We start from the raw sequence: 108,971 nt of genomic DNA, 5'->3' as shown, positions 1-108,971 counted from the left end.
CCGACAGGCCGAGACCGTCCGCGACGCGCTGTCGAGCCGGCGCCGCGACGTGGAACTCCGGCAGGTGGAGACGCGCGGCGACCAGATCCCCGACGAACTGATCCACCGCCTCGGAAAGACCGGCGCGTTCGTGCGCGCCCTCGACGAAGAGGTACTCGCCGGCGACGCCGACCTCGCGGTCCACTCGCTGAAGGACCTCCCGACCGAGGAGATGGACGACCTCGTCGTCGCGGGCGTCCCCGAGCGCGCCCCCTCGGGAGACGTGGTCGTTCACCCGGACGGGCTCGGCATCGACGACCTCCCGTCCGGCGCCGTCGTCGGGACCGGCTCGCTCCGCCGCGGCGCGCAGATCCGAGCCGCGAGGCCCGACCTCACCGTCGAGCCGATCCGCGGAAACGTCGACACGCGGCTGGAGAAGCTGCTCGCCCCCGGGCTCCAGGCGGAACACGAGCGGCGGCTGATCGCCTCCGGCGAGGCCGGCGCGCTGACCGCGGAGGGTGACGGGGACGATGCCGACGACGCCGAGACCGACGCGGACGAAGACGAGGGCGAGGAAGTCGACGAGGAGTTCGACGAGAGCGTCGAGGAGTGGTTCGACTCGCTGTCGGACCTCGAACGCGCCGCGATGGAGCGGAGAGTCGAGACCGAGTACGACGCGGTCGTCCTCGCGGAAGCGGGGCTCCGGCGTTCGAACCTGTTCCACGAGGTCGAGACCACGCGACTCCCGCGCGAGGAGTTCGTCCCCGCGGCGGGGCAGGGAGCCATCGCCGTCACCGCGAGCGACCCCGACGTGATCGAGACGGTCCGCGAGGCGGTCGACCACCCGCGGACCCGCGTTGCCGTCACGGCCGAGCGAACGGTGCTGAGCGAACTCAACGGCGGCTGTATCGCGCCGATCGGCGTCTCCGCGCTCGTCAAGGGCGAACACGTCCACGTCCGGGCGCGGGTGCTGTCGACGGACGGGACCGAGGAGGTGGCCGACACCCGCGACCTGCCGATCCGGTCGCACGCGACGGCGGCCGCGGAGTTCGCCGCGGATCTCGCTGACCGCGGCGCCGCCGACCTGATCGCCGAGGCCCGCGAGGAGTCGGAATCGGAGGCGGGGGCCGATGACTGAGGGCGGGACGGGTGCCGGCCCGGGAGCCGGCGCGGACGAGCCGCCGACCCGCCGACGCGACGACGGCGTCGGCACCGTCTTTCTCGTCGGCTCCGGGCCGGGCGACCCGGACCTCCTCACGATCAAGGCGAAGCGCCTGATCGAGTCGGCCGACGTTGTCCTCCACGACAAGCTTCCTGGCCCGGAGATCCTCGGCGAGATCCCCGAGGCGAAACGCGAGGACGTGGGGAAACGCGCCGGCGGCGAGTGGACGCCACAGGAGTACACCAACCGGCGCATGGTCGAGCTGGCGGAGGACGGCAACCGCGTCGTCCGGCTGAAGGGCGGTGACCCGTTCGTCTTCGGCCGCGGCGGCGAGGAGGCGGAACACCTCGCCGAGGCGGGGGTCCCGTTCGAGGTCGTGCCCGGCGTCACCTCGGCGATCGCCGGGCCTGCGGTCGCCGGCATCCCGGTGACCCACCGCGACCACGCCTCGTCGGTCTCGTTCGTCACCGGCCACGAGGACCCGACGAAAGACGAGTCCGCCGTGAATTGGGACGCGCTCGCGGCGACCGGCGGAACGATCGTCGTGCTGATGGGCGTCGGAAAGCTCCCGGCGTACACCGCCGAACTCCGCGACGCGGGGCTCGACGGCGACACCCCGGTCGCCCTGGTCGAACGCGCCACCTGGCCCGACATGCGCGTCGCGACCGGCACGCTCGACACCATCGTCGACGCGCGCGACGAGGCGGAGATCGAACCGCCCGCGATCACGGTGATCGGCGACGTGGCCGCGACCCGCGATCGCGTCGTGACCTTCCTCGAGAACGCCGGCTCGGCGCCCGTCCAGTCCGCGAACGAGGGAGGAGAGGCCGACGGGGACGGAGACGACCGTCGAGGTGACGGCGCGTGAGCGACGGCGGCCCCCCGAGAGTGGCCGTCTTCCGCCCCGACGACGAGCGGATCGAGGCGGCGGTCGATCTGCTTCGCTCGCTCGGCGCGGAGCCGGTGCCCGACCCGATGCTCGAAGTCGAGCCGACCGGCGCCGTCCCCGACGACGCGCCCCTCGTCGTCCTCACGAGCAAGACGGGGGTCGAGCTGGCGGCCGAGGCGGGCTGGAAGCCCGGCGACGCGGACCTCGCCGCCATCGGCCCGGCGACCGCCGCCGCGGCCAGTGAGGTCGGCTGGACCGTCGACGTCGTCCCCGACGAGTACACCTCCGAGGGCCTCGTCGCGGCGCTCGCGGACCGCGTCGCGGGCACGCGCGTCGTCGTCGCCCGCTCCGACCACGGCAGCGACGTCCTGCTCGACGGGCTCCGCGACGCCGGCGCCGACGTGACCGAGACGGTGCTGTACCGGCTCTCGCGGCCGACCGACGCGGGCGACTCGGCGGAGTTGGCCGCGGCCGGCGACCTCGCCGCGGTCGCGTTCACCTCCTCGCTGACCGTCGAGAACTTCCTCGCGGCGGCCGCCGACCGCGGGGTTCGCGACGAGGCGCGAGCGGGACTGGCGGACGCGGTCGTCGGAGTCATCGGACCGCCGACGGCCGAGACGGCCGCCGACAGGGGGATCGAAGTCGACGTCGTCCCGGACGAAGCGTCCTTCGAGGCGCTCGCGACCGCGGTCGTCGAGGCGCTCGACGTCGAGACCGCGGAGACGCTCGACGCAGACGAGGAGTGACGCGTCGACGACGGGACGCGGCGCACTTCGCCCGCGCCGTCGTCGGGATCAGACCCATCAGCGGAGAGGTAAGTAAGACGGCGCGGACGCCGCCGGCGGTTCTCTCGACGAGAAACGGAGTGGTTCCTCGCTCCGTTCGGCCCGTGAACGCGTTCGTCCGCCTCTCGGCGACGGGTGCCCGTCGCTCTGACGCCGCGACCAGTTACTAACTCTGATATTTTGGGCCGCGGATTTATAATCGAGAATATGATAGCTGGTGGCATGGAACCGAGCGAGCGCTGGCTGCTGCGGGTCGAGGGGGACGTCCTTCTCGTCGAGTTCCCGCACGGAACCGGGCTGAGTCCCGCCGCCAGCGAGGCGCTGCTCGATCGGTGGCGGAACGTGGCCACCCCCGACCAGGTCGACGCCGTCGTGATTATCGTGCGGACGAGTCGGCCGTGTTCGGACGCCGGCCGGCGGGCGCTCCGGGAGTCGGCGCAGATCGCCGTGGCCCGCGGCGTCGAGCGCTTCGCCGTCGTCGGCGAGCGTTCGAAGCGGCGATTTCTCAAACGGACGATAGACGTCGAGGATATCGAGGTAGAGGCGTTCAACGACCCGTCCACCGCCGCGACGTGGGCGTCGTCCGGCGAGCCCGGTTCGGCGCCGTCGGTCGAATCCACGCTGTGACCGCGGCGGGCTCGGACGGACGTTCTCGATAGTACCGCGCGACGCGGACCGACGGGTCCGTCGGAGCGTCGGCGTCGCTAACTGCCGTCCCCGTCGGTCTCGGCGGTCTCGTTGCCGGCGTCATCGTCGTCCGACCCACTCTCATCGGTGTCGTCGCCGTCGTCGCTCGACTCGTCGCCATCGGTCTCCGCCGCTTCGTCGTCCTCGTCATCGTCGTCGATCTCGTTGACCTCGACGTCGCGCCCGGCGACCCCGCTCCCGGAGATCACGGGCTTGAGGATGTAGCCGTTGTTCGGGCCGCGCTTGACGACGTTGATGTCGAAGACGAAGCTGACAGATCCGTCGGGGGTGACCTCGAACCCGTTCGTGATCTGGAGCTTCTCGCTGGGGAGTTTCACGTCGACCTCGCCGCCGTCGACGATACCCTGAACGGCGGAGACCTCGAGTTCGATCTTCTCGTAGCTGCCCGCCGGGATCTCGCCGTCGAACACGGCGATCGCGTCGTCTTCGATCACCTGTGTCAGGTCGACGGTGGCGTCTTCGAGGTCGACGACGGTGTAGCCGCGGCTGCCCTCCGCGTCGTCTTCCTCTTCGGTCTCCGAGTCGTCGTCTTCGCTTTCGACCTCCTCTTCTGCGTCGTCCTCCGTGTCGGTCTCGTTGCCCGTGGGGTCGTCCTCCGTGTCGGTCTCGTTGCCCGCGGCGTCCGACTCGTCGTCGTCAGGGCTCTCAGTGTCCTCGTCGGCCTCGCTGTCCTCGTCCTCCCCTTCGCCCCCGGACTGGAACACGCGGGCCTCGTCGAGGGTGACGTCGAGCCGGTCGAAGTCGGCGATGTCCGCCGGGGCGTCGCTGATGAGCAGTCGGAAGCTCCCGGTGGTCACGTCGGCGTCGTCGGTCCCGTCGGACCCGCCCGAGCCGTCCGAGCCGTCCGGCGAGCCGGAGCTCCCGCCGCCGGCACAGCCGGCGAGCATCGTCGCGCTCGCGCCGGCGCCGAGTGCCACGAACTCTCGTCGTCCGAATCGGTCGGCGGGGTCGTCGTGAGTGCGGTCGTCGTTCGTCGTCCGCGATCGGTCCGTCATGGTGTCTGCTCCGAGGGGCGCGACACGCATATAAAATCGAGGTCTTCAGTCCGAATTTGTCCGACTCAACGCCGTTTTGCGCCTTCGCTCCGGGTTATCGTCGAAAACCGGTCTCGTTCGATCGATCAGGGCGCGCCGATCTCGATCCCGGCCTCCTCGACGACGCGGGCCGCGTGGCGCGTCGCGCGCTCGCGGACCGCGGCGGCGTCGACGCCGACGTGTTCGCCGTCGGCGTAGCGGACCGTGCCGTCGACCATCGTGAAGACCACGTCGTCGCCGTGGGCGGCGTACACCAGGTGCGAGAGCGGGTCGTGGAGCGGCGTCGCCCGCGTCCGGTCGGTCGTGATCCCGATCACGTCGGCGCGCTGGCCCGCTTCGAGGGTACCGAGGCGGTCGAAGCCGGCGGCGCGGGCGCCGTTCGTCGTCGCCATCTCCAGTATCGTCCCCGACGGGAGCCGCGTCGGGTCGCGGGCGTCGACCTTGCCGAGGAGGCTCGCCTGCCGCATCTCGGTGAAGGGGTCGAGCGTGTTGTTACACGGCGGCCCGTCGTTGCCGAGCGCGACCGTGATCCCGCGGTCGAGGTAGTCCTGCACCGGCGCGATCCCCGAGGCGAGTTTCATGTTCGAGGAGGGACAGTGGGTGACGACCGTGTCCGTCTCGGCGAGCACCTCGCGCTCGCGCTCGTCCGTGTGGACGCAGTGCGCGAGCGTCACGTCCGGCCCCGTGAGCCCGACCTCGTCGAGCCAGAGCACGTTCCGGCGCCCGGTGTCGGCCTCGACGGTCTCGATCTCGTCTTCGTTCTCGCTGGCGTGCGTGTGGATCGTCACGCCGTCGTATCGGTCGGCGAGGTCGCGGCAGCCGCGGAGACACGCCTCCGTACAGGTGACCGCGAACCGCGGCGTCACCGCGTACCGGACGCGCCCGTCGGCGGCGCCGTGGTACTCCTCGATGAGCGCCTCGCTCTCCGCCAGCGCGGCGTCGGTGTCCTCCAGCAGCCCCTCGGGCGACTCCTTGTCCATCAGGACTTTGCCGAGTCGCGCGCGGATCCCGGTCTCGACCGCGGCCTCGAACGCCTCCGCGGCGTGGTTGACCGAGAGGTGGTCGACGACGGTCGTCGTCCCCGATTCGAGACACTCTAGGTAGCCGAGTTCGGCGGCCGCCCGAGTGGCCGCGGCGTCCATCGCGGCCTCCATCGGGAGCACGGCGTCGAACAGCCAGTCCAGCAGCGCGGCGTCGTCGGCGATCCCCCGGCCCAGCGACTGGACCGAGTGAACGTGGCCGCCGACGAGGCCGGGCGCGACGACGTCGAATGCGCGCCGCTCGTGGTCGGGGTAGCGCTCTCGGAGGGCGGCCTCGTTGCCGACCGCGGCGATCGTTTCTCCCTCGACGACGACGGCGCCGTCGGGGATGACGGTTTCTGGATCGGCGACGACTGTTCCGGCGATCAGCATGTCCGTCCGTTTCTGACGGTCGGCCGGTAAGAGGCTGTCCCTCGGTGCCTCGGGCGATCTCGTCCGTCCGGTATCAGCGAACGACCAGCGTAGCATCTGTGCGGTCGGCGCGCGCCTCCGAGTGGCCGCCGAAGGCGGCCGCGAGGAGCGCGTGCGAGGGAGTCAGTCGGCGAGCGGAGCGACGGCGACTGACGAGGCTGGGGAGGCGTGAGGCGCTGTGCGGTTGTGGTCGGGTGGGACTCAAAGGGGCAGCCGCGAGGACGGCGCAGGCGACGCAAGCACCGCAGGGAGCGAACGAAGTGAGCGACCGAGAAGCGCAGCGAGCGTGCGCCGTCCTCGCGGCTGGGGCTTTAGAGCCATTCACCGCCGATGCGTGATCGACTATTTTTAAAATGTCCGTCAAGACGGTTCTGTTGAAACCCTATTCTTTAGGAAGATTCTCGCCTGAAACGGCCGGTCGCTGAAAACTCTTTACGGAGTATTTCAACAGAGCCCCTACTATCTATATGTCTGATTTCCGGAGAGCTTTCTTGATGAAAAGCTTATACAACCAGTGACCCATCGACATGTATGGATTCGCGGTTAGAATCGTTCCTTCTCGGGAAGTCGTTGAACCTATCGCTTCGGTATCTCGGGTACTCCGTCATTCTCATGGCCTTGTTCTTCGGTCAACTCTATCTTGTTGGAAATTCCGAGATGGGAAACTCATCTGGTTTGCTTATGAGTCCACTTGGGGTTACAGTATCAGCGATTATTCTGGTAGGGAGACACACATATCGCAACGACGGAATACTGCTGAGTATCGCCGTCGCCGTGATCATCATGAGCGGCTATTCCCTGTACGGTGTCACCGCTCTTACTCACCCCCAACCTAACTATGGAGTTTTAACGGGCGTGGGGACAGCAATTTTGTATGGCGTCCCAATAGGGACTGTATCATCTACTGTTGCGTTTGTGTTACGGCGATTTCCCCCGACCCAATCGCCTGTAGCTGAGAAAAAATAGAACGACTCTTCCACCGAGTAAACTCTGGGAACTGTTCCAAAGATATCCTGTACTGGCTCTGTGGAAATCCTCAGTAACTGATAGTTTTCCACCCCAATCGCTCAGCACAGGACAAGTGCGTATCAAGATGAACCTATGACCGAACAGGAGGGACAAGACATTTTCTTCGGTACCTGCCACAATATCTTATGATCAGTCTTCCGCTGATAGGATTTGGAATTATATCTATATTTATAGGCGGGATGTTCGCAGTACATCCCCCTATTATGGATAAATACTATCGCATCGCGCAATCATGGGGGACAAAACAGACTGCGGCTGATATCGGAATGACTCAACTATCGATTACTGTCGGCCGGATCGCGGGTGTTGTTATCGTGTTCTATGGTATTAGATTTGTACTTCTCGGATTATGATTTATAATTTGGATCATCTAAAATTTACTGCTTGATATAACACATACGCACCCTTTCAGCGACCAGTTGTTTCAGGTAAGAACCTATCCGAACAAGAGGATTTCAACAGAGCCGTCAGGACTGTTCGCGTCGAATTACTCTAGTCGGCGGTCGCGGAACGCGCGGACCACGTCTTGGCGCGCGATGATCCCGACGACCCGCTCGTCGTCGTCCACCACGGGGACGCGGTTGATGTCGGGGTCGTCGCCGACGAGCAGGTCCAGCACGGTGTCGACGTCCGTGTCGGGCGTCACCGTCGCCACGTCGGTGCTCATCACCTCGGAGACGGGGCGGTCGGCGTTGCGGATCAGGTCGATGCCGAGGTCGAGGTCGGCCCACGGTCGCTTCACCTGGTAGCTGAGGGTGTCCACGAACGGGGGGAGCCCGATCGGAATCCACAGCGTCTCGTCTTCCGGCTCGAACAGGTCGACGAGGTCCGACTCGGTGATGACACCGACCAGTCGCTCCGCCTCGTCGACGACGGGGAAGCCACTGAACTCGTACCGAGCGAACTTCTTGAACACGTCGGTGACGTCGTCGTCCGGCGAGACCGTCTTCACGTCCGGTTCCATCAGGTCGCGGGCGGTGAGCGTCATACCGGACCGTCACGGCCGGCCGTGGTAGGCGTTTCGCCCGGCCGCGGAACGAGAGCGATGAGCCCGCACCGCGGTCCGCCCGAGGTCGGAGCGCCCGGCGAGTCGACGCAACGGACTTACGCGCCGGGAACGCAGCCTATCGCGTGTACCGTAACGGCCACGTCGGGGCGTCGCTCGCGGTGTACGCACCGTTCGGGTTCGTCCTCACGGCCCTCACCTCGCTGGAGCTCGGGGCCGCCGGCGCCGTCGGCATCGCCTCGACCGCGATGGTGCCGGACCTCGATACGCGCGTCCCCTTGGTCAAACACCGGGGGATCACGCACACCGTCTGGTTCGCGCTGCTCGTCGGCGCCGTCTTCGGCGTCGTCGGGGCGGGACTCGGCCTCGGGAGCGGCGTCGCCGCGGCGCTCCTCTTCGGCGGCGCCGGGTTCCTGTTCGGCGCCGTGACGATCGTCTCGCACCTCCTCGCCGACGCGCTCACGCCGATGGGGATCCGGCCGTATGCGCCCGTGCGAGACACCGAGTACACGCTGGATCTGTTCACCGCGGCGAATCCGGTCGCCAACTACGCGCTGCTCGGTCTGGGCGGCGTCGCCGTCACGGTCGCGCTCGTCGCGGGGACGGCGGTCGCGCTGTAGGAACCGTCGGCTGGGGTTCGATATCGCCGAGCGGTCCCACGACGTGCCCCGAGAACGACCACAGTTGAAAAGCGCCATCGCTCGCAGAGTAAACAGACTGTGAGAGTGGCCGGGGTGGGCTCCGAACCCACGATCTCCGCATGTCCCAGGTCCGAGGCTCGGCGGAGCCACGGGAAGGACGCGGACGCTTCCAAGGCGTCACCGCACCGAATCTCCGAACCCTATGAGTGCGGCGCTATGTCCAGCTAAGCCACCCGGCCTCACTGTTTCGTACCGCGATGAGACTCTTTAACCTTCCCATCCGTCGGAAGCGTGTGAACCGATCGCAGAGCGCCGCGGGCGGTCGCTCTCGAGGGTCGAGGATCCGCGATCGGCCCGTGCTCGCGGTCGACCCAGCGGATTTATGCCGGGCGCGGCGTATCCGAGGCGTATGAGCCTTCCCGAACTGCTCGCGGCGACGGTCGGAGACGAGGACGTCGTCGCCGAGGTGCCGCTGGGCGGCGGCGATCAGCTCGCGGTCACGCCCAGCCGGACCCTCGTCTACCGCGGCGACGGACTCCTGTCCGACGAGTCCGTCGACGAGTACGGCCACGACGTCGAGCGCATCGAGGTCTCGACGGGCCGCCGCAAGGCCAAGATCACCCTCGGGTACGGCCTCGACGGCGACGAGACGCTCTCGGTCCCTAGCAAGCGCGTCGACGACGTACTCCATCCGCTCCTCGCCGGCGTCCTCTCCGCGAGCGGCGTCACCGGCACCGGCGAGACCGTGCTGCGAACCTTCCGCTTCTCTGAGCTCACCCTGGTCGTCACCAGCGAGCGGCTGGTCAAACACGTCGGGTCGGCCGTCTGGGACCCCGACTTCGAGGAGTTCCACTACGCTGACCTCACCGGCCTCGACTTCGAGGACGGAACCGTCGCCACCGCGGTCGTCCTCGTCCACGACGGCCGCTCGGAGCGCTTCAAGGCGCCGAACGAGTCCGCCCGGGCGCTCCGAGAGACGCTCGCCGACGCGGTGTGTTCGTTCCACGAGGTCGACAGCTTAGAGGAGTTCCGGGTCGTCGCCGCGGAGTCGGACGAGTCGGCGGTCGACGCCGAGACGGGCGGCGGGGCGACCGACTTCGGCGAGGGGCCGGACCCGCTCTCGGCGTCGCCGGTCGCCGACGCGGAAGCCGATGCGGAGGCAGACGCCGCCGGAACCGACTCTGACGAGTCCGCCCCTACGACGGGTCTGGGCGGCAGCGCCGCGACCGACACGGCCGGCGCCGGTTCCACCGAACCGGAGACCGTCGTCGGGTCGGACGGAAGCGACGCCGCCGATCCGCTCGGCGAGGAGTCCTTCGACGGGGACCCGCTCGACGCCGACGCGGCCGTCGACGAGGCGACCGTCGACGACCCGACCGCGCTCGACGCCGACGCGACGGGGACCGAGTCCGCTGCCGACCGGCTGGACGGAGAGCCCGAGGCGGAGCCTGCGGCGCCGAACGACGCCGAATCGGTCGCGGCGGAGTCGGCGGTCGCCGACGCCGCGACCGCGGATCCGACGGCAGGGGAACCCGTCGAGACCGATGTCGGCCCCGTCGGGGAGGAGGACGCGGACGCCGCCGTCCCGTCGGACGACGCGTTCGACGGCTCGCCGTTCGAGAGCGCGGGGGTCGAGGACGCCGACCTCGCGAGCGAGGTCGCCGCGCTGCGGCGCACCGTCGAGACGCAGTCCGAGCGCTTGGACCGACAGTCGGCGCTCATCGAACAGCTGATCGAAGAGCTCCGCAGAGGCCGGTGACGGCGAGGCGGTCCGCGGCTCGGGTAGAGTCGCTCCGCCGAGCTAATTCTCTCAGGTGAGACTCGCGTCGGATCCGTTATCCGGCCGGCGACGAACCACCTACCGTGATCGGGGGACTCGGAACTCGCGCCGGTGCGGTGTTGAGCGACGTCGCCAGCACGGAGGGGCGACTGGCGGCCACCGCGGGCATCGCGCTCGTCACGCTCGCCGTGGGGTGGCTACTGCTTCCGAAGGCCGTTCGTACCGGGGAGCAGGCCGTCTCTGGATGGATCGACCAGGTCATCGACGACCGGACGGACGAGTCGGGGGAGGGAGCCATCGAGACGCTCCGCGGGGGCGTCCCGGCCTCTTTCCTCCTGCGGGTGGCGGTCGGGCTCTCGCAGCTCGCGCTGTTCGCGCTCGCCGGCGTCGCCGTCCTGACGGTGTGGGGGCAGTTCCAGTACGTGGTCGCGGTGCTGCCCGTCGCCGAGAACGCCGTGCGGGTCGGCGGGCAGGTCATCGTCTCGGTCATGCTGCTCGGGGGCGCCTACGTGGTCAGCGACGCCCTGGAGACGTACGTCGCCGACCTGTCGGCCGACAGCGACCGGATCACCGCCCACCAGGAACAGCTGCTCACGCGGCTCGCACAGGTCGGGCTGCTCGTGCTCGCGCTGATCACGGTCCTCGGCATCTGGGGCGTGAACCTCGGCGGCCTGCTGGTCGGGGCGGGCTTCCTCGGGATCGTCTTGGGGATGGCGGCCCGACAGACGCTGGGATCGCTCATCGCCGGCTTCGTGCTGATGTTCGCCCGTCCGTTCGAGATCGGCGACTGGGTCGAGATCGGCAACGAGGAGGGGTTCGTCACGGATATCACGATCATGAACACCCACATGCGCAACTTCGACGGGGAGTTCGTCGTGGTGCCCAACGACATCGTCGCCAACCAGGCGATCACGAACCGGAGCCGCGAGGGTCGCCTCCGGATCCACATGGAGGTCGGGATCGGGTACGACGACGACCCCGAGGAGGCGGCCGAGATCGCCGAGGAAGTCCTCACCGAGATCGCGACGATCGCGAACAACCCCCAGCCGTACGCGATCCCGTCCGGCTTCGGCGACTCGGCGATCCTGCTCGACCTCCGCTTCTGGATCGACCCCCCGACTCCGCAGGCGCGGTGGCGCTCGAAGGCGACCGCGGTCGAGGAGATACAGGACCGCTTCGCCAACGCCGGCATCTCGATCCCGTACCCGCAGCGGACGGTCTCGCACCCGCCCGAGACGTCGGGCGGCGAGGAGAGCGTCGAGCGGGTCGACGGCGAGGGGCGCCCGGTGGACTCCTCGGTCTGAGACCGCCCCGTCGGGGTCGTCTCGGACCGCACTGCTCTCTGCGGCTCCCTTCGGATGCGTTCGGAGGAACGGTCGACGAGCCCAGCGACTCCGGTCCCGTCGCTACGCGGTCGAAGATACGTCGCCTGCCTCTCCGCGGAGCTACCGGTCCGACGGCCCGGTGTAGCCGCTCGGCAGCTGCGAGCCGCGTCCGGTGAACAACCGTTCGAACTGGTCGATGCGCTCTAACACGTAGCTGAGCGCCGCCGTGAGCGAGTCCGCACCGATCGACAGCAGGTGCCGCGCGCCCTTCGTGCGGTCGGCGTGATAGAAGCTGATCTCCCCTTCCGGCTCGGTGTTCCGCTCCGGCATCACCACCAGGTCCTGTCTGGTGGGACCGTGCCTGAAGACGAGCACGTCCGTGAGCGAGTCCGTCCCGTAGGTGACCACGTCGTGGAGGACGCTCCACTTCGGGGGAGTCCGGTCGGCGATCGCGTCCGCGTCGACGACGTTCCGCATCGTCGTCGCGGTCGAGACGCTCTCCAAGGCCGACTCTCGTCGGTTTCGAAGCCACGCGAGAAGCCGCTCGACGAGGTCGCGGAAGCCGTCCGGGCCGGAGAACCGGCCGGCGGACCGCTCCTGCGGTAGCGAGCCCCGAGTCACGTTCGGCTCCTCTCCCATACGATCACCCCCGGGTTCTTCGCGTTAATAGATACCGGTCAGTTACGCCCGTTCGGTCGGCGCTCGCCGCGCGCGGCCCCCGCTCATCGATCGCGACCGAACCCGGCCGCGAACGTCCCCTCGTCGACCGAGAGGACGGTCGGACGGCCGTGCGGACAGGCGAAGGGACGGTCGCACTCGCCGAGGCGGTCGAGCAGGTGTCGGAGTTTCTCGTCCCCGAGGTCGTCGAACTCGCCCCGCTTCAGGGAGGGATGACACGCGAGGTCCGCGAGCAGGTCGTCGCGCACGTCCGCCGAGGCGCCGCGGCCGCCGTCTGGTCCGGAGATCGCGCCGAGCGCGTCGCGGAAGGCGTCCGCGTCCGCGGTCCGCCCGAAGGGGGCGGGCACGGTCCGCAGCCGGCGGGTCCCGCCGCCGAACGGCTCGGTCTCGAACCCGAGCGCGGCCAGCTCCTCCGCGTGCGCCTTCGCGGCCGCCGCCTCGTCCGTCGACAGCGAGACCGTCGCGGGCGGGTCGAGCGTCGCGGTCGGTAGCGGGTCGCCGTCGAACGCCCGCGCGAGGCGCTCGTAGTTCACGCGCTCGTGGGCGGCGTGGCCGTCGATCACGAGCAGTTCGTCGCCGGCCTCGACGAGGACGTACAGGTCGCGGAACACCCCGATCGGGTCCGCGTCCGCGAACGCCCCGGCCCGCGAGCCGTCCTCGTCGCCGACCGCGTCGAGCGCCGATTCGAGGTCGGTGTCGACGTCGGCGGAGCGTCGGAGGTCCGCGCCGGTGAGCGCGTCCGCGACCACCGACTCGACCGCGTCGGCGACGGCGTCCGAGTCGCGGAGTCCGACCTCCCGCTTGGCCGGGTGAACGTTGGGGTCGACCCGGGCCGGCGGCAGCGACGCGTCGACCGCGGCGACCGGCTCACGGCCGTCGGGGAGGAGCCGGCCGTAGCCGTCGCGGACCGCGGCCGCGAGCCGGTCGTTGCGGACCGGCCGCCCGTTCACCGACACGCGGACGTGGTCGCGAGTGGCTCGGGTGACGGACGGGTACGCCAGCACGCCGGAGACGGTCAGCGAGACCGGCGACGACCCGCCCGCGTCCAGGTCGACGCTCGCGGAGAGGGTCGTCGCCCGGCTCGCGGTGTCGCGGTCGTACACCCCGAGCAGCGCGTCTGTCCGGTCGGTTCCCGGCGTCGAGAGCGTCGTCGACCCGTCGTGTTCGAGCGCGAACGCTACCGACGGGTTCGCCAGGGCGTAGTCGGCGACGAGCCCGGAGATCCGCGAGAACTCCGCGTTCGCGCCCGCGAGCGACTCGCGTCGGGCCGGCCGGGTCGCGAACAAGTCCTCGACGACGACCGTGGTCCCCCGGCCTCGCCCCGCCGGTTCGACCGCCGCGCCCGACTCGGCGTCGTCCGCCGAGCGGCTTACGCCACCGCCCTCGCTCGCGGTCCCGTCGACGACGACCCGCGTCCCGACGCCGTCGCCGGGGCTGGTCACGAGTTCGAGCCGGGCGGCCTCGGCGATAGCCGCGAGCGCCTCGCCGCGGAACCCGAGCGATTCGACTCCGACCGGATCGCCGTCCGGTGCCAGCTTGCTCGTGGCGTGACGCTCGACCGCCCGGGTCGCGTCCGCCCGAGCCATCCCGCGGCCGTCGTCCGCGACGCGAATTCGATCGGTCCCGTCGCCGTCGACCGCGATTTCGACCCGGGAGGCCCCCGCGTCGAGCGCGTTTTCGACCAGTTCGCCGACGACCCTGGCCGGCCGCGTCACCATCTCGCCGGCCGCGATCCGGTCGACAGTCTCGGCGTCGAGCCGGCGCACGCGGCCGGCGTTCCCTCTCCGGTCTTCGGCTCCGGGCGCGCCCCGACCCTCGTCTCCGTCACCCGTCATCGTCGATTCGCGACTGGAGGTCGTAGAGTGCGTTCAGCGCCTCGATCGGCGTCATGCGAGCGAGATCGAGGTCGCGAAGGGCCGCGGCGAGGTCGGTCCCGCCCCCGGCCGGGACCTCCGCGTCGCCGTCGGGCGAGCGGTTCCCGGCGTCGCCGCTCTCGGCCGGAGCGCCGGGAACGTCGCCCGAGTCCGAGCCGCTCGCGCCGCGCTCGTCGGAGGCCTCCTCCGCGAGGAACTCGCGGAGCGACGCGTCGCCGTCACGGTCCTTATCGCCCGACAGTTCCTCGCCGCTCGCCGCTCCGTCGTCGACGCGCGCGCCGGCGTCGGTCCCGTTCGTCCGGCGATCGCGGTCCGCCTCGTCGGCGGCGACGAGGTCGCGGGCGCGGTCGACGACGGAACGGGGGACGCCGGCCAACTCGGCGACCTCGACGCCGTACGACGACGAGGACGCGCCGGGCACGACTCGGTGGAGGAACGTCACGTCACCGTCCTCGCGGGTGGCGGTGAAATGGAGGTTGAAGACGCGCTCGCGCTCGTCTGCGAGGTCGGTGAGCCCGTGGTAGTGGGTCGCGAACAGCGCGGTGGCGCCGAGCTCGTCGTGGAGGAACTCCGCGGCCGCGCGGGCGATGGCGCGCCCGTCCGTCGTCGCCGTTCCCCGCCCCACCTCGTCGAGGAGGACGAGCGAGTCGGGGCCGGCGTCGTGGAGGATCTCTGTCAGCTCGCTCATCTCGCGCATGAACGTCGACTGCCCGCCCGCGATGTCGTCCGAGGCCCCCACCCGGGTGAACACGCGGTCGAAGACGGGGAGCGTCGCCGCCTGCGCGGGGACGAACGACCCAGTCTGCGCGAGTACGACCGCGAGCGCGACCGACCGCATGTACGTCGACTTCCCGCTCATGTTCGGCCCCGTGATCACGGCGACCGACCCGCGGGGGAGGTCGGCGTCGTTCGGGACGAAGGAGGTCTCGGTCCGCTCGACGACCGGGTGTCGTCCGCCCTCGATCGCGATCCCCGCGTCGCTCTCGACGCTCCCCTCGGCCTCGGCGCGCAGTTCGGGGCGGACGTAGTCGCGCTCGACCGCGACGGCCGCGAGCGAGGTCAGCGCGTCGAGTTCGGCGAGCGCGTCGGCGAGTCCCTGAATTCGCTCGGTCTCGCTCGCGACGCGGTCGCGGACGTCGACGAACAGTTCGTACTCCACGGCGTCCGCGCGCTCCGCGGCGCCGACGATCGACTCCTCCCGCTCTTTCAGCTCCGGCGTGACGTAGCGCTCGCTGTTCTTCAGCGTCTGGCGCCGGCGATAGTCGTCCGGCACCCGGTCGAGGTTGGCGTCGGTCACCTCGATGTAGTAGCCGTGGACCTGATTGTGTCCCACCGACAGCGAGTCGATGCCGGTCCGTTCGCGCTCCGCGGTCTCGAGGTCCGCGACCCACTCGCGGCCCTCGCGCTCCGTGGCGCGCAGGTCGTCGAGGTCGTCGTCGAACCCCTCGCGGATCACGCCGCCCTCCGTGATCTCCTGTGGCGGGTCGGTCGCGATCGCCGTGTCGATCAGCTCGCGGACCTCGGCCAGCGCGTCGAGCCGCTCGCGGAGGTCGCGGAGGTGGTCGGTCCGCGGGAACTCGGCGTCTGAGCCCGCTTCCTCGGCGACGGCGTCCGTTCCCCCGGCGTCGCCCGACGCGTCGGCGAGGGTCGCCTTCAGCTCCGGGACCACCGCGAGCGTCCGGCAGAGCGAGCGCAGGTCGCGGGCGTCCGCTCGCCCGCGAGAGACGCGACTCACCAGCCGCTCGAGGTCGTAGGCGGTCGCGAGCGCGTCGGCGACTCCCTCGCGCGCGAGGCTCCGGTCGGCGAGTTCGCCGACCGCGTCGTGGCGGCTCCGGATCGCGTCGGCGTCGACGAGCGGGCGCCGGAGCCAGCGTTCGAGACACCGCCGACCGAGCGCGCAGTTCGTCTCGTCGAGCGCGTCGAACAGCGTGTCGCTCGCGCCGAGCCCGCGGTTCTCGAACAGTTCGAGGCTCCGCTGGGCCGCGGCGTCGAGCCGGAGCCGGTCGTGAGGGTCGTACCGGCGGATTCGCGTCACGTACGAGAGCGGCCCGTCGTCGCCCTGCGTGTACTCGGCGTACGCGAGCACCGCGCCGGCGGCCCGCAGCTCCGCGTCGGACGCGAAGCGTCGGTCGGGCGCGGAGAGGTACGGCTCCAGCCGCTCGGCCGCCTGCCGGCGGTCGAACGCGCCGTCGTCGTACTCGTGGGGCGTCCAGCCGCGGGCCGCGTCGCTCGGCGCGAAGTCCGGAGCGTCCGGCCCCGAAATGAGCTCCGCCGGCGCGATCCGGTCGAGTTCGCCCGCGACCGCGTCCGCGTCGCCCGACGTGACGAGGCACTCGCCCGTCGAGACGTCGACGGCGGCGAGTCCGACGCGGGCCGCAGAACCGCTCTCTCCGGCGGCGTCGTCGGCCGCCACCGCCGCCACGTAGTTCGTCGTCCCCGATTCGAGGAGGTCGTCCTCGACGACGGTACCGGGCGTGATCACCTCGGTGACGGCGCGGTCGACGAGCCCGGATGCCTGTTCGGCGTCCTCGACCTGGTCGCCGAGGGCGACGCGGTAGCCGGCGTCGAGCAGCGACTCCAGGTACGGCGCGGCGTTGTCGATGGGAACCCCCGCCATCGGGTAGTCGCCGGTGGAGTCGGACCGCTCCGTCAGCGTCACCTCACAGACGCGTGCCACCGTCTCGGCCGCCTCGCAGAACGCCTCGTAGAAGTCGCCGACCTGGAACAACACGAGTGCGTCCTCGTGGGCGGCACACAGGTCGGCGTACTGCGAGAGCATCGGCGTGAGCGTATCGCGGGCGGCGGCGATCCCGGGCGGCAGCCCCGTCACCGTCTCTCTGTCCGCCGGTTGCATACCCCGTATCCGGGCGGCCGCGGGCATAAACGGTGCGGAGCCGACGGCGTTCCGCCCCGGCGGCGGCGAGAGTCTTACGGTCCTTCGACCCCCATTACGCCCGTGACGAACCGAACGATCGTCGTCGGGCTCGCCGGGACGTTCGTCGGCATGACGGCGCTGCTCGTGATCGGCGGGATCGTCCTCCACCCGATCGCGTTAGCGCTCGCGGTGCCGTTCGGCGCCGTGTCGTACTTCCTCTGGTACCACGCCAGCGGGCGCCTCCACGACCAGGCCCGGCGGTCGGCGGCGCAGGCGGGGCCGACGGAGCGCGAGCGCGCCAGACAGCGCGCCCGCGCCGAGGCCAACCGAGAGCGCGCGTACCGCGCCGCCGGCACCACCGACGGCGGGCGCGGCGCGAGCGGTCGGCGACGCGGCGCCCGCGGTCCGGGGGGTGCGGGCGGCCGCGACCCCCGCGACCGGGCGCCCGCGGCCGACGCGATGACCGAGCGGGAGGCGTACGAGACGCTCGGACTCGACCGCACGGCCGACAGCGAGACGGTCCGCCGCCGCTACCGAGAGCGCGCGAAGCGGATTCACCCGGACGGCGAAGACGGCGACGAGGAGGGGTTCAAGCGGCTCAACGAGGCGTACGAGGTTCTGACGGACTGAGACGGAACTCGAACGCGGTCGGGGGCCGCGCTCAGTCCGCGTCGAGCGCGGCGGCGATCGCTCGTTCGGCCGCCGCGAGCTCCGACTGCGTGTTGACGTTCGTGAAGGTGCGCTCGGTCGTCAGCGACCGGACCGCCTCGTCGTCGAGGACGGCCGCGTCCAGCTGGTCGACCATCGCGAGGATCTTCCGGTCGCCGCGGTCGAGCGCGCGCTCGCAGGCCTCCGCTGCCGGCTCCGTCGCGTACACCGCCTGCGTCGTCTGGTACCAACGGCCGTCGAGTCGTGGGACCGCGGCCTCGGCCGTCGCGGCCGCCTCGCGAAGCGCGGCCGCGAAGGAGGGGTCGACGAACGGCATGTCGCAGGCGACGACGGAGGCGTACGGCTCCGTCGCGGCCCGACAGGCGTTCCCGATCCCCGCGAGCGGTCCCAAGTCCGGCTCGTCGTCCGTCGCCCAGCGGACGGGCAGCGGGACGCCGGAGAGCGCCTCGGCGATCGCCTCGCGCTGGTCTGGTCGACAGCTGACGGCCAGTTCGTCGACGACCGGGTTCCCGCCGGCAGCGCGGTCGGCGCCGGGCGGAACGGGATCGTCGGTCCCCGCGAGCCGGTTCGCCACGCGGCGTATCATGGGCACGCCGGCGACCGGCGCGACCGCCTTGTCGGCGTCGCCGAAGCGCGTCGAGCGCCCGCCGGCGAGGATGGCTCCGGTGGTCACGGCAGACGTTCGGACCGGGAGGGACTTCGCGGTTGCGGTGTCGCCGACCGGGGCGGGCCGGCCCGCGAGTCGGCGGTTCAGCTCGGACGCGTGAACCGCCCGCTCGCCGGGCTATCCCGCCGAAAGCGACCCGTTAAGTGGCCGGCGACCTAACCCATTACTATGCCAGAGGCAACGGATCTGGAGGAGCTGAAGCGAGGGACTGAGCTGGTCAAGCGCGGCTTCGCACAGATGCAGAAAGGCGGCGTCATCATGGACGTCGTCAACCGCGAACAGGCACGCATCGCCGAGGACGCGGGAGCGGTCGCGGTGATGGTGTTGGAACACGTGCCGGCGGACATCCGGAAGCGCGGCGGCGTCGCGCGGATGCCCGACCCGGAACGGGTCCCCGAGATCATCGACGAGGTGTCGATCCCGGTGATGGGCAAGTCCCGGATCGGCCACCGCAAGGAGGCGGAGATCCTGGAGGCGCTCGGCGTCGACATGATCGACGAGTCCGAGGTGCTCACACCCGCCGACGACGAGTACCACACGGACAAGCGCGACTTCACCTCGCCGTTCGTCTGCGGCGCCCGAAACCTCCCCGAGGCGCTCCGCCGCATCCACGAGGGCGCGGCGATGATCCGGACGAAAGGCGAGGCCGGCACGGGGGACGTGAACCAGGCCGTCAAACACCAGCGCACGATCAAAAACCAGATCCGTACCCTCACCGGTCTCAACTACGAGGAGCGCGAGAAGTGGGCCCGCGAACACGGCGCCCCCCGCGACCTCGCCCACGAGACCGCCGAAGCGGGGCGGCTCCCGGTCGTCAACTTCGCGGCCGGCGGCATCGCGACGCCCGCCGACGCCGCGCTGATGATGTACCACGGCTGTGACGGCATCTTCGTCGGCTCGGGCATCTTCGGCGCAGAGGACCCCGCGGCGATGGGCAACGCGGTCGTCGAGGCCGTCAACAACTGGGACGACCCCGAGGAGCTCGCCCGCATCGCCAGCGGCACGGGCAAGGGGATGAAAGGGCAGTCCAACGAGGACATGAAGGAAGAAGAGCAGCTTCAGGGCCGCGGCGTTTAGACGGACGTTCCGACTACATAGCGGTTTTTCTCAGTTGAACTGTGGTGGCGCGTGCCTGCGAGCGGACGCCACCGGCGGCCGCGAGGAGCACGCGCGAGGGAGTCGCGAACGCCCGGAGGGCGTGAGCGACGAGGCTGGGGAGGCGTGAGGTGGGGTTGCGGGGCGGCACTCAAAGGGGCAGTCGCGAGACCGCAGTAGGCGACGCAAGCAGCGCAGCGAGCGCAGCGAGCGAGGAGCGCAACGAGCGAGGAGCGCAACGAGCGAGGAGCGCAACGAGCGTACTGCGGTCTCGCGACTGGGGCTTTGGAGGCGTTCCCGCCGATCTGCGGTCGACTGATCGTAAGCACTCGATCGCGATTATTAGGACTCGTTCGTATGCGTCGACACTCGATTAAGAGCCACCCCTGCCGCGTACCCGGCGAGCCCGGCGACGACAGCGAACTGTAGCCCGAGTCTGACACCGATTTCGATCCCGCCGAGCAGCTCCCCACGCGCTGATTGGTACCCATATCCCATCATTCGCGGATACGAGTACCGGCCCGCGCCCGTCCAGTTACCCGTGAGATAGCCGGCGAGCGGCGGGAACGCGAACCACCAGCAACCGACGAGCCACAGCGAGCCGACGGTCGGGACGAGGCCCGCACCCGCGAACCCCGCCGCGACGGCGATCCCGAGCGCCAGCGCGATCCACCACAGGGAGAGTCCGACGTTCAGTCCGACGGCGAACCCGACGGAGGCGAGCAGGAGGAGGCCCACCACCGCCAGCACGAGTAACCCCCTCGCTGGGGAGGCGCCGACGACGTGCGGCGAGGAGCGCACATTTTCGAGGACCATGCCCGGCAGGTGCGTCGTCACGCTCAAAAGCCGTTTTGGGGATTCAGGAGCCGCTCGGCTACACTCACCTGACCGAAGATCGACGGTGAATACCGCCAAAGCCCCGCCCAGCGACCACACCTCACGCCTCCCCAGCCTCGGCGGACGGCCCGGCCCGGGCGGAGCCGCGCCGGACCGCCGCCGCCACCGGAAATCGAGGATTTCCGAGCCCCCGTTCGCTCCGCTCACGGGGACCTCGCGGTCGGCTCGCGCCCGCCGGGCGCTCGCCGGCGCGCCGTTCGGTGTTTAGATAGTACGAGGTGCTTCGGATTGTCGGCCACCTCGGGGAATCAGCTCCGCAGCGCCTCGACCGGGCGCTCGTTGGCCGCCTTCCACGCCGGGTAGGCGCCGCTGACGATCCCCACGCCGACGCCGAAGACGAGCGCCAAGAGGAGGTAGTAGCCGTTCGTCGGGTCGAGCGCGAGCGCGGCGTCGACCTCCTCGGCGCCGACCACGAGCCCGGCGACCAGCAGGACGGTGAGCAGGGTGCCCGCGGCGGCGCCGACGGCGCCGATGAGCCCGGCCTCCGCGAGCAGGACGCGCAACACGTCGCGGCGGGTGACGCCGACGGCGCGCATCACGCCGATTTCCTGTCTGCGCTCGACGGTGCTCATCAGCATGACGTTGAGGATCGAGACGCCGGCGACGACGAGGGAGATGGCGCCGAGGCCGAGCAGGAACGTCGAGAGCAGTCCGAAGAACTCGTTGATCTCGTCGACCAAGGCGGCCAGCTCGAACAGGTCGACCCGGTCTTCTCGCGCGTTCACCTCCTCGCGGATCGCGTCGGCGGCGATACGCGCCTCCTCGCCCGAGTCGGAGATGACGAGGACCTGCGCGTACCCGTCGGCCGAGAACGCCGACTCCGGGAGGAAGACGGCGTCGTCGGGCGCCACCGGGCTGAACGTCTGGCTCTCGACTAACACGGCGACCACCCGCACCTGCGCCCCCGCGATCCGGACGGTGTCGCCCGCGCCGGCGTCGAGGTCCTCGGCGATGCCCGCGCCGAGGATGGCCCCCTGTCTGTGGCGCTCGGGGAGCCGCCCCTCGGCGGCCTCGTACGCCAGCGCCGGCTCCTCGATCCCGTACACCGTCGCGAACGTCTGGTCGCCCTGCCGCGCGACCGTGGCGCTGTCGGAGTACAGCGGGACGACCGCGGGCTCGCCGACCGCGCGCCGGATCGCCGCCACGTCCGCGTTCGACAGCGACTCCACGCCGGCGTCGGCGTTCGGCGAGACGACGACCTGCGTGCCGATGTCGCCGATGGCGTCGTCGGCGCCGAGCGCCAGCACGTTCCCGAAGATGCCGAGCGCCGCGACCGCGAGCACGCCGATACAGACGCCGAGAACGGCTAACACCGTCCGCACGCGGTTCCGCCGCAGGTTCCGCGACGCCATCGACACCGCGGGGCGCCAGCCCCGCAGCCAGCCGGCGAGACCGTCGCGCCGCGGCGTCGACCGCTCCCGACTCATCCGTCACCCCCCGTCATCTCTCACCGTCCACGTCCGTGGGCGCCGGCCGCTGGCCGCCGCGGCGGGTCCGGCCACCGCGCCGAGTCTCGTCGCCGGGGACGCGGTCCGGACCGAGGCCGTCGCCCCCCTCGTCCGTCGGGATCCCGCCGGTCAACACGCCGTCGGTGAGGTCGACGACGCGGTCGGCGTACTCCTCGACCAGCGGGTCGTGCGTGACCGCGATGACGGCGACGCCCTCCGACTTCACGCGCTCGAACTCCGCGAGGATCGACTCGCCCGTCTCCGTGTCGAGGTTCCCGGTCGGCTCGTCCGCGAGCAGCACGCCCGGCTCGTTGATCAGCGCGCGAGCGATGGCGACGCGCTGCTTCTGGCCGCCGGAGAGCTCGCTCGGCTCGTGGTCGAGCCGGTCGCCGAGCCCGAACCGCGCGAGCAGGTCGGCGGCCCGGTCGGTCGCGTCGCCGGGATCGAACGCGGTCGGCATCGCGACGTTCTCGACGGCCGTCAGCGTCGGCAGCAGGTGGAAGTCCTGAAAGACGAACCCGATCGACTCCTTGCGCGCTCGCGTCCGCTCGGCCACCGAGAGGTTCGTCACGTCGGTCCCGTCGAGCAGGCGCCGGCCCGCGGTGGGGTCGTCGAGCAGCCCGAGAACGTTGAGCAGCGTCGACTTCCCGGAGCCGCTGGGTCCCACCACGGCGACGAACTCCCCGGGCCGGACCGCGAAGTCGACGTGGTCGAGCGCGACGACCGGCTCGGCGCCGCCGCTCGGGTAGCGCTTGACGACGTCCCGGAGCTCGACGGCGTACTCGCCGCCGGCTTCGGCGTCGACCGCGCGGTCGGCTGCGGCTTTCGCGTCCGAGACGGCGTCCCCGGTCACGGCGCCGACCCGTCGCGTCGCCGTCCGGTCGACCCGCCGATACGCCCGGTCCTGACCGCGACGCCGACCGCCCCGGCGAGGCCCACGAGCGCGAGCCCGCTGGCCGCCGCGCCCGCGGCGCCCACGCCGCCGACGCCGATCCGGCCGAGCGTGCCGCCGGCGTCGCTCTCGTCGTCCGACTCCGGCGCCGCCACCGCCAGCGTCTCGGTGTACCGCACGCCGCGCTCGGTGTAGGTGACCCGGATCGGAATCTCATCGGCCACCGAGGCGTTCACCGTCGTTTCGAGTTCGAAGCCGACGAAGTCGCTGGCGCCGAGCGTCCCGACGAAGTACTCGCTCCCCGTCGGCGTCGGCTCGACGCCGGGCGCGTCGCCGACGGAGACGACCGCGCCCGTCATCTCGCCCTCGCCGGCGTTCCCGAGGTTGGCGTCGACGACGACCGCCCCGTCGCCGGTCTCGCGGACCGTCGCGTCCGTCACGGTCGGCGTCGACTCGCGGACCGGGTACGTCACCGTCGACTCCGCGGTGCGGTCGGCCCCGCGGTCGTTCCGCACGTCCGTGTCGGCCCGGAACGCGGCCGTGACCGTCACCGCCGAGCGCCGGTCGAGCGGGCCCAGATCGACGATGACGCGCCGCTCCTCCCCGGGCGCCACGTCCTCGACGACGAACGGCCCGACTGAGACGGTCCGTTCCGCGTCGTCTCCGTCCGCTGCGCCGTCGACCGCGGTTCCGACGGCGCGGAGGCTCACGCGGTCGGCCGTCGTCGTCCCGGTGTTGACGACGGTCACCTCGACGGGCGAGTCGGTTGCGAGGGGCGCCGCCCCGTCTTGGTCGCCGTCGCCCGTGTCGAGTCCGCCGCCACCGCCGAAGATGCCCTGAATACCGCCGATGCCGAGGTCACCGGCGGGGTTCTCGTTCCCGTCGTCGGTCCGGAGGTCCTCGGGGTCGAGCGCACGGGTCCGGAGGTCGAGCGCGACCTCGGTCGGGCGCACCTCGATGACGGTGTCGCGGCTGACGGTCACGAACTCGCCGCTGGTCGACTGGTTCGCGACGGCCTGGACGGTGAGCCGCTTTTCGCCCGGCTCCTCGAAGGTCGTCCAGAGCGTCGCGTCCAGCGAGTCGCCGGCCGAGAGCGCGCCGACGCCCGAGACGCTGTCGAGCACGTCGCCGTCGGCGTTACGGACGCGGACCTCGGTGACGTTCGCCGCCGCGGCGCTGCCGCCGGAGTTCGTGACGGTGACGTTCACCGCCGTCCGCTCGCCGACGGTGGGTTCGCCCGAGGCCACGTCGACCGTCTCGACGGTGATCCGCGCGTCCGGCACCGCCGCCGCGCCGCCGGCCGCGAACGCCCCGCCAACGGTCGCCAACACAGCCAGCACGGCCAGCGAGAGGGCCGTAATTCGTGTGTGCGTCAATGTCATATTCACTAGGCGACCTGCGTGGTTATATCCGTCGGCGGGGGAAGCGAATCGGCCAGCGGCGGGAGCCAGACGGGGGAATCAGCGTCGCGGGCGGGAGAGAGAGTCGGCGCGAGGAGTCGGCGACGGAGACGCGACCGTCGGATCCGGGGCGTCGGTTGCGGTGGGGTCAGGGATGTACCGGTTACGGATGCTTTTTCAACGGCGCGGCGTAAGGAAGGGTAATGAGCGAACGTGACACCGCGCGAGCGGGTGATCGGCGATGATGGGCGGCAACGATCAGCAGGCGTACGACCGCGGTACGTCGCTGTTCTCGCCGGACGGGCGAATCTATCAGGTCGAGTACGCACGCGAGGCGGTCTCGCGCGGCGCGCCGAGCGTCGGCGTTCGGACGACCGACGGCGTCGTCTTCGTCGCGATGTCCCGTCCCTCCTCGTCGCTGATGGAGGCCGAGAGCATCGAGAAGCTCCACAAGCTCGACGACCACGTCGGGACCGCGAGCGCGGGCCACGTCGCCGACGCCCGCCAGCTCATCGACCTCGCGCGCCGCCAGTCGCAGGGGAACCGCCTCCGCTACGGCGAGCCGGTCGGCGTCGAGACGCTGACGAAGTTCATCACCGACCACATCCAGGAGAACACCCAGCGCGGCGGAACGCGACCGTACGGCGCCGCGCTCCTCATCGGCGGCATCGACGACGGCGAGCCGCGCCTGTTCGCCGCCGACCCCTCGGGGACCCCCAACGAGTGGAAGGCGACCGTCATCGGCGGCGGCCGTCAGGAGATCCAGGGCCATCTCGAAGAGGAGTGGACCGACGACCTCTCGTTGGCGGACGGCATCGAACTCGCCGTCGCCGCGCTCGCCGAACACGACGACGAGTTCGAGCCCTCGGACCTCGCGGTCGCGACCGTCACCGAGGACGACGGCTTCCGAACGGTCCCTGTCGACGAGGTCACGACGGCGTTCGAGGCCGCCGGCGTCGGCGACGACGACGAGGACGACGCGGACGCCGAGTCCGACGACGAGGAGTAAAAAGCGATCGGCGGCCGTCCGTGGGCTCCGTCAGGTCCGCGGCCGAAACGGTCGCCTGTGATTGTGCGGTACACACAATGCTTTTGACGGGCGAAACCCTCTAACGACGCGTTAAATGCCCGATTCGATGTCCGAACAGCTCCAACGGGACATGGAGTGTGAGGGGTTACTGGAGTGTTTCCACGGTCTCAAGCAGTTGGACAAGGACTGTTACCAGACGCTGGTGTCGGTCGAGGAGCCGCTCACGATCGACGAGATCGCCGAGCGCGTCGACCGCGAACGCTCGACCGCCTACCGCGCGGTTCAGCGACTGTTGAGCGCCGGGTTCATCCAGAAAGAACAGATCAACTACGACCAGGGGGGCTACTACCACGTGTACAGGCCGACCGACCCGTCGCAGATCGCCGACGACATGCAGCGGATGCTCAACGACTGGTACGCGAAGATGGGCCAGCTCATCGGCGAGTTCGAGGAGAAGTACGACCGCACCGAGCGCGCCGCCGTCGAGAACTGAGTCGGGAACCGGGCACGCACCGCTCTCCGTGTCCCTCCGAGGAGAGAGTCGTCCGCGATCGGCTCGCGCGTTGTTCGAGTTTCTCAAACGTTCGAGGGCCCCGAACGGGCTATCGGGCTCGGCCGGACAGGTCACGGCGGGGACTTTTGTCGCCCGGGGACCGAACGCGAACCGATGCCACGAGAAGTCGTCACACACCGCGACGGCCACGTGTACGAGTTCGCTCCCGAGATGGACCCGGTCTACGAGGCCGCGGACGGCGAATCGCTGACGATCGAGACGATCGACAGCCTGAACGGTGAGATTCAGGAGGAAGGCGACCTGCTCGACGCGATCCCGGAGGAGGTCAACGCCGCGACCGGTCCGATTGCGGTGGGCGGCGCGAGCCCGGGCGACGTCCTCGCGGTCGAAATCGAAGCCGTTCGCGTCACCGAGGAGCACGGCCGCGTCGTCACCACTCCCGGGTTCGGACTCCTCCGAGACGACCCCGAGATCGACCACCCCGCGACGCGGATCACCGAGGTCGACGCCGAGGGTGAGACCGTCGACTTCGACGGACTCGACGTGCCCGTCGAGCCCGTGATCGGGACGATCGGCGTCGCGACCGCCGCGGGGACTATCTCGACGCTCTCGCCGGCCGAGCACGGCGGCAACCTCGACACGACCGACGTGACCGCCGGCACGACCCTCTACTTCCCGGTGTTTCAGGAGGGCGCGATGCTGGCGATGGGCGACTCGAAGGCCGCGATGGCCGACGGGGAGATGTGCGGGACCGGTGCCGAGATCGGCACCGAGATAGACGTGACGCTCTCCGTGATCGAGGACCCGGAGGTCGCGCTCGAACGCCCCCTGCTCGACACCGGCGACGCGGTGAAGACGCTCGCGAGCGCCGAGACGCTCGACGACGCCGTCGAACAGGCGAACAGCGACATGGTGACGCTGTTAGCGCACCACCACGGCGTCACGCGCACCGAGGCGTACCTCCTGTCGAGTCTCGTCGGCGGGCTGGAGATCAGTCAGGTGGTCGATCCGCAGGTGACGGCGCGGAACGCGGTGCCGAGCGATTACGTCTCTGTGCCGTTCTGACACGCCGTGTCGGTGAGAACCGTCCGAGCTCGGTCGGTCGGGCGCCCATGGCGCTGCGACCGGCTACCCCGCCGCTATCGCCGCTAGCGGTCGGACCGCTCGGCGAACCGGCGAGCGGCGTCGCTCAGACCGTCGTCGGTCCGGGCTTCGGTCTCGTCGGACCCGTCGTCGCCCGAGTCGACCGCGCCCTCGTCGAGGACCGCGTCGCCGTCGGCGATCGCGTCGTCCCCTTCGGCCCTCGGTCGGCCGTCGTCGCGCGAGCCGAACGGGGCTGCGGCCTCGCTCGTCGGTTCGGTCACCGCTGACGGGTCGGCGTCCGGCGGATAGCTCAGCTCTGCGGGCGGGACGAAGACGGTCTCGACGGCCCGGACGATCTCGTCGATCTGGGCGTCGTCGAGCCGGTCGGCGTACGCCTCGCGGACCAGGTCCGGGACCGCGTAGGCGTAGTGCCCGCGACCGGCGTGGCGGATGAGCCCCGAGCGCCGGATCGGTCGGTGGCGGCTGTACGCGTGCCCGGAGTCGCCGTCGCCGCCCGCGTCGATGTGGGCGGCGACGGGGTCGCTCGCGCCCTCGCGACGGTAGTGGCGGAGCATCCCGCGCGAGAGTTCCGGGAGCGCCTCGATCCGGGAGCGCAGCTCCTCGATGACGGCCTCACGGGTTCCGAGTTCGATCGCGTCGTCGAACCGGAGGGCGCTCTCCGCCACGTCGTCGCGGGTCACCGGATCGACGTCGTCGACCGGCGGGGCGTCGTCCGGCGCGTCGCCCACTTCGGGGTCCGCTCCCGCTTCCGGAGGCACGTCTCCCTCGTTCGCGCCGGGGTCGAGGTCGGCTCGAGCGCCTCCGGTGTCCTCGGCGGTCTCGCTCGCCGTCGCGGCTTCATCGGTCGGGGCGGTCCCCGTCTCGGCGTCGCCCGCCGTCGCGGCCTCGTCGTCCGCCGACGCGGTTCCGTCGTCCCCCTCGGTCGCGGCGACCGCCTCGTCGTACGACTTGAGCACCGACTGGTCCGCGCCCTCGTCGCCGCCGTCGGCGGGAGGAGTCCGCTCAGCGCCCATGGCGGGTCGGCCACCGCCGCTCCGGTACGGAGCCTCGGCCTTCCCGAGGAGCGCCTGCGCGAACTGGTCGGCCATGTTGCTCAGGTCCCGGGCCTCCTCCAGTTCGTGTTCGAGCTCCTGGATGCGCTGGTCCTTCTTGTCGAGCTCCTGTCTGAGGTCGGCGAGTTCGGACTCGCGGCGCTCCTGCTCGTCGGAGATGGACTGGAGTTCGCCGACGAGGTCGCTCGAGACGGACTTGAGCTCCGGGCGTTCGAAGTCCTCGAGGCCGGGGGTCGCGCCCGCGTCGAACGTCTCCTTGCGGTGGAACTGGATCCGGCGGATCGTCTCGTCCCAGTCGGACATCAGGAACGCCTCGCCGTCGCCTAAGTCCTCGACCGCGCTGGCGTACTTCGACCCGAGGATCCGTCCCACCACCTTCGTGTCGTTGTCCCAGGTGAGGCGGTGCCAGCAGAGCCAGTCGCACTGGGTGATGAAGTCCTTTTTGACGTCGGCCGGGCGCTGGCTGATGCCGACGATGCCGAGGCCGTGTTTCCGGCCGCGCTTGCCGACCTTGATCAGCATCTTCCCCGTCTCGTCCATCCCGCCGCCCTCGGGGATGTACTCGTGGCACTCCTCGACGACGAGCAGGAACGGCTTCTTCAGCCGTTTCTCCTTCGCGAACAGCTGTTTGACGACCTCTAAGAGGAGTTCGTTGGCCGTCTCCTCTTCGAGGTAGCCGGAGACGTCTAAGATGATCGGGACGTTCTGCTCTAAGGCCAGGTTCGCCAGCTTCTCGGCGTGTTCCGGCGAGACGACGATGTCGCACTCGTCGTCGGCGCCGGCGTGGAGGATCTCGTACTCCTCTTTCAGCCCGTAGTACTCCCCGTCCGTGTCGACGATCATCACGGGGAACCCGTTGTCGAGGAGGTTCTCGATGACGACGCTCGCGGTGTTGCTCTTTCCGGAGCCGCTCTTGCCGGTGATAAACGACCGGCCGGTGAGCACGTCGACCACCGGGAGCTCGACCGGCGTGCCCGGTTCCGCCGTCGCGTCGCCGCCGATCCCCTCGCTGACGTCCGCGACGTGGATGGCCTCCTCCTCGCTCATACCCGTGACAGGTACCGCCCGCCTCATAAACCATCGGCTCGAACCGCACGGCGGCCGACCGCGGCCGGACGCGGACGGAGGCGGCGCGTCCTCGTCCACAAGAGGTTTACCGCCGCTGAGACTGCGGGCGGGTATGGACACGGACAACACCCTCCTCAACGCGGTCGTCGGCGCGGTCGCGACCGCGGTGCTCTCGTTCACCGGAATCTCTCCGCTCCTCGGCGGCGCGCTCGCCGGCTACCTACAGGGCAGCGACACCGGGGACGGGCTTCGAGTCGGCGCGATCTCCGGCGCGATCGCGTCGATCCCGGTCGTCGGCCTCCTGCTGCTCGTGCTGTTTTTCCTGCCGTTCCTCGGCCTCTTCGGGTTCCCGCTGGAAGCCGGCATTGCGGCCGGCAGCGTCGTCGTGTTCGGGGCGGTCATCGTGATCGGCGGCGTCGCGTACACCGTCGGGTTGAGCGCGCTCGGCGGGCTGATCGGAGCGTACGCGAACGGAGAGCTGTGAGCCGCGGCGGCGCCTCGCCCAAAGAGGTATCCGGGTGCCGAGAGATCGCTGACGCATGGACACCGAAAACACCTACGTCAACGCGATCCTCGGCGCGATCGCGACGCTCCTGCTCTCGTTTACCGGCATCTCTCCCATCCTCGGCGGCGCCCTAGCGGGGTACCTCGAAGGCGGCGAAACGCGAGACGGGCTCACGGTCGGCGCGATCTCGGGCGCCATCGCGTCGCTGCCGGCGTTCGGCATCCTCCTTCTGGTCCTGTTCCTCGTCCCGGTCGCCCCGGAGCCCGGCGTCGTGATCGGCGGCGGGCTGATCGCCCTCCTGATCATCGCGCTCGTGTTCGCCTACACGATGGCGCTCAGCGCGATCGGGGGCGTCATCGGGGCGTACGCGAAGCGGGAGCTGTAGGGCGCGAACGGGCCGCCGGGGCCCCCCGCGGAGGCCGGGCATTCAGTGTTCGCCGCCGGTGCCGCGCCGGTCGGAGTCCAGATCGATGTCGAGGTCGTCGAGCAGCTCCTCGGCCTCCTCGCGTTTCTCTTGGTGGTCTTCGAGGAACTCGCGCATGAGTTCGGCCGCCTGCTCCTTACAGCCGCCACAGAGGCGCTCTCCGTTGACGCACTCGGAGTAGACGGTCTTCGTGAGTTCATCGTCGTCGCCCGCGAGCAGGTAGGCGTACAGCTCGTACACCGGGCACTCGTCGGCCTCGCCGCCGAGTTCCCGCTGCTCCTCGGCGGTGTCGCGGCCGCCGGTCGTCGCCGACTTCACCTTGTCGTAGCCGTCCTCCGGGTCGTCCAGCAGCGAGATGTGGCTCGCCGGGATAGAGGAGGACATCTTCCCGCCGGTGAGCCCGGTCATGAAGCGGTGGTAGATCGAGGAGGGCTGCCGGAAGCCGAACCCGTCGTGGTCGATCTCGACCTCCCGCGCGACCGACTCGGCGTCGTCGCGCGTGAGGTCGAAGGCGTCGACGTGACCGTCGAAGACGCGCTTCTCGCCGTCGACGGCCTCGATGAGCGCCTCGAACGCCTCGTCGGTCGCGTTCCTGTCGAAGAAGCGCACGCGGGGGCGGAGCGGTTCCTTCCCGCCGGCGCGGAGCTTCTCCAGCGCGGTCGCCTTCGCCGCGTCGAGGTCGACGCTCTCGCGGTCGCTCTCCGGCGGTTCGTAGTCGTCGAGCCAGTCGGCGGCGTCCTCACAGCGCACGTCGGTCTCGTCGTCGCTGTCGGTCCCGCCCTCCGCGGCGTCCGCCGCGAGCGCGTCGTAGGCGGCCCGCACCAGCCGGCGCTCGTCGTCGTCGAGCTCGAAGGAGGCGAACGCCTCGGTCACCTTGAAGTAGCGCACTCGGGTAGCCAGGTCTCGAGTCAGTCGGACGTGCGGGTCCTGGTCGGGGCCGACCGGAATGACCGTGGGCTTGGGCTCGTCGACGAGCTGGGGATAGAGGATGTCCGCGGTCTGGGTGACGACGCTTTGCATGTGCGAGATGTTCGTTTCGCCGTCGAAGCCGTAGATCGCCTCGAACTCGGAGAAATTCGCCTTCGAACCGAGCTCGAACCCGAGGTCCTGAACCGCGCGGTTGTCGGACTGGCGGTACAGCTCGCCGTCCTCGGCGTCGAAGCCGAGCGCGAGCAGCGAGAGGAGGTAGTTGCGGGCGTGCTCGTCGATTTCGTCCCACGACATCCCGCGCGCCGAGTGGGCCTCGAGATCGGCGATCAGTCCGAAGGCGTCGCCGCCCATCTGTTGGTGCCAGATGATCTCGTCGAACACGAGCTTGTGGCCGATGTGCGGGTCGCCGGTCGGCATGAACCCGGACAGCGCCGCGAACGGCTCGTCGTTCGCCATCGCCTCGGCGACCGCGTCGTACTCGCGGTGGCCGAAGATGACGCCGCGGCGCATCAGGTAGTGCGGGTCCGGCACGTCGTCGTCGACCTCGTCGAACGCCTCGATGCCGAACTCCGCGAAGAGGTCCGCGTAGTCGCCCACCGACGCCGACCCCCACGGGTCGAGCGCGACGTCCTCGGTCGGCTCGTCCGCGCGCTCGGTCCCGCCGTCGGTCCGGGGGGTGCCCTCGTCCATACCCTCTCTCCCGTCGGTCGACGCAAAAACCGTTCGCTTGCGAGAGAGCGGTTGGCACGGGACGGCGGTCAGACGCGACCCCGCGAGGGCGGCGTCACTCCGCCTGCGGCACCAGCCGCGTCGCGGTCGCCTTCCACCGGATCGACACCCGGTCACCGGGAGCGAGACCGAGCCGATCGATGCTCTCGGCGGTGATCAGCGCCTCGACCTCGAGGTCGGTGTCGCCCTCATGGCCCGTGCGGCCCGCATCGCCCTCGTCGCCTCCGCCGGCCGCTTCGACGCCGATCCGGACCGTCGACACCGTCTCGCCGGGATCGACGCGGGAGACGCGGCCCGCGAGACGGTTCCGGGCGCTCGTCGCGTCCGGGTCGACCGCGTTGGCCGCGTCGTTGACCGTGACGGCGTCGGCGCCGACGCGGACCTGAACCGCGTCCCCGACCGTGACGGCGGCGTCGTCGCTGGGCTCGCCGCCTCCGTCGCCGTCGCTGTCGCCCGTCCCGGCACCGCCGTGGAGCCCGGACAGCTCGCCGACCGGGGTGTCGACGACCGCGAGCTCGCCGTCGACGGCGGTCACGGTGCCGTCGAGGACCGTCTCCGGCACCGCCGCGGTCGCCGCGAGGACGGCCTGGAGCCGGTCGTAGCGGTCGAGGAGCGCGCGGCCGGACGCGGCGAGCCGGCTCCCGCCGCCGCCCTCGCCGCCGCGGCGGCGCTCGACGAGCGTCCCGTACGCGTCCTCCAAGGCCTCGATCCGCGAGAGGGCGCGGGCCCGCGAGCGACCGAGCTCGGACGCCGCGCCCGCGACCGATCCCGTCGCATCGACCGCACGCAGCAACGCGGCGTCCCGGCCGTCGAACTCGACGCCGTTCTCGATGAGCGCGGCGCGGCCGCGGCCCGCGGCCGCGTCCGGACCGGCTTCGGTCGGCTCTCCCATGTCCGGAGGATGCGGCCGGCCCGTCATGGCGTTTTCGCCCGGTCGCGTCCCGTCGCTTGTCGCGGCACGGAAGTTATATGTGGCACCGACCCACCGTTGTATCTATGGCGATACAACGGAGGCGGTTCGTGGCCGCGCTGGGCGCCGGAGCGATCGCGAGCACGGCGGGCTGTTCGTCAGCGGGCGACGGCGGCGGAGACGGAAGCGGCGGCGACGGAACCGACGCCAACGGGACCGACGGGGGCGGGAGCGCAAGTGAGTCGATCGGGGTCGCCGGGGAGACGCTGACGCTCACGACGACGACGAGCACCTACGACACCGGACTGCTCGACGAGATCCACTCCGGCTTCGAGGAGATGTACGGCGTCGAGGTCGACGCCGTCGCCCAGGGCACCGGCGCGGCGCTGGAGACCGCCCGGAACGGCGACTCGGACATCGTGATGGTTCACGCCCGCGGGCTCGAAGACGAGTTCATGCGGAACGGGTACGGGATCAACCGCCGCGACCTGATGTTCAACGACTTCGTGATCGTCGGGCCCGAGGCAGACCCGGCCGGCATCCAAGGGATGAGCTCGGCGACGGAGGCGCTCACGTCCGTCGCCGACGCGGAGGCGACGTTCGTCTCGCGCGGCGACAACTCCGGCACGCACACGAAGGAGCTAAACCTCTGGGAGGCGGCCGGCACGGAGCCGGGCGGCGACTGGTACCAGGAGACCGGCACCGGGATGGGCGAGGCGCTGAACGTCGCCAACCAGCAGGGCGCGTACACGCTCTCGGACCGCGGGACCTTCATCTCGCAGCGCGCCGAGATCGACCTCGCGATCCTCGTCCAGGGCCCGATCGAGGACGGTCCGGAGATCCTCGCGAACCCGTACGGCGTCATGGCGGTGAACCCCGGCGTCCACGAGAACGCCAACTACGACCTCGCGATGGCGTACATCGGCTGGATCACCAGTCCGGGCGTTCAGGAGGCCATCTCGGAGTACCAGGTGAACGGCGAGCAGCTGTTCTTCCCCGAGGCGGTCTCCGAGAACCCGGACTTCCAGCAGTACGTTCCGGAAGGCTGGAGTAGCGACGACGACGACGCGTAAGCGTGCCGATCGAACCGGTCGTCCAGTCGGCCCCGGCGCTCTTCGATCTCCCGTTCAGGGACGGGTACGTCCGGAGCATCATCTTCGTCTCGCTGTACGTGAGCGTCACCGCCGTGGCGCTGAGCACGCTGTTCAGCGTGCCGGTCGCCGTCGCGATCGGGTTCGCCGACTTCCCCGGAAAGGGGTTCGTGAAGTCGGTCGTCAACACGGGGATGGGGTTTCCGAGCGTCGTGGTGGGACTGGTCGTCCTGTTCGCCGTCTCGAACCAGGGACCGCTGGGGTCGTTAGAGCTCATCTTCACCCGCGAGGCGATGATCATGTCGCAGTTCGTGCTCGCGACGCCGCCGATCACGGCGATCACCCTCGCGGCCGTCGACGGCGTCGACGACGGCGTCCGCGACGCGGCGCGCGCGCTCGGCGGGACGCGGCTCGACGCGGCGCTCGTGGTCGTCAAGGAGGCGCGTTACGGGATCGCCACGGCGGTGTTGGCCGGGTTCGGCCGCGCGATCAGCGAGGTCGGGTCCGTCCTCATCGTCGGCGGGAACATCACGGGCGCGGACGGCATCTCGAAGACGCGGACGCTGACGACCGCCATCCAACTGGAGGCCAGACAGGGCCAGTACGAGACCGCGCTGGTGCTCGGCGCGGTGCTCGTCGCGCTCGTGTTGACCGTCAACGCGGTCGTCGTCCGCTTCGGCGACCGGGGGGCCCAGGGCTGATGCTCCGGGCGACCGACGCCTCGGTGTCGTACGGCGACGGGGTCGTGTTCCGGGACCTGTCGATCGAGGTCGACGCCGGCGAGGTGCTCGCCGTCATCGGTCCCTCCGGGGTCGGCAAGACGACGCTGCTCCGCCTGCTCGCGCTGTCGCTCGAACCGGACGACGGGTCGGTCTCGCTGGACGGCACCGAGGCGTGGGCCGGCGACGCGACCGAGCGGCTCGCCCTGCGCCGTCGGGTCGGACTGGTGTTTCAGGAGGCGAACCTCTTCGACGCCACCGTCGCGCGCAACGTCGAGTACGGGCTGCGAGTCCGTCGGTCGTGGACCGATCGGATCGGCTCGCTGTTCGGGCGCGGCGTCCCGGAAGCGGTCCATGAGGCGCTCGACGTCGTCGGACTGGCGGACGAGACGCGCCGGCACGCCGACTCGCTGTCCGGCGGCGAGGCCCAGCGCGTGTCGTTCGCCCGGGCGCTGGCGTACGAGCCGGACGCCCTGCTGCTCGACGAGCCGACCTCGGACCTCGACCCGCGCAACACCGCGGTGATCGAGGAGGCGACGGCCGAGGCGCGAGACCGGGGTATCGGCGTCGCGGTCGCGACCCACGACATGCACCAGGCCGAGCGGATCGCAGACCGCGTCGCCGTGCTGCTCGACGACGGGATCACGGAGGTCGGGCCGACCGAGGCCATCTTCGAGGACCCGACCGACGAGCGCACCCGGAAGTTCATCTCGGGCGAACTCGTGTACTGACGCCGAAGGAGAGCCGACGCCGCGAGGGAGCCGACGCCGGTCGAGCGGCGTCAGTCGTCGACGGCGAGATCGAAGGAGAGCCGGACCGCGTCGCCCGCGTCGGGGTCGCCGGGGTCGACCGCGTTCTCGTCGGCCGCGAACCCGGCGTGGAGGTGGTCGTAGGTGCGCTCGATCGCTTCTACGATCACCTTCGTGTCGCCGGTGACGGGCATGAAGTTCGTGTCGCCGTTCCACCGCGGGACGACGTGCGTGTGGAGGTGGTCGATCGAGCCGCCGGCGGCCGCGCCGCCGAGGTTCTGGCCGGTGTTGACGCCGTCGGGGTCCATGTCGAGGCGCAGCGCCGCCACCGTGGCGCTCGTCAGCTTCGCGTGGTCGAACAGCGTCGCGTCGTCGAGGTCGCTGACGTCCTCGCGGTGCTTGCGCGGGATCACCATCGCGTGGCCGGGGTTGTACGGCGCGTTGTTGAGCAGGACGTAGTTGCGGTCGCTGCGGGCGACCACGCGCGCCTCGCGGGCGTCCTCGCGCTCGGGCAGCACGCAGAACGGGCAGCCGTCGATCGGGTCCGCGTCGCGTTCGACCCACTCGATCCGCCACGGCGCGAAGATCCGGTCCATCAGTCGAAGCCGTGGATCCCCGCGGTCGTCACCTCGACGCCGTCCTCGGTGACCAAGAGGGTGTGTTCCGCCTGGCTCACCAGGGCGTCCTCGTCCTCCTTCAGGACGGGGTACCCCTTGATCGCGTTCGCCTGCTTCAGCCGGCGGAGCGCCATCTCGGCGCGGTCGGTCTCCAGCCAGCGGGCGGCGAACGGCAGGTCGTCGAACGCCTCGATCTCATCGAGCGCCTGCCGGGCGCGGCGGTCGCGCACGCTCGCGGAGCCCTGCTGTTCGAAGATCTCCTCTTCCGTCCCCTCGCCGACCTTCCCGCGGCCGTCGGTCGCGAACGGCTCGATCGCGACCGCCTGTCCGGGCTCCAGCTCGACCGAGCGCTCGACCCCGCGGTTCGGCACCGTGGGGCCCGTGTGCGCGTCGTACCGCTCGACGCCGTGACCGGAGAGGTTGAGGACGGGGGTGTAGCCGTACCCGCGGATCACGTCCTCTATCGCCTCGCCGACGACGCCGACCTCGACGCCCGGGCCCGCCTCGTCGAGCGCGGCCTCGAGCGCCATCTCGGCGGCCTCGGCCAGCTCCGGCGTGCCGGAGTGGTCGACGGTCACCGCCGCGTCGGCGATGTAGCCGTCGACGTGGACGCCCACGTCTAAACACACCATCTCCTCGCCGAAGGTCGTCTCGTCGCCGCGGCCGGGCGTCGCGTGGGACGCCTCGGGGTCCACGCTGATGTTGACCGGGAACGCGAGGCCGGCCCCCTGCTCGCGGACGAAGTCCTCCGTCCACTCGGCGACTTCGAGGTGGGTCCGGCCCGGTTCGACCATCTCGCGGGCCTCGTTCATCGCCTCGACCAGCACCGCGCCGGCCTCGCGGTAGCTCTCGACCGCGTCCTCGTCCAGAGGTCCGTGACTCATGGGTCCGGGTTCGGCGACCGCGCGCAAAGAGGTTGCGGAGAGCGGTCGCGGCCGACGGATCCGCCGGGCCCGAACCGACCCGCTCGGCGCGCGTTCAGGCCGGCGTGATCTCGACGTACCACTCGTCGTCGGCCGGGTTCGCGGTCCCGTAGGCGAACCCTCGCGTCTCCGACACGTCGTACAGCGGCTCCGGCTCGAAGCGGTTCACCAGACAGAGCGACTCCTCGCCGTCGAGCGCGGCCACGATGTCGCCGAACGGCTCGCCGTCGGTCTCGCGGGCGTCCAGTCGCTCGTCTGCCTCGTCGAAGGGATGCGAGAACGCATGGGCGGATCGCCGGAGCGAGGCGTGGTAATCCTCTCGTCGAACATGTTCGCTCCAATGGGTATCCGTCGCGGAAACGGAAGAGTAGCCGCAATGGCGACCACACCCGACGACCACGACCACGGCTCCGACCCGGTGACGGACCGCGTACACGAGACCTCGTGGTCCGCGAACCTCGAGGGCCCGGACCACGCCGACGACCGCGACCGCCTCGTCTCGCAGGCGATCGACGCGGTCGAGCACACGGCGGCCGGCAACCGCGTCAACCTCGTCACCCACGGCGCGCACGGCCACCCGGAGGAGTACCTCTTCGACGCGCTCGAAGCGGCGTTCGACGACGGCGTCGACTGGGAGTACGTCGAACAGTGCGGCTGCGGCGGCCACGTCGTCCGCGTCCACGTATGAGCCAACCGCCGAGCCTCGACTGTGCGAGTCAGTCGGCGTCCGCGGTCGCTCGCGGGAGCCACATCCGAACGACCGTGCCGGTCGGCTCGCGGGTCTCGATCTCGATGTCGCCGCCGGACTCCGTGACGATCCAGTGGACGAGCCAGAGGCCGAGCCCGCTCGCGTGTTCGAGCGCCGTCTCCCGGGCCTCGGAGAACACCGTCCGCTCGACCGGCGGGATCCCCGGTCCGTCGTCCGCGACCTCGACTCGGAACCAGTCGCCGTCCGCGACGACGCTCGCGTCGACGTGCGGGTCGTCGCCGTCGTTGTGGACGACGGCGTTCTCCAGCACGTTCCGGATCGCCGACTCCAACAGCTCGTCCGCGGAGACGACAGCGGACTCCGGGACGCTCGCGGTCACCGTCGCTCGGGGGAACGACGACTCCAGCGACTCACAGAGCCGGTCGACGAGTCGGGCCAAGTCGATCTCGGCCCGACCCGCGTCGCTGTGAAGCGCGACGTCGATCTCGCGGGCCTGGTCGCTGAGATGAGTCAGCGTTCGGACCTTCCGATCGATGATGTCGAGGTACGAGCCACCCTCCTCGTCGACGTGGCCGCGCAGGAGGTCCGCGTACCCACCGATGACGTTGGTGTCGTTCTTCAGGTCGTGTCGCAGCACGCGGTTCAGCACCTGAAGCCGCTGTTCGTACCGACGGGCCTCGGTGACGTCGGTGGCGGTGATGACGACCTCGTTGGTGTCCTCGAACAGCCGTTCGATCACCGTCTCGAAGCGACGCCAACTGCCGTCGGCGCGCGCGATCCGGTGGGTGATCGACTGGGCCTCCCCGTCTTCGAAGGCGCGCTCGAACGCCTGCTGGGCGTCCCGTCGGTCCTCGGGGTGAACCAGGTCGATGACGGGCCGCCCCTCGACCTCGTTCGTCTCGTGGCCGAGCAGCCGCTCTATCGACGGGCTCACGTACCGGAGCAGACCGTCGTCGCCACAGACCGCGATCACGTTCGGCGACTTCTCGATGAGCGCGCGGTACCGGCGCTGGAGCGTCTCCTGCTCGGTCACGTCGCGGAACAGGAGGACGGTGCCGCCGCGCGCCGTCCCCGGACCGGTGATCCCGTGGACGTCGACGGTCAGGAACCGGGGCGCGGCCTCGTCGTCGATCGTGACGCGGAGTTCGTCGTCCGCCGGCCCGTCGGCCGCCGCGTCGGCGACCGCCGGGAGGTCGTCGAACGCCTCCTCGGCACGCGCGCCGAGTTCGGCGTCGGGGAACAGGGAGCAGGCGGGGTCGTTGCGGTCGACCAGCCGACCGTCGGCGTCGCAGACGACGACGGCGTCGGAGAGGTTCGCGAACACCGCGTCGCGGGCGATGGGCGAGACGTCGAGCAGCCGGTACCGGAACACGACCCACGCCAGAAGCGCCGAGGTCCCGCTGAACGCGATCGGCGTGAAGTCGACGAGGCCGTTCTCGGGGCCGACGACCCCGGCGATACCGGCCGTCCCGAGCGCGAGCGGCGCGACGCCGGCGACGAAGAGGAGCGCGGCCTGACGGCGGAACACGCCGTCGCGGGTGGCGGCGGCGTAGCCGAGGACGACGAAGGTGAACAGGTTGACTGCGTACGTGTACCCGACGAACCCGAGCAGCGCGGGAGTCGGCGCGTAGTCGAGGACGCGGAATCCCCCGGCGTCGACGAGGGCGGGGTCGACGTAGAACAGCGGGTCGACGCCGGCGGCCCAGACGGCGACGGTGACGACGACGGGAACGAGACAGAAGAGCGCGAGGCGACGCCGACGGAGCCACGGTCCCCTGTCGACGTACGACAGCACGAAGACCGGCCACGCGACCGCCAGCCCGGCGGAGCCGAGCCAGACGAAGCGGTTGTAAAACAGCGTGGCCGAAAGGGAGGTCGCCGACAGCTGTGCCGCGTACGCCAGCGACCAGACGCCGGCCGTGCCCGCGACGCCGACGAAACTCCACAGGAGGGCGTGTCCGCCCCGTGATCGGTTGATGACCGCGTAGGCGGCGAAAGCAAAGGACGCGACGGCCGCGACGAGCAGCGGAGCCGTGTACGGCGTCGGTTGCCACGCCATCGATACGGGTAGGATGCGAGTAGCCCGTAAAAATGGACCGAATCCCCTAACAGGTTCGAGGAGAGCCGATCCGTATGCTCGAACCGGGCGACTCGGCGCCGGACATCACGCTCACCGACCACCGCGGCGAGACGGTCACCGTCGACCCGGCCGCAGCCGGTCACACGGTGGTGTACTTCTACCCGCGAGCAGACACGCCCGGCTGTACCGCCGAGGCCTGTGGCTTCCGCGACGAGTGGGACGCGTTCGAGGACGCGGACGTCGCGGTCGTCGGGATCAGCGACGACCCCGTCGAGGACCTCGAACCGTTCGCCGCCGAGTACGACCTCCCCTTCGCGCTGCTCTCGGACCCGGACGGCGCGGTCGCGGGCGCGTACGACTCCTACGGCGAAAAGCAGATGTTCGGGAACACCTTCGACGGCGTGTTCCGGAACACGTACGTGCTGGACGACGAGGGCACCGTCGTCTTAGCCTACGAGGGGGTCTCCCCGGAGGACCACGCCGTCGAGATACTCGACGACATCGCCGCGCTCGACGGCTGATCCGGCACGGTCCGACGGTGCGGGTATCACCCGTAGCTGCCACCCGATAGTATTATTACACGACTCGAGACAACTGAAACGATGCCCTCCAAACGAGCGTTCGCGAAGCGCCTAGCCGCGCTCGCAGCGACCGGGCTGGGAGTCGGTGAACCGATCGGTACCCTCACCGCCGAGCCGCCGCCCGACGCCGGTCTCGCGGTCGACCCGGCCGCGACCGAAGCCGGTTGGGCCGACGCCGAGACGACGAGCGACCGCGCCGACGCGGGGTCGAGCCGGACGCGTTCCGCGGTCGCCGCGGGGACCTACGACCCGGCCGCGACCGCGTCCGGCGCAGTGGATACGGCGGTGACGGGACGGATCGACCCGGCGGTACTGACCGAGACGGGACTACCGAGCGGGTTCGGCGATCGATTCCGCCGGCTCCTCGACCGGTACGAGAGCGTGTCGCTCGGCCGGCTCAGACAGGCCACCGGCGGCGCCGCGTTGACCGCGGACGGACCCGAGGGGTGCGGAGTCGCGGTCGGCGACGTCGACGCGAGCGCGCTCGCCGCGGAGCTCGAAGCGGACCCGGACGTGGTCCGAGAGGCGGACGACGGCTCGGGCTTCGCCCGGTTCCGCGCTCGGTCGATCGGATCGGCGGTCGCCGTCGCTTCGGACGAACTCGTCGCCGCGTACGCCCCGACGCCCGCCGCCGCCGCGGAACACCGCGACGCCGGCGTCGGTCGCGACCGACGGCGGACGGGAAAGACGGCGAGCTACGGCCCGCTGCCCTCCCTGCTCGGGGGCGACGCGACGGTGTGCGTCGACCTCGGGCCGGACGCCCGCGACCACCTGCGGCGGGCCCTCGCCGACGCGCCCGACGAACTCCGGACCGCGGTGGACGCGTCCGGCGCGGTCGGGGCGTCGCTCCGAGTCACGGAGTCGACGGGCGCGGGCGACGGCGAGACCGCGGATGGCGCGGGAGACGCCGGCGACGACCCCGACGAGCCGAGCGTCGCCCTGCGGTACGGCGCGGTCGCGGACCCGCGGCGCCTCGACAGGGAGACGGCCGAGGCGATCGCGCGGGCGGCCCGGGAGGGAGAGACCTCGCTTTCGGACGCGAGCGTCACCCGCCACGGCCGCACCGTGATCGTCGACGCCGCGGCCGACGACGACCTCTTCGCGTCCCACGCCTCCCTGTTCGGAGCGAGCGTGGGCGATCGGGTCGAAGTGGTCGGCGCGTGAACGGTGACGACGTGTCAGCGACGACGGCCCTAGCGCGTCAGCGACACCGACACGCGAGCGCCGGTCGGGAGTCGCGGCGGTCGCTCTTTATGCCGGGAACCGGACGTCGGCCGCCGCCGCCGCGATCTCGCGGCGCTTCAACAGCCCGAACCCGAGGACGATGACCGCGAAACCGGCGACGGTGAACCGCGTCACCGGCTCGGCGAGCAGCAGCGCCCCCGCGACCGTCGCGACGACCGGGACGACGTAGGAGACGAGGTTGATCTCGAAGGGGCCGAGCCGGTCAAGCAGCGTGAAGTAGATCGTGTACGCCACCGCCGACGAGAAGAGGCCGAGGAACGCCAGCGGGACGAGCGCTCTCGGCGCCGTCGCCGGAAGCCGCTGGCTCTCGCCCAACCCGAGGCTGAGCGCGTGGATGGCGAGGGCGCCGAACCCCATCGCCCACCCGGTGAGCGCGACGCTGGAGAACGTCGTCTCCACGGTCCGGAGGCCGACGCTGCCGACCGCGACCGCGATGACGCCGACCGAGATGAGGCCCACGCCGACCGCGACCCCACCGCCGAGGTTCGCGGGGTCCGGCTGCGCGACGAGCCCCACGCCGAGGAAGGCCAAGACCACGCCGATCGCGCCGCGCGCGTCGAGGTCCGTTCCGCCGATCCAGAGGGCCGCGACCGCGGCGGTCGCGATGGGAACGAGGCTGTACGTGATCGAGGCGATGCCGCTGGTGGTGTACTGCTGGCCGACGAACAGCAGGGCGTTGTTCGCGGCCACGGAGAGCCCGCCGCTGAACCCGATCGCGGCCAGGTCGCCGCGGCTCCGCGGGAACGGACCGGACTCGGTGAGCAACACGTACGATATCAGCGCCAGCGCGGCCACGTCGAACCGGTACGCGGCGTACAACACCGGCGGGTAGTAGTCGAGACCGACCTCGATGGCGACGAACGATCCGCCCCACAACAGCGCGAGGAGGAAGAACAGCGCGACGTCTCGATACCGTGACACGGGTGAGCGAACGCGCGCCGCGGGTAAAGCGGTGTCCGTCGCGGCCCGAACCGCCGCTGCCCGCTCACCGACCGGGGACGCGCCCGTCGTCCCGTTCAGTAACCGCGGACGATGAGGTAGTCCGCGAGGTCTTCGAGCAGGCTTCGCGAGCCGCTCTCGGGCAGCAGTTCGAGGTGTTCTTTCGACCGCGCGGTGAGGTCCTCGGCGGTCTCGCGGGCGTACTCGATGGAGCCGGCGTCTTCGAGCGCCGCCACCGCGTCGTCGATGGCCGCCTCCGTCACCTCGGCCGGGGTGTCGGCGTCGACGAGGTCGTCGACGTCGATCCCCTGTTGGCGGGCGTGGAGGGTGATGAGCGTCTCCTTGCCCTCCACGAGGTCGGAGCCGCGCTGTTTCCCGAGCTCGTCGGAGGGGACCGTCAGGTCGAGCACGTCGTCTTGGATCTGGAACGCGCGACCGGAGTCGATCCCGTACTGGTACAGCGCGTCGACGGTCTCCTCGTCCGCGCCGAGCAGGAGGGCCGGCGTCGCCGCCGACGCCCCGTATAACACCGCTGTCTTCAGCTCCACCATCTCTAAGTACTCGTCGGGGAGGATGTCGTCGCGGCTCTCGAAGGCGACGTCGAGCGCCTGTCCCTCGCAGATCTCGGTACAGGTCGACGCGAGCATCCGCATTGCTTCGAGCCCGTTCTGCGGGTCCGCGCCCGTCTCGGTCATGAACTCGAACGCCTTCGAGTAGAGGGTGTCACCGGCGAGGATCGCCGTCGAGACGTCGTACGCCTCGTGGACCGCGGGGACGCCGCGCCGGAGTTCGTCCTCGTCCATGATGTCGTCGTGGATCAGCGTGAACGACTGGATCACCTCGATGGCGACCGCGGCCCGCATCACGTCGACGTCGTCGCCGTCGAGCGACGGGAACGCGCGGAAGTCGGCGCCCATCGGCTCGGTGCCGGTGACCGCCTCCGCCGCCAGCGTCGTCACGGTCGGCCGGAGCCGCTTGCCGCCGGCTTCGAGGATGTACCGGGTCGCCTCGTACAGCCGTTCGGGCTCCTGTACCGGCAGCTCTTCGTCGATAGCGGCGTTGACCAGCTCGCGCCGCTCGCGGATGGCGTCGAGCACCCGCGCCTCCTTCGTCTCGCTCGTCATTCGACGAGCTGGATGGTGGACCCGTTCTGCGTGACGTGAACGTCACGTCCGAGCTTGTACCCCTGCGACGTCGCGAGGTTCACGTACGGCGAGCGACCCTCCAGCGTCTGGTGGCCCGGGATGAGGTGCTGCGGCTGGAGCGCCTGAAGCATCTCGTAGTGGCCCTCCTCGCGGAGGTGGCCGGAGACGTGGATGTCGTCGTAGAGCCGCGCGCCCTGCATCCGGAGCAGCTGTTCGGACTGGTATCGCTGGCCCTCGTTGGTGGGCTCCGGAATGACGCTCGCACTGAAGACGACCTTGTCGCCGTCGTCGATTTCGTACGGGGTCTCGCCGCGACCCATGCGGGTCAACATCGCGCGCGGCTCGCCCTGGTGGCCCGTCACGATGGGGAGGAAGTTCCCCTTCCCCTCCTTCATGATGCGCTTGAACGCGCGGTCGACGGACTTGCGGTGGCCGTACATGCCGACGTCGCCCTGGAAGTCGACGAAGTCGAGCCGCTCCGCGGTGCCCGAGTACTTCTCCATCGAGCGCCCGAGCAGGACCGGCTGTCGGCCGATCTCGCGGGCGTACTCGACGAGGGTCTTCACGCGGGCGATGTGTGAGGAGAACGTCGTGGCGACGATGCCGCCGGAGTAGTCCTCCATCGATTTCAGCGTGTCCTCGACGTGTTTCTTCGCGTACGACTCGGAGGGGGTCCGGCCCTTGCGGCCGGCGTTCGTACAGTCCTCGATGTAACAGAGGACGCCCTCGTCCTGGCGGCCGATCTCCCGGAACCGGTCCATGTCGATCGGGTCGCCGATGACGGGGTCGTGGTCCAGTCGCTTGTCGAGCCCGTAGACGATAGCGCCCTCGGGCGTGTGGACGACCGGGTTGATCGCGTCGATGATCGAGTGGGTGACGTTGACGAACTCGAGTTCGACCTGCTCGGAGTCGCCGATCGCCATCGTGGCGCCCGGCTTCATCTTCACGAGGTCGTTATCGACCTGGAACTTGCCCTCGTCTTCGATCTGCTGGCGCACCAGCTCGATCGTGTAGGGGGCGGAGACGATCGGGGCGTCGTAGCGGTGGGCGAGCTTCGGGATGCCCGCGATGTGATCGAGGTGCCCGTGGGTGGGGACGATCGCTTTCACGTCGCCCTCGAGCTCGCTCATGACCCGGTCGTCCGGGATGGCGCCCATGTCGATCAGGTCGAGGCTGTGCATGCTCTCGGTCTCCACGTTGTCGTGGATGAGGACCTTACTGAGGTTCAGGCCCATGTCGAAGATGACGATGTCCTCGCCCGCTCGAACCGCCGTCATCTGTCGACCGACCTCTTCGTAACCGCCGAGTGTCGCAATTTCTATTTCCATGGTGTTGTCGTGTCGAACGCCGTGATCGGCGTCGATCACTGAAACCCCGCAAGGAGCCGTCAGCGCTTCGTCGTACCGCGCGTCGTTGAGGCCCCGCTACGGCCGAGCCGCCGTCGACTCACCGTGTCCCGCGGGAGTGTGGTATCTTGGCGTACTCTCGCCCGCGTTAAAAACACCCGGGTTCGGCCCGCGGCGTCGGCTCGGGTCCGAGCGCGTCCCACAAAGCGTTTCAGGCTCTCGGTCGAACCGCCGCCGATGTCCGAGGTCCCCCGCCGGCGAGCCCTCCTCGCGGCCGCGTCAGGCATCGCCGCGCTGGCCGGTTGCGCCGGCAGCGAGTCCGCGTCGAACAGCGCTCTGACCAGACAGCGTCCGGTCGAGGAGTACGAACTCGAAACGGCACGCGACGAGCGCGGCAGCGCGCTGTTCGCCGAGGGCGAGACGCTCCCGTCGCCGTCCGCCGACGGACCGGCGCGACAGCACCGAAGGGCGCACCGAGTGTTGGTCGCGGACGACGAGGCGGCGGCGCTCACCTTCGCCGAGACTGAGCCGGGCGAGGCGCTCCGGTCGTTCTGTGACGCGACCGACTTCGACGCCGCGTCGGTGTACCTGATCGCGATGCCCGTGAGGGCCTGTCGGGAGATCCTGCTCGAATCGGTAACCGTCGACCGGGACGAACTCGCCGAGGGCGACCTCCACCCCAACGCCGACTTCTGTGAGGCGTACCGTCCGGCGGACGTGGAGTGTGGTCCCGACGAAATCCACACCGCCGGGTTCGCGATCCGGATGCCGGTCGCGGCCAGCCACTCGACCGGGAGCGGGCGCGGCATGAGCGGTTCCTGCCGGAGGGGAGATCCTCCGGCCGTGTTCAACTCGTCTGCGGCGTCTGACGCGGGAGGTGACGGGTCGTGAGCCGCGAGTCGGGCGGCGGGTCGAGTTCGCGCCGCCGGTTCCTCGCCGGCGCCGCGGCAGTCGGGGCGGCGGCGGTCGCCGGCTGTTCCGGACTTCCGTTCGGCGGCGACGGGGAGCGCAGCGGTTCCGCCGTGTCGCTCCCGTCCGACGCCGTGGGCTCGGTCGACTGGCCGGCGTCGCCGTTTCCGGCGGCCGTACCCGGATCGCTCGCGGACGCCCACGAGTCGCGGACCCGGAGCCTGCTCGACGACGTGCCGGCCGAGCCGGAGGTACCGAACGCCGAGATGGCGGCTGAGATCGGTGCCGACCGCGAGCGAGCGCGGAAGCGCACGGACAGCGAGGTGGCCGCCGACTGGCCGGTAGACGCCCTCTCCGCGTGGCGGCGACGCCGGAGGGACGCCGCCGCGGTGCGCGGCGCGTACCGCGCGGCCACCGGCGTCGACGACGGTGCGGATCTGGCCGCTCGGCGGAGCGCGGTCCGAGACGCTCGGGCTGCGCTCGCCAGCGAGGTGGAGTACCGAGCCGAGTCGCCGGTCGCGGCGGCGCTGGCGTACGAGCCGGTCGAGTTGCTGCTCGCGGAGTGCGAGCGGCACGTCCGGCCGGAGGTGACGTACCCCGCCGATCCGGTCGCCGAACCGTTCCGAGCCGGCGAGGCGACGGCTCGGGTCGAGCGTGCCGAGGCGGCCGCGGACGACGCCGAGGGACTCCGGAGCGCGTACCTCGACGGGCGCGACGGACCGCCAGCGCGGTGGGCGTCGCTGATCGCGGTCGCCGACGGGCTGCGGGCCTCCGTGAGTCGGACCCGCTCGACCGTCCGAGAGCGCGCCGGCGGCGACGAACCGCTCCGCGGCGAGGACCTGAGCGGGACGGTCGCACAGGAGCTAGTGGCCACGGGCGACCTCCGGACCGAGTCGGCCGTCGAGGACATCGAGCGGGCGGTCGACGCCGGAAACTGCGCCACGGCCGTGGTCGGGTCCGGCGTCGCGTTGACCGAGATCGATGCGTTTCGGGCGGCCGTCGACGAGATCCGCGACGGGGAGCACCGGGGGGGCGCCACGGAGGCGTCCGTGCGGGCGGCCGCGGAGCGGGCGCGGACGTCGGTCGAGGAAGCCGTCGCCGGCGATGACCCGCTGGCGACGCGGCTCGTCCGGCCCGGGCTGGACGGCTTCGAGTACGTCGCCGACCGCGTCGAGGAGGGGTACAGCTCGGCGCGGCGGACGCAGGCGACCCTTGAGTACGTCGCCCTGTACGCCGGGGCGGTGCCGGCGGCGAGCGAGTTCGTTCGCGAGCGGCTCGCGTGAGGGCCGGTCCGGCGACGGTCGGGGTGAGGGCCGGTCCGGCGACGGTTGAGAGGGCGTTCGTGTCAAACTGACCGGCCTCGGAGGCTCCGTCCCGGTATTTTTATTACCGCGACGGGCGGCGGTACGCACAATGAGTGGACGACCCCTCGACGTGCTCGAAGCGTCGCTCGAGGAGCCGGTAACGGTACACCTGAAGGACGGCACGACGTACTACGGCGTGCTCGGCGGATACGACCAGCACATGAACGTCGTCATCGAACCTGAGGAGGCCGTCGACGACCGCGTCGACGGCGACCTCGACGGCGACTTCGCGGTCGCAATCGAAGACACAACGATTATACGCGGCGATAACGTCGTCACCATCAAAGCATGACCGGAGCAGGTACGCCCTCTCAGGGGAAAAAGAACAAGACGGTCCACGTGAAGTGTCGACGCTGCGGCGAAAAGTCCTACCACGTCAAGAAGGAGCGGTGCTCCTCCTGTGGCTTCGGCAAGTCCGCCAAACGTCGCGACTACGCCTGGCAGTCGAAGAACGGCGACAACTGATCGGCTATCTCTTGGCGTTCTTTTCGCTTTTACTCGCGTAGCTGTGCGTTTATAATTAGAGAATCGAGAGCCCGCGAACACCTCCAAGACCCAGCCGCTTGCTCATAAACGCCTGCTGACGGAAGAGCGGCGAAGGCCGCCAAAGCCCCAGTCGCGTCGCGGGGCGGCGCTCACCGGCACGCGCCACCGGACAGGGCCCGTGGTTACGGTCCGCCACGACGCCGCCGGGACCCCAACCGTTTCCCCGAACCGTCGCCGACCGGCGGTATGGATCTCTCAGTCGTCGACCTCTCGCCGGTTCCCCGCGGCGGGACCGCGGCGGACGCGTTCGCGAACACGGTCGACGCCGCTCGCCACGCCGAGCGGCTCGGCTACGAACGGTTCTGGGTCGCCGAACACCACGGGATGGGCGACCGGCTCGCGGGCACCACGCCCGAGGTGCTCCTCGGACGGCTCGCGGGGGCGACGGACTCGATCCGGATCGGTTCGGGCGCCGTGCTGCTCAACCACTACAGCCCGTACAAGGTGGCCGAGTCGTTCGGCGTCCTCGACGGACTCGCCCCGGGCCGGGTCGACGTCGGGATGGGACGGGCGAACGGCTCGCCCGCGTCGGACCGCGCGCTCGGCACCGATAGACGGGTCGAGGACCCGAACGAGGACCACCGCGAGCGCATCACCGCGGTCGTGAACCACCTGCGCGACGCGTACCCCGCGGGCCACGAGTACGCCGACCTGTCGGTGCCGGGCTCCGACGAGGGGCCGCCGGTCCCGTGGGTGCTCGGCTCCAGCCCGGCCAGTGGCGCGATCGCCGGCGAACTCGGCCTCCGGTACTGCTTCGCCGGGTTCATTCGGCCCGGGTTCGCCGAGCGGGCGTTCGCCGAGTACCGCGACGCGTTCGACCCGGACGCGATCCCCGGCGGCCTCGACGAACCGCGGGGGATGGTCGCGGTCAACGCGGTCGCGGCGGAGACCGACGAAGCCGCCGCCCGGCGGCGCGCTCCCGCGGAGGCGACGTTCCGACGGATGCGGCGCGGCGAGTTGGGCGACGACCTGCCGACCGTCGAGGAGGCGGTGGCGGAACTCGGCGGCGCGCCGGACCCGACGCCCGCGGCGCTCGACGACGACGAGTGGCCGCGAGCGATCTCCGGGAGTCCGGAGACGATGTCCGGCCTGTTGAACCAGTTGGCGGACCGGGTCGGCGTCGAGGAGGTGATGATCCAGCACACGGTGCCGTCCCGCGAGGACGCGCTCGACTCGCACGCGCTCCTCGCGGAGGCCGTCGGGATCGAGCCCCGGGCGTGACCGGGACAGCCCGGTCCGGTCAGTCGTCGACGGGCGGATTGAGGAAGACGCCGTCGACGATCAGCAGACAACAGGCCACCGAAGCGCCGGCCAGCGGCGGGATCCCGTCTCCCGAGTTCACCGCCAGCGCGCCGTAGACTCCGGCGAAGAGGAGCGGGAAAGCTAAGAGCAACAGGTCCGCGCGGGCGAGTCGCGGAATCGGCGCGGCGTCGGGTTCGACCGCCATGGCGTCACTCCACGTACCCCAAGTCCCGAAGCCGCCGTCCGATCCGGCGGGCCTCGGCCTCGCTGATCTCGTCGTCCGACTCCATCTCCTGAACGACGACGTGTTTCACGAACTCCTTGACCGACCCGAACGGCTCGTCTTCGATGTACGCCTCGACGTCCGCGACGAACTCCTTGCGCAGCGATATCGTCGTGTAGTCGCTCATTACCCCCTGTTGATGGCTCCGGGATGAAAAATCTAATTACATGTAATTACGGCCGGGACGGTCGCGAGCGGCGTCGGCGACCGGACCGGTCCGTCCGGACCGCCGCGGAGTCCGTTTTTCCTGCGCTACTCGATGCGCTCGCGGGCGGCCGCCACCAGCATCGGGAGCATCACGGTCGCGTCCCCGTAGACGGAGGCGTTGCGCGCGTCCTTCTCCAACTTCCCCCACGAGCGCGCCTCCTCTAACGTTGCGCCGGAGAGGCCGCCCGTCGCCTCCGGGTCCATCGTGATCTGGACGGCGTAGTCGTACGCGCGCGGCGTGACGAGCATCGTCTGGAGCGTGAAGTTCTTCGGGACGCCGCCGCCGACGAGCAGGCAGCCCGCGTCGTCGGCCTCGAACGCGAGGTCGGTCAGCTCCGTCATGTCGGCTAAGGCGTCGAGTGTGAACTCCGCGGTCTGTGCGTACATCCACGCCTGAAGGCCCAGCACGGAGTCTTGGACGGCGGGACAGTAGATCGGCACGTCGCACTCGTAGGCCGCGGCCGCGACGCCCGGCCCCTCCGGGACGTCGTCGCGGTCGTTGACCTCGGCGTTCGCGCGGCCGAGTTCGCGCGTGAGGTCAGCGATGGAGACCGCGCGGTCGGCCGGGTCGTCGTCGGGGTCGGCCTCCAGCGCCGGGAACACCTCCTCGCGGAGGTGCCCTTCGAACTCGGCGAAGTGCTCCTGCGGGAGGTAGACGTTGTAGATGCGGTCGACGCCCTCGTCGCGCAGTCCCTCGTCGTGTTCGCGGAGGCTCTTCTCCGGGTCGTGGGTGCGGCCGTGATGGTGTTTCCCGCCGATGGCCTCGATGGCGTCGTGCGTGAGGTTCGCGCCGGTGGTCACCAGGGCGTCGACGTAGCCGTCGCGGATCAGGTCGGCGACGATCCGGCGCATCCCGGCCGGTACCATCGCGCCGGCGAGCGAGAGGAACACGGTACAGTCGTCGTCGCCGAGCATCTCGGCCAGCACGTCGCCGGCCTCGTTTACCGCGGCGGCGCCGATCCCGGCGTCGCCGTAGGCGTCGACGAGTTCGCCGACGCTCATGCCGCCGGGCGCGCGGGTGTGACCCACCGGGTCCTCGTGGAACTCCTCGCGGTGCGGATCGTGGCCGTCTTCGGCGTCGGACTCGCGGTCCTCGGGGGCGTCGTCGCTATCGCTCATGCCCGGAGGTGCGACGCGCGACCGTTTGAAACGCCCGATCTATCGCCCGACGGCGCCCCCGCTCACCGGCGGGAACAGCGCCAGTTCGTCGCCCGCCTCCAGCGTCGCGTCTAACCCCTCGTCGTGGCGGACGCTCCGCCCGTTCCGGAGGACGTTGATGTGGTCCGCGACGGTCCCGTCCTCGATGACGCGGTCCCGGAGGGCCGGGTGCGCGTCTAACAGCGCGTCGAGGGCGTCACCGACGGTGTCTCCCGGCGCCGCGTCGACCGTCACCACGCGGTCGCCCGCGATCTCCGCGAGGTCCGCGAACAGCTTCCACTCCATGGCCGATCCCGGCGGGGACGGCTCAAGAGCGTTGCGTCCCGTCGGAGTCGGCCGCGGACTCGACCGGGCCGTCTGCGTGGTCGCCGGACGCGGAGTCGCCGTCTCCGAGGCCACCACCGGAGTCGGCGAGACCGTCGAGGTCGGCGACCTCGTCCAAGTCGCCGAGGTCGCCGGCGTCGGTCTCTTCGTCCCCGTCTTCGGTGACCCCGGCGGAGGCGGCCTCGAACCGCCGGATCGCGTCCGGGCGGCCGACGAGGTACACGAGGTCGCCGGCGGCGAAGGCGTACGCGCGCCGCGGGATCGGCTGGACGGGCCCGTCGACCGGGCGGACCGCGGCGACGACGGTGTCGACCTCGCCGACGGTGCTCCCTTCGAGGTCGCTGCCCGCCTCGACGGTGAGCGAGGCCATCGTCTCGTCCGCGTTCCGCAGCAGCGAGGCGAACTCGCGGTCGGCCTGCGGCTCCGCCGGGAGGGTCACGAGCCGGTAGCCGCCCTCTTCGGTCAGCCGTTCGGCGTCGGACTCGTCGAGCGCGACGGTGACGGCGTCGTCCGCGACGCCGCGGAGTTCGCCGGTGGCGACCCGCTTCGGCTCCGGGTCGTCGCGCCACAGTTGGACCGTGTCCCCGGCGGTCGCGTTGTTCGGCGGGTCGGCCGTCACCGCGACCGCCGCGGATCCGGGCGCGAGCGTCGGGCCGAGGCCGGCGGCGCGGGAGCCGACCGCGAAGTACTCGATCGCGCCGTCGGCGTCGAGGTCCACGTCGACGTAGCCGATGCCGTACTCCTCTTTGATCCGCGAGACGAGGCGCTCGCGGAGCTCCGCCGGCGACAGCTTCCGCGAGAAGAGCATGGTCGTGTCGGCGAGTTCGGTCTTGTTATCCGGTGAAACCGGGTCGTACGTGTCCATGTCCTCGATCTCGTCGGCCGACGGGAGCGTCACCGCGGTGAAGCGGCCGACCGCGCGCAAGACGCCGCTGAGTTCGCCTTCGAGCTGTTTGGCACCCGAGAGGGCGAACACGTCGACCGCGAGCCGGTCGCCCGCGTATCGCCCGACCGGAGCCATCACCACCGCCACGCCGAGAGAGACGAGGTTGAACAGCACGCTCTCGGGCGCCAGGAGTGCCGGGTTGTCGCCCACCGCGACCGACCCCAGCGAGGTCGTGTTGAGGTACAAGGCGACGACGGAGATGCCGAGTAGTCCGGTCACGCCCTCTGGGATCTCCGACCGGAAGTACCAGCGGTAGGTCAGCGCCGCGCTCCCCGCGACGACCGCGGCGACGACGGCGAACGTGACGAGGGTGACCGCCGCCTGTCGCGGCCGGGCGAAGCCGACCTCGACGGCGGCCGCGGCCGCGACGGCGACGCCCGCGCCCGCCTCGCCACCGATGAGGGTGGTGAGTGGGGGGATCACGCCGCGACCTCCGCGAACCGGTCCAGCGCGTCGCGACTCCCGACGACGAACAGGTCGTCGCCGGCCGACAGGGACTGCTCCCCTCCCGGTGCGATCGTCCACGACTCGTGCCGCGCGGCGAGGACGGCCACGTCGTACGCCTCCCGGACCTCGGCCTCGCCGATAGTGTGCCCGTCGAGTGGGCCGCCGGCGGCCACCGAGACCTTCCGGAAGCGCTTCCCGGTCCGCCGCAGCAGGGCCGTGAGTTCGTACTCGCGACGGGTGCCGCGCGACAGGACCAGCACGCGGCCGCGGTCGACGCCGAGCAGCGCCGTCGCGTCCGAGCGGTCGACCGCGAGGGTGATCCGGCCTTCGCCGCCGGTCGTCGTGGGCGCGGTCGCGTCCGGAGGGGAGGCGACGGCGGGCGACCCCCCGTCAGTCCGCGCGTCGTCCGGGTTGGGGTCGTCCCCGCCGGCCGCACCGGACTCCGGCACCGCGGCGACTCCGGGCCCGGGCTTTCCGCTCGACCGAGCGGCGAGGACCGCTCCCTCGACGTCGAGGTCCGGGGTGATCACGCGGACCACGTCGCCCCGGGCGATCCCGGTTGGGACCAGCGCCGACACCGACACCGCACGCTTCCCGGCCGGCACCCGCTTCGAGAGCGCACCCGTGGGCGGCGCGGCGGACACCGTCGCGCGCGCCTGCTCGTCGATTCGGACCGCCACGTCGGCCAGGTCGAGCTCCGTCCGAAGTCGCTCCGCGAACCGGTCTTCCAGCTCCGCGAGCGGGATATCGGCCGGGAACGTCCACTCGCCGTCGAGGATCGCGCGGCGCGTGTCGGCCGGGAGCGGCGGGTACCCCTCCATGTCGTTCACCTCGCCGGCCACCTCGACCGAGACACGGCCGCGGCCGCCGACGAGTTCGATCACGTCCGTCGAGAGCGTCCGGTCGCGGAGCTGTTTGAGCGAGATGCGCTTGGGGACGCTGGCGCCGAGCCGGTCCCCCTGCGCGTGAGCGTACATCGAGAGCATCAACACCACGACGATCGCCGTGAGGATCGCCGGAGCGCGCTCCGACGAGCGGATCGTCTCGTCGTTGAGCGCGAGTAACCCCCCGTTGACACCCGCGATCGCGAGCGACAGGACGACCACCCCGAGCCCGGGGATCGTCACGTCGGTGACGTACTTGAACACGAACCCGAGGGTCCCGGCCACCAGCGCGGGAACGATGCCGGTGATGACCCCGAGGTAGACGCCGAAGACGATCTCGACGGGCAGCGACATACGCCCCTCAACCGGCGGCGCGGTTAAACGTGTACCGGGAACGGAAGCGGGGTCCCGGCCCGCATCGAGAGGCCCCGTGACGAGGACCGAGCCCGCCTCGCGGGGTTTAAGTTCGGTCTCGGCGACGCGGGGATATGGAGCTGACCCGGGACTGGGTGACCGTGCGGGCGTCGGTCGCGCTGACGTTCGCGGTCGCGGTGCTGTCGATCCTCGCCGGGCTCGCGCAGATCGGCGGTCTCGGTGTCGGCGGCCCCCTCGCTCCGTACGTGCCGGAGGTCGTTCGCCAGACCGTCGGGTTCACCGGGACGATAACGGGCTTCGCGATGTTCGGAAGCGGGTTCGCGCTCCGGAACGGCTACCGGGTCGGGTGGTACTCCACCGCGGTCCTGCTACCGCTGACGGCGCTTCAGGGACTGATGCAGGCGTCGGTGCTGTCTTTCCCCCTGGTGGCGCTGTCGGTCCTCTCCGTGCCGACGCTCGTGATCAACCGGGGGCGGTTCGACAGGAGCTACTCGCCGTCGCCGACGCAGCTCGCGGCGGCCGCCGCGCTGGTGACGGCCATCTCCTACGGGACGGTCGGCGCGTTCGCGCTCCGCGACCAGTTCAACGGCGTCGAGACCATCGTCGACGCGTTCTACTTCACCGTGGTCACCGCCTCCACGGTCGGCTACGGCGACATCAGCCCGGCGACCGACATCGCCCAGCTGTTCGCGCTCTCCTCGCTCGTGATGAACGTCGCCGCCTTCGCGGTGGCGCTCGGTGTCCTGCTGACTCCGGCCATCGAGGCGCAGCTCTCCAAAGCACTCGGGAAGATGACAGACAGACAGATAGACCTCCTCGACGACCACGTCCTCGTCTTAGGCTACGGGGACCTGACGGAACCGATACTCGAAGAACTCGCCGCCCGCGACGGCGTCGAGTACGCGGTGGTGACGACCGACGAGACCGCCGCCAGACGGCTCGCGGACCACGACGTTCCGGTTCATACCGCAGACCCCAGCGACGTGGAACCGCTGGAACGGGTCAACCTCGCCGGCGCCCGCGCGGTGGTCGCCGCGACCGACGACGACGCGCGGGACGCGCTGGCCATCCTCACCGCTCGACAGCTCAACCCGGAGGTTCGGATCGTCGCGGCCGTGACACAGCGGGAGAACGTCGACAAGCTCCGTCGCGCCGGCGCCGACCAGGTGATATCGCCCTCGACGCTCGGCGGGCACATCCTCGTCGACTGCGCGTTCGGCGCGGACAGCAAGGACGCGACCGAGGGGATCCTCGAAGACGTCGACCTCGACGACGACTGAGCCCCGCGAGGGATCGCTCCCGTGGCAGGCGCGACGGTCCCGACCGAGCCGTTCTCAGCGGCTCTGTCGGCCCTTCGTCTGGCGGTAGTCCCGGCTCAACACGTTCTCGCGCATGTGGTCGCGGAAGGCGTCGGCCTCGTCGTCGCTCATCTCGGCCGGCTCCCGCATCGGCACCAGCTCGAACCCGCGGCCGCGGATCGTCGTCGCGTGTTCGGCGTCGACTTCGAAGGAGTCGGGCCGCCGCGTCGTGTACTCGACCGCCAGCTCGCGGAGGGGTCGCTCCCCGACCGGCACGATGATCTGGGGGTTTATCATCCGGATCTCGGCGTTGAGGAACGGCTCGCAGGTCTCGGCCTCCCAGTCCGTCGGCCCGCGGTCGGGATGCCGACACCGCGTCAGGTTCGTGAAGAAGACGTTCTGTACGTCCGGCTCCGCGGCGTCCGGCTCCGAGCGGACGAAGCCGAGGTCGCCGAAGATCGACTGGACGCGCTCGCCGCCGCCCGGACCGGTGAAGGGGACGCCGTTGCGCTCTGCGGCCGCGGTCGGCGCCGTCCCGACCACGAGGAACTCCGCGCCGACGTCGCCGTAGCCGTGGACGACGCGGTCGCGGGCGGCGCACAGCTCGTCGCAGTTCTCGCAGTCGGGGTCCATCCCGAACGGGTTCTCGAACTCCGTCTGTTTCGCGTCCACGGTCGACGTGAGCGCCGCGCGCCCCTAAACGATCCGGCGTCGAGGGTGGCGGCGGGAAAAAGCGCGTCGAGACGAGTCAGTTGGGGACGTACGAGTCGCCGTCGCAGTCGACGAGCCCCTCCTTCCGGAGGGTCTTCAGGATGCTGTATAAGGAGAGCTTCTTCATGCCGAGCGACTCGCCCATCTCGGAGACCGTGGCGTCGCCGTTCGTGGTCAGGTAGAGGTACACCAGCTTCGCACGGGGCGACTGAAGCTCCGCGGGCAGCGCCGGGGCCGCCGCGGACGCGGTCTTCGTCTCGATCATCTTGTCTGATCCGTTGAGTTCGACGATAATAAACCCCCTATTCAACGTTCGTCGAAATACAGGAGAGTCGATTGAGAGCCCCAGATACGCCAGAAATACGGCAATGCGCAGATAAATCGTCAATCGACGAAGCGCGAGTCGACGAATACCGACGCCGAATGTCGACTGTCGACGGATAGGAAACCGTGAACGATCCGGATCGTTCAGGCGAAACCGCGGGCCCTCGATTCGGAGGACCGCACGCGCACGGACGGCCCGCGACGGCGGGTCAGTACGAGCGGCTCTTCGGCTCGTACGTCTTGTTTTCGCCCTCGAGGACGACCGGCTTGTACCACAGCTCCGGCTCGCCGTCGTTCCACGAGATGAGCGTGTGTTTCAGCCAGCTCTCGTCTTTCCGCTCCTGGTGTTCCTTGCGCCAGTGGGCGCCGCGGAACTCCTCGCGAGCGAGCGCGCCCATCGTCAGCGCCTCGGCGATGTCGAGGATGTTCCGCGTCTCCATCGTGTGGATCAGGTCGGTGTTGAACGTGCGCGAGGGGTCAGACACCGCGACGTCTTTGTACGCCTCGCGGGCGTCACGCAGGTCCGCGAGCGTCTCCTCCAGCCGGCCCTCCTCGCGGAACACGTTGACGTTGTCCGTCATCGTCTCCTGGACCGCGGAGCGGATCTCGGCGTGGTTGCGCCCCTTCCGGGAGAGCAGCTCGTCGACGCGCTCCTGTGCGCGGTCGACCGCGCCACCGACGACGCTCTCGGCGTCGGTCGCCACCGCGCCGCCGTCGGCCGCCGCGGGACCAGACCCGCCGGTCTCGCCGACCTCGACGCCGAACTCGTAGTCGGCCGGCTGCCAGTCGCCCGACCGGCCGGTCGTGACCTCGGCCTCGCCCATGTCCTCGCCGGCCGCGTGGCGACCGGCGCGCTTGCCGAAGACGATGAGTTCGGGCAGCGCGTTGCCCCCGAGGCGGTTCGCGCCGTGGACGGACGCGCAGGCGCACTCGCCGGCCGCGTACAGCCCGTCGATGGCGGTCTCCCCGTGCTCGTTCGTCTCGATGCCGCCCATCGCGTAGTGCTGGCCGGGCTTGACCGGCATCGGCTCCGTGAGCCCGTCGGCGCCCTCGAAGTCCTCCGCGAGGTGGAGAATGTTCTCCAAGCGGTCGAGGATGCGCTCCTCGCCGAGGTGGCGCATGTCGAGGTGGACGTACTCGTCCTCGATGCCGCGGCCCTCGTTGACTTCCGTCAGCTCGGCGCGGGAGACGACGTCGCGGGAGGCGAGCTCGCCGTCGTTGTTCGCGTAGCCGTGCTCGAACATGAACCGCTCGCCGTCCTTGTTGTAGAGGATACCGCCCTCGCCGCGGACGCCCTCCGAGATGAGGACCCCCGTCGACGGGAGCGTCGTCGGGTGGAACTGGATGAACTCCATGTCCTCCATCGGGACGCCGGCGCGGTACGCCATCGCGACCCCGTCGCCGGTGTTCGCCACCGCGTTCGTGGTGTGGTCGAACACCTGCCCCATCCCGCCCGTCGCGAGGATGACGCCGTTCTCGGCGCGGAAGCCGCTTATCTCGCCGCTCTGGATGTCGTAGGCGACGACGCCGTGACAGGTCCGCTCGGCGGGGTCGTCCTCGTCGGTGACGGCCAGATCCATCACGTGCCACTCGTCGTACACCGTGATCCCTCGTTTGACCACCTGCTCGTACATCGTGTGGAGCATCTGGTGGCCGGTCTCCGCGCCGGCGTACGTCGTGCGCGGGAACGAGAGGCCGCCGAACGGCCGCTGAGAGACGCGACCGTCGTCCTCGCGGGAGAACGGCATCCCCCAGTGTTCGAGGCGGATGACCTCCTCGGGGCTCTCCTTACAGAGGGCCTCGACGGCCGGGGCGTCGCCGAGGTAGTCGGACCCCTTCATCGTGTCGTACGCGTGGTCCTGCCAGGAGTCGGCGTCGCGCAGCGCCGCGTTGATACCGCCCTCTGCCGCGCCCGTGTGCGAGCGGACGGGATGGAGCTTCGAGACCATCGCCACGTCCGCGCCCGCTTCTTGTGCCGCGATCGCCGCCCGGAGTCCCGCCCCGCCGGCCCCGACGACGACGACGTCGTGTTCGTACATTGTTGGTATGTAATTTCGTAGGTTCTGGAGTCCCTTGATACTGTCTGTCGGGATTACCAGAATTTCAGGTTGTTCTTGACCGCTTCGCGTTTCAGCTCCTGGATGTGCTCGGTGAGGGGGATGTCCTTCGGACACACCTCCGTACAGGAGAACTGCGTCTGGCACCGCCAGACGCCGTGTTCCTGCTCGATTATCTCCAGCCGCTTCTGCTTGATGTCCTCGCCCTCGCGCTCGTCCATGGCGAACCGGTACGCCTTGTTGATCGCGGCGGGGCCGAGGTACTCGTTGTCGCCGGCGGCGATGTTACACGAGGACATACACGCGCCACACCAGATACACCGCGTGGACATCTTGATCTTCTCGCGGTTCTCGCGGTCCTGGCGCTGCTCTTCGAGTTCGCCGTCCGGGTACTCGTTGGTCTGGAAGTACGGCTCGACGGCCTCCATCTGCTCGTAGAAGTGCTCCATGTCGACGACGAGGTCCTTCGTCACTTCGGCGTGGGGGAGCGGCTCGACGCGGACCGGGTGTTCCAGCTCCGAGATCTGCGTCTTACACGCCAGCTTCTGCCCGCCGTTGACGAACATCGCGTCGGACCCGCACACCGCCTGCCGGCAGGAGTGGCGGAACGTGAGCGAGGAGTCGTACGTGTCCCGCGCGTACATCAGCGCGTCGAGGACGGTCATTCCCTTCGTGAACGGGACGTGGAAGGTGTCGAAGCGCGGCTCCTGTTTCCCCTCGACCTGCGGGTCGTAGCGGAACACCTTCAGCTCGACCGTGCTCTCGTCGGCGGCCGCCTTCTCGGCCTCCTCCTGTTGCCGCTGTTCGCGGCGGTCGGCCGCGCGGCGTCGCTTCTCGGCGCGGCGCTCGTCGCCCTTCGAGGCGGGCTCCGTCTCCGTCTCCGCCTCGGTCGATTCTTCGGTCTGCTTCGGAATTTGCGTGCTCATTGTCGGTTCAGTAGAGTCCGATACCCGCCCACGCGTTCGCGGTGCGGATTCCCTGGACGACCAAGACGACGCTCGCGGCGACGAGCGTCCACTTGATCACGGTGCGTTTCGTGCCGGTGAGCCCCTGGTTCACCAGGGCGTTGTAGACGCCGTTGACCCCGTGGAACGTCGCCGTCACGAGGAAGAGGATCATCAGCGAGTAGTAGCTCAGGTTCTCCATGCGGCCGGAGCTGGCGAGGAACGACACCTCGTCCGCGTGGTGGACGAAGTGGAGCAGGAAGAAGTGGAACGCCAGCACGACAAGCAGGAACGCCGCCGTGACCCGCTGAAGGAACCACATCCGGCCGCCCTGCTGGAACGAGGAGTAGCGTTCGGCCATCTCAGAACGCCCCCGCGAGGAACGTCGGGACGGACGCGACCGTGATCGCTCCGGTGAGGATCAGCGACGCGTAGAAGCTCTTGTCCTGTGCGTCCAGCCCGACGCCGAGGTCGGTGAGCAGGAGTCGGGTCCCGTTGAGCATGTGGAAGACGGCGACGGCCAGCAGCCCGACCTCCAAGATCCGAACGAGAAGCAGCCCCTCCAGCGAGACGATCGTCTGGGTGTACACGTCGTTGCCCGCGGCGATCGCCGCTTCGCCGGCACCGGCCGCCGGAATCCCCGTACTCAATACCGCGATGTGCGTGAACAGGTACCCGATGAGCACCCATCCCGTGAACTTGTGGAAGATCCAGGCCCACATCCCCGCCTCGAACTCCCGCCAACGGCCGAAGTCCTCGATGAGGCCTCGATTGTACGACTGACTCATACCTAACGGTTCTGAACCGGGGTCGTATAGTAGTTACTAACACGGCGGCCCTCGCTCCCACGGACGGGAACTCGCGGGTATCGCACCGCCGAGGCCACGGCCGACGGTACGGCCGATACCACGCGGCTCTTTCGCGTCGGTCTCTACTCAGTCTCCGGTCGGTTTCGCCCCGGTCTGTCCTCGATCTCAACTCCGCCTCACCCGTGATACGGAGCCGCACGCCCCGGACGGTCGCGGAAGCCTTATATGTCACAGCCCCGCTCTTTCGGACGCAATGGCGAAAGGCGAAGTCGATTTCTTCAACGACACTGGCGGCTACGGTTTCATTTCGACTGACGACGCGGACGAGGACGTCTTCTTCCACATGGAAGACGTCGGCGGTCCGGACCTCGAGGAGGGGCAGGAAGTCGAGTTCGACATCGAGGAGGCCGACAAGGGCCCCCGCGCGTCGAACGTCACCCGTCTGTAAGTCGACGACAACACCCGAGGCGAATCGGCTTTTCACTGTTTCTGCTCTCGTGAGCGACCGCTCCGAAGCGCGTTCCGCCGTCCGACGGCGGCCCGCGCCGGCCGCGATCGCTCCCGACCGATAGGGATTTACCGCCGGTTGACTGACCGGTCAGTCAATGAGCGACTCGCCGAGCGCGGCAGCGGAGATCATGGACGGGGTCTACAGCGCGCTCCGCGCCCACGGCTACGCCGACCTGACGATGCAGGACATCGCCGACGAGTGTTCGAAGAGCAAGTCGCTGCTCCACTACCACTACGACACGAAGGAGGACCTGCTCGTCGCCTTCCTCGATCACATCATCTCCGACTCGGAAGAGCGGATCGCGGCCCGCGCCGACGACCCGCCGGTCGAGCGGCTGGTCCAGTTCGTCGGGTGGTTCGTGTTCGCGCCCGACGAGCCCGACCGCGAGGCGTTCCACATCGCGCTGTTGGAACTGCGCACGCAGGGGCCGTTCAACGGGCGCATCCGCGAGCAGCTGGCGCGCAGCGACCGACTGCTCCGGGGGACCGTCGCCGACATCCTCGCCGACGGCATCGAGGCCGGCGTCTTCCGCGACGTCGACGTGGAGGAGACGGCGGCGCTGCTGGTGGCGACCCTCGACGGCGCGAGGACCCGCCAGATCACACTCGCCGGCGCCGAGCGGGACGGCGATAGCGAGGGGTACACCCGAGAAGTCGCCGAGGCCGCCCTCCGTCGGATCGTCGGGCCGCTGCTCACCGAGAAGGCCGAGCTGCCGCCGCTCGACGCCGCGATAGAGGCGCTCCGGCGCGAACACGACACGTCGGACGCCGACGGCGGCGAATGAGCCGCCTCGGGTTCGAGCGGCCGCCGCCGGTGTTGCTCGCGGTGATCGCGAGCACCTTCTTCGTCGGTTTCGGCGGCGGCGTCGTCTTCCCGATCCTCCCGAACCTGGGCGCGGTCCTCGGCATCTCGGCGTTCATGGTCGGCGTGATCCTCTCCGCGAACCGGTGGGTGCGGCTCGTCGCGAACGCGCCCGCCGGCGCGCTCGTCGACCGATACGGAACGCGCACGCCGTTCGTCGTCGGCCTGTTCGTCGAGGGGGTCGCCACGCTCGGCTACGTGGTCGCGCTCGTGATGCCGCCCGCCGAGACGCTTCGTCCGGTCGCGGCCGCACTGCCGACGCTGACCGTCGGTCCGGTGGTCGTCGGTACGGAGACGTGGTTCACCCCGCTCGCGGTGGCGGTCGCGCCCGAGACGTGGTTCCTCCTCGCGCGGGTCCTCTGGGGCTTCGGCTCCGCCGCGGTGTTCGCGACCGCCTACACGATCGCCGCCGACCTCTCCGACAGCGGTGACCGCGGGACGAACATGGGGATCGTCCGCGGCGGGATCACGATGGGGTTCCCGGCTGGCCTCGTCCTCGGCGGGGTCGTCTCGGCGGTCGCGGGCAACGTCGCGGCGTTCGTCGTCGCCGCCGCGTTCGCGCTCACCGCGAGCGTCGTGGCCTACCGGTTCGTCCCGGAGACGCACGTCACGACCGACCGCTCCGGGGAGTCGATCAAGCCGTGGGAGATAGACACCGCCGTCCCCGCCGTGACGGTCGGGCTGGTCAACTTCGGGCTGATGTTCGCGTACATCGGCGCGCTGTTCTCCACGCTCGTCTTATTCCTCGGGGCGAACGACATCTCGCTGTTCGATCTCGCGCCGCAGGGCACTTCGGGGCTGTTCATGGCCGGCACGGTGCTCTCGGCCGCGTTCTTCATGCTCGTCGGCGGGCGGATCTCCGACACCCGGAACTCGCGAACGCCGATACTGCTAACCTTCCTCGTGGTCTCGTTCGTCGGGTTCCTCCTCCTCGCTCGGGCCGGGTCAGTCGTCTCGCTCGGCCTCGCCTGCGTCTTCATCGGCGCGGGACAGGGCGGGACGAGCGGCCCGATGATGGCCCTCCTCGCGGACCTGACGCCCGACGAGCGGATGGGCCGCGCCTCGGGGACGAACAACGTCCTCGGCGACGTGGGCGGCGGGCTCGGCCCGATGGTGTCGCTCCCGCTGATCGAGGCGGTCGGGTTCACCCCGATCTACGCCGCCTGCGCTGCCCTGCCGCTGCTGGCCGGCTGCGTCCTCCTCCTCGGCGTCCGCCGGGAGACCGGGACGTTCCTCCCCGGCCGCGTCGCGGACGGGGCGGGCTCAAGTGACCCGTCGAGCGTGGTCGATTCGTAGTCGGCGGTACCTTCCGACCGCACGTCGCCACGTTTTATAAACGAAATAGGCGATGGCGCGTGCCTGCGAGCGGCCGCCCCCGGCGGCCGCGAAGCCAGCACGCGCGAGGGAGTCGGCCGACCGAAGGGAGGCCGACGAGGCTGGGGAGGCGTGAGGCGCAGTTGCTGTGCGGGGCGGGACTCAAAGGGGCAGCCGCGAGGGCGAAGCACGGCGCATTGACATCCTCCCCGCGCTAAACAGTAGTTGCCGAATCAAATCCGATCCGTACCAACCAAGCTGTTGAGCTCAGTGAATCTCAAGATCGCGGTGAATTTCGCTGTGACAGACTCATTGAGAGAGCGAGGGAACGCCGCATCAGCGGCGTTCCCGAGCGATGCCTCTCCGCGATGAGGCGTACTCACCGGTCATCCCGGTCGAATCCGAGCGTGACTCAGCCATAATCTGTCGAGAAAATGAGTCTACGAAAGATTCGTGTTGAGATCTGCGGTGTCTGTGGACCTGTTCTCGGTGCGGCTAAGACGTTGGCTAACACCCAGAGATTGTACAGTGACACCGCGAACAGAAAGTAGAACAACCTCACTGAGAATGTCGGCGACGACGTTCTCGGAAGAAAATCACCGATCTGCCGATATGACGTTTCGATTCCCCAGCGGCGGCGAAACGCCGCCGCGTACGCTTTTGCTGTCGACTGATCTACGTCCAAACTCGTCACGAACCAGACGTGCTCGTCTTCGCTTGTGCGGTGCGGAACCGCGAAGACTGTAACATCTACCGACGCTGTTGGTTTGCGCTTTCGCTGCATCGTATACTCGTCAGCAACCGTCTCAGCGCCGGCGCTGAGACGGTCTCTCATTCCACTACTCGGCCGCGCACGCACGATATAATCGACATCCTGCTGTTCTAACTCCGCGACGACGTGAACTTGGTAGAATCCACGATCGAGGTAGACGTGTCGAATGGAGACGTACTGTTTGGCTGTCTCGAGCAAGGAGCGAACGGCTTCGCGCTTGGCGCGAAAGCCGTTCGCGTCCATCGGGACCACCGCAAGCGTAAATCGCGTGCGAGGAGCGACGATACACAGTGTTGCGAAGCAAAACACTTTGTTCGTTCCGAGATCGGGATACGTGGTTAGGACGTGGTCTGTGTCGGCAGAGCCATAGAAGCGCCACTCGTGGAGATCGATGGCAACATCGACGAACGCAGGAAGTCGGCGCTGAGACCGGAGGACTTCGAACACTCGATCTCGGACGCCATCGAACTGGCCGGTGATGGCGTCTGGTGAGAGATTACGCAAGTGATACAGCAGCGATTTAGCGAGTGAATTTCGAGCCGTAGCGGTGATATCGACGTGCTCGTCACGATCAAGTTGGAGCGTTTTCCCACCCGTATTTGCGAACTCCTGATCAAAAGCGATCCGAGAGAGGATTTCCTGGAAATCCTCTCTCGTGTACTTCCCACACGGTTTCACGCCGAGTTCGAGCTCTGGAAACAGCACCGTCGACGCAGCACGGCAAACCTGTTTCGCCTCAGCTGTCTGGATCATCTGTTGACCAACACAGCCCAGCGTGAAGAGCCTCAGTCAGGTTCGGCAACTACTGTGAAGAGCGAGGCTTTCGCCTCGAATTTTCCGTAAGTACCGCAGCGAGGGAGCGACAGTGACCGAGCGAGGAACGCAGCAAGCCGCGCGAGCCGTCGCGGCTGGGGCTTTGGCGGTGTTCGCCGCCGATCCGCAGTCAGTCATTTATAAATGAGCGGCTGGGGCTTTGGCGGTGTTCGCCGCCGATCAGCGATAAGTCGTTTACAATCGAGCGGTTGGTGGTTCGCTAGCGTTCCACGCGATATCGCACGGTCATTTCTAAACACACACTGAACAGACGCGCCGCGTCGAACGAGTGGTTCACCGGCATGTAAGCCACTCGTAAGGTGTGCGAACCGCTGACTCCCGCTGCCCGAAAGAACAACGGTTAAAAGTCGCCGCCGGGTTCGTACGGACATGGCTGGAACTATCGAAGCGCTCGTCCCCGGCGGGCAGGCCAACCCTGGCCCGCCGCTCGGTCCCGAGCTCGGGCCGACGCCGGTAGACGTTCAGGACGTCGTCGCGGAGATCAACGACGAGACCGCCGCCTTCGACGGCATGGAGGTGCCCGTCACCGTCGAGTACGACGACGACGGCTCCTTCACCATCGAGGTCGGCGTGCCGCCCACCGCGGAGCTCATCAAGGACGAGGCCGGGTTCGACACCGGCTCCGGCGAGCCCCAGGAGGACTTCGTCGCCGACATGTCCATCGAGCAGGTGCGGAAGGTCGCCGAGCAGAAGTCGAGCGACCTGCTCGCGTACGACACGAAGGCCGCCGCCAAGGAGGTCGGCGGCACCTGCGCCTCCCTCGGCGTCACCATCGAGGGCGAGGACGCCCGGACGTTCGACGACCGCGTCGACGCCGGCGAGTACGACGACGTTCTCGACGAGTAACGTCCCTTTTCGCGTCTTTCGGCGGTTTTGCGTTGGTATTCGTCGGTAGAGCTACGTCAGACGCGGTTTCGGTCGGGACAGGTCTATCGTGTCATCGCGAGCGGCAACAGCGGGTCCTCCGGTGAGAAACCGGCGTTCGAGTGTGTATGAGAAAAACGGAGTTCAACGAGAGCCGGCAGCTTCGGTTCCGCCGGTCACACGGCCGGGCGTTCGGACGGCTCCGACTCGGACGTCCGCTCCGTGACCGGTCGCACGTCGGCCCACGTCCAGCCGAGGATCGCGGCCGCGGCGACGAGCGCGTAGAACTGGACGAACACGCCCGCGATCGTTCCGAGGACCGGGACGACCGAGAGCACGCCCACCGCGAGCGCGCCGGCGAGGGTGACGACGGCGGCCGTCAGCCAGCCGGTCGCGTACGCCCGCTTCGAGACGACGCCCCAGAGCGTGCCGAGCGCGAAGCCGTCGCCGACTTTTCCGGAATCGGCGACCGCCGCGATCGCCGCGGGCGTGACGTAGAGCCCGACGAGCGAGACGAGGAGAGCGAGGAGCCCGCCGACGAGGACGATCAGTCCGACCGCGACCGTCCCGGCGCCGACGGACTCGCCGCCCGGCACCACGACGAACGCGCCGAGACTGAGCGCCCCGGCGCCGACGACGATCGCCAGGGGCAGAAGCGAGTAGACGAACGTGACGGCGAACGCCTTCAGCCCGTCGACGAGGAGCTCCCCCCACGCGTCGAAGACCGGCGGCTCGTCGTCGCCGTCGGCGGTCCGTCGGAGGACGCGAACGACGTAGCCGAGCACGGCGAACGCCGGGATCAACAGCGGGCTCGCGAGGAGTAGGACGCCGCCGATCAGGACGGTGACGAGGGCGTCGTCGCCGTCGCGCAGGTAGTTGAGAGACGCTTCTATCATGGTGTATCCCATGTACTGACGCGTCGTGAGCTATTAAACTAGTACGGCGAGCGATGCAGTGAGAGCCGCGAGTGGCTCCAGACGAACCGACGGGCGGCGTCGGACCTTCCCGCGGGCGGAGCCGGCCACTTATGTCTGAACCGAATCGATACGTGGATATGCCCGACCTCAACCCCGTCGCCAAGCGGATCCACAACGTTCAGCCCCGGCCGGTGCGGCTCGAACTCGACTCCGGCGAGACCGGAGTCTTCGAGTTCTCGTCGACGGAGTTCTTCCAGCGGGAGTTCCGCGGCGAGGGCGTCCGGACCGACGCCGACGGCGACGCCGACTTCCGACTGATCAGCTCGGAGGACTACGAGCGGATCCTGCTCGGCCGGTCCGGTCCCGACGAGGAGGGGTGGTCGATGGTCGCCGAGGTGATCGCGGCCGAGCGGGTCGAGGAGTAACGGCGCGCTCGCGGCCGGAGTTCGGGTCAGCGAACGACCGTCACCGGCATCTCGGCTCGGCGGACGACCCCCTCCGCGACGCTACCGAGGAGGACCCGAGAGAGCCCCGTCCGGCCGCGGCTCCCGACGACGACGTGATCGAACGGGTTCGGGTCGGCGTCAGCCTCGTCGTCGGCAGTCGGCTCCGCCTCGCCCGCGGCGACGGAGAGGATGGTCGACGTGGGGCGACCGACCTCCATTCTGGTGTCGATGTCACGGCCGGCCGACTCGGCCGCCTGCCGAAGGACGCGCTCGCCGCGGGCGGTGGCGCTCTCGTACCACTGGTCGCCCGCGCCGGGGAACCCGCCCTCCGCGCCGGTCGCCGAGTCCGCCGGGTTGACCACGTACAGGGCCGTCAGGTCGGCGTCGGGCCACTCCGTGGCGGCGAACGAGAGGGCTTCGGCGGCCTCCTCCGATCCGTCGACCGCGACGAGAATGCGTTTGGCCATACGCGGCGGTTCGCCCGCTCCGGATAAAAAGGGCGGCGGCGACTCCGAAGCGACGGCAATCCGACTCGGAAAACGGGGGAGATGGGATCACGCGGGGTCAGAAAACACTTGACTCCGGGGCCGCGAGCATCGGTATGACCTCCTTCGCGCGGTCGCAGCTGGCGTCGGTCACCGCCCGCGGCGGCGCGTGGCTCGTCGACATCGTGGCGAGCCTCGTCGCCGCCACCGCGGTTTCCGGGGTGGTCGGCGTTGCCTCGGACGGACTCGCCGGTCTCGCCTTCCTTCTCGTCTTCGTGGGGTGGTACGTCGTCTCGGAGGCCGTCTGGGGCCGGACACCGGGGAAGGCGTTCGCCGGTATCAGGGTCGTCGACGAGGACGGGGACGAGATCGGCGCCCGCGCCGCCGTCTTGCGGAACGTCACCAAGATCATCGGCGGGGCCTCGCTCCTGTTGATCCTCGCGGGCGTCGTGTCCATCGCCGACTCGCGTGAGAACCAGCGGCTCGGCGATCGGTTCGCGGGGACGCTGGTCGTGCGAGTCTGAGCCGACTGCTCGAAGCGGGCACCTGCGGTACGGGGCTGGGGGCCGAGCGGGCGCCTCAGTCGTGTCGCGTCACGCACTCGGAGAGGCCGATCAGCTCGACGGGCTCGGAGTTGTCCGGCGAGTAGACGACCATCTGCCCCTTCTCCATGTACGGCACCTTCCCGGCGAGGTTCGAGGGGATGTTGACGCTGTGTATCGCGTCCTCGTCGCCGAGGTTCAAGACGACCTTCGTGTTCACCTGCTTGAACACGGAGTCGGCCACGTCTTGAGGGTCCTGCGTGATGAGGAACAGGCCCAGCCGCTCCTTGCGGCCCTGCTTCGCCGCCTCCGTGAACTTCTGAACCACCTTCTGTGCCTGGACGTTGTCGGCGTCGGCGAGGAAGTTGTGCGCCTCGTCCATCCCGACCAGCAGCGGCGTCTCCTTGATCCGGTCGCTCGCCGGGTCGTTCGACAGTTTGTCGTCGACCAGCAGCCCCGCGACCGCGAGGACGACGATCTCCTTCTGCCGCGACGTGGGCAGGTGGTAGGTGGGAACGACGGAGAGCCCACCGGGACGCACGAGGGTGTGATCGAGCTCCGTGATCGGCTTCGCGTCCTGGTCGAAGACGCCGCTCGGGACCCCGCGGACCCGCCGCTTGACGGCGTCGAACGTCGCCTCGTGGATCCGCCCGCTCTCGTGGAGCTCCTCTTTGAGCGCCGGGTCGTCGAGGTACGAGAGGAACTGACTGTAGGTCCCCTCGTCGCCGTAGTCGTCGAAGAACCTGTTCAGAAGCGTCAGGAGCGCGGGGTACTGGTTGTCGTTGAGCCCCGACCCGGCGACGAGCCACGGCATGTCGTCCGCCAGCGAGAAGGGGATCGTGAACTCCACGCGCTCGGCGCGGTGGCCCTCGCCGGGATACGTCGCGTTCGCGACCCGCGGCACGAGCGCGACGGTGTCGTCGTGGCCCCCGTGGGCGATCCCCTCGCGCTCCAAGCGCCGGGCGAACGCGTCGTCGAGGTCCGGGTTGTCGTCGTGCATCTGCGCGTACTCGTCCTGCGGGTCGAACTGGACGACCGCCATGCGCGACTCGCGGCCGTCGCCCATGGGGTAGGTCCGGTCCGAATCGAGGTACTGCCGGAGAACGTTCTTCGAGGCGTGGGTCTTCCCCGACCCGGTGCCGCCGGCGACGAGCGTGTGGCGGAAGGTCAGCGGGTCGCCGTCGGCGTAGTCGTCCTTCACCCGGTAGTCGACCGTGGGGGGTTCGGCCGCGGTCCGGACCTTCTCGCCGCCGACCGAGAGGTGACCGAGAAAGACGCCGTCGTCGGGGATCTTCAGCCCCGTCTTGATCTCGGCGTCGTCGGCCGCCTCCTCGACGACGGCGCCGGGTTTCGGCACCCGGTCCGTCATTCGGCGTTTCATCTCGTCGCCCTCGCCGTACACCACCGACATCGGCTCCAAGTCGGCGACGAACTTGTAGTCGCGCTCGGCGAAGTCGTCGCGGCGCATCTGCCGACGGGCGTGGATCTCCGTCGCGTCGTCCGACTGGAACTCCTGGGCGTACTCCAACCCCGTTATCCGACAGAAGAGGCGCTCCCCGTCCGGGTACGGGATCAGGAGGTACTTCCCGAGTCGCACGGACTCGCGGTTGCCGGTCGTGACGAACGCCTTCAGCGACGTCTCGTCCTCCTCCTCGGCGACGCGCAGCCCCTGCGAGACGGAGACGACCCCGAGCCCCGCGTCGCTCCCCGCCGGCGTGGCGTCGTACGCGGCGAACGCCTCGTCCGCGGGCTGGTCGCCCGCGTCGGGGCCAGTTCCGTCCGACGGCGGCGCGTTCGCCGGGGCGTCGTCGGCAGGCGCGTCGGTGGCCGGAGCGTCGTCGGTTCGGGACGCGCCGCCCGCCGCGTCGGTCGCACTCCCGCCGTCGGCCGCGGAGTCTGCCCCGCTCTCGCCGTCGGCCGCGGAGTCGGCGTCGCTCGGCGGGTCACCGTCGCCGTCACCGGTGTACTCGGTGAAGTCCTCCAGCGTCATGGCGTACTCACCGGTCGCCGGGCCGAAAGCGTTTGCCCTCGGAGCGCGGAGCGGGCGTCCTTCGTTCCCGGTCACGGGGCGCTTATCCCGCTCGCCCTCGTATCCGTGGCATGATACTCGTTCGCGGCAGCGGCGGCGGGACGGACCTCACCGGCACGGTGTTCGAGCGCGGCGAGGAGCCGCCGGCGTACAAGGGCGCTCCGAACGAGGACGCGCCGTACGTGTGGGTCTGCGACGCCTTCTACGAGGTCGAGAGCGGTGGGTCACCCCTCGTCGTCGACGGCGAGGAGATCCGCGTCGCCTTCGAGGAGCCGATGCCGCGCGGGTTCGACACCCGCGATCAGGCGGTCGAGGCGGCCCGCGAGCACGTCCGGACGCAGTTCGCCAGGATCGGGGTCGACCCCGACGACGTCGAGGTCGAGGTCTCCGCGGCGGGCCCGGCCTGAGACCTGGCGCCGAACACCGGTCGCGTCGGCGGCCGACCCCTCTTTTACCCGTGTCGCCCCGGTACGAGGCCGTATGTCCGACCCAGCGGAGGACTTCGACCCGAGGTCGCGAGAGGAGCGCGAGGTCGCCGCCGAGGCCGCGGGCGACCGGTCCGACTTCCTCTCGCTGATGGCCCACACGTACCGCGGCGAGCTCGGCCGGACGGGCTCGTGGCGGACCCGCATCGACCGGACGACGAACTGGGCGGTGGTGGTGACCGCGTCGCTGCTCACCTGGACCTTCTCCAGCGAGTCGCGGCCGCACTACGTGCTGCTCATCGGGCTCGTCATGCTCAGCGTCTTCCTCGGGATCGAGACCCGCCGGTACCGGATGTTCGACGTCTGGCGCTCGCGCGTGCGGCTCTTAGAGGAGAACGTGTTCGCGAACGCGCTCGACCCGGAGGGCGTCGAGCAGTCGAACTGGCGGAAACTGCTGAGCGAGGACCTCCGCGAGCCGACGATCAAGATGCCGGCCGTCGAGGCGGTGTCGCGGCGCCTCCGGCGGGTGTACGCGCCGCTCGTCTCGGTCCTCGTCGCCGCGTGGGTCGTCAGGCTCACCGTGTTCACGCCCCCGGAGACCGGCGTCGTCGCGACCGCTTCGGTCGGCGCGCTCCCGGGCGCGCTGGTGATCGCGCTCGTCGCTGGGTTCTACGGCCTCGTACTGGCGCTGACCCTGCGGCGGGCCCCGAGGCGGGCAAAAGGCGAGATGCAGGCGGCCGAGGACACCGACGAGTGGAAGTGAGCCGCTCGCGGCTCCGCTTCCGGCGGGCGATCCGACCGCGTCCCCCCCCGTCGCCTCCCGCAACCCCTTTTCGCCCGCGGCCCAACCGGATCGTATGGCCGAGCTACCGGACCGCGTCGTGGGCGACGCGCGGACGAGCGACTTCGGGTGGGACCTCCTCACGGACCTGACCGACATCGGGAACCGAATGGCGGGGTCGACGGGCGAGCGCCGCGGCGCCGAGCGCGTCGTCGAGGCGTTCGAGGCGGCCGGCCTGCGGAACGCCGGGCTCGACGAGTTCGAGATCCCCGGCTGGTGGCGCGGGGAGTCGTCGCTGTCGGTGTCGGGACCGGTCGAGCGACGCCACGAGAACTCCCACGAGGTGATCGCGCTGCCGGGGACCCCGAGCGGCGAGGTGACCGCGCCGCTGGTCGACGTCGGCGACGGCACCGACGAGGCGTTCGCGGCCGCGGGCGAGAGGCTGGAGGGCGCGGTCGCGATGGCCTCCTCGCGCACGCCGGAGAGCCACGACCGGTGGATCCACCGGATGGAGAAGTACGTCGCGGCGGCCGAGCGCGGCGCGGTCGGGTTCGTCTTCCGGAACCACATCGAGGGGGCGCTGCCGCCGACCGGCGAGATCGGCTACCACAACCGCCCCGGGCCGATCCCAGCGGTCGGCGTCTCGAAGGAGGTCGGCGACCGGCTCTCGCGGCTCGCCGAGGCCGCCGACGAGAGCGACGACGCGGACGGCGGTGTCGGCGACGACCACGGCGACGAGCGGCCGACCGTCTCCCTCGACGTCGACTGCCGGAACGAGCCGACGACCTCGGTGAACGCCGTCGCGGAGGTCGGCCCGGACACCGAGGAGGCGGTGTATCTCACCGCCCACGTGGACGCCCACGACGTGAGCGACGGCGCCAACGACAACGGCGCGGGCTCCGCGCTCGTCGCCGAGGTCGGGCGCCTGCTCGCGAGCGTCGAAGGCGACCTCGACACGCGGGTCCGGCTCGTGACCTTCGGCTCGGAAGAGATCGGGCTATGGGGCGCGTACCACGCCGCCGAGACCACGCCGCGAGCGGAGATCGCCTGCGTGGTCAACCTCGACGGCGCCTGTAGCTCCCGGAACCTCCGCGTGGGAACGAACGGGTTCGACGGGATGGCGTCGGTGTTCGAGTCGGTCACGGACGCGTTCGACGCGCCGCTCGCGACCGGCGAGACCATCTCCCCGCACGGCGACCAGTGGGCGTTCGTTCAGGAGGGGATCCCGGCGGTGATGGTGTCGACGACGAGCGACCAGTCCGGGCGCGGCTGGGGGCACACTCACGCCGATACCCTCGACAAACTCGACTCTCGAGACCTCGGCGAGGTGGCGACGCTCGTCGCCGCGTCCGTCTACCGCTTCGCGACGGGCGAGGTCGAGGCCACCCACCGGTCGCGCGAGGCGATCCGAGACGCTATCGACGAGGGGTACGTCGAGGAGCTGAAGACGGGCGGGCGGTGGCCCTACGGCGACTGAGCGGGGAGGCGAAAGGGACCGAACGTCGCGCGAGGACGCGGAGGGGACCGAACGTCGCGCGGCGGCTCAGGGCCGTCTCGACTCGTCGAGACGGCGATCACTCCTCGTCGGAGCCGTCGCAGACGCCGAGCGGGAGCGAGTCGGGGGCGTCGCCGTCGCCGTCGAGACCGGCGTATGCGTCGTCGATGAGCCGGACAAGCTGCGTCTCGGGGCTCACGCCGCGGGCGGCGGCGAGCGCCGCGAGCCGCTCGTACTGCTCGTCCGGCACGGACACCATTCCCTCGTCCATACGCGGCGCTCCGTCCCGAAGCTACAAAAGCGTTGTTCGGACCCGCGTTCACGGCGAGTCCGCCCGCTCGCCGTCGCGGACGGCCCCGATCGGTTCACCCTCGGCGAACCGGTCGAAGAGCGCGTTCATCACCGCCGCCTCGGCGCGAGAGAGGTGTTCCCAGACGGTCGTCGAGCCCAGCCCGAGTTCGGTCGCGACCTCCTCGACGCCCACCCCGCCGCCGTGGTCGTAGTAGCCCGCGGCGATCGCGGTCGCGAGGACTTCCCGTTGTCTGTCGGTGAGATCGTCGAGGAGCCCCGACGCGGGGAGTTGGGGCGAGCGCTCGATCGACGCCAGCTCCACGTTCCGCGCCAGCTCTACCTCGTTGCCGCCGCGTTCCAACTCGCGGATGACCGCAGAGAGGTCGTCGTCGTCCCCGAGGTACGCCGTCCACCGCTCGACGCCGCCGGAGATGGTCGTCCCCGTCCGGTAGTGGATCCCCATCCGCGAGAACCGCTCGCCGATGCCCTCCCAGTCGGCGGCCGCGACGTCGATCGTCAGGGCGACGTACGCGTGCGTCCCCTCGATGGGCGCGAGCGGTTCGGCGGACACGATCAGGTCGAACTCGCGGAACTCCTCGACGAACGCCTCGATCTCGGCCGGCGGTCCGGTGAGTTCGGCGATCCGCTTGCGCTCGGGCCCGCTCCCGGTCATCGACGAGACCGAGCGGTACCGCACCTCCGGGTGGCGCGCGCTCACCTCGCATTCCGGCTCCCCCGCGTGGTAGATCCGGAACGTCACTTCCCGCATGGAGAAGGCTGAGGCGGCCGAGGTTCAAACGGGTTCCGGACCGGCGCGATCCTCCTTACGCGGGAGACCGCGCGCCGCCGCCGCGGCGACACCGAGACGGGGGCTCCTCGCGAGAGCGGTCAGTCGCCGCGGCCCATCGCGTAGAACTCGTCGTTCGGGCGCATGTCCGCGACGGTCGCCATGCGGTTGGAGAGGTTGAAGAAGGCCGCGACCGAGGCCACGTCCCACACTTCCTCCGGTGAGAAGCCGGCGTCTCGGAGCCGCTGGACGTCCTCGTCCGTCACGGACTCGGGCGATTCGGTGAGTTTGACGGCGAAGTCCAGCATCGCCATGTGGTGGTCGGAGACGTCGGCCTGTCGGTGGTTCGTGGCGAGCTGGTCGGCGAGTTTCGGCGCGCCGGCGTAGATGCGACAGAGCGCGCCGTGGCCGACCACGCAGTAGAGGCAGTCGTTCGCGCCCGACACCGCGACGACGATCATCTCGACCTCTTCGCGGGCGAGCGGCGTGTCCGCCACGAGCGCGTCGTGGTACGCGAAGAAGGCCCGGAAGTGGCTGGGCTTGTACGCGAACGCCGAGAACACGTTCGGCGTGAACCCGGCGTCCTCGGTCTCCTCGTCGATGCGCTCGCGCAGATCCTCGGGGAGGTCCTCGTAGTCCGGCACGGGGAACCGCCGCATCGCGTCCTCGTTCATACCAGCAGACGCGCGCCGCGACCACAAAGCCGTTCCCCCGGACCGCCCGCCGTTGCGCCGCTCTCGGTCGACTCGGACGGTCTCGCTGACTCGGGGCGGTTGATTTATGCGAGGTCGTGCTGTGCGTTGGCACACACACATGGCCGACCCGAGTGACACCGGCGAGGGCGACCGGCGGCGGGCGACGAGTTCGGGTGAGGCCGACCGAACGGCGGTCGTCGAGCGACTGTACGGCGACATCCCCTTCCATCAGCGACACGGCCTGGAGGTGCTCTCCGTGACTCCCGACCGCGCCAGCGTCAAGCTGCCGTTCGACCCCGGACTCGTGGGCAACCCCGACCTCGGGGTCCTCCACGGCGGCGTCGTCAGCGCGCTCGTCGACCTCGCCGGCGCCGCCGTCTTCGTCGGCGGCCGCGAGGCGTACACCCCGACCATCGACCTCCGCGTGAACTACCTCGAGGCCGCCGGTCGGGAGCCGCTGTACGCGACCGCCACGGTGGACCGCCGCGGGGCCGACATCGGCGTTGCGAGCATCGAAGTCGAGTCCGGGGACGCCGTCTGCGCGACCGGCACGGGCGTCTACAAGCTCACCGATGACTGAGTTCCCCGTCGAGGGCGTCGTGGACGCCCACGTCCACCTCATGCCCGGGCGCCTGATGGCCGCCATCCGAGAGGCGCTCGGCGACGCCGCCGGCTGGGAGTTCGACCACCCGACCGACCGCGAGCGGATGGAGGCGACGCTGGCCGCCGCCGGCGTCGAGCGGTACGTCGCGCTCCCGTACGTCGCGCGTCCGGGCGCGGCGGCCGACCTCAACGAGTGGGTGATCGAGGCCGCCGCGGCGTCCGACCGCGCGGTCCCGTTCGCCACGGTCCACGCCGCCGACGACGACCCGGGGACCGTCGTCGCCGACGCCTTCGACGCCGGGGCGCGCGGCCTGAAGCTCCAGCTCCCGGTCCAGGGGTTTTCGGCAGACGACCCGCGGCTCGACCCGGCCTACGAGGTCGTCGCCGCACGCGACGCACCGGTCGTGCTCCACGCCGGGACGGCGCCGATGTTCGAGGACAGTCCGCACGTCGGCGTCGAGCGCTTCGAGTCGTTCCTCGCCTCCTACCCCGACGTGCGGGTGTGCGCGGCACACATGGGCGCGTACGAGGTCGACGCGTTCGTCGACCTCGCCCGCGACAACGACAACGTCTTTCTCGACACAACCTTCGCCATGTCGAGCGTCGCCGAGACGTACATGGATTTCGACCCGGCGACCGTCGACGACGACACGCTGATCGAGCTCTCCGAGTCGGTCATGTACGGCTCGGACTACCCGAACATTCCGTACCCCTACGCCCGGGAGCGGGAACACCTGCTCTCGCGGGACCTCCCGATAGAGGCGCAACGCGACGTCTTCTCTCGGACCGCGCGCCGCTTCCTCGGCGGCGACTGAGCGGCGACGCCGCTCCCTCGGCGGCGATGAGCGCCCGCGCCGGTCGGGGGCTCAGTACCGCTCGTCGACGACGCCGGTCTCGTCGAGGTCCGCGACCAGTTCGACGGCGTCGGGCGTCACGATGAGGCGGTCGCCGAGCGCCGCGCGCAGCTCGTCGACGTCGGCCTCGCCCTCGCAGACCACGACGAGGCGGTCGGTGGTCTCCGGCTGTGACACCTCGACGCGGTACTCGCCGGTCAACCCCTCGAAGCCGGCGAGCACCGTCTCGATGCTCTCCGGGTACACCTTCACGCCCTTGACCTTCAGCCGCTCGTCCGTGCGGCCGATGACGCCGTCGGGCAACACGACGGTCCCGTCCCGAACCGCCAGTTCGGCGAGGTCCCCGGTCCGGTAGCGCACCAGCGGGATGCCCGCCTTCCGGAGGTGCGTCACGACGACCTCCCCGCGCTCGCCGGCGTCTAAGACCTCGCCGGTGTCCGGGTCGACGGCCTCCACGACGGCGTAGTCGTCGACGACGCGGAGGCCGTCCTCGGCCGCGGTCTCGGCGGCCACGGGCATGATGTGTCGCGTGCCGAAGTAGTCCACGGCCGTGGACGCGTCGAGCGCGTCTTTGACCGCCTCGCGACGGCCGGGGATCGAGGTGAACGGCTCGCCGGCGCCGACGAACGTGTCGACCGAGCCGCCCGCCGCGCCGATCTTCAGCGCGAAGCTCGGGTTGCCCACGACGGCGTCCACGTCGTACGACTCGATGGTCGCGGCGGCCTGCTCGGAGTCGCCGGGGCCGAGCGGGAACACCTCCGCGCCGAGGCGTTCGAGCGCCCGATGGAGCACGTACCCGGTGCCGAACAGCTCGTAGCCGAACGTGTTGACGACGCGGTCGCCCGGCTCGATGCCGGCGCGTTCGAGCACGTCCGCGTTGGCGGCCGCCTGACCGTCGAGGTCGTCGGCCGTGTCGAAGACCGGCCGGAGCTGCTCGCCCATCGGCGAGAACGTGACCATCGCCGCGCCGTCGTACAGCGACCCCCTCGGCGGCGCGTCCTCGAAGTCGGCCTCGAGCTCAGCGGCCGTCGTGAACGGGAGGGCTCGGAAGTCGGCCCACGAGTCGACCGCCGTCGGGTCGACGCCCGCGTCCGCGAACTTCTCGGCGTAGAAGTCGCGGTCGGCGACCCGCTCCAGCTGCTCCCCCACCGCCGCGAGTGTACTGTCGTCGTACATCGCGTTAACACACGACAAACTGCCACATAAACCTCCGTCACCGGTGTGGTGGCGGGACGGGCGACGCCTGTGCGGCGCGGCGTCGGAGCGGAAACGCGCGTGCGGTCGGAAGGGTCGGAACGGAAACGCGCGTGCTGTCAGAAGGGTCGAGACGACCGGGTCGTGGACCGCGGGCCGTCGCGTTCAGTACGCGAACGGCCACGTGCGCAAGTACTCCTTGATCTTGCCGAGCCCGGCCAACACCCCCTTCGGCTCGACGGCGAGCACGACGATGATGATCGCGCCGAAGAACACCGGCAACAGCGCGGTCGCGTTGGTGCCCGTGAGGTCGGCGAGGAAATTCAGCCCGTCGTTGAGGTAGTCTTGAACGAGCGTGACGACGCCCACGCCGAGCAGCGCCCCCCAGACGCGTCCGAGGCCACCGAAAAGCAGCATGACGTAGTGTTCGAGGGTGAGCCCGATCGTGAAGTACTCCGCGTTGATGAAGCCGATCTGGAACCCGAACAACCCGCCCGCGACGCCGATCATGAACCCGCCGATGGCGAACGCGAGCAGCTTGTTCTTGAAGACGTTCACGCCGAGGACGGACGCGGAGAGGTCGTTCTCGTGGATGGCGCGGAACGTCTTCCCGACGCCGGTCCGGGAGAGGTTCAGCGACAGCATCGCGAACACCAAGAGTAGCACCAAAGCGAGCAGGTACTTGTCGATGGTCGTGCCGAGCGCGCCGACGGGCCCGACGAGCCCCACGTTCGAGGGCAGCGACTGGGTCGTCCCGCCGTGGATGAAGGCGAGCTGTGAGTTCACGAAGAACCACTCCTCGGCGATGAACTGGAGCGCCAGCGTCGAGATGGCGATGTAGAACCCCTTGACCCGGAACGACGGCAGACCGAAGCCGACCGCGACCAGCGCGGCGAGGAGGCCGCCGACGGCGAGCGCCGGGAGGAGTCCCGCTCCGACGGCGAGCAGTCTGCTCGCGCTGTACGCGCCGATGGCCATGAACGCGCCCTGCGCGAGCACGATCTCGCCGGCGTAGCCGAGGATGACGTTCAGCCCCAACACCGCGATGGCGAAGATGTACGCCTGCGTCAGCAGCGTCACCGTGCCGCCGCCGAGGAGGAACGGCGCGATGAAGGGGATCGGCAGCCCCAAAGCGAGGGCTATCTTCTGTGTCCGCCACCGGACCAGCCCCATTCGCGACTCGTAGTCGGTGAAGTACTCACCGCAGGGCATGCGACCACCTCCCGTCGGCCGCGGCCGTTCGAGTCGTCGGTGCACCGTCGGAGCGCCCCGTAGCGCGCGAACTGTGTCCCTTCATGGTCAGAGCCTCTCGATCCGCTCGGTCCCGAACAGGCCGTACGGCTTCACCAGAATGACGACGAGCAGGAGCACGAGCGGGAGAATCTCGCCGAAGCCCGCGCCGAAGTTGGCCTGGATGTTCGTGAACGGGACGTACACCGCGGTGCCGCCCACGAGGTAGTACGACCCCAGTTCCTGGAGGACGCCCACGACGATGGAGCCGATGAACGCCCCCGGGATGCTGTCCAGTCCGCCCAACACGACGGCGGCGAAGATGATGATCCCCGTGTTCTCGATGGAGACCGCCGCCCCTCCGCTGGACGTCGCCAGCAGGATGCCGCCGATGGCGGTGATGGCGATAGAGAGCGTCCACGCGAGCGCGATGGTGCGCTCGATGGAGACGCCGAGGACCATCGCGGCCTGCTCGTCGCTGGCCGACGCCCGGAGGATCGACCCGGTGACGGTTTCGCGGAAGAACAGCATCAGGACGGCGACGACGACCAGCGCGATGGCGACCGCGACGGCGTACGCCGCCTGTATCGACGTGCCGAGGGGGAGACTGAGCTGGCCGCCGAACGTCAGCGCCTCGGGGTACGCCTGCGCGTTCTGGCCGTACAGGAAGAAGATGACCCCCTCGAGGATGCTGCCGAGCGCCAGGGTCACGATGATGACCGACAACACCGGCTCGCCGATGAACTGTCGGAACACGATACGTTCGAGCGCCAGCCCGAGCACGAGGCCGAGCAGGACCGTCACGAGCACCGCCGCCCACGCCGGTATCGCCGCCGGGAGCACGGTGGCCGTGCCGAAGATGACGACCCCGTACGCGCCGACCATCGCGATCTGGCCCTGCGCGAAGTTCAGGACGCCGGTCACCTTGTAGATGAGCGAAAAGCCCATCGCCACGAGCGCGTACAGCGCGCCCAGTCCGAGACCGCTCAGCGAGATGTCGATGAGCGTGACCCAGTTGACCATCTAGCTCACCTCCAGTTCGCGTTCGTCGTCGAGGACCGGTTGGTCCACGTCGACGATGCGCATGACGCCGCGTTCCTCGGACTCTCTGCCGTCTTGGTACGTGATCGTGAGTTCCATCGCTATCTCGGTGCTGCCGTCGTACAGGGCCGTCACGAGGTCGCCGTATCGGTCCACGACGACCTCGCGGCGGAGCTTCCCGGTGCGCGTGAGCTCCCCGTCGTCGGCGTCGAACTCCTTGAACAGGAGCACGAACCGCTGGATCGGGTTATCGAGGTCCTCGTTGGTCTCCGCGACCACGCCGCGAAGCAGCTCTAAGACCGGTTCTTTCCGCGTCAGATCGCGGTAGCCCGCGTACTGGATGTCGCGCTGGTCGGCCCACTCCGCGACGTTGTCGTACCGGATGTTCAGGACCGCGGTGAGCTCCGCGCGGTCGTCGCCGACGACCATCGCCTCCTTCACGTAGGGGTTGAACTTCAGCTTCGTCTCGACGCTGATCGGCGCGACGGCGGTGCCGTCGGTCATCTCTAAGACGTCGTCCATCCGGTCGAAGATCCGCACGTGGTCGTCGTCGGTGAGCGCGCCGAAGTCGTCGGTGTGGAGCCAGCCGTCCTCGAACGCCGACTCGGTCTTCTCCGGCATCCCGTAGTAGCCGGAGGTGACGACCGGGCCGCGCACGAGCAGTTCGCCGCCCGGCGTGATCCCCACCTCGACGTTCGGGAACACCTCGCCGACCGTCTCCACTTGCACGTCGTCGTCGCGGTGCATCGTCACGAACCCGCAGACCTCGGACTGCCCCCAGATCTGCTTGAGCGGGACGCCCATCGCGTGATAGTACTCGAAGTGGTCCTCGCCGAGGGGACCGCCGCCGGTGTAGACGTTCTTCGCGCGCTTCAGTCCGATCTTGTCGAGTATCGGCCGGTAGGCCGCCCAGTAGGACAGCCAGTGGGCCCCGCGCAGCCACGCCGGCGGCTCCTCGTCGTTCCTGTCGCCGATGACGTACTCGGCGTACTTCTCGCCGACGCTCATCGCCTTGTCGTACACCCAGCCTTTGAACCGCGAGGTGTTCTCGATTTTCGCCTTGACGTCCGCGACCCACGCCTCGTACCGCTTCGGCGACGAGAAGATGATCTCCGGACCGATCTCCCGGAGGTCCTCCTCCTCGGTTTCGGGCTGTTCCGGGAAGTTCGCTGTCCACCCGGCGACGAACGCGGCCGCGAGCAGGATCATCTGCTCGCCCACCCACGCCATCGGGAGGTACGAGAAGTAGTCCGACTCCTTCGGCAGCGGGTCGATGTCGATGGCCGCGTTTGCGAGGTTCACGAGGTTGAAATGCGAGAGCCGGACGCGTTTCGGCATCCCCGTCGTCCCCGACGTGGGCGCGAGCATCGCGGTCGCCTCCGCGGGCACGGCCTGGATCTCGGACGCGAGGTAGTCGTCGCCCACGTCGCCGGACTCGCGGCGCTCGCGGCCGCGCTCCTCGACGTCCTCGTAGGCGACGATGTCGGGGTCGCCCGGCTCGGTCTTCTCGCCGTTCTCGTACCGGAACATGCCCTTGTCGTCCCGGTAGATGATCGTCGACAGCGACGGCACGCCGTCCGAGACGAGGAGGAGTTTGTCCACCATCTCCTGATCTTCGGCGTACACCACCTCGGGTTCGAGCAGCCGGAGCTGTTTCTCGATGTCCTCCGGCAGCATGTCCTCGTAGTTCGGGGCCGCCATCCCGCCGAGGGACTGCGCGGCGATCCACGCCCACAGCTGGTGGGGACGGTTGTACCCGATGGTGAACAGCACGTCCTCGTCGCCGAACCCGTACTCCTCTAAGCCGAGCGCGAACCGCTCCACGCGGTCGTAGTACTCCTCCCAGGTGAACTCCTGCCAGACGCCGTACTGCTTCCAGCGCAGGGCGATGTCGTCCGGGTGCTCGGCGGCGTGATCGATGAGGATCTCGGGGAGCGCCCGGTCGGAGACGATGGGCACCGACTCGCCCTCCGGCGCGGTCAGGACGCGCTCGACGGACAGCCCCGAGTCGGCTGAGTCGCCCGACCCGACGCCCTCGCTCTCGGCGTTTTCGGCCGCCATCTACTCGACCCCCGTGTAGACGCGGGCGACCTCGGGGTCGTCCGTCACCTCCTCGGGCGGCCCGCGAGCGATGACGCCGCCCTTCTGCATGACGATCATCCGCTCTGAGACCGCGGTGACGACTTCGAGGTCGTGTTCGATCATCACGAGCGTCAGCCCCTCCTCCTCGTGGAGGTCGGTCAGGAACCGGATCATGTCGTACTTCTCGTCGAAGGTGAGCCCGCTCATCGCCTCGTCGAGCAGGAGCACGTCCGGCTCGAGCGCGAGCGAGCGGGCGAGGTCGACCCGCCGCTGGACGCCCAGCGGCAGCGTCGAGACCGTCGTGTGGCGGTACTCCCAGAGTTCGAGGTAGTCGAGGATCTCCTCGACGAACCGCATGTTCTCGGCCTCCGTCTTCCGCCCGGTGCCGTAGTACAGCATCGCCGAGAGCACGTTCGGGCGTTTGGCGACCGCCCGGGTCGTCATCACGTTCTCTAAGACGTCCTCGCTCTCGAAGAGCTCTAACCCCTGAAACGTCCGACCGAGGCCGTGTCGGGCGCGGTAGTGTTCCGGCCTGCCGCTGACCTCCTCGCCGTTCAGGAACACTTCGCTCCCGGCGTCGGGCGTGTAGAAGCCGTTGAGGATGTTCAACAGCGTGGTCTTGCCGGCACCGTTCGGGCCGACGATGGACACCCACTCGCCGTCGGCGATACCGAGGTCCACGTCGTCGACGGCGGTGATCGAGCCGAACGTCTTGGTCACGTTCCGGCAGCCGATCGCGGCCTCCTCGGGAGGCACGTGCGCGCCGCTTCTGAGCGACGCCGCGCGCGCCTCGACCCCCTGATCGGCGCTCATCAGGTCCACCTCTTGCGGATCTTGTAGTGCCTGATGTCGGTGTACCGGGAGTCCTCGCTGGACGTCCCGAGGTAGAACTCCTTTATCTCCTCGCGCTCGACGAGTTCGTCGGCCGGGTCGTGGAGCTCGATCTGGCCGTTCTCCATGACGTAGCCGTAGTCGGCGATCTCGAGCGTGCGCTTTGCGTTCTGGTCCGCGATGAGCATCGTGATGTCCTCCCGTTCGTTGATCTCTACGAGCGTCTCGAAGATGTCGCGAACCAGCTTCGGCGCGAGACCGAGCGAGGGCTCGTCCAACAGGAGCAGGTTCGGCCGGTGGATGAGCGCGCGAGCGATGACGAGCATCTGCTGTTGCCCGCCGCTGGCGTAGCCGGCCTTGAGGTCTAAGATGTCCTCCAGTTGCGGGAAGTACTCGAAGGCGATCTGGTAGTCGTCCTCGTCGAATTGGAACCGGCGGCCCTGACGGTAGAGCCCGCACCGGAGGTTCTCCTCAACGGTGAGGTCCTCGAACACCCGCCTCCCTTCGAGGATGTGCGTGATGCCGCGCTGGACCATCTCGTTGGCGCCGTAGTTGGTCACGTCCTCGCCGCGCAGGAACACGCGGCCCCGCGTGACCTCGCCGCGCTCGCTCCGGCCGATACCGCTTATCATCTTCAGTATCGTCGATTTCCCGGCGCCGTTCGGGCCGAGCAGCGCGACGATGTCGCCCTCGCTGGCCGACATCGAGACGCCCTGTACCGCGAGGAAGTGCCGGTCGTAGACGATCTCGACGTTGTCGAGTTCGACGACCGGCGGGTCGCCGTCGTCCGCCGCGGTCGCGGTCGCTTGCTCGTTGGTCGCCATTACAGTCCGATCCAGGAGTCTCGGCGGGGCAGTTCGACGCTGGTGTCGAAGCTCAGGCTCCCGTCGGTGACCTCGAACAGCCGCCCGTTCATCGTCGGGCGGCGGTCGCCCTCCGCGTAGCTGAACGGCTCGGCGAGGCCGAACATGTCGTCGTCCTCGATGCCGAACATCCCCTGCCTGACGTTCGGGCCGGTCGTGACGTCGTTCCCGGCCTCGGCGGCGTTTTGCATGCCCTTCAGCGCGAGCAGGGCGTGGATCACGCCGCGCACGTAGTTGAGCTGGGCGACCTCGGGGTCGTCCATGCTGCGCCCCTCGCGCTCGAAGTTCGCCTCGATGATCTCCGCGCCCCGGCCGCCGCTGTCGAGCGCGCCCTGAAAGGTGCGGAACGCGTTGACGTACCGCACGCCCTCGAAGATGTCGGGCGACTGCTGGACCACGCGCTCGTCGACGGTGTAGGTCAGGCCGCACACCGTCAGGTCGGGGTAGATGTCCTGTCGGTCCTCTAAGAGCACCCGCATCGGCGCGGACGTGTTCTGGTGGATGAGGTAGTCGATGTCCTGGTCTCTGGCCTGTCGGAGCTGCGTCGTCGCGGAGTTGGCGGTCAGCGGGAGGTTGATGTCCGGGGCCACGTCGAGTCCGAGTTCCTCGGCGTACTGCTTGCCGCCCTCCACGGGCGACCGGCCGAACGCCGTGTTCGAGAAGATGAACCCGACCGTCGCCTCGGGGTCGTTGTCCGCGATCCACTTCAGATGCGCCCGGGCCTGGCTGGTGTAATCGAGGTTGCCGAAGAAGTTGTACGGGAACTCCTCGGTGACGAGGTTCGCGGAGTAGGACGCGGAGACGTAGACGATCTCGTCTTCCGCAACGGTGCCCGCCAGCGCCTCGGTGTCGGCGGTGCCCCAGCCGATGATCAGCGGCGGCGACGACTCGGAGGTGTACTGTTGATAGTACTGCTGTGCCTGCGGCACCTCGTAGGCGTAGTCGTTGTTCGGGTGGTCGATGCTCACGTCGAACAGGTCGTTCTCGTTGATGTACGCGATCGTGTCCCGAGAGCCGATGGCCGTCGGTCGCCCCACGTCGGACGTCGCCCCGCTCTCGTCGTAGATGCCGGGTACCGTGACCGAGTCGGGCATGCTCCCGTCGCCCCCGTCGCCGCTCCCGCCGTCGCCCCCGTCGCCGCCGCCGATACACCCGGCGAGCGCCAGCGTCGCCGCTCCCGCGGTGCCGCTCTTCAGGACGTTCCGCCGCCGGTACAGCCTCGACGAATCCACTGTGTTATCGTTTGTCATGAGTTTCTACCTACTACCGTGAGTGACATACTACATAATCATTAGGGATAGATTCAGCTCTCTGCGGGCAGTTACTCGGTGCCCGCGCGCTCGCGAACGGCGAGTGAAGCCGTCGATTCGCCGAAACAACCAAATGCGAGTGCCGAGACGACTGGTCCATGTTTACGTTTGTCGTGGGTATCGACACCGACGTGGGGCGGGCCGAGACGCAGGCGGAGACCATCGCGTCGATGCCGCTGGAGGCGGACGAGGTGACGGCGGTGCTCGTTCACTCGTTCGCCGAGAACCGGGAGGGCGGCACCGTCGAACAGGTCAAGTCCGTTCGGGTCGCGCAGTCTCGACTCGAAGACGCCGGGATCGAAGTGACGCCGGAGGGGTACGGCGGCGACGCCGCCAAAGCGATCCTCAACGTCGCCGACGACTACGACGCCGACCAGATCGTCGTCGCCGGCCGGAAACGCACGCCGACCGGAAAGGTCCTGTTCGGCAGCGTCACCCAGAGCGTCATCCTCGACACCGAACGGCCCGTCCTCGTCTGTAGCGGCGACGACTGAACCGACCGCTCGGCGCGTCCGCTCCAGACCCCGATCGGGATCAGAGCGGAACTCCCCGGTCCGACAGGGTGGTTCGAGAGTCACCGGGGCCCATCGCAATCAGTTTATAACTACGAGCGAGTATATCGGGTCGTGGTGGCGATGACGAGTCGGTTACCCCCACTGAGCCCCTTGTGACGACGGGTTTCCACCGAGCCACCGTTCCCACGACCGCCAGCGATGCGGCCGCTTCGCGGATCTGGGGAGTGCTACCGATCCCGAACTGACGGCTCCGAACGGGTCACAGTGAAAGTGGTTAGAATCGGTGTCGGCCGTTCGCTGTCGGGTGATTTCGATGCGAAAGAAGCGGGTGGGGTCGGCGACCGCGGTGCGGGGTCGTGACCCCGTTCCGCGGCTCAGTACGAGGCGGCTCGCTTGTCGAGGCCGGCGGCCTCGATGTCGTCGCCGTCGACCGAGGTGCGGAGCACGTCCATCCCGTCGTCGCCGTCGATGTCGAAGTTGCGGGCGTACAGCGCTTCGAGGCGGTCGTACTCGGCGTCGGAGATGGGCGGCACGTCGCTCGCGGCGCTCCACTCGGCGATGTCGTCGCCGTCGCGGAACGTCGGCGTGACGGAGGCGACCTCGTCGTGGGCCAGCAGCCAGCGGATCGCGGCCTGCGCCATCGTTCGCGTCCCCTCGCCGTGGTCGGGCGTTTCGAGGAACCGGATCGCGTCGACCTTCTCCCAGCCGGTCTCGTACCACTCCTTCGGTCGGTGCGAGCGGTGGTCGCCGTCTTCGAGGACGGTGTCGGGCGTCACCTGCTCGTTGAGGAGGCCGGAGGAGTGCGGAACGCGGGCGATGACGGACGTGTCGGAGTCCGACTCGCGGATCGTGTCGACGAAGTGGCGGCCGGGCTCCTGCTCGAAGAGGTTGAAGACGGTCTGGACCGCGTCGAACTCCTCGTACTCGACGGCGGCGTCGCCCTCGGCGAGCCAGCCGATCGAGGGGCCGAGCGCCCAGCCGAGCGCGCGGACGCGACCGTCCGCCTTCCACTCGCGGAGGAGGTCGCGAACCTCGGGCGTCACCTCGTCGACGTTCGCGTTGTGCAGTTGGAGCACGTCGACGTAGTCGGTGTCGAGGCGGTCTAAGGAGGCCTCGAACGCCTCGGTGAGGTACTCCTCGTTCAGCTCCTTCGGCAGCTCGCCGTGGCCGGCCTGCGGGTTGTCGTAGAAGTCGTAGCCGATCTTCGTCGACAGCGTCACCTCGTCGCGGCGGCCGTCGATCGCTTCGCCGATGATCGACTCGCTGTCGCCGTGGCCGTACACGTCGCCGGTGTCGACGTAGGTGACGCCCGCGTCGAGCGCCTCCTCGACCATCTCGACCGCCTGCTCGTCCGAGCGGTCGCCCCACCAGTCGGTGCCGACGACCCACGCCCCGAAGCCGATCTCGGAGACCTCGACGCCGGAGTTCCCCAGTTCGCGGTGTTGCATACCCGTCGATTGGCGGTCGGGACACTTATCGGGCGCGGTCGCTCCCACGGATGCGGAACGGTCCGGTGACGGCCGGTCCGCCCGCGAGCGCACCGTTGGAGTTTACACGGTCGGTCGCGTTCGGAACGCGTATGGAGAAGCCCCTCCGCCGGCGGCTCGACGCCGTCGTCGCCTTCCTCGCGGTCGTCGCCGTCGCATCCGTCACCGACCTGTTGTTGTCACACGGGAGAGCCGGGATCGTCACGGCCGTCCTCATGGCCTTCGGCGTGTCGTTCGTCGGCGTCGTCGTCGGACTGTTCGCCAACGCCATGCGATCCTAGCCGACGGGCGCTCGCGGGACCACACAACCGAATCCATATCAACCACGGCGACGAAGGAGGGCCGATGACAAAGCGACACGTGTCCCTGCCCGACGGCGCCGAGGCCGGGGTCCGAGGGTTCATCGACGAGGTGGACGAGCGGCTCTCCTCGGACGAGGACACCTGCGAGGTCGTCCGCGACGTGCTGGTCGACCTCCACGGCGATCGCGAGGCGTGGGAGGCGTGGCAGGACGGCGAGTCGGTGTCGCGCGCCGAGCGCGTCCGCCTTCAGGGGTACGACCCGTGTAACGCGACGCTGGAGTCCGAGTACTACGCCGAGAAAGACGAGGACCGCTTCCAGCGCTCGAAGCACCTCCAGTGGCTCTGGCGCCAGTTCGACGCCACGCCGATGGCGGACAACGTCGAGTTCGCGCTCCGGTTCCGCCAGATGCTCGGCGACCACCTGTTCGCCGAGTGCGGGGACAACTGCCGCTTTTTCAAGGGCATCTCCGTCACCTACGGCCACAACATCGAGGTCGGCGACAACGTGGTCGTCCACGACGGGGTCCACCTCGACGACCGCGGCAAGCTGACCATCGGCGACCGCGCGTCCATCTCCGACGGCGTCCACCTCTACAGTCACGACCACGACATCGTCGACCAGACCGAGGTTCGAAACTTCCACACGATCGTCGAGGCGGACGCCCGCGTCACCTACGACGCGATGGTCAGAGCGGGCTGTCGAGTGGGCGAGAACAGCGTCGTCGGCGCGCGTTCCGTGGTCCAGGGAGACGTGCCGGACCACCACGTCGTCGTGGGGTCGCCCGCCCGCAGCGTCCGCGTCAAGCCCGGCTGGGAGTCCGCCGCCGAGGAGTTGGAGGACGGCCGCCTCCCCGACAACCAGGACGAACGCGAGATCGAGTACGAACTCCCGGACGACCTCGATCAGTTCGACGAGTTCGGGCGGGACCTACAGCCGCCGGACGTGGAGAACCCCTCGCCGCCGACCTCGCCGGAGCGTTGAGGCGCCGAAACGAGTTTCAGCGGCGTCTCGTAGCGACTGTCAGACGATAGTTTCTGAGTATGACTCAGAATCGGTGACGATCACCGCCGAAGCCCCAGCCGCTTACTGCGACGCGACTCTCTCCGAGGACACGACCGCCTCGCAGCTGCCCCTTCGGGTCCCACCCACGGCCCCGCACCGCAGCCTCACGCCTCCCCAGCCTCGTCGGCAGCTCCCGATGGTCGACGCCGACTCCAGCGAGGGACCGAAGGTCCCTCTGGCAGCCGGCGCGTAGCGCCGACTCCCTCGCGCGTGCTTCTCGCGGTCGCCCCCGGCGACCGCTCGCAGGCACGCGCCACCGCGAACCGCGGTCGCGGTCGGTCGTCGCGACCAGTTTTTGACATCAGTCCGCGGTGTGCTACCGCTCGCCAGTATCGTTATGAGATTGCGACACGTACGGCCACATGGTGTTACGCACATGACAGGACAACAGATACTGATGATCGTGGGCGACTTCGGGGAGGACTACGAGATCATGGTGCCGTATCAAGCGCTTCAGGCGGTGGGCCACGAGGTCCACGCCGTCTGTCCGGACAGGGAGGGCGGCGAGTCGATCAAGACCGCGATCCACGACTTCCGGGGCGACCAGACGTACCTGGAGACGCGCGGGCACAACTTCGAACTCACGCACGGGTTCGGCGAGGTCGACCCCGCTGACTACGACGCGCTGGTCGTCCCCGGCGGGCGCGCCCCCGAGTACCTCCGCGGCTACGAGGAGGTGCTCGACGCGGTGCGACACTTCTTCGAGGCGGACAAGCCCGTCGCGTCGATCTGCCACGGCCCGCAGATCCTCGCGGCCGCGGGCGTCCTCGACGGCTACGAGATGACGGCGTACCCGGCCGTCAAGGCGGAGGTCGAGGCCGCGGGCTGCTCGTGGGTCGACGGCGTGACGACCGACGGGAACCTCGTGACCGGCCAGGCGTGGCCCGACCACCCGGAGTGGATCGCGCAGTTCCTCGACCTGCTCGGGACCGAAATCGAGCACGGCGCGCCCGCCGCCACGGCGGACTGATCCCCGACCGACTTCCCGTTTTTCATGACTGACCCACGAGCCGTCGCCGTCAACGTCGCCGCCAACACGAACGAGCCCGGCTTTCGCGGCCCGGTCTACCCGGACGGGTCGTTCGCGTACGTCCCGATCCCGGAGTCGGCGGCGACGCTCCCGCGCGAGGGGTTCCCGGTCGACGAGCCGCTCCCGACCTACGGCGGCCTGGACCTCCCCTTCGCGGTGCCGACCGACCTGCGCGAGACGCCGGTTCACGCGGACCCGGAGTTCCCCGGTGTCCACGGTCGCGGGCGCGCGAGCTACGGTGACCCGCACGGCGTGAAAGCCAGCCGGATCGCCGGCCTCGAACCGGGCGACTGGCTGTTCTTCTACGCGACGCTGTCGCTGCGACCGCACGGCTGGGCCGGTCCGGGCGAGGGGTCGGTCGAGGAGCCCGGGGGCGTGCGAGCCGACGACGACTTGGCTCCGGAGTGGGGCGCGTACCTCTTCGCGGGGATCCGGATCGAGCGGGTGCTGGCGGCGGGCGGCTCCGAGACCGTCGACCGTGAGGCGGCGGCTGCCCGCGCGCCGACCAACGCGCACCTGAAACGCGACCCGTTCGACGCCCGCGTCGTCGTCACGGGCGACGCGGACGCGTCCGGGCTCTTCGACCGCGTCGTCCCGCTGAGCGCGCCCGAGGCCGGCGCCGAGGCGAACGCGCTGGTGACCGAGCTGTCGAGCGACTCCGGAAAAGGGCCGTGGTGGCGACGCCCGATGGCCTTCGACGCGGCGGCGACCGCCCGCCTGCTGGAACGGATCGACCCGGCCTGACGATCGGTGTGAGACGGGTCGGCCGAGCGGTGACGGGGCCCGCGGCTCGATCCGGCACCGCGATTTATACCGTGCGCTCCCGTCTTTACAGGTATGAGCGATGACACCACTGAGACGACCGCGGAGAGCGACGGTCGCGGCGCGCCCTCGCGGATCGGCCGCGTCCTGCTCGGCGTCGGCCTCGCCGCGCAGGCCTCCGAGGACTTCCGCGACATGGACGACACCATCGAGTACGCCGAGTCGGCCGACGTCCCGATGCCGGAGTTGGCGGCGCCGTTCGCCTCCGGGATGATGGTCGTGGCCGGCCTCGGCATCGCGCTCTGGCGGCTCCCCCGGATCGCGACCGGCGCGGCCGTCGGGTTCCTGACGGTCGTGACCGCGACGATGCACGACTTCTGGAACGCCGACGAGGACGACAAGGGCGGCGAGCGGCTCGCCTTCTTCGGCAACCTCGCGATGCTCGGCGGGGCCTTGGTGTTCCTGCGCGAGGCGTATAAGAAGTGAGCGAAGAAGCGGGGAACCGTTCCGAAGCTACGGGCGTTTGTCTGTAACTCGTTGCTGGCGCTCTCGACGGCGAACAGCTTCAAAGCCCCAGTCGCGAGGACGACGCAGACGACGTAAGCACCGCAGCGAGTGAGCAACGCGAACGAGCGAGGAGCACAACGAGTGTGCGTCGTCCTCGCGACCGCCCCTTTGAGTCCCACCCCGCACCGCAACCGCGGCCTCACACCTCCCCAGCCTCGCGGTTCGTTCGGGGCTCCCTACGGTCGCCCTCTCACCGCGTCCCTCGCGCGTGCGATTCGCGCCGCGGTGCGGCGCCAATCGGTACGCGCCACCGCGTCGTTCAGTATACATCGCCGGCGTCGAGCGGGTCCTCTAACTGCCCCATCACCGCCTCCATCGCGTCGGTCGCGGTGAGCAGCCCGACGACCTCGCCGTCCTCGACGACCAAGGCGAGCTCCTGCGACTCGGCCTGAAACCGGTCGTAGGCGCTGCTGACGCTCGCGTCCGCGGAGACCGTCATCGGCGGCGCCGCGACGTCACCGAACGTCAGGTCGCCGTCCCGGAGCCCGTCGTAGCGGCTCACGATGGAGGGGGCGTACACGATACCCTCGAAGTCGTTCAGGTCGTCGCCGACGAGCGGGAAGCGGGTGTGCGGCGTGTCCCGGATCCGATCGAGGTTCTCCGCGACCGACGCCGTCGTCGTCAGGGAGACGACCTCGTCAGGAGCGGTCATCACGTCCGCGACGGTGACGCGGTCCACGTCGAGCGCGTTGAGGACCTCCTCGCGGCGCTCCTCGGAAATTTCGACCTCCTCCATCATCGAGCCGAGGCGGTTGCGGAGCTCGGCGCGCGTCTCCAACACCTCCTCTTCGGCCTCGGTCCACGAGCCGGTCATCTCGACGCCGAACAGCCCGAGCGTGGCCTTCGCGACCCAGTCGCCGAACTTGATCAGCGGCGAGATGAGCCACGCGAACCAGTAGAGGGGTCGGGCGCCGTACTCGGCGACCTGCTTCGAGCGCTCGACGCCGAGGTACGTCGGCGTCTGCTCGCCGTGCGTCAGGTGGACCATGTTGATGAGAAAGAATCCCAACAGGGAGCCCGCGCCGGCTGACGCGAGCGCCGTGTTCTCGAAGATCGGGGCGAAAAGCGCCGCCAGCCCCGGCTCGGCGACGATACCGAGCGCGATAGACGTCCCGGAGATCCACACCTGACAGGTCGTGAGGTAGAACTCCAGGTCGTCGGTCATCTCCCACGCGCGACGCAGTCCGGGGGTGTCCATCTCCGATTCGGGGTACTGCCGCAGTCGGGTCAGCCCGAACTCGATCGCCACGAAGTACGCGTTGATCAGGATGAGCGCGACCCCCGCGGCCACGCGGAGGGCGACCTCGGTGGGAGGCATCGCCGTTGCGAGCGGGATCATCGTCCCCACCGTCCCGACGCGTGATTGAAAAGCGTTCAGGGATCGCGTCGCCCCCGCCGATGAGCCGCTGGCGCGCAGCCGCGTTACTCGTAGTCCTCGTACGTCGGCAGCCCCTCGTCCGGGGGGAACTCCTCGACCGGTACGGTCGTCTCGTCGCCGCTTTCCATGTCTTTCACCGTGTACTCGCCGTTCTCTAAGTCGCGCTCGCCGACGACCACGACCGTCTCGGCGTTGATCGAGTCGGCGTAGCCGAGTTGGGCGCCGAACGAGCGGCCCGAGACGTCCTGCTCGACGACCACGTCGTCGCCGAGCGCGCGGAGGTCGCGGGCGAGCGCGGCCGCCTCGCTCCGGGTGTCGCCCACGCTGAGGACGTAGTAATCGGTCGTCAGCTCCTCGTCGGGCCAGACGCCGGCGCGCTGGCAGAGGAGCTTGAGCGTCGCGTGGCCGGGCGCGACGCCGACCGCGGGCGTCGGCTGGCCGCCGAAACTCTCGATGAGGTCGTCGTAGCGCCCGCCGCCGAAGACGGAGCGCGACACCTCGCCGGTCGAGTCGAAGCACTCGAAGACGACCCCGGTGTAGTAGTCGAGCCCGCGGGCAGTCGTCAGCGACACGTCACAGAACTCGCCCGCGCCGAAGTCGTCGGCCGCGGCGAGGACGTTCCGGAGGTTCTCGACCGCGGCCTCGACTTCCTCGCCGCCCGCTTCCGCGACCGCGTCGAGGTCGTCGACCGTCTCCACGCCGGCGATGAGATCGTCGAAGTCGCGCGCGGTGTCGCGGGCGAGTCCGGCGTCCGAGAGCAGCCCGACGTACTCGGCGTCGTCTGTCTTCGCGCGCTTGTCGACCGCGCGGATCGCGGCCGCGGTGTCGACCGCCTCGGGGTCCTCGGCGAGCGAGCGGACGAGGCCGCCGAGGATGTCGCGGTGAGAGACCCGGAACTCGAAGTCGTCGCCGGTGAGCCCCAAGTCCGTGAGGGCGTCGGCGGCGACCGCGAGCACCTCGGCGTCGGCCTCGGGGGCCGAGGAGCCGAACACGTCGATGTTCGTCTGATAGAACTCGCGGAACCGCCCCTGCTGGACCTGCTCGTAGCGCCAGAACGGCCGCGTGGACATCCACTTGATCGGCTTCGACAGCTCCTGGCCCTTCGCGACGACCATCCGGGCGACGGTCGGCGTGAGCTCCGGGGTCAGGGAGACGCCGCGGCCCCCCTTGTCGTCGAAGGCGTACAGCTCCTCGACGATCTCCTCGCCGGACTTGTCGACGTACATCTCCGTCCGTTCTAAGGCGGGGGTGGCGATCTCGCGGAAGCCGTGTCTGGCGGCCGCGCCCTCGACCGCGTCGGTCACCTCGCGGCGGGCGGACTGCTCGCCGGGGTAGAAATCGCGGAATCCCTTGAGGCCGTCGTACATGAACCCCGGTTCGGCGAGCGCCCGCTTGAAAGCATCCCTTCGGGGGCGGCCCGCGCGAGAGGGCGCCCGGCCTGCGGGCGCCGTCGGAGAGCCGTCTCGCCTAGTCGCGCTGGTACTCCTTCTGGAACCCGCGGAACTCCGTCCGGTGGGCCTCCTCGTCGGAGAGGAGCGTCACGGCGAGGTCCTCGGTGACCGGGTCGTCCGCGTCCTCGGCGGCGTCGATCAGGTCGCGGTACGTCGCGATGGCGCCCTCCTCGGCGTCGAGCACGCCGTTTATCACCGAGAGCACGTCGGTCGAGTCCGCGGGCGGCTGGAGGGAGTCCTGGCTGGCGGTGAACTCCGCCGACCCCGGCGGGCGCGCGTCGAGCTGTTTGAGCCGCTGTCCGATCTGTTCGGCGTGGCCGAGCTCCTCCTGAACGTCCTGTTTGAGGCTCTCTTTGATCTCCTCGGCGCGGACGCCGTCGAGGACGATGGCGTTCGTCTGGTAGTTCATCACGGTCTCGATCTCGTCGGCGTACGCCTCTCGGAGCAGCTCGACCACTCGTTCAGATGACATACGTGCCGCTACGAGCGCGGGGTCAAAAGTCGTTCCGACGCTCCCGGGCCGACGGGAACCGGTCGGTCGCGTCCGGTATCGACGAGCGGGCCGGTCAGTCGTTCCGACCGTGGACGTAGGTCTGGTCGTGGTCCGGGAACACGTCACCGACCGTCTCCTCGCCGTGCGTGTCGGCGATGAGCGCGCGAAGCTCGTCCTCGTAGTCGGCCTTGGGCACCTCCTCGCTCGGCCCCTGTTGGACGTCGAAGGTGGCGTCGACGAGCTGGTCGACGGCGTGTCGGCCGAACCCGGAGAGCGGCGAGATGTAGTCGATCCCGTTGCGGTCTTCGAGGCTCTGCGCCTGCGCCCGCGACACCGTGGGGACGCGGTCGTCGCGGCGCGTCCCGTCCGCGATGGCGTCCACGTCGAGCGCCGCGATGGTCTCTAAGGCGTGCTCGTGGACGCGCTGGATTCCGTTGCGGGGGTAGCCGTCCGCGACCATCGTCTCGACGGCGCTCTCTGCCACCTCCCGGTCGAGGTCGACGCGCTCGAACGGGAAGCCGAGCTCGGCGGCCGCTCGCTCGGCGTGCTCCCAGTCGTCCGTGAGCCCGAAGCTCCCGGTGACACACCGAACGTCGTAGAACCGGTCGAGCAGGTGGGCGGCGAGGGAGGAGTCTTTCCCGCCGCTGTACAGCAGCGCGAGCTCCATCTACCGCCGCCGGATGTCGAAGCTCTTCTGGTCGGGCTGGAGCTCCTTGAGGAGCTCGCGCATCTGATCTTCGTCGATGCGTCCCTGAACGCGCCCGCTCTGTGCCAGCGCGGCGACCTGCTGTTTCACCTTCTCGCCGAACTGGGGCTTCGACATCTCGACCGCGTTGAGCCGCTGGCGCGCGCCGTCGGTCAGGTGCTGTTTCAACACCGCTTCCTGCTGGGCCTCGGCGCGCTCCTGGGCCTCCTGTTGGGCCTCGGCGGCGTCGCCTTCGCCGCCTTGGCGCTCGCGGAGCTCCTCCATCTTCTTTTCGCGTAGCTCTTCGAGCCGTTCGTCGTCGGGGTTCCCGCTCATACGTGCCCGTTCTCGGTCCGTGCGAAAAACCATTTCGGAGGTCGCGACCCGACGCGGCGCGCCCGAACTCGCCGTCGCCGGGGAGCGGCGGCCGCGTCGGTCCGCGTCAGTCCGCGCCGTTTAAACGGGTCCTCGGCGTATCCGCGCCCAATGAGCGAGTCGCGGGAGTTCTGTCCGCGCTGTGGCGATTCGGTCCCCGAGCGGCGCGACCCCCTCCCGGGCGAGCCGCGCGGGCGAGACGCGCTGCTCTGTGACGACTGTTACTTCGAGGACTTCGACCTGGTCGACGCGCCCGACCGGATCGAGGTGCTGGTCTGTTCCGGCTGCGGCGCGGTCAGGCGCGGCGAGTCGTGGCGCGACGTGGGCGCGCGCGACTACACCGACGTCGCCGTCGACGAGGTCGCGGAGGCGCTCGGCGTCCACGTCGACGCCGCGGACGTCGAGTGGGGCGTCGAGCCGGAGCAGGTCGGCGAGAACACCGTCCGGATGCACTGCCGGTTCTCCGGCGTGGTACGCGGGACGCTCCGCTCCGCGGAGGTGACGGTCCCCGTGAAGATATCGCGCGGGACCTGCGACCGCTGCGGGCGCATCGCCGGCGGGTACTACGCCGGGATCGTTCAGGTCCGCGCCGACGAGCGCGACCTGACCCCCGCGGAGCGCGCCGAGGCGCTGTCGATCGCGGAGACGTACGTCGCCGACCAAGAGGCCGACGGCGACCGCGAGGCGTTCATCACCGAGGTGGTGGAGACCGACGACGGGCCCAACGTCAAACTCTCCTCTAACCGGCTCGCGCAGAACGTCGCGACGCGGATCACGGATGCGCTCGGCGGGAGCTTCGAGTCGTACCCGACGCTCGTCACCGAGGACGGCGACGGCAACGAGGTGTACCGCGTCACCTTCGCGGTCCGGCTCCCGAAGTACGCGGTCGGCGAGATCGTCGACCCCGAGGACGGCGACGGCCCCGTCCTCGTCACGAGCGTCTCGGGCCGCCTTCGGGGCGTCCGACTCGCGAGCGGCGAGGGGTACACCTCCGAGTACGCCGAGGCGGAGGCCCCGGAGGCGACCCGGCTCGGCACCCGCGACGACGCCGCCGAGACGACCGTGGTGACCGTCGAGGACGAGAACGCGATTCAGGTGCTCGACCCCGTCACCTACGAGGCGAAGACGGTCCCGAACCCGACGTTCGTCGACGACGACGCGGACGCGGTGCTGGCGTTCGAACACGACGGGGAGATTCACCTCGTGCCGGAGGAAGACGCCGGGCCGCGGGCGACCGAGGCGCCGAGTCAGGAGTAGGGCGCTCGCCGCCGGCCGGGGGGATAGAAGGGAAATGGCGGCGTCGGATCTGATCGTTCGTGGGACTACTCGTGAAAACGGACCGATCCGACGGGGGTGGGCCGAAACTTCGGAGACCGTTCAGTCGGCGCGGGCGGGCTGCTCGCGGCCGAGCGCTGCGGCGCGTTCGGACTCGGTTACCTCGATGCCGCGGCGTTCGAGTTGCTCGATGAATTCGGCCTCGCTGAGCCCTGCCTGTGCCGCTGCCTGCGACAGCGTCAGCGTTCGCGCACCGTACAGCGTCAGCGCACTCGACAGCCCGTTCGTTGCCATACACCTACTGGACGCGTGAAGGTTTATGAAGGTTACTACTTCATTGAGGGCCATGATACACCTTATACGATATATATTGACGATCGGTCGGCGTCGTGACCATAATACACGAATCCACGGTCGCCGGGCCCGCGGTCGCGTCGGCGAGGCGAGCGAGGGCGCTCAGCCGCGCTACCGTCGCCCGCAGGAGTTATACCGCTCTGCGGTCCAAACGCGGGCATGGACAGACAACAGATCTTCGCGCTGTTCTTCGCGTTCCTCATGGTGAGCTCGATGGTCGCCTACGGCGTCTCGCTGCTGTAGCCGCTCGGGCGCCCGGTCGGTCGGCTCAGCCGTCGCCCCAGACGTCAGAGAGCGGGTGGTTCTCCCGCCGCTCCGCGTCCGCCTCCGAACGCGTCCGGACCGAGTCGTCTGATCCCCCGGGCTCGGCCGGCGCGTCGTCGGTCCCGCCCTCGCGAGTCGAGGAACCGCGCGCTCCCTCCGAGCGGTCGGCCCGGCCGTTGCGCCGTCCCGCGCCCGGGTCGCCGGCGTTCCGCGGCGGCGTCGCGTCGATCCCGGCGAGCGCGGCCTCGGGGTCGAACGACGGCAGCGACGGGGTCGTCATCGCGTCGACCTGCTCGCGGAACCACGAGGGCGTGTCGGCCTCGGCGCGCTCGAACAGGTCGAGCAGCGAGTCGTCCGCCAGGTACGTCGCGCCGTAGTCGTCGGGCGCGCGGACGACCCGCCCGCAGGCCTGGATGACGGTCCGGAGCGCCGTGCGGTGGTACCACGCCCACTGGCCGTCCTCGAGCCGCCGGGCGACCCGCGAGTCGTTGGTGTTCCGGTACGGCGCCTTACACACCACCTGCCAGCGACAGAGGTCGCCCTTGAGGTCTAACGCCTCCTCCATTTTCACCGAGACGAACACCTCCGGGTCCGAACTCGCCTTCCACGACTCCAGTTCGGCGTCGCGGTTCCCGCGCGAGTGTCGCCTGACCCGCGCGGCGACGCCGAACTCGCCGAGCCGCTCGGTGATCCGGTCGGCGATGTCGTACGAGTGCGCGTGGATGAGCCCCTTCTCGTCGGGGTGTTCGGCCATCAGCCGGACGATCAGGCGGGCGATCTTCGGGACGGTCTCGTCGCGGTGCTCGTAGGTCATCGACCCCTGCGTCACGTCGTACAGCGGGCGGTTCGCGAGCGGGAACGTGTGCTCGACGTCGACGAGGGCCACGTCGGCGGGGTTGAGGCCGACGCCGCGGCAGAACGCCTCCTTCGAGAGGATGGTCGCCGACAGCAGCGCGAACCGGTTCCCGCGGTCCCAGACGGTGTGTTTGAGGTACCGCGCCGGGTCGAGCGGCTTGATGTCGATCGCCGACCCCTCGCCGCCCGGCTGGTCGACGACCCACGTCGTCGGCGACTCCGGGTCGCGGTAGTCCTCTAGGAACCAGCCGAGTTCGCTTATCAGCTCCTGGAGCCGGTCGCGGCGGGCGACCTCCTCGCGGTCGAGTTCGGGTCGCCCGACCAGTTCGTCTTTCGCGCGGATCGCCACGTCGCGGAGGGTCTCGACGAACCGCGCGGTCCGGTCGAGCGCGTCCTCCTCGGGGCCGGCGTCGGCCGCCACGTCGGGGACGCCCACGTCGTCCCAGACCGGGACGCGCTCGGGGGAACACTCGATGGTGGCGTACATCTCGGCCCACTCCGCGAGCCCGTGGGCCTCGTCTATCACGGCCACGTCGCGCTTGCGGAACACCTCGGAGCCGGCGGTGCGCATGAAGTACGCCAGCGTCATCGCCGCGAAGCGGTTGCCGGAGGCGATGGCGCGGTCGGAGAAGTACGGACAGCGGTGCCGGATCGAGCAGTCGAACCCCTGCTGGCGCGCGCAGGGGGCGCGGTTCACGGGCGTGTCGTGCTCGCCGGGCAGCACGCAGTCGTAGTTCGACTTCCCGCGGATCACGGCCAGGTCGTCGAGCAGGTCGTCGGCCTCCACGTCGTCGATCTGCGACACCTGCGGGGTCGTGTAGTAGGCGCCCGTCGCCTCGCTGGGCGCCGCCTCGCCGGCGGTCTCGGCCGCGCCCATGATCGCCCGGGCGAGCAGCGACTTGCCGCTGCCCGTCGGCGCGCGCACCAACACGACCCGATTCCCCGCCGCGAACGCGTCGCGGATGTCGGCGAGGGCCTGCTTCTGTGCCCCGCGGTAGCTCGGCGCGGGGAACTCGTCGGGGATCCGGCTCGGGTCCACACGACGCCCTCGCGCGCTGGCGGAATTAAACCCTCGCTTGGTGGGCGCCGGCGACACCTATTGATACTCCGGGTCGAAACGGGAAGAGGAGATGAGCGACGACGGGATCCTCGGGTCGCTGTCCGCGGTCGGCCTGCTGAGCCTCTGTTGTATCGGCTTCGGCGGCGTGGCGGGCGGGGCGGCGGTGATCGGCGGCTCCGCCTCGGCGAGCGCGTTCGCGACCGGGGCGACGAGCGTCCGCGGCGCGCTCGTGTCCGGCGCCGTCACGTTCGCGACCGTCCTCGTCGCCGCCGCGGTGATCCGCTGGCGACTGAGACGGTGAGCCGAACCCGGAACTCGGCGGTGAAAGCGGGTCGTTCGCACTAGGTGACTCGCCGCGCTCGCAGCCCGTGAACGTGCGTCGGAGACGGCCACGCTCCGTGCGACCGCCGAGCGGACGCAAGAACGCTGGCAGACACGTCCCCTCACGGCCGTCACCGACCTCAATGACGCTCGCAAGGGTCCTCCGGCGCTGCTGTTCTCGTTCCGTTCGGAGGCCTGGCCAGCGGTCAACACCCCGTCCGATACGCCGGGCACGCCGGTGGTCTTGCGTGTCGGCGCTACGATGCTCGGTGCGGCCGCCGGGGTAGCGTTCTCCCGTCGCGCGGTCAAGACCGGCCACTGGAAACCCGTCCCATTATCAGTAATCCGCAACGGAAGCCGTGGGCTTGTCAGTGGGAACTCCTCTCAGCGCCATACTAACGGGGGAGCTACACCCAGAAGTCAAGTACAGTCGCCGTAACACCGGTACACGACAGATTCGCTTTCACCAGAAGGTGTCCCTCGCGAGTGGATCGGTCGAGAATCTCGCGATCGACGCTCCGTCTCACATTGTAATCCGCATTCGGTTCGTACTCACGGTTCTGACAGACGAGTCAGTGTGTCGCCGTTACGGGTCGTGTTCAATAATCACGCGAATTACTGGGCCGTACAGAACCGTCACCCGACAGGTCTGAAACTGAAACTCTGCCGACGGAAGCCATCCGCTGTCGTCTGTCGCCTTCGTCTTGAACAGCCCGTTTAGTCGGTCGGTGTCGACAAAATTGTACAGCGGTGGCGTTTCGGAGAGCTCCGACCACTGTTCGATGGCGTCCGTGACCGCCGAACGGACGGCGTCTCCCACGTGGAACGGCCGATCGAACTCCCGTACCAGTTGCGTGTCGGTTGTCCATCCCGGCGTGCGGTGGGCGCTCGCCTCTAGCTGGCTTTTCGCATGTGGCACCGAGTTCGGATCGCTGTGACCGCTCATACTAACAGAGTGGTGTACCGGAATACAGTACCTCTGCCGATGAGCATCGAGTCGGCGGTAAGAACACCGATGTGTATCGGTGAGATTCGAGGATACCCGCGGGGATATGTCACGAGAACAGCTCTGCGAGGATTTTGCGCTCTGCCGTTCGGAGATGTTGGCTAAGGGTGGACTGCGCGATACCGACCTCCGCGGCGACGGTGTCAGCGTCGGCGGCCCGCGGCTGGTCGAAGTAGCCCGCGTGGAAAGCCATCCGGAGTACCTCGCGCTGTCGGTCAGTCAGCTGGTCGTCTACGGCTTTAGCGACGGTCGAGCTCGATTCCCAATCAGCGGATCGACGATTCTTTGCGACGAGTTCGACGCAGTCCAAAGCGGCGGTGACGGTATTTACGTACTCTCGGACATCGGTTTCGTACGGTAACTGTACCGTCACGGCCAACTGGGCTGAATCGGGACGTATCTTCACCTGTTGGAGTGCGGCACCCTGTCGGACCAGCTGCTGAATCGGCGACTCCGGACGTAATGTCACGACACAAGTCATTCCGGTCGTGTCGGCGCGGAGCACCGACACGCCGGACGTGTCGCTGAGTCGTGTTTCGATCCGGTCACGGTCGTGGCCGGCAGTAATCGTAACCGCGACGAATACGATACATGTTCCGCTGTTTCGGTGCGAGACATCAGATATCTCGAGGGGAGCGTCGACGGTCGTCAAGAGCCGGGACAACGCAGAATCCGAGTCGACGTGGAATGTGAGATCTGCCCCACCGCCCGACAGGAGGGCGTCTCGCTGTCGGATCGCACCGATAGCGTGGCCGATGGTCACACCGAGTTCCGCCAGGGCCTCGACCTCCTCTTCTGCCATCCCGGTCGGACGGTTGAGGTGTACCTCTATCGCGCCGAAGCGTGTGGTGTTGTGGACGACCGGTACCGCGACGATCGTGTTGGTTCCGCGCTTCAGGCCTCGGCCACGCCACCACACGTCGGATTCGATCGTCACGAGGTCCGCCACAGACACCGAGGACCCTGTCTCGTAGGCCTGTCTCGCGGGGGACGTCGGCGCCGCCTCGACCGGTTCTATCTTGCTCGCATTCGATGTCGCTCTAGGGATGTCTGAAAGGTAGCTGTCGAGGTCACCCGCTTGAGTCCTACGGACAGTCCCGTCGGTCGAAAGGTCGACGTCTGCGATCCACGCACCGGTAACCGAATCCATCTGTAGCAGGCGGCGACACACCTCTTTCTCGATCTCTGCGCGGGTATCTGCGCTCACCACCGCCGGGCCAATGGACCGAATCAGGCGGTTGATCCTGTCGAGGCGTGACAGTCGTTCGTTCTGTTGTTCCAACTTCTGGTCACGCTCTCGAAGGCTCCGAGTTCGAGCCAGTTGCTCGAGCGCCTGTCTGGTGTTCGCAGCCCACGTCTCTGCGAGAGTCCGTTGCGTCGGCGAAAGAGAGTGTCCGTCTGTTGTGGCCGCGAGGAACACCCCCCGTTGGCCGAGTGGGCAGGCCATCCAGTCGCTAAATGCGTCCTCAAGCCAGTCCGCGGATCCGGTACGTTCTCGATGCCCCTCCGCTTTCAGACGGTCCGTCTGGTCGGCGAAAGCCGTCCAGACTGGATCCGTACCGCCGGAGAGCGTCGGTAACGTCGGATCGACTCCGGGAGTGGCTGCTGCGCTGGCCGCCGGAACGAGATCGCCGGTCGATTCTTCTCTGGTAAACACCGCAGCGTACTGGAAGTCGAGGGCCCCCGTCGCAGTCGTGACCGCATGGGTGGTGACGGCCTCGTCCCGCTCGGTACTCATCAGGTGGCGCGTTTCACGGTGGAGGGTCTGAAGATACCGTTCGCGCCTGTACCGGCCGGTGATATCGTGATAGTGGTCGATCCGCCCGCCAGCGTACAGCCCGGTCTCGATCGGTGCGCTCCAGTACTCGAGCCACCGCTCCGTCCCGGTCTCGCCCTCAGGGAAGTGAACGGTGGCATCGAGTTCGTCTCCGTGGCTCGCCAGCCCGGTTCGTATCAGCGACGCGAGCGACTCTTCGCCGGCGTCGATTCCCTCGAAGTGATCCGTGGCGGCGTTCGCGTACTCGCGCCCTCGGAGGTTGCTCCGGTCAACGCCGAGCAACGCCTCGGTCGCCTCGTTGGCCCACACGACGGTGCCGGCCGCGTCCACCACGACCATCGCCTCCCGTGAGCTGTCGAGCACGTCCTCGGTGAGCGACTCGTACCGCTGCTCGCTCGTCCGTTCGGCGGCCGTCCGCTGGATGTGTTCGGCGGCGACGCGAAAGTCCTCGTCTGGGAGGTCGGTGAGCAGTGACTCAACGTCCGTCTGTACCCTCGCGAGGCGGTCAGTGAGCGAGCGGTACTCCTCGCTGGCTTCGAGGACCTCGGGCTTCTCTGTCGCTTCGAGGGTGTCCTGCCGCTCGATCAGGGAGAACAGTTCTTGGAGCTTCTCGTCGTACTCGGCCCGGGTCAACATCCGGTCGATCACCTCGTGTAACGCTGTGGCCTTGACCGGTTTTTCCAGGTACGCGTCGAATCCCATCTTGACGACATCGAGGCCGGGGGTGACCGCCGAAACCATCGCGACGCGAGGGTCGACGTCGGCGTTCCGGATCGCCTCGAGGACGTCTCCTCCGGAGAGACCGGGCATCATCCGGTCGAGCAACACCACGTCCACGGTCTCGTCCAGGCGTTCGAGAGCTTCAGTTCCGTCGTAGGCCGTTTCGACGTCGTAGGTCTCCCCGAGCCATTTGGCATACAGCTCGGCCGTGTTCCGGTCGTCTTCGACGACGAGGACACCGGCGGGGGTCGGCTGTTCAGTCATTACTCTACGGTCCTGCCAGACCGTTCGCTTTCCATCGTCTGTCTCTCCGGCAAACGGAGGCACACCTCTGTCCCGTCGCGAGTCGACTCGACGGATGCGTCACCGCCAGCTTGAGTAACAATCATTCGTACCATCCACAGGCCGAGCCCTTGCCCGTGATTGAGTTGGGATTCTTCGCCGGTCTCCAGAACGCTCGCTTCCATGTCCGGCATCCCCGGGCCGTCGTCTCTCACGAGAACCTCGGTCCAGCCGTCCGCCGAGTGGTCGACTCTGACCTCTATGGCAGCCTCTGATGACGCCTTGGCAGCGTTTTCGACGAGTTCGCGAACCGCGTCGAGGAGCTCCACAGGGACTGGTGGCCCGTCGTCCGGAACGTCAGTCGCGACCGTCGCGGCGGCGTACTCCTCGCGGACTGGAGCGACGGCGGCTTCGACCAGTGCCCCAACCTCTCGTTTTGGCTCCCGTCCCTGGCGTGAATCGAGGACGGACCGTATCTGCTTCATTTTCTCGGTCATCGCGACCCACTTGTCGAGGATCCGTTCTGTGATCTCGAACTGTTCGGCTCGTTTGTCCGCGTCGGTCTCTTCAGCTATCAGCTCTGTCCAGCCGCGCAGCTTGGTCAGGTCGTTTCGCATGTTGTGACGCATCACCCGCTGCATGACTTCGAGGTGGCGTTTGTGTTGGTTCCGTGCCGTCACGTCGCGACCTTCGACGACGAGCAGAGACACCTCACCGTCCTCGTTGGTCACGGGCTTTACCGAGAAGTCGATCGTTGCGAGGCCGTTACCGCCGCGTACGTCGGTCTCGTACCTGACGAATTCCCCACTTGCGGCCCGTCGGATCGCGTCTCGAACCCGCGTGCGGACAGTGTCGGAGTGGCTCCACCAATCTACCTCTTGGAACGGAGTTCCGACGATATCACTACGGTCGAACTCCCCGAACGCTAAGGCGGCGTCGTTTGCTTCGACGATCGTCCCGTCGGGCTCCAGCAGCCCGGTGAACTGGAAAGTCTGGTTGAAGATGCTCTCGTACCGCCGAGCGCGCTTCCTGTTCTCGGTCACGTCTCGAAGGTACAGCAACATTCCGCCGATGGCGTCATCCTCCAACATGTTTCGACACTGCGATTCGACGTTGAGCCACGCGCCGTCGCCCGACTCGATACGCCACTCCGCTTGGATGTCCGCGCCGGGGTCGTCGACGCCGTCGAAGAACGTCTCCATCGCGTCTTCGCGACTTTCTGGGTGAAGGTAGTCGAACAGGTTCGTTCCGACGAGGTCGTCCCGGTCGTATCCGAGAACGCGGTCGGCGGAGCCGCTCGCGTATTCGACCGTTCCGTCGGTGTCGACGATCGTCACCACGTCGGTGGACTCTTCGACGAACCGCTCGGTTCGGCGTTGCTGGCGGCGTGGATCGGTCATATCATGCACGACCATCGCGTACCCGTGGAACCCACCGTCGTCGGTTTCCAGCGGTGCGTACCGGACGTCGGCGTAGAACTCCGAGCCGTCGGCGCGAGCCTGCCACCCTTCGTGAGCGCTCTCACCGGCGATACGGGCCTGCTGGAGCAACCGGTCGGGGAGTTCCGAGTCACGGTCACTCTCCGGGTACAGTCGCCCCATCGACATCCCCACGGCGGTCTCGCTATCGTATCCGAAGAGGCCGCTGGCACCGGTGTTCCACGTCTGGATGACGCCGTCTCCGTCGACGATGACGAAGGCGTACTCGTCGATACTTTCGACTAACAGCTTGAACTGTTCCCGTTCGCGCTCGAGTTGCTGTTGACGCTCTTTCCGATCGGTGATATCGGTCGCCACGGTGAGGACGCGAACTGGGTTCCCCGCGTCGTCGTATCGCGGAACGGCCCGGACTCCCTGCCAGAGATACGTGTCATCGGTCCGCCGCAATCGCAGGTCGCCAATCCACGGCTCGCCCGTTTCGAGCATCCGTTCCAGTTCCCGTTCCACGCGTTGCCTGTCTTCGGGGTGGACGAGCGCTTCGAACTCCTCGAACGTCTCGATATCCTGACCGATCATGTCGACTAGGGTCTCGTTCCACTGGACCGTGCCGTCCGTCAGGTCCCAGTCGGCGATACCGGTCTGCGTTCCCGACAGAGTCAGCTCCAGCCGTTCCTGCTGTTGACGCAGTTCCTCGCGAGCGTCCCTCCGTTCGATCTCGTAGCCGGCCCACTGTCCGAGGAGACTGACGAGCGACCGTTCGAACTCGTCGAAGGGGCGCTCTCGCTGCTCGCTCGAGGCGAAACACAGCGTCCCGTACACGCGATCGTTGACCTTGACCTTCCCACCGACGTACGTTTCGAGCCCGAACGTATCGTACGCGGCGTCGTCGACGAGTTCGCTCTCGGCGGCATTCACGAGTCCCGTCGCACCGTCGTTCTCGATCGTCAGCCGACAGTATGATTCCGAGAGTGGCCTCGACTCGCCCGACTGAAGGAGTTCGTGGGGACCGACCCCCTCGACTATCCGCTGGGTTGAAGCGGTCGACTCCTCGCCCGTGTCTATCCGTGTCAGGAAGCCGTACGGCAGGTCCAAATGGTCCTGCCCCGCGTTCAGTAGCCCGTCGATCTTCTCCTCGAAACTCGTCTGCGGGTCGGTCGTCACCTCGTAGATGCGTTCGAGCAAGTCCACCCGCGTTTCGGTCTGTCTCTCGCGCTCTCGTCGTTTCGATATATCCACGAACAGGGCATTCGTCCCGCTCGTCTCGTCTCGGCGAGGGACCGCACGCAAGAGCGCGTACACGGACTTACCGTCCGAACCGACGAGTTCGCGTTCGCTCACTCCGAACTCGCCGTCGAGCGCACGTCCGTATCCCTCCTCGCGCAGTTTCGACGCGGAATCGGAAGTGTAGATACTCGCGAGCGGGCTCCCCTCGACCTCCTCGCGGTCGTATCCGAGCCGGTTTAGCAGCTGGTCGTTACACGAATCGATCACCGCTTTTCCGTCGACCTCTCGGGTCTCGACGAACAGGAGTGGCCCCTCGTTCAGGAACTGTCGCAACCACCGGGTGTGCTCCTTCCGGTCGGTCACGTCCTGCTGGATACCGACGTAGTTCGTCACCACTCCGTCTTCGTCCGTCACGGGCGCCACGGAAACCCGCGTCCAGTACGGCGTTCCGTCCTCCCGGTAGTTCTGGAGCTCGAGGGAGATCGGCTCTTCGGAATTGATCGCCTCCCGAAGCCGTGCCACTTGTTCTGGATCGCTGTCCTCCCCCTGGAGGAATCGCGGATTCCGGCCGATCGCGTCCGCTCTCCCGTAGCCGGTCATGCGCTCGAACCCGTCGTTGACGTACACCAGGGGGTTGCCGTCCTGCGTCGCATCGGTGATTTGGATGCCGACGGTGGCCTCGTCCATCGCGCGCTCCTTCAGTTTGAGTTCGCGCTCCCGGGCTCTGCGCTCCGTCACGTCCCGGACGACGCAGACGATACGCCCGTCGTCGAGCCGCGCGAGTGACAGGTCCTGGGGAAACGTTGTCCCATCCTTCCTGAGGCCGACCGCCTCACCGCGCCACCCGCCGGTTTCGGTGAGCGACGAGAGTGCCTCCGACGTCAGCCGGTCGCACTCGGGGCCTTCATAGCACTTCTCCCAGCTGTCGCCGACGAACGCCGCCGAACCGTCGTACCCGTACATGTCGGCGTGCGCTCGGTTCGCGTACGTGTACTCCGCGTCCTCGTTGAGGATCGCGACGCCGTCTTTCGCGGCCTCGATAGCGGCCGAGCGCCCCTCAAGCTCTCGCTTTCTCGCCTGCTGCTCGGTCTCGTCGCGCACCGTACAGACGAGGCGGCCGTCGTCGATGGCCGTCAGAGAGAGCTCCGCCGGGAATCTGCTGCCGTCAGGGCGACAGCCCGTAACCATCCCGCGCCAGTAGCCGTCGGCTTCGAGCGCCGGGAAGGCTTCGGCCTCCAGTCGCTCTACCTCGTCGTCGTCGTACAGCTCCCGCCAGGTCTGCCCGATCAGTCGCTCTTTGCTCTCGAACCCGTACATCTCCACGTGGGTTCGGTCGACGTACGTGTACTCCCCGCCGTCGAGAATCGCGACGCCGTCCCTGGCCGACTCGACCGCCTGCTGGAACGATTCGAGTTCGCGCTCCCGGGCTCGGCGCTCGGTCTCGTCGCGCACCGTACAGACGAGGCGACCGTCTCCGATGATTGTCAGAGATAGCTCCGCCGGGAAGGTCGACCCGTCCGGCCGGCTGCCAGTGACCATCCCGCGCCAGTAGCCGTCGGCTTCGAGCGCCGGGAAGGCTTCGGCCTCTAGTCGTTCGACCTCGTCAGCGGCGTACAGCTTTCGCCACGTGTTACCGAGGAGTTGGTCTTTGGCTTCGAACCCGTACATCTCCACGTGGGTTTGGTCGACGTACGTGTACTCGCTGCCGTCGAGAATCGCGATTCCGTCGGCCGCTTCGTCGATCGCTCGCTGGAACGACTCGAGTTGTCGTCGTCGCTCCTTGCGATCGGTAATATCTCTGAGAACACCGGCCGTGCCACGGAACTCCTCGTCGCCGATAAGCGCGAGTCGATTCTCGACGGTCTTGTGGTCTCCGTCGGCCGTTTCGAGCTCGAACTCAGTTGTCGCCGATCGGTCGCCCGTGGTGAGTAGGCTCTCAATCTGTGCTTCCATTCGTTCGACATCCGAGTCATCCATCCCGACTGTGGGGTGGTTGCCGATGACGTCCTCGTCGTACCCGAACTCGCGTTCTGCCGCCGTGTTGACGAACGTGAACCGTCCGTCCGTGTCCAGCGCGTACACCGGGTCGTCGACGGCTTCGAGAATCGTCTCGTACCGTTCTAGTTCCGCAAATCGGCGGCGGCGTTCGATCTCAGTGCCGATGTGCTGTGCGATGAGTTTGACGAACTCTCTCTCTTCAGGGCGAAACGCCGCTGAACGCGGTTTCCCCATCGAGAAGTTGACCGTACCGTAGGTGTCACCGTTGGCGACGACGGGCGCTGCGATGTATGCGCTGACGCTTCCGGCCGCCGGATTGTCTTGGTGGTCGCTGTCCGCGACATCGGCAAACGCGAGCGTTCCGGTTACCTCGCCGGCGAGCGTCGCGTCGCACATCGTGTCCGTGAGGTCGTACACGGTGCCCGCCTCGTGTGACCCGGTCTCGTCGACCACGACATCGACCTCGTAGTCGCCTCCGTCGACTCGTGAGAGAATACCCGTGTCCAGACCGAAGGTCTCACAGCCGAGAGACAGCAATCGACCGATGGTCTCGTCGAATTCACCGGCATTGACGGTGAGTTCGTTCAACTGACGGAGGGCAGCCGTGTCGTGCCCGATCGGATCCGCGGGTCGCTCTCGGCTGAGTTGTGGCTTTGACGAGGGGCCGTGGGCTGTCGTGCGAACGTAGGTACTCCCGTCAACATCGATTGGCCGGCTCGTGAGTTCGACCCGAAAGGCTCCGCCGCGTGCGTGCTCAAGGCTCGTCACGATGGTTTTGGGCGTTCCGGAGACGGTACGCTCGAGATGTTCACGGACGGGACCAGTCGCCGTCTCCACGGCGATGTCGGGGAGCCCGTTCGTCAGGAGCGCGTCTCGGTCTCGACCCGTCAACTCGACTGCGGCTCGGTTGACTGCCACCAGCGTTCCGTCGGTGTCGCTGACGAACGCGGGCTCGTTCGACTGATCGAACAGCGCACGAGCGAGATCGCAACTATCGCTCGTCGACCGGCGGCCCTCGATCCGAGCAAGCGCCGTTCGGAGGTTCGCCGCAATTCCTTCGATGGTGGCGGTCTCGGCGTCGTCGAACCCCTCCGGTTCCGTGATACCGACGCGCAGCACGCGGCCACCTCCGACGGGAACGAGAGTCTCGGCCCGGATCGGTCCTCGAATATCGGTATTGACTGTCGCTTCGACAGTGCCGTCAGTCGGTTCGTCGTCTCCGCCTTCTGTATTAAGAAGCGACTCAAAAATCCGTTTTGGAGCGCTCGTGACTCCGATCGAAGACGGAGCACCGGACCCGATAGTGGAGACTGTGCCCGTTTCCGGGTCGTACGTACAGACACTCGCGACCGGCTGATCGCACACCGTGTCCACTAACTCAATCGCGTGCGTGACCGCAGTCGCTACCGATTCGGCGTCGCTGAGTCTCGCTGATAGAGAGAGAAGGCGTCCCGGAGGTCCGTAGGAGGTCTGAGACTCAGTCATGACGTACTATTGTTTTGAACACGTTTGAATTGTTCGTCTGCTAATCATTTGTCGCGGGCTTCGGTCGCTCTTTAGCAGCCTCAGATCCCCTAATGGGCACAGAAACCCGCGCAGAGCGGACTTGGCTCCGTCTCTCATTGTTCGGGGACATCGCGAGAGGCGACTCGTTAGCGTCGTCGGCCACGAGTACGAACGCCCGGGCCCAGAGCGACGGTGCCGGACCGAACCGGATTGCCACGGCGCTGGTCGTCCGCTGGTACCGGGTCGCCTTTGAGCTGCTTTCGTTATCGCTCCGGTGCTCATCTAACAGGCCGACTGTGGTGAGTTCGCTGACGCGGCGGTAGCACGTCGCGATCGGGATGTCCAGCGACTCGCTGAGGCTGGCTACCGACGCCGGCGTCTCGGTCGCCCCGAGGATCGCCATGCTGTACTCCCGGCCAAGTGTTCGTACAGTTTCCATGACAATTGTCGTGGGGATACAGTCGACATCGGGAGTCAAATACGCAGTTGCGATCAGCATCGGTACGCGCTCACGGATACCGATACGTATCGCACAGCGGGCGATGCGAAATGACGGCGACAGGTCCTCGGAGTTACCGCACAGGTTTTGTCCGTTTCGAGGTCGAATGCCCGAGACGCTTCTGTCGGTGTTTGCTCAGTTGGGGGGCATCCGACACTACCGGTTCATTGTTCGTACCGGACGGCAGCGGCAGACACGCAGTTCGAGGTGTCCGACCTCGGTCGGCGACGTTCTGCGATCGATGCGACGATCGAATTAAAACAGCCAGCGACAGGGGTCGCGGAGGCGTTAGTCGCGGAGCGAACGGCCGGTTCGCCGGTGGCTACACCGGTGGCTGGCTAGTGTCGAGCGAGACGGTATCCGTCGTGTCGTCCGGCCCTTCGAGGTGGACGGCTGTGACGCGCATCGAGGATCGGTCGGTCGCACCCCGCCGGGCGCCGTGCGGCCGTTCGGCGGGCCGCGTCGCCGAGCTCAGTTGACCTCGATGATCTCGACGTCGAACGTCAGCGTCTCCCCGGCGAGTCGGGGGTTGAAATCCACGCGAACGGTCTCGTCGTCGACGTGGACGACCTCGCCTTGCCCGCCGCCCTGGGCCTCGAGGTACGACCCCACTTCCGGCCGCTGGCCGTCGAGCATCGCTTCGAGCTCCTCGGTGTCGAACTCCTGGACGTGCTCCTCGCTGGGTTCGCCGTACGCCTTCTCCG

Annotated in this window: 105 protein-coding genes and 1 tRNA gene (2 of these 106 only partly in view); 45 read left to right on the top strand and 61 right to left on the bottom strand. The window is 69.0% G+C overall.

What is annotated here, in order from left to right:
• The 4 genes from hemC to ACZ5KW_RS06865 all read left to right on the top strand — a co-directional run.
• Positions 1-1,117, top strand: partial view of a hydroxymethylbilane synthase gene (hemC, locus tag ACZ5KW_RS06880; RefSeq protein WP_343779898.1) — the 3' portion only. It extends 47 nt beyond the left edge of the window; 1,117 of the gene's 1,164 nt are visible here — the last part of the coding sequence; its start codon lies off the left edge, out of view; the stop codon is at positions 1,115-1,117.
• Complete coding sequence (cobA, locus tag ACZ5KW_RS06875; protein WP_343779895.1) at positions 1,110-2,009, top strand: uroporphyrinogen-III C-methyltransferase; 900 nt, start codon at positions 1,110-1,112, stop codon at positions 2,007-2,009. The genes hemC and cobA overlap by 8 nt, the downstream gene beginning before the upstream one ends.
• Positions 2,006-2,776, top strand: coding sequence for a uroporphyrinogen-III synthase (locus tag ACZ5KW_RS06870; RefSeq protein ID WP_343779893.1), 771 nt, complete (start codon positions 2,006-2,008; stop codon positions 2,774-2,776). Before cobA ends, ACZ5KW_RS06870 begins: the two co-directional genes overlap by 4 nt.
• 261 nt (positions 2,777-3,037) lie before the next feature.
• Complete coding sequence (locus tag ACZ5KW_RS06865; RefSeq protein WP_343779892.1) at positions 3,038-3,442, top strand: hypothetical protein; 405 nt, start codon at positions 3,038-3,040, stop codon at positions 3,440-3,442.
• A gap of 77 nt (positions 3,443-3,519) precedes the next feature.
• Here ACZ5KW_RS06865 and ACZ5KW_RS06860 read toward each other — a convergent pair whose 3' ends face one another.
• The 3 genes from ACZ5KW_RS06860 to ACZ5KW_RS06850 all read right to left on the bottom strand — a co-directional run bounded on the left by ACZ5KW_RS06860 (position 3,520) and on the right by ACZ5KW_RS06850 (position 8,025).
• A complete protein-coding gene (locus ACZ5KW_RS06860; RefSeq protein ID WP_343779890.1) occupies positions 3,520-4,518 on the bottom strand; it encodes a DUF4382 domain-containing protein in 999 nt (332 codons plus the stop codon).
• A 125-nt stretch (positions 4,519-4,643) separates the two neighbouring features.
• The gene (locus ACZ5KW_RS06855) at positions 4,644-5,969 is read right to left on the bottom strand and encodes a 5'-deoxyadenosine deaminase (RefSeq protein ID WP_343779888.1); all 1,326 of its coding nucleotides are present in this window, start codon (positions 5,967-5,969) and stop codon (positions 4,644-4,646) included.
• Positions 5,970-7,524: 1,555 nt separating this feature from the next.
• Positions 7,525-8,025 (bottom strand): CBS domain-containing protein, encoded by a 501-nt coding sequence (locus ACZ5KW_RS06850; RefSeq protein WP_343779886.1) that lies wholly within the window; start codon positions 8,023-8,025, stop codon positions 7,525-7,527.
• Between the two features lie 143 nt (positions 8,026-8,168).
• Between ACZ5KW_RS06850 and ACZ5KW_RS06845 the strand changes: the two genes are divergently transcribed.
• Entirely contained in the window at positions 8,169-8,663 is a 495-nt protein-coding gene (locus ACZ5KW_RS06845) for a metal-dependent hydrolase (RefSeq protein WP_343779883.1), read from the top strand.
• A 106-nt stretch (positions 8,664-8,769) separates the two neighbouring features.
• Here the strand turns inward: ACZ5KW_RS06845 and ACZ5KW_RS06840 are convergent.
• A tRNA-Met gene (locus ACZ5KW_RS06840) sits at positions 8,770-8,923 on the bottom strand.
• A 170-nt stretch (positions 8,924-9,093) separates the two neighbouring features.
• On the opposite strand from ACZ5KW_RS06840, the gene ACZ5KW_RS06835 reads away from it, so the two are divergent.
• Both ACZ5KW_RS06835 and ACZ5KW_RS06830 read left to right on the top strand, forming a co-directional pair.
• Entirely contained in the window at positions 9,094-10,443 is a 1,350-nt protein-coding gene (locus ACZ5KW_RS06835) for a DUF7115 domain-containing protein (protein ID WP_343779880.1), read from the top strand.
• A gap of 104 nt (positions 10,444-10,547) precedes the next feature.
• A complete protein-coding gene (locus ACZ5KW_RS06830) occupies positions 10,548-11,768 on the top strand; it encodes a mechanosensitive ion channel family protein (RefSeq protein ID WP_343779878.1) in 1,221 nt (406 codons plus the stop codon).
• Between the two features lie 141 nt (positions 11,769-11,909).
• On the opposite strand, the gene ACZ5KW_RS06825 is transcribed toward ACZ5KW_RS06830, so the two are convergent.
• From ACZ5KW_RS06825 to mutS, 3 genes are all read right to left on the bottom strand, one after another.
• The gene (locus ACZ5KW_RS06825; protein ID WP_343779875.1) at positions 11,910-12,428 is read right to left on the bottom strand and encodes a hypothetical protein; all 519 of its coding nucleotides are present in this window, start codon (positions 12,426-12,428) and stop codon (positions 11,910-11,912) included.
• A gap of 83 nt (positions 12,429-12,511) precedes the next feature.
• Positions 12,512-14,302 (bottom strand): DNA mismatch repair endonuclease MutL, encoded by a 1,791-nt coding sequence (mutL, locus tag ACZ5KW_RS06820; RefSeq protein ID WP_343779873.1) that lies wholly within the window; start codon positions 14,300-14,302, stop codon positions 12,512-12,514.
• Positions 14,292-17,195 carry a DNA mismatch repair protein MutS gene (gene mutS, locus ACZ5KW_RS06815; protein ID WP_343779871.1) on the bottom strand — a complete coding sequence of 968 codons (2,904 nt, stop codon included), beginning with the start codon at positions 17,193-17,195 and terminating at the stop codon, positions 14,292-14,294. The genes mutL and mutS overlap by 11 nt, the downstream gene beginning before the upstream one ends.
• A 102-nt stretch (positions 17,196-17,297) precedes the next feature.
• Here mutS and ACZ5KW_RS06810 point away from each other — a divergent pair, with 102 nt between their 5' ends.
• Positions 17,298-17,846 (top strand): DnaJ domain-containing protein, encoded by a 549-nt coding sequence (locus ACZ5KW_RS06810; protein WP_371152513.1) that lies wholly within the window; start codon positions 17,298-17,300, stop codon positions 17,844-17,846.
• Positions 17,847-17,877: 31 nt separating this feature from the next.
• On the opposite strand, the gene mobA is transcribed toward ACZ5KW_RS06810, so the two are convergent.
• Positions 17,878-18,558 carry a molybdenum cofactor guanylyltransferase gene (mobA, locus tag ACZ5KW_RS06805; RefSeq protein ID WP_343778633.1) on the bottom strand — a complete coding sequence of 227 codons (681 nt, stop codon included), beginning with the start codon at positions 18,556-18,558 and terminating at the stop codon, positions 17,878-17,880.
• A 162-nt stretch (positions 18,559-18,720) separates the two neighbouring features.
• Between mobA and pdxS the strand changes: the two genes are divergently transcribed.
• Entirely contained in the window at positions 18,721-19,629 is a 909-nt protein-coding gene (gene pdxS / locus ACZ5KW_RS06800; protein WP_343778635.1) for a pyridoxal 5'-phosphate synthase lyase subunit PdxS, read from the top strand.
• A 360-nt stretch (positions 19,630-19,989) separates the two neighbouring features.
• On the opposite strand, the gene ACZ5KW_RS06795 is transcribed toward pdxS, so the two are convergent.
• The 4 genes from ACZ5KW_RS06795 to ACZ5KW_RS06780 all read right to left on the bottom strand — a co-directional run bounded on the left by ACZ5KW_RS06795 (position 19,990) and on the right by ACZ5KW_RS06780 (position 24,266).
• Positions 19,990-20,463: a hypothetical protein gene (locus tag ACZ5KW_RS06795; protein WP_343778637.1), complete on the bottom strand. Its 474-nt coding sequence runs from the start codon at positions 20,461-20,463 to the stop codon at positions 19,990-19,992.
• Positions 20,464-20,792: 329 nt separating this feature from the next.
• Positions 20,793-21,971 carry an ABC transporter permease gene (locus ACZ5KW_RS06790; protein ID WP_343778639.1) on the bottom strand — a complete coding sequence of 393 codons (1,179 nt, stop codon included), beginning with the start codon at positions 21,969-21,971 and terminating at the stop codon, positions 20,793-20,795.
• A 13-nt stretch (positions 21,972-21,984) separates the two neighbouring features.
• Complete coding sequence (locus ACZ5KW_RS06785) at positions 21,985-22,845, bottom strand: ABC transporter ATP-binding protein (RefSeq protein WP_343778642.1); 861 nt, start codon at positions 22,843-22,845, stop codon at positions 21,985-21,987.
• Entirely contained in the window at positions 22,842-24,266 is a 1,425-nt protein-coding gene (locus tag ACZ5KW_RS06780; RefSeq protein WP_343778645.1) for a CARDB domain-containing protein, read from the bottom strand. The genes ACZ5KW_RS06785 and ACZ5KW_RS06780 overlap by 4 nt, the downstream gene beginning before the upstream one ends.
• 259 nt (positions 24,267-24,525) lie before the next feature.
• Between ACZ5KW_RS06780 and psmA the strand changes: the two genes are divergently transcribed.
• The 3 genes from psmA (at position 24,526) to ACZ5KW_RS06765 (ending at position 26,893) form a co-directional block, all read left to right on the top strand.
• Entirely contained in the window at positions 24,526-25,293 is a 768-nt protein-coding gene (gene psmA / locus ACZ5KW_RS06775) for an archaeal proteasome endopeptidase complex subunit alpha (RefSeq protein WP_343778647.1), read from the top strand.
• 115 nt (positions 25,294-25,408) lie between these two features.
• Positions 25,409-25,807: a helix-turn-helix domain-containing protein gene (locus ACZ5KW_RS06770; protein WP_343778649.1), complete on the top strand. Its 399-nt coding sequence runs from the start codon at positions 25,409-25,411 to the stop codon at positions 25,805-25,807.
• Positions 25,808-25,981: 174 nt separating this feature from the next.
• Entirely contained in the window at positions 25,982-26,893 is a 912-nt protein-coding gene (locus tag ACZ5KW_RS06765) for an acetamidase/formamidase family protein (RefSeq protein ID WP_343778651.1), read from the top strand.
• 83 nt (positions 26,894-26,976) lie between these two features.
• On the opposite strand, the gene ACZ5KW_RS06760 is transcribed toward ACZ5KW_RS06765, so the two are convergent.
• Positions 26,977-29,031: a helicase HerA domain-containing protein gene (locus ACZ5KW_RS06760; RefSeq protein ID WP_343778653.1), complete on the bottom strand. Its 2,055-nt coding sequence runs from the start codon at positions 29,029-29,031 to the stop codon at positions 26,977-26,979.
• A gap of 133 nt (positions 29,032-29,164) precedes the next feature.
• On the opposite strand from ACZ5KW_RS06760, the gene ACZ5KW_RS06755 reads away from it, so the two are divergent.
• Positions 29,165-29,536 carry a DUF5518 domain-containing protein gene (locus tag ACZ5KW_RS06755; RefSeq protein WP_343778654.1) on the top strand — a complete coding sequence of 124 codons (372 nt, stop codon included), beginning with the start codon at positions 29,165-29,167 and terminating at the stop codon, positions 29,534-29,536.
• 55 nt (positions 29,537-29,591) lie between these two features.
• Positions 29,592-29,942 (top strand): DUF5518 domain-containing protein, encoded by a 351-nt coding sequence (locus ACZ5KW_RS06750; RefSeq protein WP_343778655.1) that lies wholly within the window; start codon positions 29,592-29,594, stop codon positions 29,940-29,942.
• 42 nt (positions 29,943-29,984) lie between these two features.
• Here the strand turns inward: ACZ5KW_RS06750 and ACZ5KW_RS06745 are convergent, their stop codons facing one another.
• Both ACZ5KW_RS06745 and ACZ5KW_RS06740 read right to left on the bottom strand, forming a co-directional pair.
• Positions 29,985-31,601, bottom strand: a complete 1,617-nt coding sequence (locus ACZ5KW_RS06745; RefSeq protein ID WP_343778657.1) for a tryptophan--tRNA ligase — start codon at positions 31,599-31,601, stop codon at positions 29,985-29,987.
• Positions 31,602-31,695: 94 nt separating this feature from the next.
• Positions 31,696-32,532, bottom strand: coding sequence for an ABC transporter (locus tag ACZ5KW_RS06740; protein WP_343778659.1), 837 nt, complete (start codon positions 32,530-32,532; stop codon positions 31,696-31,698).
• A gap of 104 nt (positions 32,533-32,636) precedes the next feature.
• On the opposite strand from ACZ5KW_RS06740, the gene ACZ5KW_RS06735 reads away from it, so the two are divergent.
• The 3 genes from ACZ5KW_RS06735 to ACZ5KW_RS06725 are packed head-to-tail and all read left to right on the top strand — an operon-like array spanning position 32,637 to position 35,091.
• Entirely contained in the window at positions 32,637-33,623 is a 987-nt protein-coding gene (locus tag ACZ5KW_RS06735; protein ID WP_343778661.1) for an ABC transporter substrate-binding protein, read from the top strand.
• A gap of 2 nt (positions 33,624-33,625) precedes the next feature.
• Positions 33,626-34,342, top strand: coding sequence for an ABC transporter permease (locus ACZ5KW_RS06730; RefSeq protein ID WP_343778663.1), 717 nt, complete (start codon positions 33,626-33,628; stop codon positions 34,340-34,342).
• Positions 34,342-35,091, top strand: coding sequence for an ABC transporter ATP-binding protein (locus ACZ5KW_RS06725; RefSeq protein ID WP_343778665.1), 750 nt, complete (start codon positions 34,342-34,344; stop codon positions 35,089-35,091). Before ACZ5KW_RS06730 ends, ACZ5KW_RS06725 begins: the two co-directional genes overlap by 1 nt.
• A gap of 50 nt (positions 35,092-35,141) precedes the next feature.
• Here ACZ5KW_RS06725 and ACZ5KW_RS06720 read toward each other — a convergent pair whose 3' ends face one another.
• From ACZ5KW_RS06720 to ACZ5KW_RS06710, 3 genes are all read right to left on the bottom strand, one after another.
• Positions 35,142-35,705, bottom strand: coding sequence for an HIT family protein (locus ACZ5KW_RS06720; RefSeq protein ID WP_343778667.1), 564 nt, complete (start codon positions 35,703-35,705; stop codon positions 35,142-35,144).
• Positions 35,705-36,610: a type II methionyl aminopeptidase gene (gene map / locus ACZ5KW_RS06715; protein ID WP_343778669.1), complete on the bottom strand. Its 906-nt coding sequence runs from the start codon at positions 36,608-36,610 to the stop codon at positions 35,705-35,707. Before map ends, ACZ5KW_RS06720 begins: the two co-directional genes overlap by 1 nt.
• A 94-nt stretch (positions 36,611-36,704) precedes the next feature.
• The gene (locus ACZ5KW_RS06710) at positions 36,705-37,049 is read right to left on the bottom strand and encodes a DUF2249 domain-containing protein (protein WP_379701332.1); all 345 of its coding nucleotides are present in this window, start codon (positions 37,047-37,049) and stop codon (positions 36,705-36,707) included.
• Between ACZ5KW_RS06710 and ACZ5KW_RS06705 the strand changes: the two genes are divergently transcribed.
• Positions 37,026-37,337 (top strand): CGCGG family putative rSAM-modified RiPP protein, encoded by a 312-nt coding sequence (locus tag ACZ5KW_RS06705; RefSeq protein ID WP_343778671.1) that lies wholly within the window; start codon positions 37,026-37,028, stop codon positions 37,335-37,337. The two genes, ACZ5KW_RS06710 and ACZ5KW_RS06705, sit on opposite strands and share 24 nt — an antisense overlap.
• Before the next feature lie 28 nt (positions 37,338-37,365).
• Here the strand turns inward: ACZ5KW_RS06705 and ACZ5KW_RS06700 are convergent, their stop codons facing one another.
• A complete protein-coding gene (locus tag ACZ5KW_RS06700; protein ID WP_343778673.1) occupies positions 37,366-39,417 on the bottom strand; it encodes a histidine kinase N-terminal 7TM domain-containing protein in 2,052 nt (683 codons plus the stop codon).
• 74 nt (positions 39,418-39,491) lie between these two features.
• On the opposite strand from ACZ5KW_RS06700, the gene ACZ5KW_RS06695 reads away from it, so the two are divergent.
• Together ACZ5KW_RS06695 and ACZ5KW_RS06690 are read left to right on the top strand one after the other, a co-directional pair.
• Entirely contained in the window at positions 39,492-39,959 is a 468-nt protein-coding gene (locus ACZ5KW_RS06695) for a peroxiredoxin (protein WP_343778675.1), read from the top strand.
• An 81-nt stretch (positions 39,960-40,040) separates the two neighbouring features.
• Entirely contained in the window at positions 40,041-41,183 is a 1,143-nt protein-coding gene (locus tag ACZ5KW_RS06690; RefSeq protein WP_343778677.1) for a hypothetical protein, read from the top strand.
• Between the two features lie 87 nt (positions 41,184-41,270).
• On the opposite strand, the gene ACZ5KW_RS06685 is transcribed toward ACZ5KW_RS06690, so the two are convergent.
• From ACZ5KW_RS06685 to ACZ5KW_RS06675, 3 genes are all read right to left on the bottom strand, one after another.
• Entirely contained in the window at positions 41,271-42,185 is a 915-nt protein-coding gene (locus ACZ5KW_RS06685; RefSeq protein WP_343778679.1) for a DMT family transporter, read from the bottom strand.
• A gap of 95 nt (positions 42,186-42,280) precedes the next feature.
• Positions 42,281-43,327 (bottom strand): geranylfarnesyl diphosphate synthase, encoded by a 1,047-nt coding sequence (idsA3, locus tag ACZ5KW_RS06680; protein ID WP_343778681.1) that lies wholly within the window; start codon positions 43,325-43,327, stop codon positions 42,281-42,283.
• Positions 43,324-44,676, bottom strand: coding sequence for a ribonuclease J (locus ACZ5KW_RS06675; protein WP_343778683.1), 1,353 nt, complete (start codon positions 44,674-44,676; stop codon positions 43,324-43,326). Before ACZ5KW_RS06675 ends, idsA3 begins: the two co-directional genes overlap by 4 nt.
• 255 nt (positions 44,677-44,931) lie before the next feature.
• Between ACZ5KW_RS06675 and ACZ5KW_RS06670 the strand changes: the two genes are divergently transcribed.
• From ACZ5KW_RS06670 to ACZ5KW_RS06650, 5 genes are all read left to right on the top strand, one after another.
• Positions 44,932-45,585: a hypothetical protein gene (locus ACZ5KW_RS06670; protein ID WP_343778685.1), complete on the top strand. Its 654-nt coding sequence runs from the start codon at positions 44,932-44,934 to the stop codon at positions 45,583-45,585.
• A complete protein-coding gene (locus tag ACZ5KW_RS06665; RefSeq protein ID WP_343778687.1) occupies positions 45,582-46,886 on the top strand; it encodes a twin-arginine translocation signal domain-containing protein in 1,305 nt (434 codons plus the stop codon). Before ACZ5KW_RS06670 ends, ACZ5KW_RS06665 begins: the two co-directional genes overlap by 4 nt.
• A gap of 130 nt (positions 46,887-47,016) precedes the next feature.
• Positions 47,017-47,259 carry an LSM domain-containing protein gene (locus ACZ5KW_RS06660; protein WP_343778689.1) on the top strand — a complete coding sequence of 81 codons (243 nt, stop codon included), beginning with the start codon at positions 47,017-47,019 and terminating at the stop codon, positions 47,257-47,259.
• The gene (locus ACZ5KW_RS06655; RefSeq protein WP_343778691.1) at positions 47,256-47,432 is read left to right on the top strand and encodes a 50S ribosomal protein L37e; all 177 of its coding nucleotides are present in this window, start codon (positions 47,256-47,258) and stop codon (positions 47,430-47,432) included. Before ACZ5KW_RS06660 ends, ACZ5KW_RS06655 begins: the two co-directional genes overlap by 4 nt.
• Before the next feature lie 267 nt (positions 47,433-47,699).
• Positions 47,700-48,734 (top strand): LLM class flavin-dependent oxidoreductase, encoded by a 1,035-nt coding sequence (locus ACZ5KW_RS06650; RefSeq protein ID WP_343778693.1) that lies wholly within the window; start codon positions 47,700-47,702, stop codon positions 48,732-48,734.
• A 19-nt stretch (positions 48,735-48,753) separates the two neighbouring features.
• Here the strand turns inward: ACZ5KW_RS06650 and ACZ5KW_RS06645 are convergent, their stop codons facing one another.
• The 6 genes from ACZ5KW_RS06645 to ACZ5KW_RS06620 form a co-directional block, all read right to left on the bottom strand.
• A complete protein-coding gene (locus ACZ5KW_RS06645) occupies positions 48,754-48,960 on the bottom strand; it encodes a DUF8015 family protein (protein ID WP_343778694.1) in 207 nt (68 codons plus the stop codon).
• A gap of 4 nt (positions 48,961-48,964) precedes the next feature.
• On the bottom strand, positions 48,965-49,165 hold the full coding sequence (locus ACZ5KW_RS06640) for a hypothetical protein (protein WP_343778695.1): 201 nt from the start codon (positions 49,163-49,165) through the stop codon (positions 48,965-48,967).
• Between the two features lie 125 nt (positions 49,166-49,290).
• Positions 49,291-50,364 carry a deoxyhypusine synthase gene (locus tag ACZ5KW_RS06635; RefSeq protein WP_343778696.1) on the bottom strand — a complete coding sequence of 358 codons (1,074 nt, stop codon included), beginning with the start codon at positions 50,362-50,364 and terminating at the stop codon, positions 49,291-49,293.
• 39 nt (positions 50,365-50,403) lie between these two features.
• On the bottom strand, positions 50,404-50,688 hold the full coding sequence (locus ACZ5KW_RS06630; RefSeq protein WP_343778697.1) for a ubiquitin-like small modifier protein 1: 285 nt from the start codon (positions 50,686-50,688) through the stop codon (positions 50,404-50,406).
• 22 nt (positions 50,689-50,710) lie between these two features.
• Positions 50,711-52,096 carry a cation:proton antiporter regulatory subunit gene (locus ACZ5KW_RS06625; RefSeq protein ID WP_371152549.1) on the bottom strand — a complete coding sequence of 462 codons (1,386 nt, stop codon included), beginning with the start codon at positions 52,094-52,096 and terminating at the stop codon, positions 50,711-50,713.
• Entirely contained in the window at positions 52,093-53,358 is a 1,266-nt protein-coding gene (locus ACZ5KW_RS06620) for a potassium channel family protein (protein WP_343778698.1), read from the bottom strand. Before ACZ5KW_RS06620 ends, ACZ5KW_RS06625 begins: the two co-directional genes overlap by 4 nt.
• Before the next feature lie 134 nt (positions 53,359-53,492).
• Between ACZ5KW_RS06620 and ACZ5KW_RS06615 the strand changes: the two genes are divergently transcribed.
• Positions 53,493-54,659 (top strand): NAD-binding protein, encoded by a 1,167-nt coding sequence (locus ACZ5KW_RS06615; RefSeq protein ID WP_343778699.1) that lies wholly within the window; start codon positions 53,493-53,495, stop codon positions 54,657-54,659.
• Between the two features lie 54 nt (positions 54,660-54,713).
• Here ACZ5KW_RS06615 and ACZ5KW_RS06610 read toward each other — a convergent pair whose 3' ends face one another.
• The 6 genes from ACZ5KW_RS06610 to sdhC all read right to left on the bottom strand — a co-directional run bounded on the left by ACZ5KW_RS06610 (position 54,714) and on the right by sdhC (position 59,501).
• Positions 54,714-55,349, bottom strand: coding sequence for a uracil-DNA glycosylase (locus ACZ5KW_RS06610; RefSeq protein ID WP_343778701.1), 636 nt, complete (start codon positions 55,347-55,349; stop codon positions 54,714-54,716).
• Positions 55,350-55,425: 76 nt separating this feature from the next.
• Positions 55,426-55,653 (bottom strand): helix-turn-helix domain-containing protein, encoded by a 228-nt coding sequence (locus ACZ5KW_RS06605; RefSeq protein WP_343778702.1) that lies wholly within the window; start codon positions 55,651-55,653, stop codon positions 55,426-55,428.
• A gap of 268 nt (positions 55,654-55,921) precedes the next feature.
• On the bottom strand, positions 55,922-57,751 hold the full coding sequence (locus ACZ5KW_RS06600; RefSeq protein ID WP_343778705.1) for an FAD-binding protein: 1,830 nt from the start codon (positions 57,749-57,751) through the stop codon (positions 55,922-55,924).
• Positions 57,752-57,804: 53 nt separating this feature from the next.
• Positions 57,805-58,695, bottom strand: coding sequence for a succinate dehydrogenase/fumarate reductase iron-sulfur subunit (locus ACZ5KW_RS06595; RefSeq protein WP_343778707.1), 891 nt, complete (start codon positions 58,693-58,695; stop codon positions 57,805-57,807).
• A 7-nt stretch (positions 58,696-58,702) separates the two neighbouring features.
• A complete protein-coding gene (locus ACZ5KW_RS06590) occupies positions 58,703-59,074 on the bottom strand; it encodes a succinate dehydrogenase/fumarate reductase transmembrane subunit (protein ID WP_343778708.1) in 372 nt (123 codons plus the stop codon).
• Position 59,075: 1 nt separating this feature from the next.
• On the bottom strand, positions 59,076-59,501 hold the full coding sequence (gene sdhC / locus ACZ5KW_RS06585) for a succinate dehydrogenase, cytochrome b556 subunit (protein WP_343778709.1): 426 nt from the start codon (positions 59,499-59,501) through the stop codon (positions 59,076-59,078).
• 274 nt (positions 59,502-59,775) lie between these two features.
• On the opposite strand from sdhC, the gene ACZ5KW_RS06580 reads away from it, so the two are divergent.
• The 3 genes from ACZ5KW_RS06580 to ACZ5KW_RS06570 all read left to right on the top strand — a co-directional run bounded on the left by ACZ5KW_RS06580 (position 59,776) and on the right by ACZ5KW_RS06570 (position 62,190).
• On the top strand, positions 59,776-59,970 hold the full coding sequence (locus tag ACZ5KW_RS06580) for a cold-shock protein (RefSeq protein ID WP_004596869.1): 195 nt from the start codon (positions 59,776-59,778) through the stop codon (positions 59,968-59,970).
• A gap of 157 nt (positions 59,971-60,127) precedes the next feature.
• Positions 60,128-60,817 carry a TetR/AcrR family transcriptional regulator gene (locus tag ACZ5KW_RS06575; protein WP_343778711.1) on the top strand — a complete coding sequence of 230 codons (690 nt, stop codon included), beginning with the start codon at positions 60,128-60,130 and terminating at the stop codon, positions 60,815-60,817.
• Positions 60,814-62,190, top strand: coding sequence for an MFS transporter (locus ACZ5KW_RS06570; protein WP_343778713.1), 1,377 nt, complete (start codon positions 60,814-60,816; stop codon positions 62,188-62,190). Before ACZ5KW_RS06575 ends, ACZ5KW_RS06570 begins: the two co-directional genes overlap by 4 nt.
• A gap of 430 nt (positions 62,191-62,620) precedes the next feature.
• Here the strand turns inward: ACZ5KW_RS06570 and ACZ5KW_RS06565 are convergent, their stop codons facing one another.
• Positions 62,621-63,733, bottom strand: coding sequence for a transposase (locus ACZ5KW_RS06565; RefSeq protein WP_343778715.1), 1,113 nt, complete (start codon positions 63,731-63,733; stop codon positions 62,621-62,623).
• Between the two features lie 450 nt (positions 63,734-64,183).
• Between ACZ5KW_RS06565 and ACZ5KW_RS06560 the strand changes: the two genes are divergently transcribed.
• Positions 64,184-64,660: a 50S ribosomal protein L11 gene (locus ACZ5KW_RS06560; RefSeq protein WP_343778717.1), complete on the top strand. Its 477-nt coding sequence runs from the start codon at positions 64,184-64,186 to the stop codon at positions 64,658-64,660.
• 194 nt (positions 64,661-64,854) lie between these two features.
• On the opposite strand, the gene ACZ5KW_RS06555 is transcribed toward ACZ5KW_RS06560, so the two are convergent.
• The gene (locus ACZ5KW_RS06555) at positions 64,855-65,574 is read right to left on the bottom strand and encodes a DUF4013 domain-containing protein (RefSeq protein ID WP_343778719.1); all 720 of its coding nucleotides are present in this window, start codon (positions 65,572-65,574) and stop codon (positions 64,855-64,857) included.
• A 158-nt stretch (positions 65,575-65,732) separates the two neighbouring features.
• Here ACZ5KW_RS06555 and ACZ5KW_RS06550 point away from each other — a divergent pair, with 158 nt between their 5' ends.
• Entirely contained in the window at positions 65,733-66,020 is a 288-nt protein-coding gene (locus tag ACZ5KW_RS06550; protein ID WP_343778720.1) for a transcriptional regulator, read from the top strand.
• 26 nt (positions 66,021-66,046) lie between these two features.
• Here the strand turns inward: ACZ5KW_RS06550 and ACZ5KW_RS06545 are convergent, their stop codons facing one another.
• Positions 66,047-66,508, bottom strand: coding sequence for a universal stress protein (locus ACZ5KW_RS06545; RefSeq protein WP_343778722.1), 462 nt, complete (start codon positions 66,506-66,508; stop codon positions 66,047-66,049).
• A 134-nt stretch (positions 66,509-66,642) separates the two neighbouring features.
• On the opposite strand from ACZ5KW_RS06545, the gene ACZ5KW_RS06540 reads away from it, so the two are divergent.
• The gene (locus ACZ5KW_RS06540; protein WP_371152566.1) at positions 66,643-67,050 is read left to right on the top strand and encodes an RDD family protein; all 408 of its coding nucleotides are present in this window, start codon (positions 66,643-66,645) and stop codon (positions 67,048-67,050) included.
• Between the two features lie 55 nt (positions 67,051-67,105).
• Here the strand turns inward: ACZ5KW_RS06540 and ACZ5KW_RS06535 are convergent, their stop codons facing one another.
• Entirely contained in the window at positions 67,106-69,058 is a 1,953-nt protein-coding gene (locus tag ACZ5KW_RS06535; protein ID WP_343778723.1) for an ATP-binding protein, read from the bottom strand.
• 110 nt (positions 69,059-69,168) lie between these two features.
• Here ACZ5KW_RS06535 and ACZ5KW_RS06530 point away from each other — a divergent pair, with 110 nt between their 5' ends.
• The 3 genes from ACZ5KW_RS06530 to ACZ5KW_RS06520 all read left to right on the top strand — a co-directional run bounded on the left by ACZ5KW_RS06530 (position 69,169) and on the right by ACZ5KW_RS06520 (position 71,780).
• On the top strand, positions 69,169-69,504 hold the full coding sequence (locus tag ACZ5KW_RS06530; RefSeq protein ID WP_343778724.1) for a DUF7113 family protein: 336 nt from the start codon (positions 69,169-69,171) through the stop codon (positions 69,502-69,504).
• A 73-nt stretch (positions 69,505-69,577) separates the two neighbouring features.
• Entirely contained in the window at positions 69,578-70,285 is a 708-nt protein-coding gene (locus ACZ5KW_RS06525) for a DUF2270 domain-containing protein (protein ID WP_343778725.1), read from the top strand.
• 94 nt (positions 70,286-70,379) lie between these two features.
• Positions 70,380-71,780, top strand: a complete 1,401-nt coding sequence (locus ACZ5KW_RS06520) for a M28 family peptidase (RefSeq protein ID WP_343778727.1) — start codon at positions 70,380-70,382, stop codon at positions 71,778-71,780.
• A gap of 97 nt (positions 71,781-71,877) precedes the next feature.
• Here ACZ5KW_RS06520 and ACZ5KW_RS06515 read toward each other — a convergent pair whose 3' ends face one another.
• The 3 genes from ACZ5KW_RS06515 to ACZ5KW_RS06505 form a co-directional block, all read right to left on the bottom strand.
• Complete coding sequence (locus ACZ5KW_RS06515; protein ID WP_343778729.1) at positions 71,878-72,069, bottom strand: hypothetical protein; 192 nt, start codon at positions 72,067-72,069, stop codon at positions 71,878-71,880.
• A gap of 48 nt (positions 72,070-72,117) precedes the next feature.
• Positions 72,118-72,858, bottom strand: coding sequence for a helix-turn-helix domain-containing protein (locus ACZ5KW_RS06510; protein WP_343778730.1), 741 nt, complete (start codon positions 72,856-72,858; stop codon positions 72,118-72,120).
• A gap of 119 nt (positions 72,859-72,977) precedes the next feature.
• The gene (locus ACZ5KW_RS06505; protein ID WP_343778731.1) at positions 72,978-73,550 is read right to left on the bottom strand and encodes a peroxidase-related enzyme; all 573 of its coding nucleotides are present in this window, start codon (positions 73,548-73,550) and stop codon (positions 72,978-72,980) included.
• Between the two features lie 139 nt (positions 73,551-73,689).
• Here ACZ5KW_RS06505 and ACZ5KW_RS06500 point away from each other — a divergent pair, with 139 nt between their 5' ends.
• Complete coding sequence (locus ACZ5KW_RS06500; protein WP_371152571.1) at positions 73,690-74,151, top strand: PaaI family thioesterase; 462 nt, start codon at positions 73,690-73,692, stop codon at positions 74,149-74,151.
• Positions 74,144-74,989 (top strand): amidohydrolase family protein, encoded by an 846-nt coding sequence (locus ACZ5KW_RS06495; protein ID WP_343778733.1) that lies wholly within the window; start codon positions 74,144-74,146, stop codon positions 74,987-74,989. Before ACZ5KW_RS06500 ends, ACZ5KW_RS06495 begins: the two co-directional genes overlap by 8 nt.
• 51 nt (positions 74,990-75,040) lie before the next feature.
• Here ACZ5KW_RS06495 and ACZ5KW_RS06490 read toward each other — a convergent pair whose 3' ends face one another.
• From ACZ5KW_RS06490 to ACZ5KW_RS06460, 7 genes are all read right to left on the bottom strand, one after another.
• On the bottom strand, positions 75,041-76,204 hold the full coding sequence (locus ACZ5KW_RS06490) for a phenylacetate--CoA ligase family protein (protein ID WP_343778735.1): 1,164 nt from the start codon (positions 76,202-76,204) through the stop codon (positions 75,041-75,043).
• A gap of 183 nt (positions 76,205-76,387) precedes the next feature.
• Positions 76,388-77,434, bottom strand: coding sequence for a branched-chain amino acid ABC transporter permease (locus ACZ5KW_RS06485; protein ID WP_343778737.1), 1,047 nt, complete (start codon positions 77,432-77,434; stop codon positions 76,388-76,390).
• An 87-nt stretch (positions 77,435-77,521) separates the two neighbouring features.
• A complete protein-coding gene (locus tag ACZ5KW_RS06480; protein ID WP_343778738.1) occupies positions 77,522-78,475 on the bottom strand; it encodes a branched-chain amino acid ABC transporter permease in 954 nt (317 codons plus the stop codon).
• Positions 78,476-80,554, bottom strand: a complete 2,079-nt coding sequence (locus ACZ5KW_RS06475; RefSeq protein ID WP_343778739.1) for an AMP-binding protein — start codon at positions 80,552-80,554, stop codon at positions 78,476-78,478.
• Positions 80,555-81,388: an ABC transporter ATP-binding protein gene (locus tag ACZ5KW_RS06470; protein ID WP_343778741.1), complete on the bottom strand. Its 834-nt coding sequence runs from the start codon at positions 81,386-81,388 to the stop codon at positions 80,555-80,557.
• Entirely contained in the window at positions 81,388-82,230 is an 843-nt protein-coding gene (locus tag ACZ5KW_RS06465) for an ABC transporter ATP-binding protein (protein ID WP_343778742.1), read from the bottom strand. The genes ACZ5KW_RS06470 and ACZ5KW_RS06465 overlap by 1 nt, the downstream gene beginning before the upstream one ends.
• Entirely contained in the window at positions 82,230-83,519 is a 1,290-nt protein-coding gene (locus tag ACZ5KW_RS06460) for an ABC transporter substrate-binding protein (protein WP_343778743.1), read from the bottom strand. Before ACZ5KW_RS06460 ends, ACZ5KW_RS06465 begins: the two co-directional genes overlap by 1 nt.
• A 158-nt stretch (positions 83,520-83,677) precedes the next feature.
• Between ACZ5KW_RS06460 and ACZ5KW_RS06455 the strand changes: the two genes are divergently transcribed.
• On the top strand, positions 83,678-84,073 hold the full coding sequence (locus ACZ5KW_RS06455; RefSeq protein ID WP_343778744.1) for a universal stress protein: 396 nt from the start codon (positions 83,678-83,680) through the stop codon (positions 84,071-84,073).
• 395 nt (positions 84,074-84,468) lie between these two features.
• On the opposite strand, the gene ACZ5KW_RS06450 is transcribed toward ACZ5KW_RS06455, so the two are convergent.
• Positions 84,469-85,542, bottom strand: coding sequence for an aldo/keto reductase (locus ACZ5KW_RS06450; protein ID WP_343778746.1), 1,074 nt, complete (start codon positions 85,540-85,542; stop codon positions 84,469-84,471).
• 131 nt (positions 85,543-85,673) lie between these two features.
• Between ACZ5KW_RS06450 and ACZ5KW_RS06445 the strand changes: the two genes are divergently transcribed.
• From ACZ5KW_RS06445 to ACZ5KW_RS06425, 5 genes are all read left to right on the top strand, one after another.
• Complete coding sequence (locus tag ACZ5KW_RS06445; protein WP_343778748.1) at positions 85,674-85,862, top strand: hypothetical protein; 189 nt, start codon at positions 85,674-85,676, stop codon at positions 85,860-85,862.
• A gap of 64 nt (positions 85,863-85,926) precedes the next feature.
• Positions 85,927-86,865, top strand: coding sequence for an acyltransferase (locus ACZ5KW_RS06440; protein WP_343778749.1), 939 nt, complete (start codon positions 85,927-85,929; stop codon positions 86,863-86,865).
• 457 nt (positions 86,866-87,322) lie between these two features.
• Positions 87,323-87,916 (top strand): DJ-1/PfpI family protein, encoded by a 594-nt coding sequence (locus tag ACZ5KW_RS06435; RefSeq protein WP_343778751.1) that lies wholly within the window; start codon positions 87,323-87,325, stop codon positions 87,914-87,916.
• Between the two features lie 24 nt (positions 87,917-87,940).
• Positions 87,941-88,720, top strand: coding sequence for an Nmad3 family putative nucleotide modification protein (locus ACZ5KW_RS06430; protein WP_343778752.1), 780 nt, complete (start codon positions 87,941-87,943; stop codon positions 88,718-88,720).
• Between the two features lie 93 nt (positions 88,721-88,813).
• Complete coding sequence (locus ACZ5KW_RS06425; protein WP_343778753.1) at positions 88,814-89,224, top strand: DoxX family protein; 411 nt, start codon at positions 88,814-88,816, stop codon at positions 89,222-89,224.
• Positions 89,225-89,564: 340 nt separating this feature from the next.
• Here ACZ5KW_RS06425 and ACZ5KW_RS06420 read toward each other — a convergent pair whose 3' ends face one another.
• The 5 genes from ACZ5KW_RS06420 to ACZ5KW_RS06400 all read right to left on the bottom strand — a co-directional run bounded on the left by ACZ5KW_RS06420 (position 89,565) and on the right by ACZ5KW_RS06400 (position 93,648).
• Entirely contained in the window at positions 89,565-90,644 is a 1,080-nt protein-coding gene (locus ACZ5KW_RS06420) for a hemolysin family protein (protein ID WP_343778755.1), read from the bottom strand.
• A gap of 83 nt (positions 90,645-90,727) precedes the next feature.
• On the bottom strand, positions 90,728-92,050 hold the full coding sequence (hisS, locus tag ACZ5KW_RS06415; protein ID WP_343778756.1) for a histidine--tRNA ligase: 1,323 nt from the start codon (positions 92,048-92,050) through the stop codon (positions 90,728-90,730).
• A 100-nt stretch (positions 92,051-92,150) separates the two neighbouring features.
• Positions 92,151-92,606, bottom strand: a complete 456-nt coding sequence (locus ACZ5KW_RS06410) for a ferritin-like domain-containing protein (protein ID WP_343778757.1) — start codon at positions 92,604-92,606, stop codon at positions 92,151-92,153.
• Positions 92,607-92,700: 94 nt separating this feature from the next.
• Positions 92,701-93,294: a DUF7411 family protein gene (locus ACZ5KW_RS06405; RefSeq protein WP_343778759.1), complete on the bottom strand. Its 594-nt coding sequence runs from the start codon at positions 93,292-93,294 to the stop codon at positions 92,701-92,703.
• Positions 93,295-93,648, bottom strand: a complete 354-nt coding sequence (locus tag ACZ5KW_RS06400) for a DNA-binding protein (protein WP_343778761.1) — start codon at positions 93,646-93,648, stop codon at positions 93,295-93,297.
• A 150-nt stretch (positions 93,649-93,798) separates the two neighbouring features.
• Here ACZ5KW_RS06400 and ACZ5KW_RS06395 point away from each other — a divergent pair, with 150 nt between their 5' ends.
• Complete coding sequence (locus ACZ5KW_RS06395) at positions 93,799-94,944, top strand: 60S ribosomal export protein NMD3 (RefSeq protein WP_343778762.1); 1,146 nt, start codon at positions 93,799-93,801, stop codon at positions 94,942-94,944.
• Between the two features lie 120 nt (positions 94,945-95,064).
• Here ACZ5KW_RS06395 and ACZ5KW_RS06390 read toward each other — a convergent pair whose 3' ends face one another.
• Both ACZ5KW_RS06390 and ACZ5KW_RS06385 read right to left on the bottom strand, forming a co-directional pair.
• Entirely contained in the window at positions 95,065-95,256 is a 192-nt protein-coding gene (locus ACZ5KW_RS06390) for a UPF0175 family protein (protein WP_017344020.1), read from the bottom strand.
• 328 nt (positions 95,257-95,584) lie between these two features.
• A complete protein-coding gene (locus ACZ5KW_RS06385) occupies positions 95,585-97,474 on the bottom strand; it encodes an ATP-dependent DNA helicase (protein WP_343778764.1) in 1,890 nt (629 codons plus the stop codon).
• 91 nt (positions 97,475-97,565) lie between these two features.
• Between ACZ5KW_RS06385 and ACZ5KW_RS06380 the strand changes: the two genes are divergently transcribed.
• Positions 97,566-97,796: a hypothetical protein gene (locus ACZ5KW_RS06380; RefSeq protein WP_343778766.1), complete on the top strand. Its 231-nt coding sequence runs from the start codon at positions 97,566-97,568 to the stop codon at positions 97,794-97,796.
• Positions 97,797-98,402: 606 nt separating this feature from the next.
• On the opposite strand, the gene ACZ5KW_RS06375 is transcribed toward ACZ5KW_RS06380, so the two are convergent.
• The 5 genes from ACZ5KW_RS06375 to ACZ5KW_RS06355 form a co-directional block, all read right to left on the bottom strand.
• Positions 98,403-98,762: a HalOD1 output domain-containing protein gene (locus ACZ5KW_RS06375; protein ID WP_343778769.1), complete on the bottom strand. Its 360-nt coding sequence runs from the start codon at positions 98,760-98,762 to the stop codon at positions 98,403-98,405.
• Positions 98,763-98,871: 109 nt separating this feature from the next.
• The gene (locus tag ACZ5KW_RS06370) at positions 98,872-101,583 is read right to left on the bottom strand and encodes a helix-turn-helix domain-containing protein (protein WP_343778771.1); all 2,712 of its coding nucleotides are present in this window, start codon (positions 101,581-101,583) and stop codon (positions 98,872-98,874) included.
• Positions 101,583-107,381: a PAS domain S-box protein gene (locus ACZ5KW_RS06365; RefSeq protein WP_343778773.1), complete on the bottom strand. Its 5,799-nt coding sequence runs from the start codon at positions 107,379-107,381 to the stop codon at positions 101,583-101,585. Before ACZ5KW_RS06365 ends, ACZ5KW_RS06370 begins: the two co-directional genes overlap by 1 nt.
• A gap of 406 nt (positions 107,382-107,787) precedes the next feature.
• Positions 107,788-108,171, bottom strand: coding sequence for a helix-turn-helix domain-containing protein (locus ACZ5KW_RS06360; RefSeq protein ID WP_343778775.1), 384 nt, complete (start codon positions 108,169-108,171; stop codon positions 107,788-107,790).
• 567 nt (positions 108,172-108,738) lie between these two features.
• Positions 108,739-108,971 carry the 3' portion of an FKBP-type peptidyl-prolyl cis-trans isomerase gene (locus ACZ5KW_RS06355; protein WP_464388588.1) on the bottom strand. The gene runs 214 nt beyond the window's last position, so 233 of the gene's 447 nt are visible here — the last part of the coding sequence; the start codon falls outside the window, past its right edge; its stop codon occupies positions 108,739-108,741.

The organism is Halorubrum ejinorense (assembly GCF_055389685.1).
Note: the sequence above shows the minus strand (reverse complement) of the source record. Positions and strands in the feature narration are given on the sequence as shown.

What these genes read in the sequence shown, in the direction of transcription:
- ACZ5KW_RS06390 (WP_017344020.1), bottom strand. Translation starts at nt 95,256, where the DNA reads ATGGCAACGAACGGGCTGTCGAGTGCGCTGACGCTGTACGGTGCGCGA.
- ACZ5KW_RS06575 (WP_343778711.1), top strand. Translation starts at nt 60,128, where the DNA reads ATGAGCGACTCGCCGAGCGCGGCAGCGGAGATCATGGACGGGGTCTAC.
- ACZ5KW_RS06425 (WP_343778753.1), top strand. Translation starts at nt 88,814, where the DNA reads ATGAGCGATGACACCACTGAGACGACCGCGGAGAGCGACGGTCGCGGC.
- ACZ5KW_RS06720 (WP_343778667.1), bottom strand. Translation starts at nt 35,705, where the DNA reads ATGGACCGGATCTTCGCGCCGTGGCGGATCGAGTGGGTCGAACGCGAC.
- ACZ5KW_RS06650 (WP_343778693.1), top strand. Translation starts at nt 47,700, where the DNA reads ATGGATCTCTCAGTCGTCGACCTCTCGCCGGTTCCCCGCGGCGGGACC.
- ACZ5KW_RS06735 (WP_343778661.1), top strand. Translation starts at nt 32,637, where the DNA reads ATGGCGATACAACGGAGGCGGTTCGTGGCCGCGCTGGGCGCCGGAGCG.
- ACZ5KW_RS06645 (WP_343778694.1), bottom strand. Translation starts at nt 48,960, where the DNA reads ATGGCGGTCGAACCCGACGCCGCGCCGATTCCGCGACTCGCCCGCGCG.
- ACZ5KW_RS06375 (WP_343778769.1), bottom strand. Translation starts at nt 98,762, where the DNA reads ATGAGCGGTCACAGCGATCCGAACTCGGTGCCACATGCGAAAAGCCAG.
- ACZ5KW_RS06750 (WP_343778655.1), top strand. Translation starts at nt 29,592, where the DNA reads ATGGACACCGAAAACACCTACGTCAACGCGATCCTCGGCGCGATCGCG.
- ACZ5KW_RS06590 (WP_343778708.1), bottom strand. Translation starts at nt 59,074, where the DNA reads ATGGCCGAACGCTACTCCTCGTTCCAGCAGGGCGGCCGGATGTGGTTC.
- ACZ5KW_RS06865 (WP_343779892.1), top strand. Translation starts at nt 3,038, where the DNA reads ATGGAACCGAGCGAGCGCTGGCTGCTGCGGGTCGAGGGGGACGTCCTT.
- ACZ5KW_RS06765 (WP_343778651.1), top strand. Translation starts at nt 25,982, where the DNA reads ATGCCACGAGAAGTCGTCACACACCGCGACGGCCACGTGTACGAGTTC.
- ACZ5KW_RS06360 (WP_343778775.1), bottom strand. Translation starts at nt 108,171, where the DNA reads ATGGCGATCCTCGGGGCGACCGAGACGCCGGCGTCGGTAGCCAGCCTC.
- ACZ5KW_RS06595 (WP_343778707.1), bottom strand. Translation starts at nt 58,695, where the DNA reads ATGAGCACGCAAATTCCGAAGCAGACCGAAGAATCGACCGAGGCGGAG.
- ACZ5KW_RS06455 (WP_343778744.1), top strand. Translation starts at nt 83,678, where the DNA reads ATGTTTACGTTTGTCGTGGGTATCGACACCGACGTGGGGCGGGCCGAG.
- ACZ5KW_RS06490 (WP_343778735.1), bottom strand. Translation starts at nt 76,204, where the DNA reads ATGTACGACGACAGTACACTCGCGGCGGTGGGGGAGCAGCTGGAGCGG.
- ACZ5KW_RS06430 (WP_343778752.1), top strand. Translation starts at nt 87,941, where the DNA reads ATGACTGACCCACGAGCCGTCGCCGTCAACGTCGCCGCCAACACGAAC.
- cobA (WP_343779895.1), top strand. Translation starts at nt 1,110, where the DNA reads ATGACTGAGGGCGGGACGGGTGCCGGCCCGGGAGCCGGCGCGGACGAG.
- psmA (WP_343778647.1), top strand. Translation starts at nt 24,526, where the DNA reads ATGATGGGCGGCAACGATCAGCAGGCGTACGACCGCGGTACGTCGCTG.
- ACZ5KW_RS06460 (WP_343778743.1), bottom strand. Translation starts at nt 83,519, where the DNA reads ATGACAAACGATAACACAGTGGATTCGTCGAGGCTGTACCGGCGGCGG.
- ACZ5KW_RS06670 (WP_343778685.1), top strand. Translation starts at nt 44,932, where the DNA reads ATGTCCGAGGTCCCCCGCCGGCGAGCCCTCCTCGCGGCCGCGTCAGGC.
- ACZ5KW_RS06850 (WP_343779886.1), bottom strand. Translation starts at nt 8,025, where the DNA reads ATGACGCTCACCGCCCGCGACCTGATGGAACCGGACGTGAAGACGGTC.
- ACZ5KW_RS06505 (WP_343778731.1), bottom strand. Translation starts at nt 73,550, where the DNA reads ATGAACGAGGACGCGATGCGGCGGTTCCCCGTGCCGGACTACGAGGAC.
- ACZ5KW_RS06690 (WP_343778677.1), top strand. Translation starts at nt 40,041, where the DNA reads ATGCCCTCCAAACGAGCGTTCGCGAAGCGCCTAGCCGCGCTCGCAGCG.
- ACZ5KW_RS06540 (WP_371152566.1), top strand. Translation starts at nt 66,643, where the DNA reads ATGACCTCCTTCGCGCGGTCGCAGCTGGCGTCGGTCACCGCCCGCGGC.
- ACZ5KW_RS06825 (WP_343779875.1), bottom strand. Translation starts at nt 12,428, where the DNA reads ATGGGAGAGGAGCCGAACGTGACTCGGGGCTCGCTACCGCAGGAGCGG.
- ACZ5KW_RS06860 (WP_343779890.1), bottom strand. Translation starts at nt 4,518, where the DNA reads ATGACGGACCGATCGCGGACGACGAACGACGACCGCACTCACGACGAC.
- ACZ5KW_RS06405 (WP_343778759.1), bottom strand. Translation starts at nt 93,294, where the DNA reads ATGGAGCTCGCGCTGCTGTACAGCGGCGGGAAAGACTCCTCCCTCGCC.
- ACZ5KW_RS06570 (WP_343778713.1), top strand. Translation starts at nt 60,814, where the DNA reads ATGAGCCGCCTCGGGTTCGAGCGGCCGCCGCCGGTGTTGCTCGCGGTG.
- ACZ5KW_RS06640 (WP_343778695.1), bottom strand. Translation starts at nt 49,165, where the DNA reads ATGAGCGACTACACGACGATATCGCTGCGCAAGGAGTTCGTCGCGGAC.
- map (WP_343778669.1), bottom strand. Translation starts at nt 36,610, where the DNA reads ATGAGTCACGGACCTCTGGACGAGGACGCGGTCGAGAGCTACCGCGAG.
- ACZ5KW_RS06740 (WP_343778659.1), bottom strand. Translation starts at nt 32,532, where the DNA reads ATGGGAGAGCCGACCGAAGCCGGTCCGGACGCGGCCGCGGGCCGCGGC.
- ACZ5KW_RS06600 (WP_343778705.1), bottom strand. Translation starts at nt 57,751, where the DNA reads ATGTACGAACACGACGTCGTCGTCGTCGGGGCCGGCGGGGCGGGACTC.
- ACZ5KW_RS06620 (WP_343778698.1), bottom strand. Translation starts at nt 53,358, where the DNA reads ATGTCGCTGCCCGTCGAGATCGTCTTCGGCGTCTACCTCGGGGTCATC.
- ACZ5KW_RS06480 (WP_343778738.1), bottom strand. Translation starts at nt 78,475, where the DNA reads ATGGTCAACTGGGTCACGCTCATCGACATCTCGCTGAGCGGTCTCGGA.
- ACZ5KW_RS06470 (WP_343778741.1), bottom strand. Translation starts at nt 81,388, where the DNA reads ATGAGCGCCGATCAGGGGGTCGAGGCGCGCGCGGCGTCGCTCAGAAGC.
- ACZ5KW_RS06465 (WP_343778742.1), bottom strand. Translation starts at nt 82,230, where the DNA reads ATGGCGACCAACGAGCAAGCGACCGCGACCGCGGCGGACGACGGCGAC.
- ACZ5KW_RS06445 (WP_343778748.1), top strand. Translation starts at nt 85,674, where the DNA reads ATGGAGAAGCCCCTCCGCCGGCGGCTCGACGCCGTCGTCGCCTTCCTC.
- ACZ5KW_RS06370 (WP_343778771.1), bottom strand. Translation starts at nt 101,583, where the DNA reads ATGACTGAACAGCCGACCCCCGCCGGTGTCCTCGTCGTCGAAGACGAC.
- ACZ5KW_RS06745 (WP_343778657.1), bottom strand. Translation starts at nt 31,601, where the DNA reads ATGGACGAGGGCACCCCCCGGACCGACGGCGGGACCGAGCGCGCGGAC.
- ACZ5KW_RS06580 (WP_004596869.1), top strand. Translation starts at nt 59,776, where the DNA reads ATGGCGAAAGGCGAAGTCGATTTCTTCAACGACACTGGCGGCTACGGT.
- ACZ5KW_RS06780 (WP_343778645.1), bottom strand. Translation starts at nt 24,266, where the DNA reads ATGACATTGACGCACACACGAATTACGGCCCTCTCGCTGGCCGTGCTG.
- ACZ5KW_RS06380 (WP_343778766.1), top strand. Translation starts at nt 97,566, where the DNA reads ATGAGCGACGACGGGATCCTCGGGTCGCTGTCCGCGGTCGGCCTGCTG.
- ACZ5KW_RS06435 (WP_343778751.1), top strand. Translation starts at nt 87,323, where the DNA reads ATGACAGGACAACAGATACTGATGATCGTGGGCGACTTCGGGGAGGAC.
- ACZ5KW_RS06560 (WP_343778717.1), top strand. Translation starts at nt 64,184, where the DNA reads ATGGCTGGAACTATCGAAGCGCTCGTCCCCGGCGGGCAGGCCAACCCT.
- ACZ5KW_RS06530 (WP_343778724.1), top strand. Translation starts at nt 69,169, where the DNA reads ATGATACTCGTTCGCGGCAGCGGCGGCGGGACGGACCTCACCGGCACG.
- ACZ5KW_RS06420 (WP_343778755.1), bottom strand. Translation starts at nt 90,644, where the DNA reads ATGATCCCGCTCGCAACGGCGATGCCTCCCACCGAGGTCGCCCTCCGC.
- ACZ5KW_RS06500 (WP_371152571.1), top strand. Translation starts at nt 73,690, where the DNA reads ATGGCCGACCCGAGTGACACCGGCGAGGGCGACCGGCGGCGGGCGACG.
- ACZ5KW_RS06855 (WP_343779888.1), bottom strand. Translation starts at nt 5,969, where the DNA reads ATGCTGATCGCCGGAACAGTCGTCGCCGATCCAGAAACCGTCATCCCC.
- ACZ5KW_RS06475 (WP_343778739.1), bottom strand. Translation starts at nt 80,554, where the DNA reads ATGGCGGCCGAAAACGCCGAGAGCGAGGGCGTCGGGTCGGGCGACTCA.
- ACZ5KW_RS06450 (WP_343778746.1), bottom strand. Translation starts at nt 85,542, where the DNA reads ATGCAACACCGCGAACTGGGGAACTCCGGCGTCGAGGTCTCCGAGATC.
- ACZ5KW_RS06510 (WP_343778730.1), bottom strand. Translation starts at nt 72,858, where the DNA reads ATGCGGGAAGTGACGTTCCGGATCTACCACGCGGGGGAGCCGGAATGC.
- ACZ5KW_RS06520 (WP_343778727.1), top strand. Translation starts at nt 70,380, where the DNA reads ATGGCCGAGCTACCGGACCGCGTCGTGGGCGACGCGCGGACGAGCGAC.
- sdhC (WP_343778709.1), bottom strand. Translation starts at nt 59,501, where the DNA reads ATGAGTCAGTCGTACAATCGAGGCCTCATCGAGGACTTCGGCCGTTGG.
- ACZ5KW_RS06795 (WP_343778637.1), bottom strand. Translation starts at nt 20,463, where the DNA reads ATGGTCCTCGAAAATGTGCGCTCCTCGCCGCACGTCGTCGGCGCCTCC.
- ACZ5KW_RS06700 (WP_343778673.1), bottom strand. Translation starts at nt 39,417, where the DNA reads ATGGCGTGGCAACCGACGCCGTACACGGCTCCGCTGCTCGTCGCGGCC.
- mutS (WP_343779871.1), bottom strand. Translation starts at nt 17,195, where the DNA reads ATGCAACCGGCGGACAGAGAGACGGTGACGGGGCTGCCGCCCGGGATC.
- ACZ5KW_RS06725 (WP_343778665.1), top strand. Translation starts at nt 34,342, where the DNA reads ATGCTCCGGGCGACCGACGCCTCGGTGTCGTACGGCGACGGGGTCGTG.
- ACZ5KW_RS06835 (WP_343779880.1), top strand. Translation starts at nt 9,094, where the DNA reads ATGAGCCTTCCCGAACTGCTCGCGGCGACGGTCGGAGACGAGGACGTC.
- ACZ5KW_RS06395 (WP_343778762.1), top strand. Translation starts at nt 93,799, where the DNA reads ATGAGCGAGTCGCGGGAGTTCTGTCCGCGCTGTGGCGATTCGGTCCCC.
- ACZ5KW_RS06555 (WP_343778719.1), bottom strand. Translation starts at nt 65,574, where the DNA reads ATGATAGAAGCGTCTCTCAACTACCTGCGCGACGGCGACGACGCCCTC.
- ACZ5KW_RS06410 (WP_343778757.1), bottom strand. Translation starts at nt 92,606, where the DNA reads ATGTCATCTGAACGAGTGGTCGAGCTGCTCCGAGAGGCGTACGCCGAC.
- ACZ5KW_RS06605 (WP_343778702.1), bottom strand. Translation starts at nt 55,653, where the DNA reads ATGATCGAGACGAAGACCGCGTCCGCGGCGGCCCCGGCGCTGCCCGCG.
- mutL (WP_343779873.1), bottom strand. Translation starts at nt 14,302, where the DNA reads ATGACGGGTGACGGAGACGAGGGTCGGGGCGCGCCCGGAGCCGAAGAC.
- ACZ5KW_RS06535 (WP_343778723.1), bottom strand. Translation starts at nt 69,058, where the DNA reads ATGACGCTGGAGGACTTCACCGAGTACACCGGTGACGGCGACGGTGAC.
- ACZ5KW_RS06515 (WP_343778729.1), bottom strand. Translation starts at nt 72,069, where the DNA reads ATGGACGAGGGAATGGTGTCCGTGCCGGACGAGCAGTACGAGCGGCTC.
- ACZ5KW_RS06550 (WP_343778720.1), top strand. Translation starts at nt 65,733, where the DNA reads ATGCCCGACCTCAACCCCGTCGCCAAGCGGATCCACAACGTTCAGCCC.
- ACZ5KW_RS06565 (WP_343778715.1), bottom strand. Translation starts at nt 63,733, where the DNA reads ATGATCCAGACAGCTGAGGCGAAACAGGTTTGCCGTGCTGCGTCGACG.
- ACZ5KW_RS06755 (WP_343778654.1), top strand. Translation starts at nt 29,165, where the DNA reads ATGGACACGGACAACACCCTCCTCAACGCGGTCGTCGGCGCGGTCGCG.
- ACZ5KW_RS06635 (WP_343778696.1), bottom strand. Translation starts at nt 50,364, where the DNA reads ATGAGCGATAGCGACGACGCCCCCGAGGACCGCGAGTCCGACGCCGAA.
- ACZ5KW_RS06760 (WP_343778653.1), bottom strand. Translation starts at nt 29,031, where the DNA reads ATGAGCGAGGAGGAGGCCATCCACGTCGCGGACGTCAGCGAGGGGATC.
- ACZ5KW_RS06495 (WP_343778733.1), top strand. Translation starts at nt 74,144, where the DNA reads ATGACTGAGTTCCCCGTCGAGGGCGTCGTGGACGCCCACGTCCACCTC.
- ACZ5KW_RS06630 (WP_343778697.1), bottom strand. Translation starts at nt 50,688, where the DNA reads ATGGAGTGGAAGCTGTTCGCGGACCTCGCGGAGATCGCGGGCGACCGC.
- ACZ5KW_RS06660 (WP_343778689.1), top strand. Translation starts at nt 47,017, where the DNA reads ATGAGTGGACGACCCCTCGACGTGCTCGAAGCGTCGCTCGAGGAGCCG.
- ACZ5KW_RS06440 (WP_343778749.1), top strand. Translation starts at nt 85,927, where the DNA reads ATGACAAAGCGACACGTGTCCCTGCCCGACGGCGCCGAGGCCGGGGTC.
- ACZ5KW_RS06675 (WP_343778683.1), bottom strand. Translation starts at nt 44,676, where the DNA reads ATGGAAATAGAAATTGCGACACTCGGCGGTTACGAAGAGGTCGGTCGA.
- ACZ5KW_RS06545 (WP_343778722.1), bottom strand. Translation starts at nt 66,508, where the DNA reads ATGGCCAAACGCATTCTCGTCGCGGTCGACGGATCGGAGGAGGCCGCC.
- ACZ5KW_RS06770 (WP_343778649.1), top strand. Translation starts at nt 25,409, where the DNA reads ATGCCCGATTCGATGTCCGAACAGCTCCAACGGGACATGGAGTGTGAG.
- ACZ5KW_RS06705 (WP_343778671.1), top strand. Translation starts at nt 37,026, where the DNA reads ATGGCGACCACACCCGACGACCACGACCACGGCTCCGACCCGGTGACG.
- pdxS (WP_343778635.1), top strand. Translation starts at nt 18,721, where the DNA reads ATGCCAGAGGCAACGGATCTGGAGGAGCTGAAGCGAGGGACTGAGCTG.
- hisS (WP_343778756.1), bottom strand. Translation starts at nt 92,050, where the DNA reads ATGTACGACGGCCTCAAGGGATTCCGCGATTTCTACCCCGGCGAGCAG.
- ACZ5KW_RS06695 (WP_343778675.1), top strand. Translation starts at nt 39,492, where the DNA reads ATGCTCGAACCGGGCGACTCGGCGCCGGACATCACGCTCACCGACCAC.
- ACZ5KW_RS06485 (WP_343778737.1), bottom strand. Translation starts at nt 77,434, where the DNA reads ATGCCCTGCGGTGAGTACTTCACCGACTACGAGTCGCGAATGGGGCTG.
- ACZ5KW_RS06655 (WP_343778691.1), top strand. Translation starts at nt 47,256, where the DNA reads ATGACCGGAGCAGGTACGCCCTCTCAGGGGAAAAAGAACAAGACGGTC.
- ACZ5KW_RS06400 (WP_343778761.1), bottom strand. Translation starts at nt 93,648, where the DNA reads ATGAGCGGGAACCCCGACGACGAACGGCTCGAAGAGCTACGCGAAAAG.
- ACZ5KW_RS06525 (WP_343778725.1), top strand. Translation starts at nt 69,578, where the DNA reads ATGTCCGACCCAGCGGAGGACTTCGACCCGAGGTCGCGAGAGGAGCGC.
- ACZ5KW_RS06615 (WP_343778699.1), top strand. Translation starts at nt 53,493, where the DNA reads ATGGAGCTGACCCGGGACTGGGTGACCGTGCGGGCGTCGGTCGCGCTG.
- ACZ5KW_RS06790 (WP_343778639.1), bottom strand. Translation starts at nt 21,971, where the DNA reads ATGAGTCGGGAGCGGTCGACGCCGCGGCGCGACGGTCTCGCCGGCTGG.
- idsA3 (WP_343778681.1), bottom strand. Translation starts at nt 43,327, where the DNA reads ATGACGAGCGAGACGAAGGAGGCGCGGGTGCTCGACGCCATCCGCGAG.